Below are 84290 nucleotides of genomic sequence, written 5' to 3'. Positions count from 1 at the left end.
AAAGTTGGCGTGATCGGCATGGAGTAAGCCGTGTTCTGGCTACCGGTATTTCCTGATAAGTCTTGGTAGTCACGAACAAGCAACCCCACATTCAGCTCTGACGTGCTTGGTACCACCACATCACCAGTCCAAATACTTGGGTCCGCGGTTGCCATTAATGAAGTGATCGTTGTACCACCTAACTCCGCCGCTGCGGACTGCAGATCTTTATCGAATTCTAGCGTTACCGTCACGCTTTGGCCGATGGCTTGGTGCTCAGGCGTAAACGTCACGTTAGTCAGCGTTGGCAGAGACTGCGCCAGTGTAAAGCTCTGGCTTTCACTCACTTCAATGCCCGCTGAGTTCGTCCCCGTCACCATCACGGTATAAGTGCCATTGGTTTGGTGACTCATGTCCATTGCGTCACTGATCCAAGTGCCACCGGCTTGTACTGTTGCACTGCCGCTTTTTAGTACCGTCACGCTGCCTTGAGCTTTCACTTCAAGACGCAAGGACTGACCGTCAAAACGTGTCGACGTACCTTCGAATTGTAGCGTGGCGGCTTGCGTTTCATCCACATTACCCACTGGCGTAATAGCTAAAGTTGGCGTGATCGGCATGGAGTAAGCCGTGTTCTGGCTACCGGTATTTCCTGATAAGTCTTGGTAGTCACGAACTAGTAACACCACATTCAGCTCTGACGAGTCTGGTACCACTACATCACCAGTCCAAACACTTGGGTCCGCGGTTGCCACTAACGAGGTGATCGTCGTGCCACCTAACTCCGCTGCGGCGGATTGCAGATCTTTATCGAATTCCAGCGTCACCGTCACGCTTTGGCCGATGGCTTGGTGCTCAGGCGTAAACGTCACGTTAGTCAGCATTGGCAGAGACTGCGCGAGTGTAAAGCTCTGGCTTTCACTCACTTCAATGCCCGCTGAGTTCGTCCCCGTCACCATCACAGTATAAGTGCCATTGGTTTGATGACTCATATCAATCGCGTCACTGGTCCAAGTGCCACCGGCTTGTACTGTCGCGCTGCTGCTTTTTAGTACCGTCGCGCTGCCTTGGGCTTTCACTTCAAGACGCAGGGACTGGCCGTCAAAACGTGTCGACGTACCTTCGAATTGTAGCGTGGCGGCATGCGTTTCATCCACACTGCCCACTGGCGTGATGGCTAAGGTTGGCGTGATCGGTAATTCGTGAGCGGTGTTATCCTCACCTATGTTGCCAGTCAAATCTTTAAATTGACTAACAACCAAGTCGACACTTAACAGCGCGGTGCTCGGAACTTGTACATCACCAACCCAGACCTTTTTATCTGCCGTTGCTGACAGAGAACTAATGCGATTGCCGCCAAGTGTAGCGGTCGCCTCTTGGAGCTCTTTATCAAACTCAAGTGAGACACTCACGCTTTGCCCCACGCTCTGATGCTCGGGGTTAAATGTCACATTGGTCAGTTTTGGTAAGGTTCCTTCAACCGCGATACTTAAACTGCTTCCTTTTCCAGGAATGGTGTTGATACTTTGGTAGCTATCATCCTCTACCTGTATTGTTATGTTTTTATCTTGCTTTTCTGGACTGATGTAATTAACCGTCCACGTAACGTTGTCTGAAGTGGACCAAGTATCTTGTTTTAACGTTCCTGTTGCACCGTTATCACTAGCGACAAGGTGGACATCTGAAATATCAAAGTTCGTAACTTCTTCTGTAAAGTTAAACGCAAGCGTAATCTCTTCGCCTCCAAAAAGAGGGGCGCTTGAGGCGGTAGAGATACTTAGCCCGGGAACGGTTGCCGCTTCCACATGCGCGTCAATAGAACTTTCACTCTTGTTATCCACCTTGTCTGTTGCTGCCACCGTGATCGTATGATCGCCTTTCGGTAACAAATAGCTTATGACATAAGGCCCCGCTTCGGTTGTCGGCTCAGTAATCGCTTGAGGAGCCACTGTGCTACCACCACTCACCGCTTTTGACGTGACGAGGTTTAAATTTTTATCTGTAATGTATGCACTAATTTCTAGTTGATACTTATCGTTTGTCGGCACCTTAGAGGTTTGATTAGCACTTAAGCCCGAAATACTTGGAGCGTCATAATCAACAATAGATTCGATAACCTTTCCATCATAACTTTTGCCTAGTAATTCAAAGCTTGTATTCTCTCTTCCAACTGAGTCCGTCACCGTCACCTTAAGGGTGTATGACCCTTGGTTATCGACGGCAAAGTTCATCATTCCATTACCACTAGATGAGATAACATCACCTGAGTAACGCAAGGAATCACCGAGGCTTGAAATAAGCTCCACAGAATATTGTGAAGCTTTCACTCTTTCTCCTTCCACAGTAGATACCGTAAACGGCTGGCTCGCCTTGGTAAAAAACAGTTTCCCACCCTGCAAACTCGTAATCCCATCGAAATCAATCGTGACTTTAGGAACACTAATATCAATGACTTTTCTGATGTCTGAATATAGCCCAACACTATCTGTCGCTTTGATATCAACCGTGATTGAACCACGCCCCTCTAACTGAGATTTCGGTAGTTCAAAGTACGTAGATGAACCATTCCCATCCTCTACTCTTTCTTCTTGATAACTCGGGTTTAAAACCGAGTAGTTTACTTTTGTGAGGCTGCTACCAGTGTCCGTTATGTCAAAACGAAAACGAACATTATCTGGATTTGTTGGCGATTCGGTTACGATTATCTCATCGCCAACACTTGGAGGTGTGTTGTCAACTTTAATATCAACGTTCGCTTCACCGACTCTCGACCACACATCCGTTGCAGTAATCGTTGTCCTGATCGTTTTTCCATCCGCATCGCTAGGAAGTTCACTTGTAAATGTTGAACACTTGTAGGTTGGGTCATCTGCACACACCTCTAATTGTGCAAACTTCTCCGGATGATCTTTATAGTTGTAGGATTCCGTTCCAAACCTGGCCATCACATTGTCTAGTCTAGAGTTTTCATACAGCTTAATTCTGAATTTGGCGACAAGCTGCTGACCATTAATGGTTGTGTTTCCGACCGGATCAGTAATTTCAACGACTACCGAACCTTTAGGTAATTCAAGCATTAGATCGTGCTCTGGCGTCAAGTTTCCTGCTAAATCAGATAAGTTCTTGATTTTGTATTCTTGAGTTGTACTCAGGCCATCAATAATATCGGCATAGGATTCAGAATACGTACACTTGATATTTCCAACACCTTTGGCACAAGTCGTTGGTGTATAAGCTTTGTTGCCAAGATTACGAACCAACTTTGGATATTCATCTGAACTTTCGGTATTCACGCCTGATAAAGCATCATTAAAAGAGAGCTCAAATGTGAGCATCTTCTTCTTCAAAGCTTCATCAAACCAAACATCACTTCCTTTAAAACTGTATGAGTTACCATCCACGACTGTCGGTGCATCAATATCCACCATCGAGAAATTGAACTTGTTGATCGTTTCACGCCCATTTGTACCCAAGGTTTTAGTGATCAAAGTAACAGGTGCTTTGGTCATGTTTTGCCCAACATTGACACTACAACTGTAAGGTTCTTGCGATACGTTGATAACACCAGAAGTTGGTTGCTCATTAGTTGGTGGCGCATCTAGAGAGTTGTATTCTTCACGAACCCAACACTCTAACGTTTTGGCTTTGACCGCACTCAATGTAGTAAAGGTGACATCAAGAACACCATCAGATAAGTAATTTTGGAAGTCCAGCGGGCTTTCAACTGTTAGAACCACGCCTTCACGCTGTACGCTAAAGGTTTGGTTTACTTTTCCAACCTTTCGGTCTTTTTCATCAAGGTAACGAACTTTGTTATAAACCTTGATATCAAGTTCATAATTACCATCTTTGGCAATTTGTGTAGAAAGCAACGTTGCGGTCCAAGTGCCATCTGCGGTTTCTGAGAACGTAAAGTTAGTCCCGTTTTGCTCACCAGAAAATCTATACGTTGAGTCAATTCGATCAACGCCACTATCATCAACAATATCAAGCGTAAGTACGATATTCCCATCTTGATAGATGGTGTTGTTTGTAATGGGCGTTCCATCCGTGTAACTCATCGCCAGCGTCACCTGCGGGATTGAGTTGTACACTTTGACGGTAAAATCTTGCTCACCACTGGTTAAGGTTGTGTTGCCACGAACATCAGACCCTTTTAAACGAACCTTGTGTGTACCCGTACCTAAATCACCAAGGCTCACTTTGAGATCCTCATTGATTTTTGTACCGGGAGAGCCAGGTAATGGCTCCAGATCGCTAAACGTCCAATACTCTAGGCTTTCTCGATTGACACCATTAATTGAAACATCACCGTTTGCATTTAGGTCTAGAGCCGTTAGGTCAAAGACATAGTTACCTAAGTAGTAGTCATTCGCATTGAAACCACTTAATCCTAATGTTGGCCCATCACGATCAAGAATAACCTTGTGCGTGTTAGAACTAGACTCAAAACCATAAATATCGGTTGCTTTTACATACAATGACGTTGTTTTTTCATCTTCAGAAATGTCTATTTTATCTGTGTCACTCTTGATAAGAGACATGACAAATTCTTTAGATGAATCCGTTGGCACAATTGTCTTAATTGGCGAATCTTTACCACTTTGATACAGCGAGACTTGCTCAAGGTCTGAATCGTCTATTACGGATTTAAATCGCACATTGAACTCACGCCCTATGACATAGTTCTCTTTAGACAATGTGTCTTCAACCCAAGGCGTATTTAGGATGATTTCAGGGCCTTTGTTATCGACTTGGAAGGTAAATTTCCCTGTTGTACTAACATTGGCAGGGTAAGCGTTGTCCGTCGCAGTGACGTAAAATTCATTCCATTCATCGTAATCAAATGCTTTTGAAACCAGTTGGACTTTGACGTCAGGCTGTTCACCAACTAGGTATGGTACGTCACACGCCTCTGTTAGAGGGTCACAGCTTTCTAATGTCAGAGCCTGACCAGATCCGCGGCGCAAATCTATTTTTACGTTATTGCCAGAGCTTAACGTCCCCCAATCAATGACAGGTGCCCATTGGTTATTACCACCTAAACGGCTTTGAACCTGCTCACTTTTTACAATAGGGGCTTCAGAGTCGATACGAATATTGAATCTCGGAGCGGTGCTAGTTAACTCTGAAACGGAGTTACCTAAGTTGTCCTCTGCTGCTGCAACAACTAACCAATCTCCATCACCAGGATAAATCGTAGAGCCTTGATTTGAACAAATCTCGCCCGTACATAGTTTGACTTTAAACGCGTCTTTCGAGTTACTTGCAAAGTTTTCTGGTGTGTATGTTACTTTTTCACCGGTTTGCTGGTAGAAAACAAGGCCCCTCGAGGCAAGCTTATCACCAACAATATCCTCAACCTTGAAGGTTAATTCATGAGTATTGTTCGCATTTAAATAAATACCGTTTTCTACAGGTTTACCATCGACATCATTCGGTGGAAGGTAACTGGCCTTAGGGAAGTCGTTATCAATAAACACCGATTCTATAAACGGAGATTTACCATTGTAACCATACGCATTGCCATGTGGGTCCATAGCACTGGTCTCCACGGCAAACTCTATAATATCTTTTAGTTCACTAGACTGGGAGTTAAGGGTGAAGAAGTACTCTTTTCGATAAGCATTGCTGCTGTCTGAGTTTTCTACGATGTTGATGTCCAGTGGTATTTCAATATTTGGCTCATTGGCTTGATACCACATCGTGCTAAACTTCGGGCCGTGAGCGTCGGTTCCTACAATACCAGAAGGATCGTCTAGGACAATTTTAGAAACAACCTCGCCAGCGATATAAAGCCTATTACCAACCATCGTCTCTCTACCGCTTTCAATGGTTAATTTTGGCTGCGGCGGCAAGGTATCGATACTGCTACCCTCTGTATCAAAAATGTTCTTACCATTTAAGTCAGGATTAGCCATCGAAATATCATCAGCATAGAGCTGCGCGATATTGGTCTCAATACCGTATTTGCTCGCCATGATTTCATAATACGATTGCGCCAGATCTTTTCGGTAAGTTTCAGCGCCAAACGTGTAAGAATCGAGCGTAACTTGACTTCCTCCGGCCCCTATACCATTTGCTTTTCCATCGTAGCTAAAATCATCGTAAATAGCAGATGCAAAATCTAATGAGTTATTTCTTGGCATTCTCTCGGCAATACTATCAATTGCTTCAACAAGGAATCGGTGTAGATAGTCATTTGATGGCTTGTCTGGAATCGCTTTAGTCGTAAGCATTTCATTGGTTGCATAAGACACAACCGTTGGGTCAAACCCAAAGAATGAGTTGTTATTCGTACCTGATAACGCGTAGCGCACCTCATCAAGAATTTGAATCGCACGTTCTGAAGTTTTCTCTCCCGCTGTCACTTGATCCCACTGGAAATCAAACAAACCAGTCTGATATGTCGATAGTTCAGTAATATAGTAAGTTTGAGAACCTTTGAGCTTAAAATACACACCAATATTGGCCTTGTTTAAGTCAACCGTTACTTTCTTGGTCCCTGGATCTCTTTTCCATTGGTAATAGTATGGCTCACTGCCTTCGATACCAATTAAACGAACACGCATGAAATCATAATTCACTACGTCAGTTGTGGTTTCACAGCTCGCTACGTCAAGAGCCATAGACTGGTCACTTTCCAGTTGCTGGATAGTGGTACAACTTGCAAGTGAAGTGAATTCACCACTTGGGCTCAACCCTTCAAGTTGAGCTCGCGCACCAATAAATGGTGTCACCACTTTTATGGTTGGTAGGTCAAAGCTACTTCTAAAATATACTTCTCTTGGAGTGCTTTCGTTATCAGACTCATCGACGGTTTGAATGACTAACTTTTGACTACTGTTTTCTGATACCGATTTAAAGCTGTCACCCAAAATATCTCTTACAAAAGGAATGTAATAGATGACATCCTCTACTCGCCCATTGCTATCTAACAGCGTTTCGTGCGGAATTTTTGCGATGTAATCGTCATCTGATGCCGTTGTATCAATAACTTGCTGAAGTGAGTAGTTGTTATCGTTGTTTTGGCTTACGTAGTACTTGACGACGAGCTTAAGCTTATTAGCGTTGGAGCCTAAAACCGTATCGGTATTTACGTCTGATACTTTCACACGAACATAAGGGATTTTATTCTCTTTCAATAAATTAGCGTTGAAGTTACTAAAATCTATCCCTTTTAATGAGCTCTGAATCCCTAAACTTGCATACGCATAGTCAATCTTCAGGAAATCGCGGCTTGCTTGAACATTGTCTGGGGTGTACGTATCTTGAGAGTAGATACCATCGTAAGTGGTTCGTTCACCATCTAACCCCACATTTACGTACGTCATTGACGTACCTTCAGGATAGGTTATCGTCTGTGCTGGCGCTTGATCGTCACGACTTACTGCATGCTGCGCAGAGCCCGTATTGCCTTTGCTATCCCTCGCTCGAACCTCAAAGACCGTCGTAGATAGGAATTCATCAGTTGGGTAAGCCTTACTAAACTCACAAGCATTTCCAGACTCTACAGTGACAGGAGAACATGTGACGCCCTCATGTAAGCCATCTTTAAATGAAATACTGACCGAACTAATCTCTTGCGAGCTTTCTTTTACAACGCCTTTCAGAACGTATTCTTTAAGTTGGTTATTAATTGCACTCGCCGATGTAATATCGATAACAGGCGCATCGTTATCCCATTCAAAATTGATATGAAGACCCGAATGGCTGCCTGGAATTAACTCATTACCCAGTACATCCGCTGTATATAAGACTAACCGTGCTGCTGTTACGTTTGAGAGCCCAGTGGCAGGGTTCATATCTACACTATCGATCTCTTTGGTATTAATGGTAACTTTAACGTTGGTCTCTCGAAGGCCAACTTCAAAATCATCAAATTCAACCGAACAGAATGTGCTTCCAAAATCTTGTATGTCGTTACATTGAAATTCACCAGACCAAGAGCCATTAATCTGATACTGAATAAAGGTGGATACGTCTTCTACACCGATATCATCAACAATTTTTAGTTCAACTTTATCGGTGCCTGCAAGTACATCACGGTCAATGCGTGTCACGATAGGCGCTGTGGTATCAATCTCCGTCCCATCTCGCGGTGGAATGACGCCATCTGTACTGCCATATGTACCTAAGTCATTAAGCTTCTTACTAAAGTCGACATAGTCGGCAGCATCAGTACCAGAAATATTGATACTTGGGTCGTTTACCACGATCAAAACGTGCTGAGATAAGTCACGTGTGTAAACGTCGCTGTTTATCTTTTTCTGTCCAAAGCTGAGGGGAGTCACTGCTCCTGAAGTCTTGCTCACTTCAAGACCATCAAGAACACCATCTGCAATAACATCCCGATATTGGATGTCGGCGAAATGCATTGAAGTGTAGACGTTATCGCTGTTGCCGTATTTTTTTATAAGATCGTAAGAGTAAGACGAGTATGCTGTTAATAAAGCGCCGTATTGATGCCCAGTACTAGCAAAACTGCTTTGCCCACCTTTGGTAATATCAATAGGTTTGGTCTCATTTACGTCAAAACCATACATGCTATTGATACTATCCAAAGCGGTTGAAAAGGCACTTTCATCTGTGGCCCCCTGGGAAATTTTGTACTTTGCCAAGCCTGCTGCCAAGTTCGACAGCGGAGTAAGCATTAACTTTTGCTCACTCCCCTCTTTAAAGTTCACAACACCTTCAAATTTAAGTGTCTTCGCATTACTCACAGATACCGTTTCATTTGTAAACGGATCGGTATAACTCCCCTCTTTTGCAACAACAAAAAGAGGCATTGACGAAGATTCAAACTCTAGCAGATAGTTTCCGAAGGCATCAGACGTTGTGTTAGCCAACTTCCGACCTAAGTTTCCATTTTTGAACTCGAAAACCTCTATCTTGGCGCCATTGACTGGGGCGTCAAACACCATACCGGAAATGCTTCCTTTGCTTCTAGCTGGCGGTGTGTTGTCTCCTCCATCACCACCACCACATGCACTCAATAAAAGAGATGTAAGCGTAAGACCTAATGTTAATTTCAGCGTATTTTTAGCGAACATAGTAATTTGGCAAAATATATTTTCCCGAGATTATATTATTGAAAAATATTTTCTCAACGTGACATTAACACCAACAAAATAGGCATAAACACCAAGCCAACCGTCACTTTGACTGAATTATTAAAATTATTTTTACATCCTATAATTATTAACTTAGTTAAAACAGAGGAATTACTCATGCTTTAATGCTAGTTTTTATTTAAAATATTATACTCTACGCACAACTGTCAGTATTGATAAACCAACAAAACTAATGACTATTTTAATAATAAAAAGGAGTGTGCAAGCTCCTACCGTAGCCCTTATCACTACTGCGTTAATCATATTGATTAGCGTATCGCTTTCTCACTACTTCCTCACTCCTGTGGATAGGCTACCTACCATCAAGCCTTTAGAATTCGAAAGTGAGAATGTGCAGTCATCAATTAAAAAGAAGACTCGTAGGCAAAAAATCACTATCGGTGTTGTTGAATACTCTTTTGTCGCTTCATTATTAAAATCAGGAGTGAGTCAAAAAGAGATCAACTTGCTATTAGCACTTATCAAAAGCAAGTTTAATATTATTGACTCTATTAAAAGAGGTGATAACTTTATCTTAAGAACTAAATTAAATAGTAAAAATGAAACTTACATTAGTTCTTTTTACTATTTAGGCAGTAAAACTGATTTATTTATTATCAATGATGGTCACGGTAACGTATTTGATGAGCATGGTGTGTCGATAAATAATCAGTTCATGTTTTCTTCACCCTTTGATAAAAACTACAGAGTGAGCTCTGACTATGACTTAAAGCGAACACATCCAGTGACCAATATAACGACTCCGCACTTAGGCACTGATTATGCCACACCTGTAGGTACACCGATTCGTAGTATTGCTGATGGCATCGTTTTAAAGTCCCGCTACAACCGTTTTGCGGGCAACTATATTAATATCCGCCACACAAATGGCGCTGTATCACGCTACCTACACTTATCTCAGCGCAACGTCCATGTTGGTGAGAAGATCAGCCGAGGACAAGTGATAGGGAAAACGGGTAACACAGGAAGAACAACAGGGCCGCATTTACATCTTGAACTGCACATCAATGGTGTTCCGGTTGATTACGAGCGATACATTCAAAGGCACCCAAACACTGACGTAAATATAGAAATGCTGATTGCAGCGAGAAAAGAAAAAGCAGAATTAACAGCGGAATGGCAACGGTATGAGCAGTCAAATAGGTAACAACAGCCACTTCGATTCGCTCTTTCTTCATTTATCTGAAGCGAGTCCTCGCAACCCTCTGAACGCTTCGTAGTCTGTCGCCACTAACCAATTTCAGGATCAAAAAGAGCCGCTACATGCGGCTCTTAATAATTATAGTTTCCCGATATTCCATCGGTTTCCCCTTTACCAAACACGTTGTCCTCTTGTTCTTGAACGCAAGTGGTACGCGCCATTATCATATTCACATAAAAAATCAATAAAAGAATAAAATGATTACTCATTGTATTGGCTAGATATTTAATACAAAGAGGCCCAACAATGGCCTCTTTCTGACCTTTTAAATGGTGACGTTGTCACGACACTGAATGGTTTCTATCATATTCAGCGCTTGCCTTTCTCAGCCCTTCTAAATCGTCTGAACATAAAAATCTCTTCAGGCTGTCGATTTTCTTATCAGGCCAATCATATATCCTAAGAGCAAGCAGTTCGTCTATCGTCTCTCGAGAAAAGCGATATTTGACATGCTTAGCTGGTGAACCCGCAACCATGCTGTAAGGCTCAACATCTTTCGTCACCACACTGTTTGCCGCAACGATTGCTCCTTCTCCGATAGTCACACCCGGCATTATCATGGATCGCATACCGAGCCAGGCGCCATCGCCAATATGAGTATCTCCTTTCCCGACGTACGCTTCTTCAATAAAGTCCATAAATGGGTACAAGGAGAACCAATCTGCTCTATGTGTACTGTTTCCCCCCATAACAATCACAACTTCCGCTGCAATACAGACAAAGTCACCTATATGTAACTTATCAATCTTCCATTTTGGTTCCCAATCTCGGCTGAACTCATCACCTTGTAGATATCTTACAACGGACTCCTCAAAACCGGCGTCCCAACAATCACTGTAATAACTATGTTTACCTTTAATCGTTATATTTGGGTTCGTAACAACTTCATGTAGCAAAGTCACTTTAGACCAATGCTTAGTTTTCATGAATACTCCTATAAATACTATCGAATAAAACACTGCAGATAGTATGTATCTAAATAAGCTCTAATAATTACATAGTTCCTATTACTACTAAAATTTACTTCACCACTGAGCTAATAATATGGTGAGCAGCCTCTACTCTTTCTGCATTAGGGTAGTTTTTATTCGCTAGAATCACTATGCCTATTTTTTTAGAAGGTACATACGCGACATATGCCCCAAACCCACCTGTTGAGCCCGTTTTGTTATACCAAATGTCTCGACCGAGAGTACCGGATTCACTTGCTTGCACCGGTTTAGCGTTGAGAATTACGTCGCTGGAGTTACCCTTCAATAATTGTGAAAGTGAAACGGGGTAATCATAACCTTCCCACCCTACTGCTTGCGTAAATGTATCGGTATTAAAATACTTAATGTGAGTTTGCTCTAGCGCATTCTCCATATCATTATTCAGTTGCGCTTGCCCCATATTTGCTTCGATATATTGAAGCATATCTGAGCTCGTTGATTTAATACCATAGGCTTGCGCATCAAGAATACCTGGATTAACTCTAACGGGGTTTCCCTCAGAACTATAACCAAAAGCATAGTTATTAAGCTTATCCTTTGGTACATCGACAAAGGTATTGGTCATACCGAGCTCAGGCAGGATGACGGTTTCCATCATTTCCGTATAGTCTGACTTCATACTCAAGGCACCGATGTAGCCAAATAGACCAATACTAGGGTTTGAGTACTTCCTCTTAGTACCGGCTTCGTACTCCGGTTTCCACGTTTTGTAGTACTGCATCATTTCAGCGTCGTTCGTTACTTCGCTAGGAAATTGCAATGGTAGACCACCCGCAGTGTAGGTGGCGACATGAACTAGCTTGGTATTACCCAGAGCACTATTCTCTAATTCTGGAATATAATCTTTGACCTTGTCATCCATGTCTAGCTTACCTTTTTCTTGGGCATACCCAGTCAAAGTAGCGGCAAAAGTTTTACTGATAGAACCGAGTTCAAAAATTGTGTCGTTGGTGACTAAACTCCCCTTACTTTCGTCAGCAAAACCGTAATTGTAAAAATAACGCTTGCCATCAATCGTTACTGCAACAGCCAACCCCGGAATGTCGTATTCGTTTATTAATCCTTTAGCGCAATCATCAACTACGCTCTTTAATTGACTGCTAACCGTTAACTCCGTTTTCGCAAACGTGACGAAAGAAGTGAGCGATAAAATGGCCACCAAGGCATTGTTTAACTTCATTGAACCCTCAATTTTTTAATTTTAACTTATAATTAATTTCTAGTTTATTCCAAGGCTTTTAACTTTTTATATAAAAGTAATCCTGACTTGAAGAACTCCAATCGTTAACCCTCGATGAATAACACTGTGTCTTCAAATTTTTAGTGCGATATAAACAGGTCTAAACCTGATCACCGTTGATAGGTAGGCCGGTTAGATACGAATGTAAGTAACATCCGTTTCCAAAATGGGGAAATAGTGTACTCATTACGCTTTCTCCATATCACGATAACGGTATACTAGGTAGATATACTTGGTATATACAGATCCACATCCTCACAACGCTTTAGAACCACTTTTCAACGTCTACAGAGAAAACGATGCCATTTTCACTACACTTCGAAACTGGAAAAGTCACCAGCCAACAGCTTTATTCCGAGATATACCAAGGGATATTAGAAGGCAGATTACGATCAAATGAGAGATTACCGTCAACCCGCATGCTGTCGAAAAAGTTAGGCATAGCAAGAAACACTGTCATTTCGGTGTATGAGCGACTTCAGTTCGAGGGGTGGATAGTAAAAAAGTCAGGGTCTGGCACGTACGTAAGTAATGCTCTAGAACAAACGATGGATCAAGATAAGAGACCAATAAAACACTACCAACTAGGGGTGTTTGGCACTAACGCAGCGAAGAAGCCAGAGATCATCGCACCAAAGAATCTAGACTATGACTTCACTTTAGGCGTTCCTGATCATCAGAGAATAGCAAAGCATATTTGGCGACACTCAAGACTGAGTAGGCTCAATGCATTAACTCCAGAGTTTGCACATGGTGGTGATTTGCAAGGGTTAGCTTGTTTACGAGAGTCTATCTGCGAGTGTGTGAGACACTCGAGAGGCGTAATCTGTGACCCTGAAGACATCATCATTACGCAAGGGTGCCAGCAGGCAATAATGACGACTCTCCTTACATTACTCTCTCCCGGGGATCTCGTGTCGACGGAAGATCCAGGATATCCTGTTTTTCGAAATCAAGCTCGATTACTTGGCGCGCAAATAGGCTCCGTGCCGATGGACGACCAAGGTGTTGTCGTTGAATCAATCCCTTCTAATACCAAAATTATTTATACAACGCCTAGTCATCAGTTCCCTTTAGGCTTTAGCTACTCAGTTGAAAGGAAGTTAGAACTGCTGAGATGGGCAGAAGTTAATAACGCAATCATTATCGAAGATGATTATGATGCGGAATATCACTACCTCAATACCAGTAAGCAAGCTCTCAAGTCACAAGATAAAAATGACTGCGTCATTATGGTAGGCAGTTTCTCTAAAATACTATTTCCCGGCATACGCATTGGCTATATGATTCCGCCAAAGTCTTTAATAGAGCCAATTTCAAATATGTTATGGCACTTGGGAAGAAGTACATCTGTAGTGTCTCAAATCCTACTTGACGAATTCATGCGTGACGGTCATTTCTCTCACCATTTACTCAATATGAATAAAATCTACAGCGAAAGGTATAATAAGCTAACTCAATTAATTGACAACATAGATTGCTTACAACGTATTCCAAGCCAAGGTGGATTGCATATAGCAGCTGAAGTATCGGGATGCGCGACACACATGATGAATAAATTTGCTTCATCAAATGTAGCGGTTTACCCATCATCGCATTTTTCTATCAACAATCATTCTAATGCCCTCTTATTTGGATTTGGCATTATTCCTACCCAAAAAATAGAAAAAGCATTTGATATTATTCAATCAATATTGGATTAAAGCAGATATAAAATTATCGTTTTGCTCGGTATCAATTTATCGTCGCAGTTATCAGCATCAGGGCGACAGCCAGCGTGGAACGCTTTTCAACCCAATAAGGGTTCAATACGAACTGTGTCGCTCTGACACGCTTGGTTTGGCTTCAGCCCCAACACTATATTTCTTCGACTGTAAACGTACTAGGTTCAAAGTAAAGCGACGTATCACGCTGACACTTTCAGCGCCACCAGCAACCCTATTGCGTAAATCATCTTCTTTTAAGTTCACATCGAGCATTCAATGAACCTTATTTTTCTAATATCGAACAGTAAGTTCTGCTTAACACTCTATCAAAACACTATCTTTCGCTAGATGTTAAAGAAGAAAAGACTTCAAGGTAATTAAGGATTTGTTATAGAGTATTGACCTATATAACAAAGATCACAATCACGACATTAATCTCCAGTAATTTACCATATCGCTTCATGATCGCTTAGGATACAAATTATCGAAAAATACCAAACCCTAGGTTAATACGCTGTTAACGGCTCAAAAAAATAACGAAGTTGTACCGCAATTATATCAACATCATTTTCATGTAAAAAATAACGAGCGCCTTGGATACCGATCTCCCAATTATCTGAGAGGTTGTAGCCAACTTCTGCACCAATATATCCATCAAAACCATCCACTTCCGTCGTTATCTTGCTGCCTTGATACGTACTTTCAATATCGGTATCCCAGAACAAGCCCCCCAAACTCAGTTTTGCGGACCATGAATTGTATTGCCAGAACTTATAACCGATGTCGAAGCCCATGCCCTTAACAAGGAGTGGGGCTATAGATGCGACATTGGCGTGATAGTCTTCTGGTGAAGTAGTAGCACTACGCAATGTAGCACTACCTTCACCCATATCAATATAACGAATAGTTCCAGACCATTGATCAGAAAAAGTATATCCCAACCCGACAGAGCGATAGAACCCGGTGTTGTCAGTAGAGATTACGTTATCACCTTTAACAGCATCACGCTCATCTGCATGGCTTGACCCCATTTGAACATCAACATACCAGCCCGCTTGACTACTAAAACTAAACACAGCAATTAGTGCTAGAGCACTGTTTCTTCCATAACGTTGCATGGCTCCTAACAAAATCAAAAGCATCAACACCATGCCACCCAATGATCCTGCTGAAGTATTTTCAACCTTTACATCTCTTACCAACTTAACGGTCACTATAACTTTCCCCGCGTCTTGCAGGCCTTGGCTATCCTGAATGATATATGTCAACACATCATTGCCTTCAAACCCTGAGGTAGGGGTATAGGTCACGCTCTGATCTGCATTCATGACCGCCTGCCCATACTGCGCTTGGACTGAAACCAACTTCAATGTGTCGTTATCCGGATCGGTATCGTTAGCAAGGACATAAACCGTGACAGGGGTACGATCATCGGTGGTAATATTATCGTCCACCGCATTCGGATTCTGACTGTTTACCACATTTACCGTCACCTTCGCCGATCCCGTTCCACCATTACCATCCGTTACGCTATAAGTGATCAAAGCCTCCCCGTAGTACTGTGGTTGAGTGACATAACTTAGTTTGTTATCAACCACACTAACACTACCAATATCTACAGAAGCGCGACTTACCTTCAGCCCATCACCATCAGCATCAGCATCATTGCTCAATACATCGATCGTCACCGTACCATTGAGACTAACAAACGCATTGTCGTCAATCGCTTGAGGGAGTGTATTATTGCTTACACGTGCGGCAACGACGCCAGGGTCAACGACACTGCCATTAGCCAATCCGTCATCATCGTTCGGACCACCGTCTTCAATGGTAAGTTGTACACACCAGTCACCTTCAGTCAGACCCTGTGACCATGAACTGTGCCCTGGTGGCGGACAATAACCAGCCTCGCCAGCACTAGAAGAAACCGTGTTTTGAGCATCCTCAATAAAGTCTATCCACCCCTGTTCAGCGTTATACTTTCGGTACACTGCATTTGCTGGAACAGGTAAACGCTGAGGCAAAACTAATTGATAGCTTTGGCCGGGCAGCGGCAAATTAGTTACTACAAAATCAAAGATTCCCCCTATGCTCTTCATGTTGATATCTTTAGGAAGCTCCTCATCCAGCAATAAAGCTCCTCCTGTTGCGTTAGTCAGAATGGTTATTCCTTTGCGTAAACAGACACCTGGCTGCCCCTCAATGAGGAAGCGATCTTTTTCTGACACAACCTGTTGAATTACGTTACAGTCAGAAATTGCATCAAGATAATCAGGGATACCATCACCATCACTATCATTATGACCTTCTTGATCATCCGGGATTAAGTCGCCATCACTGTCTTCACTCCCGAGCTCCGCCAATGTTTGTACCACTTCTAAATAGACATTCCGTGTCACTGATAATGGTGGAGTGCCATTGTCAGTAACTGTCAATTGCAAATTGTAAATCGCTGAACTCAGTAATTGCGGAGAGAAAGTCAATGTTTCGCTGTACATCTGCCCCGCAATCGCTTGGTTAAGTACATCGCTATCACTACTCCATCTGAAACTGTGTATATCGGACATATTGGCATCACTAACACTGCTCGTGATTGCGACCGGTTCAACACCATTTTCAATTTGGCTCCGCTGCTCCCCCGCCTGAGATACACTTACCGTGACCTTCGGAGCCACATTCTCTTCAAAGATTGTCAAGGTGTAACGACGCTTACTACCTAGATTAAGGGTGCTGTCCAGATCAATCACTAAGGTTTCAACGCCCTCATTTTGTCCATCATTAAGTAGTTCGAACGAAAGTTTGCCTTCGGTACCACTAGGTATCACCACTTCACCAGAGGTGAGCGTGTGGTCATCACTGTCCGTGCTTCCTGAAACCGTATAAGGTATGATTACTGGGTAGCTCGGCGAAGGACCGTTAAGGTGTATCGATACGCTATGATTGGTGCCTTCCGTGGTTTGCGCATCTTTGGAGATACTTATCAGTGGATACACTGTTACCGTTTGACTAGCTTCAGCGACGTTTCCATCAGAGTCTTGAGTGCGCCAATAGACCGTATTAGTTCCAGGTCGGAAAAAGGTCGTGCTGTCGACCAATGAAACAGGTAATAGCTTGCCTGTACTATCTCGTGCCACAGCAGAGCCTAATGCAACTTTAGTAAAGAGCGAAGTTGCGTTCACTTCGATATCTGAAGGTGCGGCTATTGTTGGTGCGTCCAATTTCGCACTTTTAATTGTCACGATTGCTTTCGCGGTGGCCTTTCCACCGTTACCATCTTTCACACTGTATTGCACTGCCACTGTACCAATTGAGGTCGTTACCAATTGGATTTGACTGCCCACAATCGTTGCCGTTCCAGATGTAGGTTTAACCCATTCCAGTTGTAATGTATCTAGATCAACATCGCTGTCGTTGCTGAGTACATCCAATAAGTAGCTACCATCGTTACTCTCGGTAAAGACATAGGTATCATTAACCGCCACTGGCTCATCATTAACGTTGATTACCGTGATGCTAAACGCTGCTAAAGATGTGCTTAGCTCACCGTCTGAGACACTAATAACAATATTATTGGTGCTGCCAACATGCTCATTTTCCGGCGTACCACTTAGCAACCCAGTTGCTCTATCAAAGGTTGCCCATGATGGTTTATTGCGGATTGAAAAGCTCAAGCTACTACTATCAACATCCGATGCCTGCAGCGCAAAGCGGTACGTACTGCCTTCGTTTACGGTAAGAGCAGGAGTGCCACTGATCACTGGCGCGTCATTGACATTGTTAACCACAATACTGAATCTATTGAGCATTGTGGTCGTGAGACCATCAGAAACCGAGATAACAATGCCCTGATATTTGCCAACATCACCATTATCTGGTGTACCACTACGCGTGCCTGTTGATGCATCAAAGCTAGCCCAAGATGGCTTGTTCACGATACTGAAGGTGAAGGCTTGGCTGTCAACATCTGACACTTGTGGCGTGAACAGATAGGTGCTGTCTTCATTCACTTGTGTTGCTGGTGAACCAGAGATAACGGGTGCATCGTTAACGTTATTCACAGTAATCGAAAAAGCTGACAATGAGGAAGAAATAGTGCCATCGGATACGCTAATCACGATACCTGGATAAGTCCCCACATAACGGTTACTTGGCGTGCCAGAAAGCGCTCCTGTTGTCTTGTCAAATGTAGCCCAAGGTGGCTTGTTAGCTATCAAGTAGGTCAGAGTATCCGCTGGGTCATTGTCCAATGCCGCGGGCACAAACTGATACACACTATCTTCATCAACTTGCGCCGATGGGGTACCCGTAATCACTGGCGCGTCATTAACGTTATTCACCGTGATGGTCACTAACGCCACTCCAGAGGTAAGTTCTCCGTCACTTACGCTGTAAGTGAAACTGTCCTGACCAAAGAAGTTACTGTTACCCGTATAAACCGCGTGATTGCCTGTGACGGTAACATTACCGTTGACTGGCGATTTTACAATTTGATAGCTCAAAGATGAGCCTTCTGCATCGTTACCATTTAAAGTAATGGTCAGCGGTATTTCTTCCTCTCCCGTAGCACTGATATCGGTCGCGGTTGGTGTATCGTTGACTGCATTAACCGTCAAATCGACACGAACCTCTGTCGAGTCGAGATCACCGTCGTTGACCTTGAACAAGAAGAAGTCGGAGCCATTGAAGTCCGCTTCTGGTGTATAGCGCCAACTATTATTGGTCAACTGCTCTAGCACGCCATGACTGACTTGCTCAGTGATAAGATACTGCAGAGTGTCATCATCGTTATCAATATCTGAACCAACCAGCGTGATCACCAAACTATTGTCTTCATCAAGCGTTTGTGACTGTGCTTGCGCCATTGGTGCGTCGTTGACTGGTGTTACTGTCATGGTCACTGTTGCGGCGTTAGATACAGCACCTGCTAAGTCTGCCACCGTATAGGTGAAGCTATCTTCACCGAAGTAGTTCTCATTGGGGTTGTAAACAATCGCTCCTGACGCCGTCACGTTCACACTGCCATGTGCTGGCGTATCGACGACTGTGACACTAGTGAGTTCAAAACTGTCTCCAACATCGGCATCACTATCATTGCCTAATACATTGACCTCGAAGGAGCCTCCCTCTAGTAGTTGTGCACTGTTATCAACAGCAACGGGGGCATCATTCACTGGCGTAATATTGAGCGTGACGGTTGCAGGCACTGAGACTGCTTGACCACTATCGGTTAGCATGTAGGTAAAGCTATGTTGACCATTAACGTTCGCTGTTGGCACAATCTTTAAGGTCCCATCGACATTGACACTGACCGTGGCAAAACTGTATACCCCCTCTCCTTGACCAAGATCTTGCAGGGTAATACTACTCGGGGTGAATGACCCATCTTCAATATCACTGTCGTTACTTAAAATATCGAGTGTCGATGTGATATCTTCATCAAAAGTAAAACTGTCTTCCTCCGCTACTGGTGAGTCATTGACGGAACCGATATTGACGCTGACCGTGGCCGCAAGAGAAACGCCGCCTTCACTGTCTGCGATCGTGTAAGTAAAGCTATCGCTACCATTTTCATTCGGATTCGGCGTATATACAAAAGTGCCTACAGTTTGATCAATGGCTACTTGTCCTTTTTGAGGCAAACTAACTAACGATAAATCACCCGTTGGGATGCCATCTTCAACATCCTCCGCTTGACTACGCGCGCTGACTGCTGCGCTTGCGGTATCTTCGTCGGTGTTGATGGTCAGCGCTTTAGCGACTGGCGCATCATTTATAGCCATGATAGTGACGGTCACTGTCGCCTCTTGCGACTCCTGCAGCAGGGCATCTTTCACGGTATAGGTAAAGCTATCTGTGCCTGTCTCATTATTATTTGGCGTATAGGTAACAACGCCGTTGCTGATCGACACCTGACCTTTAATTGGTTGCGTTTTAATCGTTGTAGAAGAAGCGACCATGTCATCATTAACATCGGAATCGTTGGCTAACAGATTAAATTGTTTCGCCGTATCTTCCTCAGTCGAGAAGCTATCATCAACTACCGTTGGCGCGACATCGTAGCGTTTGGTCACAGTATCCGTCACTGCATCAGATGCGTTGCCTGCGACATCGGTTACCACCACGCTTACTGTCAACGTCCCCTCTTGCAAAACAGTGACGTCAATGCCCGTTACTTGCATGGTCTCCGAAGAAATTGTTTGACTAGCGCCGTCAATGGTCGTGGTACCGTCGGTCACGCTATAAGTGAACATCGCGTTCACTTCAGCTGCTGCGAAGGTAAAGCTCATCGCCTGTTCGTTGGTTTTGTTAATGCTCTCCTGATCAATACTGATGCTATGTCCAGTCGGGATCCCCGTATCCACTGAGATCAACAACTGAGTCGCTGCTGTATTGAGGTTGCCAGCTGCGTCGCTAAATTTCTCGGCTGCAACATCAATAGTTGCATCCTCAGTGCTTTCTTCTGCAGGTGTAAAGGTAGCCGTGTAACTGGCGCTACTGCCCGCAAAGTTAGAAAGAGTTCCTCCAGCCACGGTCACATCGGCTTCGGAAAAATCAGTTGCGGCTTCACTCAAGGTAAACGTGAGTGTTGCCGTTTCACCCGCTTTCAACGCAGCGCTGGAGCTAGTGATACTAACGGTTGGAAGCACAGTATCGACGCTGATGGAAAATGGTGTAGCTGCACTATTGGTGTTACCAGAGGCATCGGTAAATGTGCCTGTGGCAACTTCAATAGTACCGCTCGTCGCACTCTCTTCCGTTGGTGTAAAGGTCGCAGTGTAGCTGCTACCACTGCCAGCAAAACCAGACAAAGTACCGCCACTAACCGTGATATCCGCCTCGGTAAAATCGCTCGACGCTTCACTTAAGGTAAAGGTAATGGTCGCCGTTTCGTCCGCTTTCAGCGCCAATTTATCACTGGAGATAGTCACACTCGGCACTAAACTATCAACGGTTATAGACAGTTGAGGCGCAGCAGTGTTGCTATTCCCGGCAGCATCGGTAAAGAAATCTGCCGCCACGTTAATCGTCGCTGTACTTGTACTGTCTCTATCCGGCGTAAAGGTGGCCGTGTAATTGTCACCGCTGCCCGCAAAGTTAGACAAACTGCCGCCAGTGACGGTGACATCTGACTCAGTAAAGTCACTTGAGGACTCACTTAAGGTGAACGTGATACTCGCCGTTTCGCCAGAGATCAAATCAAGGTCTGAGCTGCTCAAAGAAACAGTTGGCCTCACGTTATCTAACGTAATTGTTGTGCTATCTATACTGGAGGTGTTGCCCGCCGCATCGCTCTGGCTCGCCGCGACCGTCAGGGTGCCGTTGTTAAACGCACTTACATCAAACTCACTGCCAATAGTCGTCCAAGCCCCGGTATTGTCGGCCGTCACCGTACGACTGACTGAGTTGTTATTGTCCGTGATGGTCACGGTCACACTATTGCCAGCCTCCGCGCCGGAGCCAGCAATCAGCACATCATTGTCTTCTGCCGCATTGACGATACCGTCGATTGCAATCGGCGTGGAAATGGTAACAGCGGATGGCGCTGCGTTATCTAGGGTTACGCTCTGGGTGGCTACGGTGGAGATATTACCTGCTATATCAGCTTGGGTTGCAGACACCGTCAGGGTGCCATTGTTCAGGCCACTGACATCCAGCTCGCTGCCGCTCAGCGTCCAGTTGCCTGAATTGTCGGCCATCACCGTACGACTGACAGAGCTGTTATTGTCCGTGATAGTCACGGTCACGCTGTTGCCTGCTTCCGCGCCGGAGCCAGCGATCAACACATCGTTATCTTCTACTGCATTGACAATACCATCGGTTTCAATCGGTGTAGTGATGGTCACAGCTGATGGTGCGGCGTTATCTAAGGTAATGCTCTGGGTGGTCACTCTGGAGGTATTACCCGCCGTATCCGATTGCGTCACAGCAACTATGAGTGTGCCGTTGTTCAGGCCACTGACATCAAGCTCACTGCCGCTCAACGTCCAGTTGCCTGAGTTGTCGGCCGTCACCGTACGGCTGACAGAGCTGTTATTGTCCGTGATAGTCACGGTCACGCTATTGCCTGCTTCCGCACTGAAGCCAGCGATCAGTACGTCGTTGTCTTCTGCCGCATTGACGATCCCATCAGTTTCAATCGGCGTATTGATGATTACAGCAGATGGGTCTGCATTATCCAGAGTAATACTCTGGGTGGCTGCGGTAGAAGTATTACCTGCTATATCTGCTTGGGCTGCAGACACAGTCAGGGTGCCGTTGTTAAACGCACTTACATCAAGCTCACTGCCGCTCAACGTCCAGTTGCCTGAGTTGTTGGCCGTCACCGTACGACTGACAGCGCTGTTATTGTCCGTGATGGTCACGGTCACGCTGTTGCCTGCTTCCGCGCCGGAACCAGCGATCAACACATCGTTATCTTCCGCTGCATTGACGATCCCATCAGTTTCAATCGGCGTGGTGATGGTCACTGCTGATGGGGTTGCATTGTCCAGGGTAATGCTCTGTGTGGCTGCGGTGGAGATATTACCAGCTATATCAGCTTGGGTTGCAGACACCGTCAGGGTACCATTGTTCAAGCCACTGACATCCAGCTCGCTGCCGCTCAGCGTCCAGTTGCCTGAATTGTCGGCCATCACCGTACGACTGACAGAGCTGCTATTGTCTGTGATAGTCACGGTCACGCTGTTGCCTGCTTCCGCGTCGGAGCCAGCGATCAACACATCGTTGTCTTCTGCAGCGTTGACGATACTGTCAGCCTCAATCGGTGTGGTAATGCTCACTGCTGATGGGGCTATTGTATCAATGGTGACACTTAACGCGTTGGATGCCGAGCTAACATTATCATCGCTATCAGACGCTTTAGCGCTTATTGCATGTGTAATACCAGACGCCAACTCATTGGTTGTTATCTGCCAGTTCCCGCCAGTAGCAGTGCCTGTGCCAATAACCGTTGCACCTCCACCGACTTGATCACTGTATAAAGTAACGATCGATCCACTCTCAGAAATCCCACTAAACGTTGGTGTAGTGTCACTGGTAATATTATCAGTATTTAATGGCCCGGTATCCGAACTAGCATCTAAATCGGGTGTAGATGGCGCATTTGGCGTGGTATCGACTGTCGTAAAGTTAAATGTGGCATCATCGCTGATCCCAGCGAAGCTATTATTTGCGCTGTCAGCCACGGCACTGGATTCAATATGAATGGCGTAGGTCCGGTTCCCTGCCAGATCACTGGTTGGGTTTAAGTAAACTTTATTGTTGGTAACACTGATGCGACCAGCGCCTGGTGATGTTGTTGTGCCATCGCTTTCGGTGGCAACATTAAATACTTCAAAGTCGCGACTGTCGGTAACATTACGAATGGTAATATTGCCGCTCTTCAGCTCAATATTTTCATCGAAGGCAATCTCGATGTTGTTGCTAACAGAAACATTGGTTGCATCATCAGTGGGGGTTGAGCTCGCACTGACAAAAGTAGGCGCGGTAGAGTCTGAAACCGCAGCGTCATCAATCTTGATACTTCTGATAAGATAACGAGAGTCAGCACCCGGACTTCGGGTAAACGCCATAGTCACTGTATCAACGTCCTGCCATGCCGAATCATTAAAGTCTGTACCACGGGTCAGGGTAAACAAGTCCTGTAACCCTGAGTTTGCTTCACCACCTTTTGGCAAGGTGACAGTTTCGGTCACTGTTTGAGTATCATTAGAGAAGCCAGTTAACACAAGTTGATACGTTTTATCTGAGTCTCGGGCCGACCCCTGCATAAAGGTAATTTCGTCGAAACTGAAGTTAGTACTTGATTTCTCAAAAAAGCGGAAGCCACGATTGTTGAACTCATTAATCATGGTATTTGAGTAAAGAACACCAGCTACAAACCCGAGGTCATTTAGGCCAGTAAACGGAGTGCCATCCGAGCTAGTGCCCGCATCTAATACCATAGATACAGCACCTGCATTGGTAAGAGTGACTGAGGGCATACCCCCTGTGACGCCGGTCTCCACCTCACTAAAATTGGAACCTGAACCATTAGAGTAGTTAATCGTTTGCTGTGCAGCCCAGACTCCACCGGAAAAAAACGCTGAGAACACCCATGCTGTTGTAATTGCGATCGCAACCTGACGATGTAATCTCATTTTCCTCTCCTGAAGATGACGGCCTTATCAACATGGCCGGGTTATCATAATCAACTTAAATATTTAATTTTTTATAGGAAAGGATTAGCGAAAGATTCAGCCAATTCTTTCTTGGTTGATTAGCTGTGCGGTGGGTATACTCCCGCAGTGGCAATTAACCAATTAATCGGCAATACCGGGCTCAAAATATTAAGTGGCATTGAACCGCCTGTTTTAGTCACAGTTACAGTACCTCCGCCCGAGCCACCACCAGAAACACTTAAGCCTTCGATCTCGGTCAAATCTGGTTGCTGAAACGTCGGTTTATAGAACCCGGGGGTAGAGTTTTGCGCTATATACGAATTACTATCAGGTACCTGTGTATTTGCAGCATTGGTAGCAACCTTCATCCTGCCTGTTACAGGTGCAGAAGTGCCAAGAGGGGTAAAAATTGCCGTATGTAAGTGTGCTGGCATTTGAGTTATATCAATAGTTACCAGTTCAGTACCCAATCTTTCTCCCTGATGATAATCCATCCCCCCAGGTCGTGTGCCTACACCAACTGGACTGCGGCCACGCAAATCAGGTAAACCAAAGGTAGTTCGGGCGTCACCTCCGTATAGAGTGCTAACTAGAGAGAAGAGCGCTGGATTATCTTCAATTGCCTGCATTTGCCCCGAGCACATTGCCCAATTTCTAATTGCAAAATTGCCGCCAAATGCGGTTAGTGTCCCAAGATACGGTTCTGTAGCCATACTGTTCTTCCTTTTAACGTATACACTTAAGTTAAAACCAACCCATAACGTAATTGGTGTGGTTGGTTAAAACTTTCCAATCTCGCATTACTAAATACCGTTAAGGGCTTCATTAATGCCGCAAAGAGCCGTATTGAGATATTTCTTTACTCGCAGGCCGAAGAGCGCTGAAGCAATGACATCCCAGCGTCCAGCCCAGCCATTTGCGCGTAGCGATAACCCGAAAACACGCCTTGCTGTGTAGCAATAACATCTATTGATATGGCGCTATCTAACGTTTTCACTTGTAACCCATGTTGTGGGCTGATCTCGAGAATGCTCCCCGCCTCAACACCAACTAAAGAAGTCTCCACTGCGCTTGCTTGCAAAACATTGGCGACACCATTTGGCAAGCTCAACATCGCACCTCCGAAGTCATGATTGCCTGCTCGCACTAAGTTGACGATTTCGCGACTCGTTTGCACGTTCCAACGAATGTGCAGATCATGTTGGTTTACTGCTCGTGCCACTTCGTTGGGGTTTGATACTTGCTCACGCCAAACCAGCCCTTGCTTTTGTTGCGCGATGAGGAAGTCATACATCAGCTTAGCCGTCATTTGTGACGCTTTTTGCTGAGCACTGGTTAAGGTCTCAAACGGGTGAAATGGTACCTCTAACTCCATTCCTATAGCGCCGGAATCAGCCGATGCCTCAAGACGATGCAGGGTGAGGCTAAAGGTGTCTAAACCGTCTCTTAATTGCCAATAGAGAGGCATCGGGCCTCGATACTCGGGCAGCTTTCCCGGATGAATGTTGTACAAGTTTCCGTTGAAAAACTGACACAGCGAGGAATGAACTATGTGCCTGAACAAATAGATGACGCCATCCGTGACTCGCCAAGCATCGAGTTGCGCTATCAAAGCACTGCTGTCATTGGCGGTATACTGAGCAATATGAATCGATTGAGCGCTCAGATAGCTCTGTAGCTGCTGTAAGTCAGGATTTAGTTCTCCTTCCGGTACTACCACGCCCGCCAATTTATGCTGTTGTGCCAACAACTGAATGATGGGCAAGGCGTAACAACTTCCTGTAAAAACGACGTATTTTTGCTGCATATCGAAATCATCCATGGGTGGCGACAAAACCTGGCAATCCGGTTAACTGATAATAGAAACTGACCTTATCCCCTCCCCTCGCTTCGAAGTAATGGTGTTCAACAGCTTTGGGCTTGGCATCCACATAAAAAGTCATGTCGGGTTTAGGATGTGTAATACCGGAGTCGTATTGTCCGACCATGGCATCTCCGTAAGTATCGATATGGCTGTAAATGGCGAGGATACGTTTTGCCATATCTGGCACATCTTTCGGCAGCTCTACGGTGTTGCCTTGCAGCATTTTTATTCCACCATCTAGCTCAAAAATCTCGCTTTTGAGCAACATGGCTTTATTAACATTAAGAATTTCTCCCAGATCAATTCGATCATCTATCGCTTCCGGTTGGCAATGGTTGGAATGTGCATACTCTGCTTTTTTCCATTGTTGATTAAATTCCGTCTCCCCGATGACCATCATGGCGCGCACAGATACCTGCTTGGGGATCATTTCGCCTTGAATATGTAAATATTGAACCAAATGTTTCGCGATGCTGAGGAACCCTTCCCGACTAAAGCCATGCTGCATCGCTTCAAGTATCAGGAGATCAAACGTTTGAGTTGGCGAAAATTGGGTAGCATCTTCTTCCACTAAGGCTTCAATGTAGTCTGCGATATCGAGATCCGCGATCAATTGATTGAGTGCTTTAATCGCTCCGGGGTGAATATCTACTAGTGTCACCTGAAGCTGCTCTGCGCTAATCCGATCACTTTGTTTGTAGTGAGCAAGTAAAGGCAGCAGCAACGGTGCAAAGGGGCCGCAAGCTGGATAAAGCACTTTAACCTGTGACTTGTTGGCAAGCATTTGTTGGATAGCTTTGTTTGTACCACACGCAAAGCCTTTAATTCGGTACACATCTTTGATGGTGTGTTTACAGTTAAGAGGAGACATCACCAGCCCAGATGTGGAAATGTACTGTCGGGTCAGTTCCTCTTGAGTGAGTTTAGCCAGAGAAAGAGATTGGCAAGCGTTGCCATACATGGTCTGAAAGGCTTGCACCAGTGTTCGGTGCTCAACTTTCGTCTCCTTCAATACGAGCTCAACTGCCGCAGCGAAACTCTCTTTCAGTTGTCGTCGGCGTTCAGCCGTGCTGAGTTGGTTTTGGAGCATAGCCTCAAGTTGAGTCCGTAATGAGTACTTAAGCAGCTCATCCATTTCGGGTTCAGCAAAACCAAACTGTTGAGTTTGTTGCTGCACTTCTTCAACACCGACCGTCTCACGAGATTGAGGACGTTGCTGGTAGAATTCTATAGATGAGCCTTTTTGCATAATTCATGAACCTCACTTGCCGCTGTAGCAGTAGTTAATGATGTAACACACCTGTACTTGAGAAAAACATATGCCAGAGGTCCGCGTTACAATATCTCAGCTCCCGGCTCTAACTTCATAAACCGTACTGACAAAATTGGGCAGAAAAATTGAGATAAAAACAGTTCTAATCCTGTAAATTCAGAGAGTAGTAAATAGTTAGGGTAATAGGCCTTTCGATAGGATTCTTCTAAAGCAAGCGCTTGCCAATCCCCTCGATGGCAAGATCGTTTGACATATGGCAGCCACGCAGTCTCCTTAATAGAGGTAAGCGCGGCACTCAAGTGTGGTGTAATATGAAAGCCTTTTAACAGGCAGAAAAAGCCAATATCCATAGTATAAAGCCAACTATTTATAATATTGAAATTAAAATAATTTTTTCGGCAGTTATTTTGAAATTGCCGATATTTTATTTATAGACTAGAAAAAATCAGTTAGCCAGAATAGAGATCAAAAAAAACACTAAAAATAAGATTGTCAATTTATATCTCTAAAATTAAAGAATTTAATTTTTAAAGTTTAATGAAGTCCAATATAAGTTTAAGGTGTGCAATCTTTTAAAAGATATAAGTTTAAAGATATTTCAAAAAACTTATTAAGAAAAACATGAACTCACAAAAATAAATATCAAAATTATTAATAAAAAACACCACTAATATAACAATGAATTAATGTGGTTTGAAGATTAAAATGCCCATTTCATTTTCGTATATAACATTTTAACTACTAGTATTATATGCGGTGAAATAAGATAAATTTATTCAATCAACATATCCAATCGATTCAGGTTTACTGGGAAAAGCTATACGTTACAACGGAGTGAAATATGGCAAATAGGGATGGAAGAATTCCACTCAACGTATTACGACTCAAAGAACTGAGAAAGAAATTAGGACTGAGCCAAGAAAGACTGGCGGAAGAATGCTTTCAACAGGGTTTTGTCGTATCTATTGCTTCTATAAAGCGAGCAGAGTCTGGGGCGAATGTGCTGTATCGTACCGCATCCAATCTCGCGGAATACTTTTCTGTCCCCGTAGAGGACCTTTTAATAGATCGGGCCTCAGAACCATTATTTACAAATGTATCTTCATCACCACCATATTTTTTTATTTTTGCAATCGAAGCAAAGTGTGATTTGACCGCAAAGGCTCTGCAAACCTTACTTCTCAGCCAAAACACTACACCCATAATACAAAACCGAACGTTTGTTCTTACTTGGTCTTTACAGGAATCGGACGAATATATTTTTGAGCGAATTCGACAACTAGCCCTTCAATTAAAGGTTGCTCTTTCGGCTTCGATTCGGTCTTTTATCAATGTGAAATACATGCATCGAATCACTGAGCTATCGGAACATCCGAATGCGATAACCCCAATCAATGAAATCCTAGTTAAAATCCCTTGGGGAGAAATAGCTGCTTGTCCTTGCTTTATCTCGTCCAATTGTGCCAGACCAATAAAACCTTTTCTAACAGGAGAGCCAGACTTCAACAACTGGCATTTTGTATCCTTACACCAAAACCATACTGACTGTTTCGTAGGGCGTAAACTTGAACTAGAAACATTGAATAGCGGAATCAAGCGATGGCAAAAACAAGAAGCAGGCCAAACGTATTGTATTACTGGTACCGCAGGGATAGGAAAGACCAGCCTACTCAACCAGGTCATTTCGTCTTTGAGTCGTTCTTCGTGTTTAACCACAGAGATTCAAATCCTGAATCATGGCAGTGCTGATCTCTTGTCCCCTCAAAATATATTCACTCGGGCAATTTGTTCATTTACTCGTGAAGATACCGATGATTCTATTCGTCAGCAGACTGTCGAGTCATCAATTCCCTCTTCTTTCCATCTCTGCCTTTATTGGTTAATGGGGGTAACACTCAACGAATCAGAAAAACAGCTGCTGAACTTAATGGAGTTCCAAACGCTGAAACAAACGATAGAGCAATCTATCCCTTTCTTAATTCAACAACGGCAGACCAGCAAACCGCATTTGATTATTGTTGAAGATGTCCATTGGGCCGACGAGGTAATGTTGGCATTTCTTGAGACACTGCTACCTTATATTACAAACACCAATATTTTACTCTTTCTGACGTTTAGGCAGCAAAAACGACTTAGTTCCAAACAATCTTGGTTTGCCAACGTGAATCTAATCGAACTTAGGGAGTTATCATCTGAAGAGTCTTACGAGTTAGCTTGCTCAATCACATGCCAACAGAATAAACATATCAATGACTGTATAAAGCTTGCGAAAGGCCATCCTCTATACTTACGCCAAACACTACTTTGTTCTCAGTTTGATAAAGACGTTCCGGAGTCATTGGAACATTTAGTTTCGATACAATTAGCTCAACTTCCAGCCCAAGATCGCCAAGCACTCTGTACTGCATCTGTGTTGGGGCAGTACTTTCAACTGGAGCAACTGCGTGAAATCACTCGAATTCCCGGCTACGTACCAGATAAGTTAGTCGACGCTGGCTTAGTAAAACTCAATGGCGATCAATACCTTTTCCATCATGATTTGATTTGTAATGCTGTTTTCCGTCAAATAGACAAGTCACAGTGTTCAAAAATACACATGGCCTGCGCAAAATGGTATGAGAACCGAGATCGGTTCTTATATGCAGTCCATATCAATCATGCCAAGGGCGAAGGTGTATTTACTGTTCTTGACCAGACCGCCAAACATTACCTGAGCAATTATCAATTTGAAAAAGCACTGACTCTTATTGAATACGCTATTAAAGAGTCACCTAAAGCACAGATGGCGTATGCACTAAATATGAAAGGAAACTGCCTGTATTCGATGGGACGCATCAAAGAGAGTATTGAGGTTCTTGAGCAAGCGATTCATCACACAGAAAATGATTCTGAACGTGTTCAATACTATTTAGACCTCATTAACCCCTACCGTTTAACCGACAACTTTGTACAAGCGATGTCGATTTTAGACCAAGCCCAAGCCCTGTGCGAAAAGCTGACGTTAAATAAATCTTTGTGTGAAATTCACTCGATGAGAGGTAATATGCTGTTCCCCACTGGGCAGCTAGACGAATGTGAGAAAGAACATTTACTTGCATTAGATTACAGTCAACGAGCAAACTGTTTTCGCGCGAAAGCAAAATCGCTTGGCGGCCTCGGTGATTGTGCCTACGCACAAGGAAAAATGGCTCGCTCATACGAGCACTTAACCGAGTGTTTGCAACTGTGTGAAGAGCATCAGTTGCTTTCGATTGAAACTGCCAATCGCTACATGCTGGCAACAGTGATGATCTATCAACTGCAATCTGACGAAGCACTAAAACAGGCTCAGCATGCCTCGAATCTTGCCTATCTCACGGCAAACCGCCGAGCAGAAATTGTTTCTAGGCTTACGGCTGCATGGATCTTTCTCGACCGTAATGTCTTGGTGCAAGCTGAAAACGAAATCTCGACCGCTCTACAACTTTCAAAACAGCTTAATGCTCATCGATTTGTCGCTTTTCTTTTGGAGTCCAGTGCAAGATTGCACTGGTATCAGGGAAAAGAGGAGAAAGCCCTTTCGGACATCGACACGGCTCTAGATCTTGTTCATATCAATAAGCTACACAATTTTATTGGTCCTTGGCTCGTATCTACCAAGGCACTTATTTGTGGCGATGAATCAACGGCCCTCTCCGCTTTGCGCACTGGTGAGGCTTGGCTAGAATCTACCTGTGTTGGTCATAACTATTTACGCTTTTACCAACAAGGAATCCAAGTAGCGTGGCAGTATAAGCAGCCTACGCTACTTCGAAAATATCGCGATAAGCTGTCTAACTTCACCCAAGAAGATCCGCATCCATGGGGTGATTTTTATATTGAACAAGCGAATCTGATGCTTGCCTTACTCGACCAGTCCAGCTCCGTCTCTGAGTTGTTAAACTTCAATCAGGCCGCGCGTAAGCATCAACTGAATCAGGCTCAAATAAGTGTTGATGAGCTCGACCATTGGCTCTCCACATCTACTCAACCATGAAATATTCAATAAACGAAGAAAGTCGATTAATTGCACCGTCAAGTCATCGTGTTTACTCGATTTACCTCGTCAAACACAGATATTCGAAACCATCGAATATCTGTGTTTTGGCACAGTGTCATCGCTGATGAGATTTATGCTGGCGCAAGATCATTTTGCTCCACCTTAAAGTTCTCGATGCTAGGAACATGCTCAGGCAAAAGTAGAGTAACGCGTTGATTTGCTGCTTCAATCCATTTACCTGAACTATTTTTATATCGATAGAATGCCACGCCTGACTTCCAATCATCATTAAGTAGGAGGTTGAGCGTTACGTTATGAAGATCAGCTCCTAAAGGAGCAATGCCTAGATAAGGCTGGTAGCCCTGCAACGTCACCATGATATGACAATCACGCATCGTGCATTGATAGTTGAAACTACCATTGAGATCAGACACCACATTTAACGGTGGGTTAACGGCCTGAAAGATATGTCCTTTACCCACTATTGATTTGTCTTCGCTGGCCACGAGTAGATTAACATCGAAGCTCACTCCTCCAGGTAAGCCGTTACCAATTTGATAATGAGCAGTAAAAATTGCTTGTGATTCTTTTGAGTCCATTTTCATTGTGTTCTCCAACTGAATTTATTGTCGTTAGTGACCCATTCAATGTAGATAACACGTCATTCTGGTTCAGTATCAATTTAGGCTCAGATCTACTTGACTACATAAATTATCCACGGTCACGCAGATGCCGATCGTTCTTTTCATCAACCAGATATTGTTGCTCTCTCGCTGATGCTTTTGGCGATTTGTACAGAACAACTGATACCAAACTGATATGGTGAATGTATGCATTTGGTTTAATATTTGAACAACTATTCAATACATAAGCCAAATGGAAAAAATAATGGAACATGAATGGATGCAGGGAACTAAAGAAAACCAAGTGGTAGAACAGCACCCTAACCCTCAAATACAACGCCTCGCTGTACTTAGCGCGTACTCAATCTCAGTCAATAATGCCAAACTGTTTATTCAGAAAATGGATAAGTGCGGTTTTCCTAAAGAACGATTACTGACACCTCTTGAAAACACGGTTTCACCGGTTCCCGGTTTGAACCAATATCAAGTCGAGTCACTCATCTTCAATACTCGCTATCAACACCAACCCTTTGTCATTGTCATGTGCGAAAGTACGCAAGAAGTTCAGCAAGCCTATCTAACAGCAACTCAATTCAATCTCCCGATTCGTGTTCGCTCAGGAGGGCATGATCACGCAGGTGAATGCAGTGGTGACAACGTCATTTTGATTGACGTGAGCAGAATTAAGACCTTCCAATTGTGTGACAATATTGCCACCATTGGTGCTGGCTATCGCTTCTATCAACTGACACCAAAACTTGCAGAGCATGATCGAATGATTGCACATGGAACCTGTGCCACAGTTGGGTTGACTGGCTATATTCAAGGCGGAGGATGGGGCCCTTGGACGCGAAAATACGGCATGTGTTGTGAGCACCTAGTGAGTGCAACCGTGGTATTGGGTGATGGTACGATCACAGAAGTCTCAGCAGAGTCCAACCCTCACCTATTTTGGGCACTAAGAGGCGGCGGAGGCATGAGCTATGGCATTGTTACCGAGCTACGCGTAAAAACATTCCCTTTACCCAAAGAGATCCACCGCTTCGAGCTTCAGTGGAACCTTTATCAAAAAATCAACGGTATGCTTCAGCCAATACCAACGCACCCTACCATAGATGTGCTAAAAAATTGGGAGCAGGCTATAAAAAGCCTCGATACGCCTAAACTTCTTGGCACCAACTTGCAAATTGATGCTCTGCCTGAATCATCTAACCACTGTGATATTGAAACCATCAGCCATCACTGCACCATGTATGGCTACTGGGAAGGAACAGAACAAGATCTTCACCAATTTATAGCCGTTCAATTTGGCGCTTGCTTCCCTGATTTAGTTCAAGTCTATGAAGCACATGGCACTGACTTTGACGGGAAGAAATACGATCACTCCCTGATGAGCACATGGGGGCGCGATTCTTTGTGTCAAAACGGTTCTCCTTTCCCTCCAGATTATGACGCCCCAGCACCTCACAAAATCACTTCGCGATTGGTGTCAGAGCGAGGTCTTAAACCAGAAGGCTATACTGCACTTTTGCAAAGCTTAACTTCACCTTTGATAAAGCCAGAAAACCGCGATCAAGGGCTATTTAGTTACGTAACCTTAGGGGCGATCACTGGCGGTTTTTATCATCACTCAGACGACCTTGAAGACATATCTTTCCCCTACCGCCAGTGTCAATATACAGTCCAATACCAAACCTGGTGGAATGAAGAGATAAAGCAAAAACTAGAACTACAAAATAACCCAGTACTTGTTGATGTAAACAGAGCCATGGACTGGATTGATAAAGCCAGAGAAGCTGATATACCGGGAACCTATGGTGCCTTCATCAGCTTTAAAGATCCGGCAATTCCGACAAGCGTTTATTTTGATCGAAGCTACCGCAACTTAATCGGTATAAAAGAAAAATACGCTAAGGATAAGTTTAATCACCTTAGAACTAATAAGACCATCATTTAACATCAATATGCATCTTAAAAAGCATATATTAATAGAACGTCATTTGGCCGTTCTATCACGTATAGAAATTAAAAAAGAGGAAAAATTATGACAACTAAGGGTTCATTTTACGTTAAAAATAACTCCAACGATAAAATCACCGGATATGTGAGATTTAAAGACTCTCCGGAAATGGAGGTTCATTTCGACTTGAATATTGGCGAACAATCTGAATCTGCTAGTTTTGAATCCGGTGCCGCTACCCATGACTCCTGGTATTACAGTTTCAAAAAGGCAGGTAAAACCTATACTGGGGACAAGTCCTGTGCATACTATGCAAAAGATGAAAATAAAGGCCCCGTCGTTGTAGAAATCTTTAATGATAATTTAAAAATATCTCCACCACTTAGCGGTTCTTGTGAGAAAACTTTATAGCTGCTCACCTGATTCATCACTTCGCCCGAGACAGTTGCACAACTTCTCGGGCAGTTTCACTTCTCAGCATTTAAATTGCAAATTACCTTCATTTTCAATCATATTCTAAATATTGTAATTTTTATTCCTTCACGTTAAATCATCAAGATATATAATAATTTCAATATAAAATCAGACAAAATGATATTAACAATATGTATCATGTGATTATAAGGTAAAGTAATATCTTTAGTTCATCTCTTTTATATCAATTTTAACTGATACTAAACTGCTACTGACGTTTTTTGATTGAATGCTTAACTTAATAGCATGCGCTTATCTCAATGGCTAAAACCATTATTAAAGCGCAATTCATCTATATCCACGTAATCTCTAAGCATTTGATTAAGAGGGTTTCTTGGATATTCATCATTCAAGATAAACAACGGAAAGCATGGCTATGTGTACAGATGTTAATATCAATTATGGTTGCAACAACCAAACCTTATCCGCTAGAACCATGGAGTTTGCAGTTAACCTTCAGACCGAGATTTGGTTTAGAGCCCAACAAACTTACCAAATTACGACCTTTACTTCCGACGGAAAAGCCGACCGTGTTTTCAATGGTCAGCCGCCAAAACGTCACAGTAAAGAATGTGAGTTTCGAGCAAATTGGCAGGGAGAGTTGAGCTTCATACACTGCAACGCCATTACCCGGTATAATAACCCTCTTTTAACAGCTGATGGCATTAATGAATCTGGCCTTTCTGTTGGGTCACTGTACTTGCCCATTCTCAATCAAAATGTATCGACCTCTCACATCCCTGATGATGCCTTTGCATTAGGCAGCGGCCTGTTTGGTACTTTTATCTTGTCTACGTTTAATACTGTGGACGAGATGGTGACCTACTTCACCACCCACCCCGTTTACGTGTTTAACTCGACTATTTCAACTGGTGAAACAGAGAGTGACAACATGGCTTTGGACCAGCATTTCGTGATTCACGATGCAAATAATGACAGTGCCGTCATTGAGTTTCTTAACGGTAATATGCATATCTATCGAGCATTCAAAGAAAGCGATATGTTCAGCAAAGAGGAAAATCAGCAAGCACGCTATCAATGTACCGAATACGACTTTGATGATTATAAAGTGGTTGTGGACCACTCCTACGTTGGAGTAATGACTAACTGCCCAAATTACCATTGGCATGTCAATCACCTCTCTTATTTTTCCAATTTGCGCAACTACAACCCAGAACCGAACAATGAAGCAACCATGCAACGTCATGTCCAAGTGCCTGGCCCACTTCAATCAATCAATGGCGCTGGCTTGATGGGTCTACCCGCCGACCCAACACCGCCGTCTCGATTTGTACAAACCTATGCAATTAAGCAGTTAAGCGAACAACCAACTAACTTCGACGAAGCCTTCTCACTCGGACAAAAGCTACTTAATCGCGTTGATATACCTTTGGGCATCATGGCGAATGAGTTTGAGACATCCGATAACCCTGAAGTCTTTTTTAGTGATATTACCCAATGGAGCGTTATTAGACATAACAGTCATCAATCACCCGCGTTCTATCTGCGTACTTACGGAGACATGACTTGGCGAGTCGCTAATGTCAAAGACTATATTGGGTTAAATAGAGACTGTCAGATTTCAAGCGTTTTACAGCTCATGCCAGTTACAACATCATTACCGTTTGAACAAGTCGAATCTCGACCAACTATTAAAATCGCTTAGAGTTAATTTTGAAGCGCAAACAAATGAGAAGCAAAAAGCCAGAGTAAGAAATCAATCTCACTCTGGCTCATAGCTGCATATAGTATAGTTTTATCTGCTATAGATATAACGTATGGTTGCTTTTACACTTGTTACATTCAGTCGATTTACTCTTTACCGAACACGTTGTTCTCTTGTTCTTGAACGCGGATGAATGTAGTACGCTTGGTTAGCTCTTTAAGCTTTGCTGCACCCACGTATGTACAAGTTGAGCGAACGCCGCCAAGGATGTCTTGAATAGTGCCGTGAACGCTACCACGGTATGGCAATAATACGGTTTTACCTTCGGCCGCACGGTAGCCAGCGACACCACCTGAGTGCTTATCCATCGCGCTCTTCGACGACATGCCATAGAATTTCATGAACTTCTCGCCGTCTTTCTCGATCACTTCGCCGCCTGACTCTTCGTGACCCGCTAGCATCCCGCCTAGCATTACGAAATCCGCGCCACCACCGAATGCTTTCGCTACGTCACCCGCACAAGAACAACCACCGTCACCGACGATCATGCCACCAAGGCCGTGCGCTGCATCGCCACACTCGATGATTGCAGAAAGCTGCGGGTAACCAACACCCGTTTTTACACGAGTTGTACAAACTGAGCCTGGGCCGATACCCACTTTAACGATGTCTGCACCAGCTAGGATTAGCTCTTCACACATATCACCAGTAACCACGTTGCCTGCAGAAATGACCTTGTCTGGGAACTCTGCTCGCACGCGTTCAACATACTCGACCAAATGCTCTGAGTAACCATTTGCAATGTCGATACAAATGAAAATAAATTCATCTGAAAGTGCCATGATGTCTTTGGTTTTTTGGAAGTCTGCGTCAGATGTTCCCGTAGACACCATAACGTTATTCATGGTTACTTTATCTGCTGATTTAGCAAACTCAGCCCAATCTTCTACCGTGTAATGTTTGTGAACAGCGGTCATTACACCATGCTCAGCCAGCGCTTTAGCCATTGCAAAGCTACCAACCGAATCCATGTTTGCTGCGATTACTGGCACACCAGACCATTGACGACCACTATGCTTGAATGTAAAATCGCGGGTTAAATTTACTTGAGAACGGCTCTTAAGGGTAGAACGTTTCGGGCGAAACAGTACATCTTTAAAACCTAACTTAAGTTCTTGTTCGATACGCATTGTGTAATTCCTTGATTCATATGTATATGTGTCATTTCAGAGTGCGTAGTGATTTCGTTGGCAGACGAGTTCACTGTTCTTCGGACACAAAAAAACCGGAGCGTTGGCAGACGCTCCGGTTTTCAGCATTATAGGCTGTGATTTATTTCCTACAAGTCTGATATTTGAATTTTTTTTGTGATACCATCTTGAAAATCGCATATCAAAAACGCTCCCCAAGTCACCAAAACCTCTTATTATTTATAACTATCAACAACTTGAGAAAGCACTTAAGTTAACCCATTGCGCAAACCTTTGCGTCATATCTTAAAAATTAAAACGCATCGCCTCTCAAATCTGCCTAAAACTCAATCACCTAATACTAAGATGCCCTGCTAATTCGTAAAAAAGTACTCAAAAAAATCGACCAATTTTCTCAGCAATGCATGAAATCTAATTAATTTCGATAGAGCTCTTGGGTGATAGCGGTACGAAGAGTGCTAACGACATCACTTGCCAAAAGACCAATTTGACCATTCTGACTCACGTTTATATCAGCAGCATGACTGTGAAGTACCACACCTAAACGTGCGGCAACAGAAATTGCTAAACCTTTGGCTAGTAATGCACCAATGACTCCAGATAACACATCTCCCATTCCCCCCGTCGCCATTCCGGCGTTACCCGCTAGACAGACGTACATTCTCGTTCCATCGTAAATAAGCGTCCCCGCGCCTTTTAAAACCACTACACCGCCATAACGCTCTTGCAGTTGTCTTGCAGCAGAGTATCGGTCACTTTCTATTTGTTGAATGGTTACATTTAGTAGTCGAGCTGCCTCTCCAGGATGCGGCGTGATCACTCGATGGTTGTCGCACACTAGAGTGCCATCGCATCGCTGGCTCAGCATCGCTAGAATATTGAGGCCATCAGCATCAACAACTTTAGGTTTCTGCTCTTGAGCCAGATATTGATAGGCTTGATAAGCCCACTCATCATCTCCAAAGCCAGGACCAAACACTAATACGTCAGCCCAGCGTATGCGTTTAGTTAAGTCGTTCTCAGTATCCCTGAGCAAGTCAGTGGTGATGCTCTGGCTCATTACTTCTGGGCAACCAACCTGCAGTGGAATAAGGCTACTCGTGTGAGTAATTGCGGCAGTTAAACCCGCTCCGGCTCTAATCGCTGCGGAGGAACATAAACGAATCGCCCCAGACATCCCTTGATTGCCACCAACACAAAGCAACTTCCCGTTGTCACCTTTATGGACCGTTGGATTTGGCTTGGGCATTAATCTTGAAACAACCTGATGATCAATACCTAATGCACTTTCTACTTCGATAGTATCAAACTTAGTATTGACGCCTAAACCACAAAAGTAGAGCTCGCCAACTCGATCTCTCGCTTGTCCAGTGCATAAGCCTTGCTTAACCCCAATGAAGGTTACAGTATGCTCGGCACGAATAGCATCACCTAAAACTGCACCTGTATTAGCACACAGACCAGAAGGAACGTCGACTGCAATCACAGGGGTATGAATTTGATTAATTTGGTCAATATAGCGACGATGCTCCGAACGAACCTCACCGCTTAAACCAGTGCCTAACATGGCATCGATGATCACATCTGCTTCTAGCAATGCGGTATTCCATTCATCCCAATCATTGTTAACACCGTCGATTGACTGCCAGTCTTGGTATGCGCGCAAAGCATCACCTTTTAGCACAGATACATCACCAATTTGGAAAACATGTACATTGAGTTGAGCTTGTTTCGCAAGAGATGCAAATACGTAACCATCGCCACCGTTATTCCCTTTACCGCAAATCACTAAGATATTTTTTGATTTAGGATACAGATGTAAAAAGCGCTCATACACGGCCATACCAGCGCGTTGCATTAAGCTATACATAGAAACACCAGCCATTTGCGCAGCCAGCGTTTCACCGTTTTTTACTTGCTCTGCGGTGTAGAGTTTTAGGGCGAGATTAAAGTCCATATTCACGTTCTACGCATTGGGAAACACAATTATAAGTATACAAAAAAGCCAAGGCGGACCTTGGCTTTTGAGAAAGTTTTTTATCGCTATTGATTCTGAGACATCAGAGCTTCAGCCGTCGCGTCTTGTATAGACAAAAACAACGAGTTGATTTTTCCAGTCGGTGTGCGCATTGGGTTCAACGTAACATTCTGGTACATAAACTCCGCTTGCTGCGTAACTGGTCGAACATTGCGACAGCAGAATAAGTAAGGTCGTTGTCGCCATGTGATGAAGCTGCGACAGCCTAGGTCATACACTGGTTTTGTTTTTAATTTAAACCACTCCTGTGGGATTTCAGGGAAGATATCAAATATAGAACGACCTATCGCATCATGAGACTGCAAACCACTGTGATGAGTCATAAACCCATTCCAGACCTGTACATTGTAATCTCGATCAATGACCACTAAGCCCATGTCAACGTTTTGTACCATATCCACCATCCAATGGAATTGTTCAAACTCTGCTGGCATATTCAACATTAGAACTCCTCCATTAGATAAGACAGTTTGTTATCAAGCAGCGGCAAGGATTCATCCACAAACATAAACAACAAGTCACAACGAATCGACGTTCCTTCAATGTTGTAGCTCACTTCGAATGTCATCGTGCGGCTGAATGCTCCAGTTGTAGATTCAATGATCGAGTCAATTGAGATATGCTGACCAAGGAGTACTGGTGGACTTTGGAAGAATCGGACTTCAGACTGCTCGCCTAAACCATTTAAGAACGACCCCACCAAAATATTAGAAATATCCATTAGCAGCTCAAGCTCTTCTAGCTCTTCGCTGTCTGCTGGTACTTTCATCAACTTTTTGAGATCAGATACGCTTGAATCACTCAAAATCACTAGCGCTTCGCCAGCAATACCTTCGCCACAAAATCCCTGACAAACACCCGATACGTTGTCATGCGACGCCAAGTCGCGTAGGGCCATGTGAAGTTCGCTCACTTCAAAGATATTGACGTTCGGCAGAGGTAGTTGCACAAACACATCAAAGTGACGCGCCAATGCATCGGCTGCTCGACCAATTGAAACGTTAGCCACTTCCATGTAAATATCGCGACGACGTAAAATCGGTAACTCAATAGAGACAGGCGTGATAATTTGAGGACGAGGTTCTGGCTCGACCAACTCTTTAAGCGCCTTCTTGAGTTCATCTTTGGCGATCGGTTTTTGAATAAACGCTTTTGCACCCAGTGCGAACACGCGCTCTTTCGCTTTAGGTTGGATATCCCCCGACACAACAACCACCGGAGTTTTATCCCCCAACCGTTGCATGTGCTCTAGTGTTTCAAAGCCATCCATTTCTGGCATGGTCAAATCAAGAAACATCAATTTAAACTCGTTTTTTTCGAGTTCTTCTAGCGCGTTTTTTCCGTGGATAGCAAACGTAATATCGGCATTCAATGTGGCTGGTAGTGATCTCGCCATCTGTTTGCGTGCTAACGCTGAATCATCACAGATGAGTACGGGAAAAGACATTCAATCACCTTTTTATATTCCACAATCTGCGCCGGAGTCTAACAGATTGTTACAGCATGTAATACGAGAAAACTGACGAGTTTTTTATTTCTTTATTATTCAATAAGCATACGCAATATGAATGAATGAGTGAACAAAATGACTAAAAAGCAAGCATCACATTCGCTGTTTAGTGACATAAAACAAACATGGGTAAAACTCCTCCACCCAAAGTAAGCAAAAAGTTGCAGCTAACATCCAAAGCCCATTTTTGCTCGAATTTCATTCTTTCCATTTCCATAATGGGTAAACAGTAACGCGCTAAAACTAAAAAGGCACCCTGCTAGAGGATGCCTTTAATAACAATTTCATCGATAAGATATCAATTCTATGGCACACCATGACCTTTAGAAGCCACCCATACGCGATACCATTGCTCTCGAGTAAGTTCGATGTTCAATGCATTAACTGCAGTTTGCACACGCTCGATTTTACCAGAGCCAATGATTGGAATAGGGTTAGATGGCAAACGACGTACCCAGGCATAAATTACTTGATCAATACTCGCTGCGCCCACTTCTTCACGAATTGCTTCTAATTCGTTACGGACACGAACAGCTTGCTCACTGTCACCACTAAAAATTGAACCACCACCGAGGCAAGACCAAGCCATTGGTCGCGTGCGCAACATTTGCATTTGATCAAGCGTTCCATCGTGTGCAACCTCAAAGTTAAGTGGGTTGATTTCCACTTGGTTAGTAACCAACGGCTTACCTAAGCGAGATTGCAGCAGTTCAAACTGGCGTGGAGTGAAGTTAGACACGCCAAAGTGCTTCACTTTGCCGACTTTATGAAGCTCAGAAAATGCTTCTGCAACCTCGTCTGCATCCATTAACACGTCAGGACGATGAATTAAAAGTACGTCGATTTCATCCACATTCAAACGTTCTAGCGAGTTATTCACCGATTGGTAGATATGTGCTGAGCTCGTGTCGTAGTGATTGATCTTACGCTCTGGCGTTTTATCGCCACACAAATTGATGTCGCATTTCGTCACGATCTGAATTTGCTCACGAACACTCTTGTCTAAAGCTAACGCTTCACCAAACAACGCCTCACACTCGTAATTGCCGTAGATGTCGGCGTGATCGACCGTCGTAATGCCTAACTCAATGTGTTGCTTAAGAAATGACAAACGCTCTTGAGCCTTCATTCCCCACTCAACTGCACGCCAATATCCTTGAACCAGCTCTGAGAACTCTGGGCCTTTTGGTGCAGTTACTACTTTTGCAACCATGGGTTTTCTCCTTCAATTGATCTGCATTCATCGTAGTCTTGTTTTCGTACCGGCTCAACGGGTAAACTTTCGCAATTCGAACTGGAGTACGAAATATGTCTTTTGCCCAACGCCTAGCCACCCTGATCGGAGAAGAAAGCATCAGCGGGTTCGCTCGACGCGTCGATGTGTCTGAAGCTTTAATACGCAAATACCTTAAAGGCAGTGAACCTAGCCTAACCAAAGCAAATCAAATTGCAATGCGCGCCAATTGCTCTCTCGAATGGTTAGCAACGGGATGTGGTTATTTATATCGCCGTGCTGAAGTCGTGGATATGGATGCGTACAAACTTGCCTTTCAACACGTTATGAATCAGCCGTTGTCAGACGATGCAGAAGAGCTACACCGCAAGCTAATCGCAGGCTATCAATACCTGCGCGCTCACAAAAAATCGGATGGTTTTTTGGATGAGTCTGCAATGGCGACCTTCCTATCTCTCCATAAAGAATCTAAAAACGAGTCACTTTGACCTCGATAATTTCGCCATCACTGCGCAATTGCACATTTAAGGACGGTGATGGCGTCAGAAACTCGTCCGGTTTTACCCAAAGCAAACTTCGAATCGTTTCTTGTGGATAGCGGTTCATCAACAAAATAACTTCTTTATCGACAAGCTCGGAAGATTTCTTTTCCAGAGCTTCAACGACATCATAGTGTTCTTGTCCGATAGTAACTCTGCGTAAAACTAACCCATCCTTTCTTAAGTTGAGAAGTAAGTCATTCAGACGCTGCCACTCGTATTCAGTGAGAAACGAGAACTGAGCACTTTCTCTTCTCAAAACCACTTCACCATACAAGTGCTGCTGGTAGTACGAAAAATCATCCAAACAAAATGCGCTGATAAACGTTGAGTTGTCTCGCAACTGCACTTCGCAACCATACCAGCTTCCACTTTTTTCTATACGTTCTTTTAGATTGGAATATGGCATTGCTGACAACGTGTCTTGCCACCAGCTCGGCGTTGAAAGTGCCGGAAACGTTACCGAACAACAACATAAAGAAAGTAAGAGTCGAAGATAAAAGCGCATGCACTGCTCTAGTTGGTTGACATCGAACCAAGACATTACTAACTGCAAGAAAATGTTCAAGAGAAAAATAGTGGCAGGTGGTGATGAAAGTTATAACGCAGAAATTAAGAAGGCGCACATGTGCGTGCGCCTCTACCTCGTTACTCAATCGTGAGTGTGCGAATCGGCGATGTCTATTGATGCATCCCGAACATAAAACGAGGACTTACCGTAGGGTTTGAATCCATCCAAATTGTGTGTAAAACCTCACATCCCTCCTTCTGAAGCAGTCATGTTGCTTTACATTTAAAGCATGGTTCATTTTTCTCAAAAAACAAGTTTTTTATCCTAAATTATGAGAGCAATAGCACAATCTGAGTGAATGAATAATATCGCGACACTTCAAACACTCAATAGTGAAAAGCTAAATTGCATCTTTATTGATTAGGTCTAGACTCTGCGAAGCGTATACTTTCTTTCGTCCCTTCCCCCAGCAACAGGAGAGCTTGTTAATGACCAAACGCGAGAGAATTGTGAAATCTGTGTTGGCGCACGTACCGAAAGATGCGATTAACCAGTTTGTCTCTCGAGGGTCAACACCATTTTCTGTTCTCATTATGGCCGCCATTGTGGGTACGTTGGCTGGTTTTGTCGGTACGTATTTCGAGCTTGCCGTTCATTTCGTTTCTGAAACACGAACAGAATGGTTAAGAAGCGAAATTGGTAATGTTCTACCGTTGTGGCTGGCAGCGGTTCTCATTAGCGCACTTTTAGCTTTTATTGGCTATTTTCTTGTGCACCGCTTTGCGCCAGAAGCGGCAGGTTCTGGTATTCCTGAAATCGAAGGGGCAATGGATAATATTCGTCCAGTGCGCTGGTGGCGAGTTCTACCAGTAAAATTCTTCGGTGGCATGGGCGCACTTGGCTCTGGTATGGTGCTGGGTCGTGAAGGCCCAACCGTTCAAATGGGGGGCGCTGTTGGTCGAATGGTGACCGATATATTCCGCGTAAAGGATGACGATACCCGCCACTCCCTGCTCGCTTCTGGTGCTGCTGGCGGTTTGGCTGCGGCTTTTAATGCGCCACTCGCAGGCATTATGTTCGTTGTGGAGGAAATGCGACCTCAGTTTCGCTACTCTTTGATCTCAATTCGCGCAGTGATCATTTCTGCCATTATGGCGAACATAGTGTTTCGCGCCATTAACGGGCAAGACGCCGTTATCACTATGCCGCAATACCAGTCGCCAGAGCTTCAAACCCTATGGCTGTTTTTATTGCTTGGCGCATTGTTTGGCGTGTTTGGCGTGATCTTCAATAAACTGATTACCGTGGCACAAGACAGTTTTGTCGCAATTCACAAAAACGATCGTAAGCGCTACTTGATTGTAGGTTCGTTACTGGGAGGCGTGTTTGGTTTGCTTCTTTTGTACGTACCCCAACTAACTGGTGGTGGTATCGGCCTTATTCCTGACATTACTAACGGTAACTACTCGGTATCCATTTTAGTTTTGCTTTTCTTTGGTCGTGTAATTACAACCCTGCTCTGTTTTGGTTCTGGTGCGCCTGGAGGCATCTTTGCACCTATGCTTGCTCTGGGAACCTTATTTGGCTACGCGTTCGGAGCAAGTGCTGATGTTTTGCTCCCTGCGCTTGATATCGAGCCTGGTGTATTTGCGATTGCGGGCATGGGGGCCCTGTTTGCTGCAACGGTACGTGCACCGATTACTGGTATTCTGTTAGTGATTGAAATGACGAATAACTACTACTTAATCCTGCCATTGATCATTACTTGTTTGGGCGCTGTGATTATTGCTCAATTGTTGGGTGGACAACCTATTTACAGCCAGCTGCTGCATCGCACAATCAAAAACGAAAAGTTACGCCAACAGGATCTACCGGAGAATCAATCAACATAACATTCTCTTTGTTATCACTTCGCTCCAGACTATCGAAGGGTTTGGAGCGATAAACTCTGCATTTTTGCATCTTTTCCCAAATATTCGATACCAAACTCACAAAATTATCATTCTCTGATATTTGCTCACCACCTTTCATGAGAAACCCCTCTCCATACTTGTTAGTATTCGCTACCTAAATAGAGCATTTCATCCAAATCGTCATGTTTTGTTTCATTCAGGCAAAAATCAAATGGAGTAGATTTGAACTGGAGAAGACTTGTGCAGTTTTATAGTGTCCCGCCGTCTCAAGCCGCGTTGGCACTAGGTATGATAGGTTTAGGGCAAGCTTGGGCACTCTATGTTCCTGAGATTGGTGAACCGATACGCCCATTTTTGGCGTCACTCGGCGCACTTTTACTCGCCCCTGTACTCATAAAATATGCCGCGAATCCACGATTATTCATGGTCGACATTCGTCACCCACTGAGTGGTAGTTTAATGGCACCAATGAGTATGGCGTTACTGATCCTTGCAGATTATCTTGCCGCTGTAGCACCTATCATCGCTTATCCACTTTGGTTTATGGCGCTTTTGCTGCATTTTACTATGATGGTGCTGTTTTTTAGCTTTCAGCTAATGAACTTCAAAATGTCCAATATCGTACCGAGTTGGTTTCTTTATCCGGTGGGGCTAATCAGTAGTTCACTAGCCGGTTCTCAACTAGGTCACAACTTATTCTCCGAAACGTTAGCGATGATGTGCATCGGCATTTATTTCTTCATGCTGCCACTCGTGTTGTATCGTTTGGTGTTTTTCGGCTCTCTACCAAGGCGAGCAAGACCAACCCTCGCGATTATGGCCGCGCCGGTAAACTTGTCATTAGCAGCATACTTGGTGAACTTTCCCTTACCTGATCCGATACTGACAGGCGCATTGGCAGGGATCGCCATCACTATGACGTTATTGATCTACTTATGTTACTTCCGCTTACTTCGCTTGAAGTTCCAACCTTCTATCGCAGCAGTAACCTTTCCTTCCGTGATCAGTGCTATTGCGATGCACCGCTTAACCTCTTTTTTCGCCGAATCGCACCCTCACTGGCACTGGCTACACGACTTTGGTTTTCTAGAGCTCAGTATCGCGACTGTATTGGTTGTTTGGGTATCGGCAGGTTACGTCAAAATGTATTGGCCAGAAATCATGAAGTCATTTTCTAAACAAGCATAAAAAAGGATGGCGTTTGCCATCCTCTTAGAATAGTACTTGGTTACCTAGCGTAAACCGTGCAGAAATTCGGCACGCGTTGCTGGGTTGCTCTTGAAGATGCCACCCAATGCAGTTGTTGTCGTTTCGCTGGTTGCATCCATCACACCGCGAGATTTCACGCAGTAGTGTGTTGCGTCAATCGTCACTGCCACATCATCGGACTCAAGCAGCGTTTGAAGTGCAACAAGAATTTGCTGAGTCATACGTTCTTGAACTTGTGGACGCTGCGCAAAGAAGCGAACGATACGGTTGATCTTTGACAGGCCAATGATCTTGCCACGTGGAATGTAAGCCACAGCAGCCTTGCCATCGATGGTCACAAGGTGGTGTTCACAAGTGCTGGTCACCGTGATGTCCTTCACGCGAACCATCTCGCTCACGTTCATCTTGTTCTCAATCACCGTGATTTTAGGAAAGTTGGAGTAATCCAGACCAGAGAAGATTTCGTCAACGTACATCTTAGCAATGCGGTGAGGGGTTTCTTCTAGGCTATCGTCAGTGAGGTCAAGTTGAAGCAGACCTAAGATCTCACGCATGTGGTGTTCGATCTTCTCTTTCTTCTCTTCACGACTTACGTTGTTTGGACGCATTGGCGTTTCCAAACCGCGTTGCTCTAGCGCTTCTTTTACTAACTTCGCTGACTCGCTAAGACCTGACATTCCACTTCCTCTTTTGTTTTACTTCAGCCTTCGTACAAACCCAATCAAAATTGCATTCATACTTTTCGCTTTGAGTTGCTCAGTTCGTGTCTTTACACCAAGTCACATCAGATGAAGGTACTGAGCTGATTTTCTTGAGCTCCGCAGGTTTTTTACCCCTTTTGGATGGCTGACAAGGATACTCGGATTTTTGAATAATTACACCCATATTTTATAGGTGGACATTCTTACTCAGTCCCCTTTTATGGTAAAGTTGCCACAAAACAAAAGAACACAGGATTTTCTCAATGGGCTGCTGCGACGCACCTGGCTTGATGCCAATTGAAGAAGCGATGGACAAAATGCTATCGCGAATCAAACCTATCCAAACAACGCTTTCTCTTCCACTTGCTGAAGCACTCGGTTTTGTACTGGCAGAAGACATCCTGTCTCCTATTCACGTACCGCCATTCGATAACTCAGCAATGGATGGCTACGCTATTCGCATTCAAGATCTTGAGTCGTCTTCCGTTTTGCCTCTGGCAGGTAAATCATTTGCAGGGCAACCTTTTGAAGGTGAGTGGCCTCAAGGTACCTGTGTTCGCATCATGACTGGCGCAAAAATCCCACAGGGTTGTGATGCCGTTATCATGCAAGAAAACACTGAAGTAACAGATGCTGGCATTCAGTTCAACCAAACCGACGTGAAGCCACAAAACAACATCCGCCCAACAGGTGACGACATCAAGCAAGGCGACATCGTGCTGGCAAAAGGTGCACGTTTAACACCTCGCGATATTCCGATGATTGCGTCGCTTGGTGTTAGCCATGTGACAGTAGTACGTAAGCCAAAAGTTGCGTTCTTCTCTACTGGTGATGAACTTAAACCACTGGGCGAGCCGCTAGACGAAGGTCAGATCTACGACAGCAACCGTTACGGTATTAAACCACTTATCGAGAACTTCGGTTGTGAAGCCGTTGATCTAGGCATCATTCCAGATTGCCCAGAGACTCTAAAAGCAACCTTTGAACAAGCGCAAACATTGGCAGATGTGGTTGTGACCTCAGGCGGTGTTAGTGTGGGCGAAGCGGATTACACCAAAGACATTCTTGAAGAGCTTGGTGAAATCGGTTTCTGGAAGTTAGCAATCAAGCCGGGTAAACCTTTCGCATTTGGTAAGCTAAGTACAGCTTGGTTCTGTGGGCTGCCGGGTAACCCGGTTTCTGCAGTTCTTACTATGTACGTGCTTGTTCAACCAATGCTGGCAAAACTTGCAGGCCATACAGAATGGAAAGCACCCGAATCTATTCCAGCAACAACCAAAACCGCCTTTAAGAAAGCGCCAGGTCGTACCGATTACCAACGTGGTATCTATACATTGGAAGATGGCAAGTTTGTCGTTGAAACAACCGGTAACCAAAGCTCTGGTGCATTCCGCTCAATGAGCCTAGCGAACTGTTTTGTTGTATTGGAACGTGAACGCGGCCGAGTTGAAGTGGGCGAAACGGTTCAGATTCAACTATTCAACTCAACCCTCTACTAGGAAGACGTTGTGGATATTCTTTCCGATCAGGAAATGTTGCGTTACAACCGCCAAATCATTCTTCGTCAGTTTGACTTTGAAGGACAAGAAGCACTCAAACAAGCATCGGTATTGATGCTTGGTGCTGGCGGTTTAGGCTGCGCATCAAGCCAATATTTGGCGACTGCTGGTGTCGGTAAAATCACGCTGATTGATGATGATATCGTCGAGTTGTCTAACCTTCAGCGCCAAGTACTGCATCACGATGCGGATATTGGTCGTAAGAAGGTAGAATCAGCGGCCGATGCACTACGCGAGCTTAACCCGCACATCATTGTAGATACCATCGCAAAGCGTCTTGATGATACAGAGCTAAAAAGCTTGATCGAACAGCACACTATTGTTGTCGATGCATCAGATAACGTCGATACGCGCAATCAACTTAACCGCCTATGTTTTGCGACCAAAACACCGCTGATTTCAGGCGCGGCCATTCGCATGGAAGGCCAAGTGAGTGTGTTTACTTACGATGATCCAGCGCAACCATGTTACCAGTGCTTAAGTGCCCTCTTCGGCAGCGATGCGCTAAGTTGTGTCGAAGCCGGAGTAATGGCGCCTGTTGTGGGTATTGTTGGCGCAGTGCAAGCGATGGAAGCGATTAAAGTGATTGCTGATTACGGCCAACCAAAGAAAGGAAAAATTCTGATTTTGGATGCGCTCAGCATGTCTTGGCGAGAAATGAATCTGATGAAAATGCCCTCCTGTCCGGTTTGTAGTTAGTTCTATACCTCTAATCATTCCCAAAAAGCCCAACTCGATGTTGGGCTTTTTCTCATTTTGACAATCAGATTTACAACCCTTCGTCTTACAAATCTTAGCTCTATAAAATTCAACAACTTAAAAGTTGGCACATTCCTTTCATTGCATATATCACGAACCAATGAGAGGGCGAATTATGAAAAGGACATCACTACTACTTGGGTCTCTAATAGCGAGCGCTTACGCACAAGCGGCGCCATTTGATACGTGCCCAAGCCAAGCATACCTATTCCAATCAACCCCGGTTCAAATCTATGGCGTCAATTTGGTTACAGGCTCTACGACTCTTTTAGAGGACGACACAGGTTTGGCTTCGGGCATCAACGGTGTAGGCTTTAACTTCACTGACCGTTATATCTACGGCTACGACACCACAAACAAAAAGATTGTTCGTCTTGGTCAAGACTTCCAAGCAGAGACACTTAATGTTTCGGGTCTTCCTACCGACCACACGTTTTACGTAGGTGACGTTTACAACCACGTCTACTACTTGTACCGCAAAGGCAAAGGACTTTTCTCCATTGACCTTTCTCCGCTCGATTCTGATCCAAATGCGACATTGAGCATCGTGAAAATCAGCTCAACAGCGACTGTGAACCTAACCGACTTTGCATTCCATCCAGGTGATGGCTCCCTTTACGGCATCGACAACAACTCTGGTTTGCTATATCAGTTCAACCCATCAAATGGTAGCGCAACTGCGATAGGTGACACAGGTGAGAAAGGCACATTTGGTGCTGGCTACTTCGATGTTAACGGCAACTACTACGTGTCACGTAACCAAGATGGCAAAATCTATCGCGTTGACCTTTCGGAAGGTAACGCAGCCAATATCGCAGCAGGTATCGTTCCTGCGGTTGAGTTTGTATCCAACGGTCCAAGCTCAAGCCAAAATGACGGTGCACGTTGTGCAAATGCTCCGGTGATTAACGAAGACGAGCCAATTGATTTCGGTGATGCTCCAGACAGCTACCACACAACACTTGCGTCAAACGGTCCTCGTCACGAAGTGGACGGTGTAACTTGGCTTGGTTCCGTCGCTCCAGATGGTGATGCCGACGGTCAAGCAAACGACAACTCTGTGGGCACAGCCGATGAAGATGGTGTTGGTTTTGTATCCGCACTTGATCCAGGCTTAAGCTCAATTGTGAATGTGACAGCTTCTACTTCTGGCTACCTATCAGCATGGTTTGACTGGAACCGCGATGGTGACTTTGATGATGAAGGCGAACAGGTCTTTACTGACCAATTACTGTCTGCGGGTAATAATCCCCTACCGTTTGTCGTTTCAACCGCTGCAACGGAAGGTTCAAGCTGGAGTCGATTCCGCTTTAGCCAACAAACCGGATTAAACTACGATGGTGGTTCGACATCTGGTGAGGTGGAAGATTACCCAATTACCATCACTGGTAATGGCTACTCAGTGGAATATTTCCCGAGTGCAGAAGATTACGCCACCGTGGCTTATGAAGATAATTGGCCATACACCGCAGACTACGACATGAACGATGTGGTCGTGAAATTCCGCATCACTGAAACCAGTCTTGCTGGTCATGTTGAGAATATTCAGATTACAGGTGACCTAGCGGCTTACGGCGCAAGCTACAAAAATGGCTTCGCAATCCGACTACCGGGTGTATTGAGAAGCTCGATTGAAAATGGATTAACGACGCTATCCTTCAATGGTGTAGAGCAAGCATCTAATGGCTTGGAAAGTATTTCTGATGAAGCAATTTTCATCATCAGTGAAGACTTAAGCACACACGCGGCGAGCAGCTGTAGCTACTTCCGCACAGAGCCTGGCTGTGATGATAACGTTTCACTCACCTTTACCTTGAATGTTTACTTCACTGAAGGCTCTGACCGTTCAGCGATTCAAGCCATGCCATACGACCCGTTCATCTTTGCAACACCGGGCACTTACCATGGCGACGGGATTACCTTCCAACCAGGTCGTAAATGGGAAGTTCACTTAGCAGACCAAGCACCAACAGAACAGTTTGATGACCAAAACCTCTTCGGTGTCGGCGTCGATGCAAGTGACCCTGCACAAGGTGTGTACTTCAAAACAGCAAACAACTTACCTTGGGCACTGTTGATAGTAGAAGATTGGGATTGGCCGCTAGAGCGTGTAGACATGGTCGATGCATACCCTCAATTCCAAGCTTGGGCTGAGTCTGGTGGCGAACTAAGCACAGATTGGCACACCGCTCCAACACCTAACAAATGCTACATTCCATAGGGAGATAACATTATGAAAGCACTTATCACAATCATCATGGGATTAGCACTAACAGCTTGTGGCGGAGGCGGTGGCGGCGGAGGTGGTAACAGTACACCACCTCCACCAACCCAAACCACGGTGCCAGAGGAAGATACTACCCAGCAGGAAGAAACTACTGAAGAAGAGACAACGGTAACAGTGGAAGATGCAACCATGCAGGATCTAGTAGTACCAGATGGCTTTAGCTACAACCCAGTGACGGAAGGTACGCTCAATGTAGACATCAGTGGTTTCTCTTCACAACGAGCACACCTAAGCGTGTACAAAGAGTTTGTCGAGAACAGTTCAGGTAACTACGATGCAAAATACCCAAGCAAAGTCGCATCGGTTCCACTCAACAATGGTACAGCAAATGTCGACTTTAATGTTTCTGATAGCCAAGGTAGCCTACTTGTTGAAATTTGGTTCTATGACGGTAGTGACCCAATTCAGAAAGTGATTACTTCTGGAGACAACACTTGGACCATGTAACTGGGTAAATCGAAAGCTGTCTTTCAGAACAAATCTTCAATCTTTAACTTAAAAATCGCATCGTTCTTTTGAACATGCGATTTTTTTGTTGTAAAACAGTAAGATTATCCACCTAGCAAACTAAAGACAATGCACGCACTGATTAGTACTGATGAACTCAATAGCCTTCTCGGCCAACCTAACGTCAAGCTCCTCGACGCTAGTATTGCGTTTCAAATCCCTTCTGAAGGCAAAAAGATTCAAGATAAGTGGATTCCAAATACTTTACGCTTTGATTACGACAATGACTTTTGCTTACCCGGCTCCTCCCTACCGCATATGATGCCAACAGAAGAAGGCTTCAACCAAAGTGCGCAACAACTCGGTTTGAACAACGAAGACTTGATTGTGGTTTATGACAACTCAGGCACTTTAGCGGCACCAAGAGCTTGGTGGATGTTCAAAGCCATGGGGCATGACAATGTCCGAGTCTTAAATGGCGGTCTTCCAGCTTGGATTGAAGCAGGACTCCCTGCCGAAAGTGCCCTATCGCAACCAAGCGAAGAAGGCAACTTTGCGGGCAAGCTCAACCAAAATGCCTTTTTGAATGCACAAGATGTTCTTGCTCATTCAACCAATAAAAGTGCCAATATCATCGATGCCAGAGCCAAAGCTCGCTTCCTTGGTGAAGTGCCTGAGCCACGAGAAGGTCTACGTAGTGGGCACATTCCAAATTCGGTTTGCTTACCGTTTCAAGAACTCTTGGCCAACGGTCACATTAAACCAAATTCAGAGTTGCAACAGATATTTAGCGCACTAACGATAGATAGTGACAATTCGATTATTTTTAGTTGCGGTTCCGGTGTAACCGCATGCATTTTATTACTCGCGGCGTATCAAATTGGTCTGGACAACCTGTCGGTGTACGACGGTTCTTGGACCGAATGGGGTGCAGACCACTCTCTACCTATCGAGTGTTAAGACAAGTGTCTGTTTAACAAAGTATCTTACGTTTATCTAAAGATGATGTGTTCCAATAAACTAAACGCAGCTTCTAAACCAAACTTGTCATTTCGAAATAGAAACTGGCTATGAGTGATTTGTCACCCCTCATAGCCTGACTACATCAAAAGCCGACTATTTCCGTTAGCGTTCAGATGTCGCGTTGCCGTGCATTTGCTCATCTAAGTTGAGCACGGTTAATGCGTTGCTAACGCTCGTGGCGATCACGTCTATCGCTCCAGTTCTTAATGCTCCGAGTAGAGCGAGTGGCTTGCTGTTCTCAGCTGCGATCGCAATGACTTCCGAGATCGGCCGAAACTCTTCAATACCAAGTCCAATTACTCGGTCACTCATTACCGTGTTCGCTACATTACCGTGAATATCAAAGAAGTCATAACCTGCAAAATCCCCTACCACACCTTGTTGAAGTCTCGACTGAACCACTTCATCAGGCGTAAACCAACCTAAGTCGACCATGTAACTGTTTTCGCTCATGTCACCAATACCAACCAAAGCAACATCGGCTTTACGTGCTAGGTCGAGCGTTTGTTTCACGGTTGCATTTTGCATGAAGGCCAACTTCTGTTCTCTATTTTCTGCGTATGCCGGCGCATAAAGGGTTTCAGAGGTTCCCCCATATTTCTTCGCCAACTGACGACAAATATGGTCGGCGTTATACATACCGCCACGCGGGTGAATACCACCAATGCCACACACAAATTTACAGTCACGCGGCGTAATAACACCAATATGGTGAGCGACAGACGACACGTTGCGCCCTTGTCCGACCGTCACCACCATGCCGTTTTTGAGCGTGCTAGTGAGATAATTGGACACCAATCCCGATACCTGTAGTCGTTGCGCTTCTTCATTCGGTTGATCAAGAGCAACAAGCGCGCGCTTAACGCCGAATCGCTCGATCAAACGTTGTTCGATCTTGGCGCTGAACACCGGATGGTATTTAACGGTAATTTCAACAATGCCTTCATCACGCGCCTGCTTGAGCATTCGCCCGACCTTTGCGCGTGATATGGCAAATTTTCTCGATATCTCTTCCTGAGTCGCACCGTCTTGATAATACGCGACGGAAATCTCTGTCAACAAATCCGTGTTTTCAATGGAAATATCTTGATTAGAACTGCTCATGGTTTCTCTCGCCCTTTAAGAGGATCGATATTGTATGCAATAAGTGAACATATGCTCATTGACTTAGCATATGTTCTTTATCAATTTAAACGCTACATTTGCTCATCGCAATAACATTTTCTCACTACAATTTTTTACCCTCTTGGACAACGCTCAAGCTTTGAACAATAAGGGCAAACGTTTATTTGGGTTAACCACTAAACACACAGTAAAAAAACGTTGATGAAGTTCACTATAAGTCCATTTCAGCGATTGACTTTCAGCATAGATAGGATAAATATGGACACATCATTTACTCAGCTATCGATCAAATGTTCATAGCATTTGTTCGGTAACGAAATTTTCCGTAGTTGGCTGAGCAGATGTCTCATTAAATGCGATGAGACGGTTAGCTAACTCGCTTGCAAATGCACAAGCTGTGATAACAAAAATCACGCTTAAGCCCATTTAAATAGGATGATCGATTATGAGCAACAAGTTAGAGCAACTTCGTAAACTAACGACTGTAGTAGCAGACACTGGCGAAATTGATGCAATTAAAAAGTATCAGCCAGAAGACGCAACAACTAACCCTTCTCTTATCCTTAAAGCCGCTCAAATCGCAGAGTACGCACCTCTAATCGATGCTTCAATCGAATACGCTAAAGCACAGAGCAACGACAAAGCTCAACAAGTTCAAGATACTTGTGACATGCTTGCAGTAAACATCGGTAAAGAAATCCTAAAAACTATCCCAGGTCGTATCTCTACAGAAGTAGACGCTCGTCTATCTTACGATATGGAAGGCAGCGTAGCGAAAGCTCGTCAACTAGTGAAAATGTACAACGATGCTGGCATCACTAACGACCGTATCCTTATCAAACTGGCTTCAACTTGGGAAGGCATTCGCGCAGCTGAGATCCTAGAAAAAGAAGGCATCAACTGTAACCTAACGCTTCTATTCTCGTTCGCTCAAGCACGTGCTTGTGCAGAAGCGGGTGTATTCCTAATCTCGCCATTCGTTGGTCGTATCATGGACTGGTACAAAGCGAAAGAAGGCCGTGACTTCGAAGCTCAAGAAGATCCAGGCGTACTATCTGTAACTAAGATCTACAACTACTACAAAGAATACGGCTACAAAACTGTAGTTATGGGCGCAAGCTTCCGTAACATCGGTGAGATCTTAGAACTAGCTGGTTGTGACCGTCTAACTATCGCTCCTGCTCTACTTGCAGAACTAGAAGCAGCTGAGGGTGAAGTAGTTGAGAAACTAGTTGATTCTAAAGGCGCAGCTGAGCGTCCAGCACCAATGACTCACGCAGAGTTCCTATGGGAACATAACCAAGACCCAATGGCTGTTGAGAAGCTGGCTGAAGGTATCCGCAACTTCGCCGTTGACCAAGGCAAACTAGAAGCGATGATCGAAGCTAAGCTTTAATTGCTTACCAAAAGCGAGTAGCCCGTCTACTCGCTTTTACCATCAGCACTATTTTCAAAAAATTCTATTTGAACTTGTTTCGGCGAGTTCCCTCTATTTAAATCAAATATCGAGAAGTAATCACTATGGATCGTAAACATCTAGCAAATGCAATCCGTGCGCTAAGCATGGATGGTGTTCAACAAGCTAACTCTGGTCACCCAGGTGCACCTATGGGTATGGCTGACATCGCTGAAGTTCTTTGGCGCTCTCATCTAAACCACAACCCATCAAACCCTGAGTGGGCAGACCGCGACCGTTTCGTACTGTCTAACGGCCACGGCTCAATGCTGATTTACTCTCTACTGCACCTTGCAGGTTACGAGTTGTCTATCGACGATCTGAAAAACTTCCGTCAGCTTCACTCTAAAACTCCTGGTCACCCAGAGTATGGTTACGCGCCAGGTATCGAGACCACAACGGGTCCGCTAGGTCAAGGCATCACTAACGCGGTTGGTATGGCTCTAGCTGAAAAAGCGCTAGCAGCACAGTTCAACAAAGAAGGCCACGACATCGTTGACCACTTCACTTACGTGTTCATGGGCGACGGCTGTCTGATGGAAGGTATTTCGCACGAGGCATGTTCTCTGGCTGGTACACTAGGTCTAGGCAAACTGATCGCGTTCTGGGATGACAACGGCATCTCTATCGACGGTCACGTTGAAGGTTGGTTCTCTGACGATACACCTAAGCGTTTTGAAGCGTACGGCTGGCATGTAATTCCAGCGGTAGACGGCCACGACGCTGCAGCAATCAACGCAGCAATTGAAGCGGCGAAAGCGGATCCACGTCCTACACTTATCTGTACTAAGACTATCATCGGTTTTGGTTCACCAAACAAATCTGGTTCACACGATTGTCACGGTGCGCCACTAGGTGCAGAAGAAATCGCAGCAACACGCAAAGAACTAGGTTGGGAGCACGGTCCTTTTGAAATTCCGCAAGAAGTCTACGCAGAATGGTCAGCGAAAGAAACAGGCGCAGCTAAGGAAGCAGCGTGGAACGAGAAATTTGCAGCTTATGAAGCAGCGTACCCTGAGCTGGCAGCTGAATTTAAACGCCGCGTAAACGGTGAGCTTCCTGCACAGTGGGAAGAGAAAGCAAGCCAAATCATTGCTGATCTTCAAGCTAACCCAGCAAACATTGCATCACGTAAAGCGTCTCAAAATGCTCTAGAAGCATTTGGTGCTCTACTACCAGAGTTCATGGGTGGCTCTGCTGACCTAGCACCTTCTAACCTAACAATGTGGTCTGGTTCTAAGTCTCTAGAAGCAAGCGACTTCTCTGGTAACTACATCCACTACGGCGTACGTGAATTCGGTATGACAGCGATCATGAACGGTATCGCGCTACACGGTGGTTTCGTTCCTTACGGCGCAACATTCCTAATGTTCATGGAGTATGCACGTAACGCAATGCGTATGGCTGCACTGATGAAAATTCAGAACATCCAAGTGTACACGCATGACTCTATCGGTCTTGGCGAAGATGGTCCAACTCACCAACCAGTTGAGCAAATGGCATCGCTACGCCTAACACCAAACATGAGCACATGGCGTCCATGTGACCAAGTTGAGTCCGCTGTAGCTTGGAAACTAGCGATTGAACGTAAAGATGCACCGACAGCACTTATCTTCTCTCGTCAAAACCTTGCGCAACAAGAGCGCACAGTAGAACAAGTAGCAGACATCGCGAAAGGTGCTTACATTCTGAAAGATTGCGAAGGCAAGCCAGAGCTAATCCTTATCGCAACAGGTTCTGAAGTTGAACTAGCAGTAGAAGCAGCAGCACAGCTAACTGCTGAAGGTAAGAAAGTACGCGTTGTTTCAATGCCATCAACAGACGCATTCGACAAACAAGACGCCGCTTACCGTGAAGCTGTACTGCCATCAGACGTAACAGCACGTATCGCAATTGAAGCAGGTATTGCTGACTTCTGGTACAAGTACGTAGGCTTCGACGGTCGCATCATCGGTATGACTTCATTCGGTGAATCTGCACCAGCTGGCGAACTATTCAAAATGTTTGGTTTCACAACTGAAAACGTAGTGAACACAGCAAAAGAGCTACTCGCGTAATTGCAGTAAAAAGGTAGTCAGTTTTCTCTATTGCGAATGTGAAAACTGAAAAGCCCCACCAGCAATGGCGGGGCTTTCTTTTATCTGGCTCCTATTCGCATAAACGCAGCCAGGACATAAACATCACAACTTTCGTTACGACTATTTGTCTTCAAATCGAAGTGCGAGCTGATAGAAATCTTGTACTTGGTCTTTCAACTGTCGGCTATTTTGCTCAACTGAATGTGTTGCTGCCAAGTTTTGTTCTGCGGTCGAAGCAATAGAATGAATGTGCTGGTTTACATCACTAGATAGCTTTAACTGGTTATTCGCCGCTTCTGCTACATCAACCATCAGCCCACTCATGGTTTGCATCATCTGTTCAACTTCAGACAAACGCAACGCGCTTTGTTCTGCTACTTGAGAACAGGCATCGGTTTGCTCTTTGTTTGCCAGAATATCTTTCTGCCAACTTTGAATCGTTGCCAACATAGTGGAGATAGAGGCTTGGATTTGTTCAGTTGCATTGGATGTTCGCCCAGAAAGCGCGCGGACCTCATCAGCTACAACAGCAAAACCACGACCTTGCTCCCCTGCTCTTGCCGCTTCAATCGCCGCGTTGAGTGCCAGTAAATTGGTTTGCTCTGCGATCCCACCAATCTCTTCCATCAAATGGTTCACCTTCTGCGCCTGATCACTCAGTTGATACGTCGTTTCCGTCGCTTTTTCAGCTTGAAGGCTTAACTTCGCTAGATTGGTGTGCGTTTGATCGATGGTCTCCTTCGCCATCAAGCATGACTTCAATGTATCATCAATCAACATATGGGCATCATTGGTACTCGAAGAAACCGAATTTGCCGACGACTCCACCTCTTGGGTAGCATCTCGCACACGATGAATATCGGTATTTTGCTGATTTAATGCAGCCGAGACTTCTGCCGTTGTTTGACTAAGCTCTTCGGCGCAATGCTGCAAAGGCAATGCGGAGTCAGTCATCCTTCCTAACACGGTTCGAATTCTTGCGGATAGCATTTTGATATGGAAATCGGCAATCGAAAATGCCGTGTTACCAGAATAGATCAAGCGACTTACGCTGTCATATTGCTTTTGTAACTTTTTAAGTTGCTGAGGTGTATCAATTAACTCTTGGCGGAATAACAGAGCTAGAACACTTGCAGGTAACGCACTTGCAAGCCAAGCCAACGGCCCTTCAACAGACAACGCATATGCGGTTGCAGGTGCGGTTAGTGCACCAAGTAGAATCGCATAGCGAATGGTTTCATTGATTTTCAACGACCAAGTTCGGCCAGACTTCTCTGCAGCACGCATGCTTTTGTAGGCTTTTGTCGCAATATCAACCCACTCTCGCTTTGGTTTCACGCGCACTGATTGATACCCAACAACATGGTTGTCTTCGTAGATAGGGGTGACATAAGCATCAACCCAATAGTAACCGCCAGACTTAGTGGAATTCTTAACCATTCCACGCCAGGCTTTACCTTGTTTAAGGCGTGCCCACATATCACCGAAAGCGGCTTTAGGCATATCATTATGACGAACTATATTGTGGTTCTGACCGACAAGTTCTTCGTGAGTGTATTCAGCAACGCGGCAAAAGGCTTCATTACAATATGTAATAACACCTTGTAAGTTCGTTGTTGAGACGAGTTCCTCAGACTCCCTCACGAGAGTTTCTTGAGCTTTATGAGAAATATTGGCTGACATAGACGAAACTTCTTTAGTTTTTATTGATTTTCGGCAAGATATATACAGGATTTTTATTTTTATTACAAAAAGTTAGATAAAAAGTCTTATCAAATCGACATTTTTATTGTGGGAATTCACATTATCGATAAAAACATAAAGAAGAGATTGTTGATTTGAGCTAATAAACAAACCCGACACGATAGGCCGGGTTATATATTAAGACTTAATTAAGCGGTTTGTGATTCTGGCTTTTTATTCGTTTTTAACGCAAACATCGCGATAACGAGTAACACAAATGGAAGAACATACAAATTAAGATTCTGCCAACCTACGGTAGACTCAAGCCAACCAGATAGTAATGCGGTGATGGTGACACAACTGAACACGAAGAATTCATTAAACGCTTGAGCCTTGCTTCTGTTTTTCGCTTCATAGCTTTGACTAAACAGCCCAGTTGCTGCGATAAACATAAAGTTCCACCCTATTCCTAACAGGATTAAAGCAAGACTAAAATGCCAGATAGACACTCCATGTATATTAATTCCAATACAAGCAACAAATAGCAATCCACCCGCTAAAATCATATTCTTAGCGCCAAACCGCTCTATCAGACGGCCCGTGACAAACGCAGGTGCAAACATACCCAACACGTGCCATTCGATCACTCCCGCCGCTTTATCAAAATCAAAGCCACAACCAATCATCGCTAAAGGAGTTGCTGTCATTAAAATGTTCATCACCGCGTACGCAACCATTGCCGCGATAACGGCCAGCATGAAATTAGGTCGACGAATAATCAGTCTCAGCTTATCCGCCTTAGCGTGTAGCGCCTGCGTGTGTGCAGGTGGAAAACGAATGGTTTGCAGCACAACCAACGCGGTTATATAAAGCACGACAAGCACAGCAAATGCACTAATGTATAAGCCATCATCTGACCACTGCTGCGAGTACACGGCCAGATTAGGCCCAAGGATCGCCGCTAACACCCCACCCGCCATAGATATCGAAATCGCCCTATGCCTTGCCGACTCTTCACACACTTCAATGGCAGCAAACCTGTATAGAGTACCGAAACCTATACCAACACCAAGCAAAAACGTAGACATGCAGAACAGATAGAAGTTTTGTTGACTTAATGCATACGTCGCTAGACTAGCACCCAAAATGCCAATGACATTACCAAGGCTAAAACCAAGGCGACGCCCTAACTTGCCCATAATTAGCGACGCAGGAATTGTCGCGGCCATCAGTCCCAAAAACTGCAGTGCAACTGGTAATGTGATAAAACTTGATGACGGCGCAAGTGTTTTGCCAATAAGGGCAATAACAGATATGAGTAAAATATTCCCTGTCATTAATAAGGCTTGGCAGAGGGATAGAAGCCATACATTACGATTCAATTCCAAATTCCTTTTGGTTACAACGTATACAGATAACATATAGGAAAGCAGAAACAATAGAAAGATATGAGAGTAATTCTCAACAAAAAGAGCCAGAGGCATAGTACCTCTGGCTCTTCACTATTCACTTTTCGCTTTTAAAAAGTTTTTCTGTTGAGCTTACTTGTTGCGGCGCGCTTTTACTGCATCAGAAAGCTGACGAAGTACCGTTTCCGTGTCTTCCCAGCCAATACATGCATCAGTGATCGACTGACCATAAGTGGCTGCTTTACCATCCACTAAGTCTTGGCGACCTTCAACTAAATGAGACTCGATCATCACTCCAAAAATGGCTTCTTCGCCACCAGAGATTTGCTCGGATACATCATCAGACACCAGCATTTGACGCTTGAACTGCTTCGAGCTGTTAGCATGGCTAAAATCAATCATCACTTTTTTCGGCAGACCTGCAGTGTCCAGCTCATCTTTAATTTGAGCTACATGTGCTGCACTGTAGTTTGGTTCTTTACCGCCACGTAGAATAATATGGCAGTCTGGATTACCAGCGGTTTCTACGATCGCGGAATGACCGTATTTTGTTACTGAAAGGAAGTGATGGGAAGCGCTTGCAGAACGAATCGCGTCGCTCGCTATTTTAATATTCCCGTCAGTACCGTTTTTGAAACCTACAGGACAAGAAAGACCAGAAGCTAGCTCGCGGTGAACCTGAGATTCTGTCGTACGAGCACCGATAGCGCCCCAACTGATCAAATCCGCCACGTACTGAGGTGTGATCATATCTAAGAATTCACTTGCCGTTGGCAAGCCCATATCGGTTAGATCAAGAAGAAGTTTACGTCCGATACGTAGACCATCATTTAGCTTATAGGTGTCATTTAAGTAAGGGTCATTGATAAGGCCTTTCCAACCAACGGTCGTACGCGGCTTTTCAAAATAAACTCGCATAACAACCTCAAGCTGCTCGCCCAGTTCATCACGTAGTACTTTTAGCTTTTTGCCGTACTCAACCGCGGCAGCCGGATCGTGAATAGAACACGGGCCAACGATCACGAGTAATCGATCGTCTTTTCCTTCAAGAATATTGTGAATGGCGTTACGGCAATCAAAAGTGGTCGAAGAAGCGGTTTCAGTCGCTGGGAACTTCTCTAATACTGCAACAGGTGGCAATAACTCTTTTACTCTATTTATTCTTACATCATCAGTTTGAAACATTACTTCTACTTCCTGGTTTTATTTCCGACCCCATTTTTACCAACTGAACTCATTGCAACATTGTTCACAAAGCGAGCAGCATCAAGGGCTGTGGTCATTTTCTGTCTAGCGTTTAAGTAACTTATCGGCTTAGGCGTAGACTTGCAATCAGTTTTTGCAAATAAATGCAAATAAAAACCACCTGTTAACCACCGCGCACAATGTAAAGTAAAGTTTACGAAAAAAAGTTCAAAATAATCATCAATTTTCTTATGCACCAAAAAATCTTTACTACAATGTAAGAAATATCAGAAGTTTGTGAGGTATTTTTGGGTAGTAAATGTTGATCAAGTTCAAATATATTGTTGCTTGATATGAAATGATTAGAATATTAAACTAATTTCTTATAAACGCTGGTTTTTTCTAATTTTTTGATAAAACGAAGTAGAAGTTAATATGCAATCAATACAAGGAAACATTATGAACAAAGTAGCAATTGCAGTAGCAGCAGTGGTAGCTGGTAGTAGCGCGCTTTTAAACTCTGCTCAAGCTGAAATGTACATCGGGGGCAAAGTGGGCATGACTACACTTGACGACGCTTGCTATCTAAATAGCCCTTGTGATGATGAAGCGTTCGGTGCAGGACTACATATCGGTTATGACTTTACCGATATCATCGGGCTAGAGTACGGCGTAGACTTCTTAGGCGACTATGAAGGAAACTCTAGGTCAGGGGCTAATACGATTAATACGATTGACGGCAATCTAACGGCTTTAACACTTGCACCTAAATTCAACTGGCACTTAAACGACTCTTGGAATCTGTTTGCTAAGATCGGTGGTGCTTACATGATGTCTGATGACGAAACAGACTTTGTCCCAACAGGTTCTTTGGGTGCTGAATACTCGATCGATAGAAACTGGAGTGTTCGCGCTGAATACCAACGTTACCAAGACATGTCTGACGACGTGTGGGACGACATGGATGCTAACTTCTTTGGTATCGGTGTTAACTACAAATTCGCAGCAGCTCCAGTTGTTGCAGCAGTTGTAACGGAAGAAGTGATCGAGCCAGATCCAGAACCAGTGATGATGAGCAAGGTGCACAAAGAAGAGTACGGTACAGGTACGTTTGAATTCGATAGTGCTAAGTTAACAGAGTCCGTTTCTGAACGTCTGGACAACTTTGTTTCATTCTTGAACGAATATCCTCAAGCTCAAGTAGAGATTACTGGTTACACGGATAGCTCAGGCCCTGCGGCATACAACCAAAAACTGTCTGAGCGTCGTGCTCAATCTGTTGCTGATTACCTAACCGCAGCTGGCATTGGTTCAGATCGTTTGACAGTTAAAGGTATGGGTGAAGAAAACCCAGTTGCTGACAACAGCACTCGCGAAGGTCGTGAGAAAAACCGTCGCGTAGAAGTTGTGGTACCTTCATTTGAATACCAAGAGCTAGTTCAACCAGAATAAGCATCTATGATTCATGATCGATGATGTGGTAAAAATTAATGGGGTGCATTTGCACCCCATTTTGATCTCATATTAAGGGATATTGCCACTATGGTTTTGGGAAAAAGATCAACTCATTATCTTGCACCATAACGCAATCCATACCAGCTGCATGCGCCGCTCGCTTCCCCAGCTCAGTATCCTCGAACACAAGACACTGTGACGCCTCCAAGTCGAGTTGTTCCGCGGCCACCAAAAAGGTATCTGGAAAGGGTTTATGGTTCTCTACATCACTCGCGGTTACTACAACATCCAACTTGTCTAATAAACCTGCATGGCTTAATAAGCGCATGGCACTTTCTCGTTGGCTGCCAGTCCCGACTGCAATTTTCTTATGGCCTAAATATTCCTCTAACACGATGTTCGTGCAAGGAATAACGTCACCATGAAGCTCCATAGCAGCGAATGTTTCCATTTTAAATGTCGCGACAGTTTTAGGATCTAACGAAAGCTCATGCACACGATTTAGTTCCTCAACAATTTTAAAGCTCGGCATCCCTCCCAAACTGTGAAACCACTCCTGACAAAACGGAAAATCAAAACGCTCAGCAGTTGCTTGCCAAGCTGCCAAGTGGGCTGGCATGGTATCGATTAGAGTACCATCCATATCAAATATGAATCCCTCATAGGGTCTAAAATCAATCGTGCTCATGTCTTTTCTTCTATTTGTGCATCTGTAATGTTAATTTATCAGCTCTTTCAATCGTCCTTACCGGCATTTACTTATCATGCTCAAAATTTCGAACTCCGTCACAATTCAAGAGTGGGAAATTCAATTATCCCCAATTAGAGCTCAAGGAAATGGTGGCCAGAACGTTAACAAGGTAGCGTCCGCTATACACCTGCGCTTTGATATCCGGAATTCCAGCTTACCTGACTTTTACAAAGAGCGATTACTTGCACTTTCTGATAGTCGTATAAGTAAAGATGGCGTGATCATCATCAAAGCGCAACAATTTCGGACACAAGAACAAAATAAGGAAGACGCCCTAAATCGGCTTCAAGCATTGATAAAAGCTGCCGCTTTACAGGAGAAGAAGCGTATTAAAACGAAACCAACCCGCGCTTCTCAACGCCGACGACTTGATACAAAAAACAAGCACGGAGCGAAAAAACAGCAACGTAAAAAAGTGCTGTATTAGTGCATGTCGTTTTCTCGACATGTTAGTTGAACAACGTTTGCTAGCCCTTGGAAATCTCATTGGATTTCTCTTTTTAGTTACTTATTCAGGAAACAACAATATGACTATTAGGCAAAAACTCTACTTCCTCGGAGTTATCGCCATTTTAGGCATCGTGGCCCTTTTGGGTACGTCATCCCATTTTGAAAATAAGAGCAATGATCTTAATCACGCCATCAAACTCGTTGGTGATCTAGAAATACGCTTACTCAACTTACGCAGAAATGAAAAAGATTTCCTACTGCGTAGTAATGACAAATATCTAAATAAGTTTGACGCCAATGTTGACAAGTTTATAGACACAGAAAAAGAGCTTGCGAACATACTCAAGAGTAATGAATTACCTTCCAGTCAACAATTTAAGCAAGACTTGCTCGCATACCAAAGGGGCTTTCAGAATCTGGTCAGCGCTTACCAACGATACGGGCTTGATTCAAAGAGTGGGCTTCTCGCCGGTTACGAACAAGCACTATTAGAAGCTAAACAACGTTCAGACCACCAGCAGTTATTGGCATTAGTCCGTTTTGACTCTGTGGTAAAAGCAGGACTATTCAATAGTGACTTGCTTGAGGGGCAATATGCTCCGGAGCTTATCAAAACAGGTAAGCAATTGGCGGCCCAAAAGCAAGTTGTTGGGGTTGCTTATGACAAAGGCCTACTCGGTGAAACTCGCGCATTATCCCATGCCGTAGAAGAGCAATTTGAAACCTTTTCCACAGCCCTTAGCTCTGCTGCCGCACAACGTGATGAACAAATGTCGACCATCAAGCAGGTCATTACAGCTCTGATCTTAGTCGTTATTTTCGCATTGATTTGGCAAATTTCACGTTCAATCAATACGCGAGTGAATAGCTTACTTGGCACCATTCGAAGTATCAGCGAAACGAACAACATGGGACTTCGATCTGATTTGAAAGGTCAAGACGAGCTATTTGATATCAGTCATCACCTCAATGACCTATTGGATAAGCTTGAGCATCTAATTAGTAGTACCCAAGAAAAATCGGCGCAACTCACTGCAAGTACCGATAATATGCATCGTGAGTTAGAAGGCGTTATGGAGCAATTCCACACTCAAACTGACCACACTGCATCAATGGCGACGGCAGTTCAGCAAATGGTTGCCACAATAGGTGAAATCTCTGAAAGCACATCAGTTGCGGTAGAAGGCGTACATCAGGCAGCGAATAATGCCGAACAAGGTCGAGGAGTTGTTGAGGCGACGGTAACCAACATCGGTCAACTAACCACGATTTTATCAAACAGCCAGCAGTCGATTGGCTCGCTGAATCAGCATGTAGATAAAATTGGTGGTGCCGTGAACATCATCCAAGAGATTGCAGAGCAAACCAACCTACTAGCTCTCAACGCAGCAATTGAAGCCGCGCGAGCAGGCGAACAAGGCCGCGGGTTTGCAGTTGTCGCCGATGAAGTACGCGCCCTAGCTAGCCGAACTCATCAATCCACAGAGGAAATCACGCGGGTCGTTGCAGACATTCAAACTCAAATGTCTACAGTTGTTGCTGATATTGATCAATGTAACGATCAAGGGCAACAAACACTTAATGCTTCTGAAAAACTGGATTCTAGCCTGCAACAGATCATTACTGACATGCATTCAATTCAAGGTAATTCGGAGCGCATAGCTTCAGCAATTGAAGAACAAGGTATCGTGATGAACCAAGTTAGCGGTTCAATCACCGAGCTAAACGCAATATCTGAGAATAACATGCAATCCGCTCAGGAATGCTTGCATGAAGTGAACTCTGTCTCTGCTCAAGCTCATGATATGGATGAAGCCGTTGCACAATTCAAAACTGCGCTAAAATAACCCTTTTCAAAATAGAAAGCCCGAGGCAATCATTGCTTCGGGCTTTTTTTCAATTGTCACTTCGTGCTTACTGCGCACTTCGGATGTGATTACTCATCATCAAGAGGAACCAGCTTGGTGTTGCCGCCATGAACTTTCTCACGCTGTCTTTGCACCAGAGCGTAGAAGCCTGGGATCAAGAATGTACCTGCTAGAAGCACACACAATAGACCACCAATCAGCGACACGCCGAGTGAGTTTTGACTCACGTGCCCCGCGCCAGCGGCAAAGATAAGCGGGAAGATACCCAGGATAAATGACCAAGAGGTCATATTCACAGCGCGGAAACGTAACGTGCCTCCTTTAACCGCTGCACTATCGATATCAGCATCTTTTTCTTCACGCTCTTGCTTGGCGAACTCCACAATCAAAATTGCGTTTTTCGCCGCCAAGGCTATGAGCAAGACAAGACCAATTTGGGCATACAAGTTAAGCGGCGTGCCAGTTAGATTCAACGCAAGGAAGGAACCTAACGTTGCTACTGGGACCACCAAAATAATAGCCAGTGGAATACTCCAACTCTCATACTGAGCCACCATAAACAAGTAAATGAAGATCAAAGCCAGCGCAAACGCATAAATGGCTTGGTTACCCGCAAGCACTTCCTGATAAGCCATACCTGTCCATTCATACGTGTACCCTTGCGGAAGAACTTCCGCAGCAACGCGTTCCATTGCGGCAATCGCATCACCACTAGAGTAACCCGGAGCTGGTTGGCCTTGAATGATAGCACTGCGGTACATGTTGTAACGCCACGCCACATCAGGCTCAAACACTTGCTCGTAGCTCACTAGCGTACTTAACGGAACCATATCACCGTTCGAAGAACGAACATGGAAACGCTCTAGATCTTCCATGCTGCTACGATGCTGACTATCAGCTTGCATGGTTACGCGGAAGTTCTTACCAAACATGGTGAAGTCATTCACATAAAGCGAACCTAAGTTGCCTTGCAAGGTTTGGAAAATAGACGACAGCGAAATACCTAATTGCTGCGCTTTCTCACGATCGATATCAACGTAGTAGTGCGGAACATTCGCGCGGAACGTGCTAAACGTGTAGGCAATTTCAGGCGCTTGGTTAGCCGCTTGGATCATTTCTCCCATGACCATCGACAAGTCGGTACGACTTCGCCCTAGCGTGTCTTCAAGCACAAACTCAAAACCAGACGCAGCGCCCATACCAGGAACCGCTGGTGGTCCCATCGCAAAAACAACCGCTTGAGGTAACTCTGTCGCCGCTCGACCGTTAATACGTGCCGCGATAGCATTAGCAGAGTGCTCTCCTTGCAGCGAGTTACGAGTATCCCAGTCATGCAATTTGATAAATACAGAAGCACCGTTTGATGCTGCTGCGCCTGTCATAAACGAGTAACCGTTCGCAACCGTCACACCATCCACACCAGGTTCTTCACCGATCATTTTCATTAAATCATTGGTGACTTCTTCAGTACGTGATAAAGAGGCTGAATCTGGTAGCTGTACGTTAACCAGCAAAATGCCTTTATCTTCTTGAGGAACAAACGCTGTAGAGGTGGTTTTCGCAAAGAAAGTGACCGCTGCGATAGCAACTATAAAGAACGTCACGAGCAGTAAAGACTTCTTCACCAAGAAACCAGCGATCTGGCCATAACGCGTAGTGATGCGCTCTAAGCCTCGGTTGAAAGCCTGGAACCAGTTAGCGGTATTGCCCCCACCCTGCTTCAATACCAGAGAACAAAGTGCTGGGGACAGCGTCAATGCATTGATGGATGAAATCACAACCGAAATACAGATGGTCAAAGCGAACTGGCGATACATGATACCGGTGATACCTGGCAGCATGGCGACGGGTATGAATACCGCAAGTAGAACCAAGGTCGACGTGATGATTGGTCCCGTGACTTCTTTCATCGCTAGCAACGTCGCTTTACGCGGTGAAATGGTTGGGTCTTTCGCCATGGTAGTATCGACGTTTTCGATAACCAGAATCGCATCGTCCACCACGATACCAATCGCAAGGATCAAGCCAAACAAAGTAACCGTATTAATGGTGAAGCCCGTTGCCTGCATGATGGCAAACGTACCAATCAGAGAAACGGGGATCGCGACAACAGGAATCAACGTTGCACGCGCACTACCCAAGAACAAGTAAGTTACAGCAATCACCAATAGAATCGCTTCAATCAGTGTTTTTACTACCCCTTTGATCGATTCAGATACGAACACGGTTGTATCGTAGCTGGTCTCGTATTCCATTCCCTCTGGGAAGTTTTTGCTCAAGCCTTCAAGGAGCTCCATGACGGCCTGACCACTTTCTAACGCATTCGCATCCGATTGAAGAGACAACGCAACGATTGACGCGTCCTGGCCACGGAACTTACCGTTACCATCGTAGAACTTTTTGCCTAGTTCAACGCGAGCAACATCTTTCAGATAAACCGTAGAGCCATTGGGATTAGCTCGAAGGACTACGTTCTCAAACTCACTCACGCTTTCCAAGCGACCTTTGGTCACAAGGTTAAACTGAACTTCTTGCGGATTGTTGTATGGTGCTGCACCTACACGCCCTGCCGCAACTTGGACGTTCTGTTCAGCCAAAGCAGCGTATACGTCTGACGTGGTTAGCTTAAGGTTGGCCATTTTTTCAGGATCTAACCAAACACGCATTGCGTATTCGCCACCACCAATCACGTTAACTTCACTGATACCTTTCGCACGAGCCAACTGATCTTTTACATTCAAGTTAATGTAGTTAATCAAGAACTGATCATCGTATTTGCCATCAGGTGAATAGAAGTTAAGCACCATCAGCAAGTCAGGTGAACGCTTTTTCACCGTCACACCAACCATGCGAACTTCTTGAGGCAGTTTTGACTCAATCTGTGACACGCGGTTTTGCACGTTAACTTGCGCCATATCTGGATCGGTGCCGACATCGAACGTGACGTTTAGGCTGTAAGAGCCATCGTTCGCGCTCTTTGAAGACATGTATATCATATCCTCAACGCCGTTGACTGAGGTCTCTATGGGGTCCGCAATGGCCTGCTCGACAACTTCTGCACTCGCGCCAGTGTAGTAAGCCGAAACGCTGACTGATGGCGGACTTATCTGTGGGTACTCCGCCACTGGCAAAATCGCCAGTGAGATCGCGCCGGCTAGCGTTAATATGATCGAAATAACCAGCGCGAATTTAGGTCTCTGAATAAAGAAACGACTTAACATAGTGCTCCCTACTGCTTATCTTCAGCAGGTGCTTGAAGGCGCACTTCTACACCATTACGCACACGTTGTAGGCCTTGTGTAATAACTGTATCTTCCTGATCGAGCCCTTCTCGAATGATAATACCTTGTTCAACCTGAGGGCCAAGCTCGACGTTACGACGCTCTGCGACATTTCCCTCAGCCATCACCATCACAAAGTCACCTTCTAAGTCAGTTTGAACGGCACGTCGTGGAATAACAATAACGTCCTTCGTATTCTTATCTCTCAAGTTCACTTTGATGTGCTGACCCGGAAGTAACTTCTGATCTGGGTTTGGAACGAGCGCGCGCATAGCAATCGTACCCGTTTTGGTGTCAATACGATTACCTAAGAAATCAAGCTTACCGAGATGCTCAAAAAACTGTCCATTTTCCAGTTCAAGCTGAACTTCAACGCGGTTTGATTCAGCCGAGCCATCACCTTTTACTTGATCCATACCCATAGCTAAACGCTCACGCTCACTCACACTAAATGAGGTATGAACTGGATCTAAACTCACCAGAGTTGTCAGCACGCCAGATGACGGAGAAACCAGATCACCCGTACTCACTTTGGTATCACTAATACGTCCGCTAAAAGGTGCTCGGATTTGAGTATAGGAAAGGTTAACTTCAGCAAGTTTAAGTTGAGCATTTGCCGCTTCTAGCTCTGCTCTCGCACCAAGAAGTGCAGCTGTTAAAGCATCAAACTCAGATTGAGAGATACTACCGCGAGGCAACAAGTTTTTACCTCGAGTATGATCTAATTCGGCTTTTTTTAGCGCCGCTTTAGCTTGTGCAAGTGCGGCTTTAGCACTCGCGACTTGGGCTTCAAAAGAAGATGGCTCGATAGAGTAAAGGAGCTGCCCTTTTTCTACCATTTGCCCCTCTTCAAAGTGACGAGCTTTTAAGTAGCCAGAAATCTGCGCGGTAATATTGGTATCTTCTACTGCTTCAATGCGACCGATATAAGACTTGCTCGGTTGGTAGTCGATAACCGTGACATCCTGAGTCACTACGAGAGGCGCTTGACCTTTCGTTTGGGCATTATTAGCTTCCCCGCATCCAGCGAGGATTGCTGTAGCCGCCATTAGTGCGACAAGTGGTTTCTTTTGCATGTATTTACCGTCTTTATAGAACAGGATATTGTTGAATTCCTATCAACCTTACTCCTTGCTGCCACTGAAAACTTCACTGAAAAGCGCCCAAGGTGTTTCTAAATGTAAACATGAGAAACAAAAGGAAAATAAAGTAATTTAGTTAACAGTGGTATTCAATGAGCAATATACATACAACTCAATCATAACTATTTAATATACGCCTTAGGAGATCGCGAATTTTAGCGTGTGCTTGGAAACACTAACGGGAGTATTGTATTCGGGCGTAAAGTGAGATTCAGTGCTCAAGATAAGAACGTTTTGTGGCTAAAAAGGTAAAAAGTGACGCCTTCATACTCAAGACCCCGATTTTGACTATTTTTTTAATATAAATGGGTTATCATTCAATTAATTCAACGCCTTCGACAGAGAGGATGACTATGATTTCTAAATGGGCGAAACGCTTTTACCAGATGGCAGAACTAGTGGCGTCTTGGAGTAAGGACCCATCAACACAAGTCGGTGCCGTTATTACTAAACAGAATCGCATTGTATCTGTTGGATTTAATGGCTATCCGCATGGTGTTTCTGACAGTGTCGACACCGATGAGCGCGAGTTGAAATACCTTAAAACACTGCACGCGGAAGAGAACGCAATTTTGTTCTCAAAACGTGACTTAGACGGATGTGATATTTGGGTAACGCATTTTCCTTGCCCTAACTGCGCGGCAAAGATCATTCAAACAGGGATCTCACACGTACACTGCCCTGAGCAGTCTGAAGACTTTTTATCTCGATGGGGAGATAAAATCCAAGTCAGTCAAGATATGTTCGACCAAGCGGGTGTGAAAGTCGACTGGTTACCGCTAGAAGACATTGAAATTGAAGACAAAGACGTGCGCTAGTATTCCATCTTAATATTTAAATAGCCCAGAGAGATCTGGGCTATTTTGTTATTAAATCTGCAAGAGGTCTCGACGTAGTCTTTTAACTGTGTTTTTTCGCTGTGAGCTCAGCAATTTTGACAATAACGAGTACTGATTTTTCCATCATTTCAACAGAAATAAACTCATGAATTCCGTGGAAGTTAAAACCACCGGTGAAGATATTCGGGCACGGCAAACCCATAAAAGATAAACGAGCACCATCTGTACCACCACGAATAGGTTTTATAATCGGTTCCACATCACACGCTTCCATCGCTTGCTTTGCCAGCTCAATGATATGAGGGTAAGGCTCAACCATTTCTCTCATATTGTAATAGCTGTCTTTTATTTTTAGCTCTACAGAACCATGGCGTAAACCCGTGTTCATTTCATCGACGAGTTTCTGCATAAAGGCTTTTCGATCCTCAAGTCTTTGACGGTCAAAGTCTCTAATAATGTAACCTAGCTCGCTTCGTGCAACGCCCATTTCTGCCGATTTTAAATGGAAGAACCCTTCGTAACCTTCGGTTGTTTCCGGAGTTTGATCTTGGGGCATTTGAACTTGAAATTTCGCAGCCAAGTTCATCGCATTGACCATTTTGCCTTTTGCGGTACCTGGATGAACGCTAACTCCATGAAAAATTACATCAGCGTTTGCTGCATTAAAGTTTTCGTATTCCAATTCACCTTGCGGGCCACCATCTATAGTGTATGCCCATTTCGCGCCAAATTTTTTAACATCAAACAAATCTGCACCACGACCGATTTCTTCATCCGGAGTAAAGCCGATACAAATGTCGCCGTGTGGAATGTCTGGGTTTTCCAGTAGCAGAGCTACCGCGGAAAGAATCTCTGCGATACCGGCTTTGTTATCCGCGCCAAGTAATGTAGTGCCATCGGTAGTAATAAGATTGTGGCCATGTAGGTGATGTAAATCTGGGTATTGCACGGGAGATAACACTTCATCCCCCAACCCTAATGCAATATCGCCACCCTGGTAATCTTCGATGAATTGCGGCTTTACGTTTTTGCCAGATGCATCCGGCGCGGTATCCATATGGGCAATGAAGCCGATAGGAGGAACCGCATAATCAACATTGGCTGGCAGTTTAGCCATCAAGTAGCCATTTTTATCCAAAGTCACGTCACTTAAGCCAAGTTCGAGCATCTCTTTTTTAAGTAACTCAGCAAACACAAGCTGGCCAGGTGAACTTGGGCAAAGCGTCACATGTGGATTGGATTGGGTATCAAACGTGACGTATCGAAGAAATCTTTCAACTAAATGTTTCATATTTATTCTCATTGTTTTGTACGATGAGGCCTTATCACGCATTGATAATCTGACGTTGCCTCATCAAACCTCACGCTATGTTACGCTCATAGCTCAATAAGAATTTGCTTTGAATCATTTTTTGATAAGAAAGGCTTTTGCGCTTTGCTTTCGCTCATTGAAGCATGAATTTAATCTAAAAGTTCCTCAGCCAGTACTCGCCACTCTTTAACCTTTTCACGAAAATGACGCCATTGCTTATCGGTCATCGAACGAGAAACATCTAATGTCAGTTGATCAACCAATGCAAAGTTAGAGTCAATATTCAGAGAAAGCTGCTCACTATAATAACTCTCTGGTTCGAACAAGAGTCGCATAAATATATCTTGATAAGTCACAACATTAGATTTGTTGTCGAACAAGTATTCGAGCTCTTGATATACCGTGGCTCGATAATCTCTCCATAAAGGGCTGTTTAAAATAACTTGCTGAGAAAATGTTTGAGCTAATTGACGCTGATTTCCTGATAGATTCCCTAGCCATTCTTCCATCCACTCTTCAGTGTTATCCAGAATAATTTCACGCACTTCGTCTTCTGTCTTATCGGCATATTTTGCGTTTCGCTCTTGATAATGTTCTTGTACATTACTCAAAAACTCGCGTTCTTGATCTTTCGTTAATTGCAAACTTAACGCAAAAAGATCTGGTGCTGCTTTGCTGACCACTCTATCGTAATGCGCTCGCATTCTATCTCGATTTTGTTGCAAGTAATTTAAGGTGATATCGCTCGCTTTTAATCTCTCAAGGTCTTTTAAATGTTCGATATATAATGGTAACTCCTCTTTCTTGTGCCAGTCTGCCAACAATAATAAGCGCTCTTCCACTAGGACTTCTTGTTCCCCTTGCAACGAGACATAGTCCTCTAAGTAATCGAGCACGAACCAATCGATATTGCTGTATAAAAACTTTTTCGCACAACCGGCAAGCAGAAATACGAAGCAAAATAGAAGGCCATAACGAAGCGCCTTATTAGATACATCCTTTAATTTAGTCACTTATTCGTATTCCCTTTTCTGTTGATTAAGTTCTATACTCAACCTGTATCACTTAGTATTGCGGCAAACTTACACCAGTGTGACAAATATTGATTGCCACCTTAATAATATATAGAGTTTGAAATTAACTTTTTGATCACAGCTATCCGCAAAAAAGTGAGTTAGAGCGCAATTATCGGCTAAAAAACGTACCGAACGACGCTCCCTATAACGGCATATAATTTGCATGGATGTTTTTTGGATGGTTTATGGAGGCGAAGTATGGCAGCCGCTGAGCAACTTGATACCAGTGTAGAATATGAGATTCGATATTTTGAACAGGGGAAAATGCACTGCATGAGAGTCATTGCTGAAAGCAAAAAAGTGGCTTATCAGTACTATTTGGAGTGTGGTAAGCACAACAGTGACTTGTACTCTATTCGCCCAGACAAGTAAAAAAACCGCCTAACAGGCGGTTTTTTTATTCGTCAGAATCAATATAACTGTTTGATTTTATTTATTATTACAGATTCAAATCCAACAATGTTATTTGATGTCGCCAAAGCGCTCAAGATAAAGGACGGTTGCTGCAGTACGAGAAGGAACTTGAAGCTTTTTAAGTAAACTCTTCATATGTACTTTAACCGTAGACTCAGAGATAAAAAGACGATCGGCAATTTGCTTGTTGCGGAAACCTCTTGCCACCTCTCTTAAGATCTGCGATTCACGATCGGTCAGTGTACCAAACACGTCCTCTTGCTCTGAACGTTCACTCAAATACTTAGAAACTTCTTGGCTGTATGCCTTGTCCCCTTGGTGCGCTTGTTTTAGCAACTCAACCAACTCATCGGGCTCAGTGTCTTTCAATAAATAGCCATCGGCACCACTTCGAACTATTGCTTCGATATCTGCTGGGCTATCTGAAACGGTTAGAATGACAATTCTGGCTTCACAGCCATCTGCACGCAGTGCTTGCAAAGTATCAAGGCCAGACATGCCTTTCATATTAAGATCAAGAAGTACAAGATCCAGTTCCAGCTCATGCGCTTTCGCTACTGCATCCGCGCCATTACTTGCTTCTGCAATAACCTCAAACTCAGGCTCAAAGCTTAAAAGCTGGTGGATACCTCTTCGCATGAGTGGATGATCATCCACCAGCATTACTTTACACACTGTCACTGTTTACTTCCTTACTATGTTGGAATTCTAATTTTACGGTACAACCTTTGTTTATCGATGCTTCGATGTGAAGATCGGCATGCAGTCTAGCGGCCCGCTCTTGCATGATACTCATACCGTAATGATTTAATTTTTCGTCTTGATGTTCAAAGCCTATTCCATCGTCGCTAACGGTTACTGTGACTTTTCCATCATTATCGAGACATTGAATGTGAATATTATCTGCTTGCGCATGTTTGATAGCATTAATTGCCGCTTCTCTTATCAACTGTAGTAAATGAACCTGCTGATGTGCATCCAGTTCAGTTGATGAAAGTCTATTTTTTAGCGTAATGTCCGCAGCAGTTTGTTCACTGAGCGTTTCAACCATGTCTTGCAATGCTTGGCCAAAACTGCCCTCTTTAATCGTAAGACGAAACGTCGTCAGCAACTCGCGTAACTGCGTATAAGCCGCAGATAAGCCCGTATCTAGCTCAGCAATAACTTGATTAGCCTGCGCGATCGCCTTTTCGTCAGGTAAGTTCTTTACGCTTCTCTTTAACAAAGCGACCTGAATTTTTAAGTAAGAGAGTGCTTGAGCCAATGAATCATGCAACTCCCGAGCAATAGTGGCTCGCTCTTCCATCAGCAGAATTTGTTCTGCTTGGCGCTGCGCCCGATTGTAATACACGGCGCGTGATAAAATCTGCACGAAGTTGTCAATAAGAGCCTCGTTCGGACAAGGTAACCCTGCTTTCCAATATAAATAGCCCAAGTGCTCGCCATCTAGCATCAGGGCTTTACCGTGGCAATCTTCATCACAATCTTGGCAGCATTCTTCTCCTTCCATCAATATCCAGCTCGGTTCTCCCAGCTGCTCGATTTCAAGTTTGACCGCTTTAATGCCCTCAAGACTGACAATATGCTGCAAAATCGCCTGGAAATTGTCTTGATTAATACGCGACGCCGTGAGTTCTTTTGACGAGTCATACAGCACTTCTAAAGACTGGTTGGCATGCTGCAATTTACGTGTTTTCTCATCAACCGCTTGCTCTAATCCTCGGTACAACTTACCAAGGTCTGTCGCCATCCGGTTAAAGGTTCGAGTCAGTATTCCCATTTCATTATCGCTAGATACATTGAGCGATATATTGAATGAGCGATTTTTAATTTGCTCGCTAGCAAAAACTAAGGCACGCAGAGGCCGAACAACTTCGAGGCGCACAAAATGAACGACAAACATACTGACACAAAGGATGCCACCCAACCCTAACCCGCCGATCCAGGCTAAGTTAATCAGTTTTTGCTCCGAAAAGCTTTGCAGCTTAAATACAAACTCATCGATTTGTTCAACAAAACCGGCCACTAGGAGTTGATATTCTGCCGGGTTGTCTCCTCTAAGCACCGCCTTGAGTTCATGCCATCTGATAATAAGACGGTAGTAATCGTGAGTGATGTCTTCAGGCACAGACCAATGCTGAAGCGCTTTCATTGAAGGTGAATATATCGAATGTTCAAATGCGTCAATATGTGAAGAATAGTCAACAGATTTAACCTGAATATCATTCGCCAGACGGTAGCTTTGCATTCGCATCGAGCCAGCAACATTGACGGCTTCAGCATCGTTCAAACTGGACGCTAACGTAAAAATCGCAAAACCAGTCGTAGCGACTGAGAGCAGCAAAATAAGAAGCATCGCGGACGCAATCGTGCGCGTCACTGACTTTTTCACATTTTTAAACAATCTGAGTTCCTCGCCCATTAACAATCCTATTTGTACGTGCAATGAACCCATTACCTTTCAACTTTATCAATATGTGATCACCTGCGACGGAATTTATTGATCCAAAACAATATTGCATACCATTTACCCCCTAAGAGGTATTTATACAAATATGTCAAAAACTACAATTTCGTTAGTTTAAATGACAGTTTATTAATGAAAATTGTGGACTATGCTTAGTTTGGGTTCCAAGTTTCGAGGTGACTAAGTGGTAGACCTTTCCAGAAGAAGACTCTTTGCAAGAAAAGCGCACCCCGACAACGCCGTACGTTTGCCTTGGTTAACTAAACCGGAACAGTTTACGGACGATTGCACTCGCTGCGGTAAATGCATTGAGGCCTGTGAAACAAAGATTATAACCAAAAGTGATGGCGGATTCCCCTCGGTCGATTTTTCCATCGATGAATGCACATTTTGCTATCAATGTGCAAACGCCTGTCCTGAGCCCCTTTTCTTGCCAGATACAGAACAACCTTGGCAAGCAAAAGCAAGTATCAACGATAACTGCTTAGCAAAACAAAATGTCGAATGCCGAAGCTGTGGGGATATGTGCGACCCGATGGCAATTCAGTTCAAATTAGAACTGGGGAAAGTAGCACAACCCAATTTAGACCTTGATGAGTGTAACGGCTGCGGCGCCTGTGTTTCAGTGTGCCCGACTTCATCCATCAATGTGAGCAATATAACAGCCTAAGCCGAATGTCGTCGGCCAAAGGCAATAAAAATAAATGAGAGAGCTATATGTCACTAAATGAAGTGCATATTTCAAGTTTGGTAGTACATGTGCTGCCGGAACATTTGGACGAAATCAAACAAAAGATAGAAGCACACGAAAATGCGGAAATCTATGGTGACAGTCCTGAAGGCAAGATTATCGTCGTACTTGAAACTGAGAACCAAGGTTTCATCACAGACACTATCGATGCCATTAACAATTTACCGAACGTCTTAAGCACGGTATTGGTTTATCACCAAATCGAAACTGGGCTTGAAGAAACGGATGAAGAAGACACTGGAACACAACATTCCCAAATCGAGGGTGAAGTATGAAAATGACAAGACGTGCGTTTGTGAAAGCAAACGCGGCTGCATCAGCTGCTGCTGTCGCAGGTGTGACACTACCAGCATCTGCAGCCAACCTGATTGCAAGCTCTGATCAAACCAAAATCACATGGGACAAAGCACCTTGTCGTTTCTGTGGTACAGGCTGTTCTGTTCTTGTTGGCACTCAAAACGGCAAAGTGGTAGCAACACAGGGTGACCCAGAAGCACCAGTAAACAAAGGTCTGAACTGCATCAAAGGTTACTTCCTTTCTAAGATCATGTACGGTCAAGACCGTCTAACTCAACCGATGCTACGAATGAAAGATGGCAAATTCCACAAAGATGGTGAATTTACACCTATCTCTTGGGATGACGCTTTCGACATCATGGCTGAGAAATGGAAAGCTTCCCTCGAGAAAAAAGGCCCAACAAGCGTAGGTATGTTTGGCTCAGGCCAATGGACAGTAATGGAAGGCTACGCTGCATCAAAGTTAATGAAAGCAGGCTTCCGATCAAACAACATTGATCCAAACGCTCGTCACTGTATGGCTTCTGCCGTTGTAGGTTTCATGCGCGCATTCGGTATCGATGAGCCAATGGGTTGTTACGATGACTTCGAGAACGCAGACGCTTTCGTTCTTTGGGGCTCAAACATGGCAGAAATGCACCCGGTTCTATGGACTCGCATTACTGACCGCCGTCTAAGCCACCCTCACGTTAAAGTGAACGTGCTTTCTACTTACTACCATCGTTCATTTGAGTTGGCAGACCACGGCTACATTTTCAATCCTCAGTCTGACCTTGCAATTGCTAACTTCATCGCAAACTACATCATCGAAAACGATGCAGTAAACTGGGACTTCGTGAACAAACACACGAACTTCACTCAAGCAGACACTGACATCGGCTACGGTCTACGTGACGATGATCCGCTACAAAAAGCAGCGAAGAACCCGAACTCTGGCAAACTCACTTCTATCTCATTCGAAGAGTACAAGAAATCAGTAGCGCCATACACAGTAGAGAAAGCATCTGAAATCTCTGGTGTTGAGAAAGAGAAGCTTATCGAGCTTGCGAAGCAATACGCGGATCCAAACACGAAAGTGATGTCTCTATGGACGATGGGTATGAACCAGCATACTCGTGGTGTATGGATGAATAACTTGGTTTACAACATCCACCTACTAACCGGTAAGATCTCGACTCCGGGGAACAGCCCATTCTCACTAACGGGCCAACCATCAGCATGTGGTACCGCTCGTGAGGTTGGTACGTTTGCTCACCGCCTACCAGCGGACATGGTGGTTGCTAACCCTAAACACCGTAAGATTGCAGAAGACATCTGGAAACTGCCAGAAGGTACGATTCCACCAAAGCCTGGCTTCCACGCCGTATTGCAAGACCGTATGCTGAATGACGGCGTTCTGAACTGTTACTGGGTTCAATGTAACAACAACATGCAAGCCGGTCCAAACATCAACACAGAACGTCTTCCAGGTTACCGCAACCCAGAAAACTTCATCGTTGTGTCTGACCCATACCCGACAGCAACAGCACAAGCAGCAGACCTTATTCTTCCTACCGCAATGTGGATTGAAAAAGAAGGTGCTTACGGTAACGCAGAGCGTCGTACCCAAGCTTGGTACCAACAAGTGGGCACAGTCGGTCAAGCAAAATCCGACCTGTGGCAGCTAATGGAGTTCTCGAAACGCTTCAAAATGGAAGAAGTGTGGCCTGAAGAGCTTCTAGCGAAAGCGCCTCAATACCGTGGTAAAACAATGTACGACGTACTTTACCGCAATGGTAACGTCGACAAATTCCCTATCGAAGAAGCTCGTGAACTGAATGACGATGCTCACCACTTCGGTTTCTATGTCCAAAAAGGTCTGTTTGAGGAATACGCAACATTTGGCCGTGGTCACGGGCATGATTTGGCTCCATACGACCGTTACCATGAAGTACGTGGTCTACGTTGGCCTGTTGTTGATGGTAAAGAAACACAGTGGCGCTTTAAAGAAGGTTCAGACCCATACGCGAAAGAAGGTTCTGGTTGGGACTTCTACGGCAATGCTGATGGCAAAGCGAAGATCATTTCCGCGCCATACGAAGCGCCACCAGAAGTACCGAACGATGAATTTGATATGTGGTTATGTACTGGTCGTGTTCTTGAACATTGGCACACAGGCACCATGACTCGTCGTGTACCTGAATTATACAAAGCAGTACCAGACGCAGTGTGTTACATGCACCCAGAAGACGCAAAAGCACGCAATGTTCGCCGTGGTGAAGAAGTACTCATGGCAAACAAACGCGGTGAAGTACGCGTTCGTGTTGAAACTCGCGGTCGTAACCGTCCGCCAAAAGGCTTGGTATTCGTACCGTTCTTTGATGCACGTATTTTGATTAACAAGCTTATCCTAGATGCGACTGATCCACTGTCTAAACAGACAGACTTTAAGAAGTGCCCAGTCAAAATTACTAAGATTGCTTAACCTTCAGATACTGAATGCTACGGCCGTCATTATGGCGGCCTAATAAAGAATTTAAGCCATAAAGGCGGAGATGAAATGATGAAAAAATTACTTGTCGCAGTTTTATCTGTAGGTGCGTTAGTGACAGGCATTGCGCAAGCTGAGTTGGATAATCCAGGTGGTATTGGTGGTCTAGAATCTTTACGTGGAATGTCTCAATTGGAAGATACGCGTCCAGCAGACGAGTTCAAAGACTTCCCTAAAGATCAAATTGTTGAAGACAGCTATGTTTATCAACCACCGTTGATCCCACACAGCATTCGTCACTACGAAATTTCGTTAAATGCTAACAAGTGTCTTGCATGCCATAGCTGGAAAAATGCAAAAGAGTCAGGTGCGACTAAAATTAGCGTAACGCACTATGTAAACAGAGAAGATGCGGTACTGGCAGATATGTCTCCTCGTCGTTACTTCTGTTTGCAATGTCACGTTCCACAAACGGATGCAAAACCACTAGTGGAAAACGAGTTTAAGGCAGTCGATTCGCTTCAGTAATTGAAACGCGAGTACTAAGAGGTTACTTATGAAAATACTTAAAGCGTTTTGGAAGAGACTGTCGAGCCCGAGTAAAGCTGCCGCTGGTGTGGTTTTATTTCTAGGCTTCGCTGGTGGCCTTCTATTTTGGGGCGCATTCAACACAGGTATGGAAGCAACCAACACAGAAGAATTCTGTTCTGGCTGTCACGCGCCGATCGTTGCTGAAATTCAAGAAACAATTCACTACTCCAACCGATCTGGTGTTCGTGCGATTTGTTCAGACTGTCACGTTCCTCATGAATGGACGGATAAGATCGTTCGTAAAGTACAGGCATCTAAAGAGCTATTTGCACACTTCGTAACGAAGACGATCGATACGCCAGAGAAGTTCCAAGAGCGTCGTGGACACCTCGCAGAGCGAGAGTGGGCACGTATGAAAAAGAATGACTCTCTTGAATGTCGTAACTGTCATGAGTTTGATTTCATGGATTACTCTCAGCAAGGATCACGTGCGGCAGAACAACACTCCACCGCTCTAGCTTCAGGCGAGAAAACATGTGTAGACTGTCACAAAGGTATTGCGCACAAACTACCAGACATGAGCGGCGTTGAAGGCTGGCACTAAGGAGACTTACCATGAGTACATTAGAATCTGTAATTTGGCATATCCTTGGCTACAGTGCTATGCCAGTGATTATTCTTTCCGGCTTTGTGGCGGTAGCAGCAATCTCTCTCTGGCTGCTGTCATTTGGTAAGGATAAAGAGGTGTAACGTAACGCATCTCTACTCGTCAACTAGCCTATTTGTTGACACTGAGCGCCGAGCAAATGCTCGGCGCTTTTTATTTATTGCTCAATGGTACTGCCAACAATAAATAAACAAGCAATCATACATAAAAAAAGCGACCATAAAGGCCGCTAAGATTTACTGCTATAGGGAGTTGTTTAAGATTCTTTTACTGGCAGAACCTGTTTGACGTATTGTCCTGGCGCTTCATCAATAACCGGATGGTTTTCTGAGCCAATAGGGAAAGGCTCAACTTGCTCTTTAGGGTTGAATTGGAGTAACCACTCGTTCCAGTGTGTCCACCACGATCCCTCTTTGTGTTCCGCCTTATTCAACCACTCATCAGCAGAGTCATCCAAATTATCGTTCAACCAATAACCATACTTATTTTTAGCTGGCGGGTTCACGATGCCCGCAATATGACCAGACTCACCGAGGACAAATGTTTTGTTACCACCCGTGTTCAGCGCACCACGGTAAGTTCCCTGCCATAACGCAATATGGTCTTCTTTCGTTGACACAAAATAGCTAGGAATTTTGATCTTATTTAGATCAATCCATACTCCACCAATTTTGACGCCTTTATCTTGCACCAGCTTGTTCTCTAAATAGAGCTCGCGAAGCAAGAAATTGTGAGATGCAGCGCTGACGTTGGTGCTATCGCTATTCCAGTACAACAAGTCGAAATCAACCGGACTGTTACCCTTCAAGTAATTGTCGACGTAGTAGTTCCAGTACAAGCTGTTTTCACGCAGTAAACTAAACGTCACGCTTAAGGAACGGCCGTCCATATACCCTTTTGCGTTATTTTGCGCTTCAATTGCACTAACAATGGTGTCATTGATATACGCGCCGACTTCACCTGGTTGAGAGAAGTCGAGCAACGTGGTGAAGAAAGTGGCAGACTTAATGCGCTTCTTCATACGTTTTGCAGCGTAGTAGGCAACCGTGCTTGCTAAAACAGTACCACCGATACAATAACCAGCAGCATTGATTTGCTCTTGTCCTGTTATATCTTCAATTGCAGCGACGGCTTTCACTACGCCTTCTGTCACGTAGTCACCAAACTCTATGTGCGCTTGTGCCTTGCCTGGATTGCGCCAAGACATCATAAATACACTATGCCCCTGCTCTAACAACCATCGAACCATTGAGTTCTTTGCTGTTAAATCAAGGATGTAGTATTTATTGATGAAAGGTGGGACGATGAGCAGCGGCGTCGCATTCACTTTCTCTGTTAGAGGTCGATATTGAATCAACTCAAACAATTCGTTTTGAAAAACCACATTGCCCTGTGTCGTCGCAACGTCATCTCCCACGCGGAATGCATTGTTATTCGTCATACGAATTTTTAAAATGTCTGCGCTCGACTCAACGTCTTCTTTCAACTGCTCTAAGCCTGCCAGTAAGTTTTGACCGTTTTGCTCAAGTGTCAGCTTCAAAAGCTCTGGGTTAGTGGCGATGAAGTTGGAAGGAGAAAGGGCGTTAATGGCTTGGCGAGAGAAAAAAATAATACGTTCTTTCGTCTTTTCATCTAAGCCTTCCAAAGACTCGATGGTGTCCAGATAGGTCTTACTAAATAAAAGGTAGGATTGTTTGATGAAGCTATACATGGCTTCATTTTGCCACGCTTCGTTTGAGAAACGCTTATCCCCTTTTTCAGCTTCGACGATTTGTGCTTGGTTCCCTGCCAATGCAACATTCTGCCAAATTTGCAGCTGCTGTTCCCACCACTGTGCTTGCAGCTTTAAAATCGCAGCAGGCTGATTCGCAGCTTGTTCGAACAGTTTGGCAGTATCCTCAAAGTTCACTTCTTGCATGGCCTTGTTTAAAGGAGAGTTCACGACTGCCTTGTTCACTTCGAAATCATGCCACCACTGATGATTGGTTTCCTGAAGCTTCACAAGATAGTCCGAAAAGAAGTGTTGAAACATAGTCTTACTCCTATATTCGGAAAAAACAACGCCGCCCAAATCTAGGGGCGGCGAGAATCGGACAAATTACGCTGGAGTAACAGTCTTTAGATTTTCCGAAGTCATTTTTTCAACGTCTTCTTTGAACTCTTTTGCAATCGCTTGAAGCTTGTTGCTGTCATCCATCATTTGTTGAGAAAGTTTAGTAAGTACGCTTAGTTGCTGACTGTTGAAAGCAGTCAATGACGTTACGTCTTTGATTTCTGTCGCTGCTTTCATCTGGTTTAGACCCACTTCACTGTATGTGCGAATGGCGTTCAATTGAAGCTCGGTCAACACTT

57 protein-coding genes (1 of these 57 cut by a window edge) are annotated in these 84290 nt (G+C 44.4%); 27 read left to right on the top strand and 30 right to left on the bottom strand.

All coding sequences use genetic code 11. The features are described from left to right. Positions 1-9032: tandem large repeat (locus R7O13_RS01940; protein ID WP_318302825.1), on the bottom strand; the 9032-nt coding region annotated here is incomplete at its 3' end. Between the two features lie 253 nt (positions 9033-9285). Between R7O13_RS01940 and R7O13_RS01935 the strand changes: the two genes are divergently transcribed. After that, positions 9286-10260 carry a M23 family metallopeptidase gene (locus R7O13_RS01935; RefSeq protein ID WP_318302824.1) on the top strand — a complete coding sequence of 325 codons (975 nt, stop codon included), beginning with the start codon at positions 9286-9288 and terminating at the stop codon, positions 10258-10260. A 335-nt stretch (positions 10261-10595) separates the two neighbouring features. Here R7O13_RS01935 and R7O13_RS01930 read toward each other — a convergent pair whose 3' ends face one another. Together R7O13_RS01930 and ampC are read right to left on the bottom strand one after the other, a co-directional pair. Continuing rightward, a complete protein-coding gene (locus R7O13_RS01930; RefSeq protein ID WP_017635780.1) occupies positions 10596-11240 on the bottom strand; it encodes a CatB-related O-acetyltransferase in 645 nt (214 codons plus the stop codon). A 94-nt stretch (positions 11241-11334) separates the two neighbouring features. Beyond that, positions 11335-12486: a class C beta-lactamase gene (ampC, locus tag R7O13_RS01925; RefSeq protein ID WP_318302823.1), complete on the bottom strand. Its 1152-nt coding sequence runs from the start codon at positions 12484-12486 to the stop codon at positions 11335-11337. 359 nt (positions 12487-12845) lie between these two features. Here ampC and R7O13_RS01920 point away from each other — a divergent pair, with 359 nt between their 5' ends. Next, a complete protein-coding gene (locus tag R7O13_RS01920; protein WP_318302822.1) occupies positions 12846-14249 on the top strand; it encodes a PLP-dependent aminotransferase family protein in 1404 nt (467 codons plus the stop codon). A gap of 102 nt (positions 14250-14351) precedes the next feature. Here the strand turns inward: R7O13_RS01920 and R7O13_RS01915 are convergent, their stop codons facing one another. The 6 genes from R7O13_RS01915 to R7O13_RS01890 all read right to left on the bottom strand — a co-directional run bounded on the left by R7O13_RS01915 (position 14352) and on the right by R7O13_RS01890 (position 27899). Further along, positions 14352-14525: a hypothetical protein gene (locus R7O13_RS01915; RefSeq protein ID WP_262635580.1), complete on the bottom strand. Its 174-nt coding sequence runs from the start codon at positions 14523-14525 to the stop codon at positions 14352-14354. Positions 14526-14758: 233 nt separating this feature from the next. Next, positions 14759-24196, bottom strand: coding sequence for an Ig-like domain-containing protein (locus R7O13_RS01910; RefSeq protein WP_412125710.1), 9438 nt, complete (start codon positions 24194-24196; stop codon positions 14759-14761). 314 nt (positions 24197-24510) lie between these two features. After that, entirely contained in the window at positions 24511-25125 is a 615-nt protein-coding gene (locus tag R7O13_RS01905) for a phage tail protein (protein WP_042522652.1), read from the bottom strand. Between the two features lie 146 nt (positions 25126-25271). Then, on the bottom strand, positions 25272-26234 hold the full coding sequence (locus tag R7O13_RS01900; protein ID WP_318302820.1) for a formyltransferase family protein: 963 nt from the start codon (positions 26232-26234) through the stop codon (positions 25272-25274). Continuing rightward, positions 26227-27525, bottom strand: a complete 1299-nt coding sequence (locus tag R7O13_RS01895; protein ID WP_258656456.1) for a hypothetical protein — start codon at positions 27523-27525, stop codon at positions 26227-26229. Before R7O13_RS01895 ends, R7O13_RS01900 begins: the two co-directional genes overlap by 8 nt. A gap of 86 nt (positions 27526-27611) precedes the next feature. Continuing rightward, complete coding sequence (locus tag R7O13_RS01890) at positions 27612-27899, bottom strand: hypothetical protein (protein ID WP_155489961.1); 288 nt, start codon at positions 27897-27899, stop codon at positions 27612-27614. Positions 27900-28891: 992 nt separating this feature from the next. Between R7O13_RS01890 and R7O13_RS01885 the strand changes: the two genes are divergently transcribed. Continuing rightward, positions 28892-31564: an ATP-binding protein gene (locus R7O13_RS01885; protein WP_230850652.1), complete on the top strand. Its 2673-nt coding sequence runs from the start codon at positions 28892-28894 to the stop codon at positions 31562-31564. Positions 31565-31698: 134 nt separating this feature from the next. Here the strand turns inward: R7O13_RS01885 and R7O13_RS01880 are convergent, their stop codons facing one another. After that, positions 31699-32172, bottom strand: coding sequence for a DUF1842 domain-containing protein (locus tag R7O13_RS01880; RefSeq protein WP_005373450.1), 474 nt, complete (start codon positions 32170-32172; stop codon positions 31699-31701). A 283-nt stretch (positions 32173-32455) separates the two neighbouring features. Here R7O13_RS01880 and R7O13_RS01875 point away from each other — a divergent pair, with 283 nt between their 5' ends. From R7O13_RS01875 to R7O13_RS01865, 3 genes are all read left to right on the top strand, one after another. Further along, positions 32456-34147, top strand: coding sequence for an FAD-binding oxidoreductase (locus tag R7O13_RS01875; RefSeq protein ID WP_262592098.1), 1692 nt, complete (start codon positions 32456-32458; stop codon positions 34145-34147). 87 nt (positions 34148-34234) lie between these two features. Further along, complete coding sequence (locus tag R7O13_RS01870; RefSeq protein ID WP_005373454.1) at positions 34235-34561, top strand: hypothetical protein; 327 nt, start codon at positions 34235-34237, stop codon at positions 34559-34561. Positions 34562-35000: 439 nt separating this feature from the next. Beyond that, positions 35001-36290 carry a linear amide C-N hydrolase gene (locus tag R7O13_RS01865; protein WP_017635214.1) on the top strand — a complete coding sequence of 430 codons (1290 nt, stop codon included), beginning with the start codon at positions 35001-35003 and terminating at the stop codon, positions 36288-36290. Positions 36291-36436: 146 nt separating this feature from the next. Here the strand turns inward: R7O13_RS01865 and R7O13_RS01860 are convergent, their stop codons facing one another. The 5 genes from R7O13_RS01860 to R7O13_RS01840 all read right to left on the bottom strand — a co-directional run bounded on the left by R7O13_RS01860 (position 36437) and on the right by R7O13_RS01840 (position 42262). Beyond that, positions 36437-37480, bottom strand: a complete 1044-nt coding sequence (locus R7O13_RS01860) for a GMP reductase (RefSeq protein WP_005373458.1) — start codon at positions 37478-37480, stop codon at positions 36437-36439. Between the two features lie 436 nt (positions 37481-37916). After that, a complete protein-coding gene (locus R7O13_RS01855) occupies positions 37917-39458 on the bottom strand; it encodes an NAD(P)H-hydrate dehydratase (RefSeq protein WP_206225650.1) in 1542 nt (513 codons plus the stop codon). An 86-nt stretch (positions 39459-39544) separates the two neighbouring features. Further along, positions 39545-39982, bottom strand: coding sequence for a PAS domain-containing protein (locus R7O13_RS01850; protein WP_005373463.1), 438 nt, complete (start codon positions 39980-39982; stop codon positions 39545-39547). Further along, positions 39982-40986 (bottom strand): response regulator, encoded by a 1005-nt coding sequence (locus R7O13_RS01845; RefSeq protein WP_005373466.1) that lies wholly within the window; start codon positions 40984-40986, stop codon positions 39982-39984. Before R7O13_RS01845 ends, R7O13_RS01850 begins: the two co-directional genes overlap by 1 nt. Before the next feature lie 367 nt (positions 40987-41353). Beyond that, positions 41354-42262 (bottom strand): aldo/keto reductase, encoded by a 909-nt coding sequence (locus tag R7O13_RS01840; protein ID WP_262651555.1) that lies wholly within the window; start codon positions 42260-42262, stop codon positions 41354-41356. Between the two features lie 95 nt (positions 42263-42357). On the opposite strand from R7O13_RS01840, the gene R7O13_RS01835 reads away from it, so the two are divergent. Beyond that, complete coding sequence (locus R7O13_RS01835) at positions 42358-42771, top strand: helix-turn-helix domain-containing protein (protein ID WP_005387686.1); 414 nt, start codon at positions 42358-42360, stop codon at positions 42769-42771. Here the strand turns inward: R7O13_RS01835 and R7O13_RS01830 are convergent. Then, a complete protein-coding gene (locus tag R7O13_RS01830) occupies positions 42752-43366 on the bottom strand; it encodes a hypothetical protein (RefSeq protein ID WP_080659228.1) in 615 nt (204 codons plus the stop codon). The two genes, R7O13_RS01835 and R7O13_RS01830, sit on opposite strands and share 20 nt — an antisense overlap. A 455-nt stretch (positions 43367-43821) precedes the next feature. Here R7O13_RS01830 and clcA point away from each other — a divergent pair, with 455 nt between their 5' ends. Together clcA and R7O13_RS01820 are read left to right on the top strand one after the other, a co-directional pair. Then, complete coding sequence (gene clcA / locus R7O13_RS01825) at positions 43822-45225, top strand: H(+)/Cl(-) exchange transporter ClcA (protein ID WP_005373473.1); 1404 nt, start codon at positions 43822-43824, stop codon at positions 45223-45225. A gap of 261 nt (positions 45226-45486) precedes the next feature. After that, entirely contained in the window at positions 45487-46434 is a 948-nt protein-coding gene (locus tag R7O13_RS01820; RefSeq protein ID WP_005373475.1) for a TDT family transporter, read from the top strand. 44 nt (positions 46435-46478) lie between these two features. Here the strand turns inward: R7O13_RS01820 and folE are convergent, their stop codons facing one another. After that, a complete protein-coding gene (gene folE, locus R7O13_RS01815; RefSeq protein ID WP_005373478.1) occupies positions 46479-47132 on the bottom strand; it encodes a GTP cyclohydrolase I FolE in 654 nt (217 codons plus the stop codon). 287 nt (positions 47133-47419) lie between these two features. On the opposite strand from folE, the gene moeA reads away from it, so the two are divergent. The 5 genes from moeA (at position 47420) to R7O13_RS01790 (ending at position 53168) form a co-directional block, all read left to right on the top strand. Then, positions 47420-48655 carry a molybdopterin molybdotransferase MoeA gene (gene moeA, locus R7O13_RS01810; protein ID WP_017635208.1) on the top strand — a complete coding sequence of 412 codons (1236 nt, stop codon included), beginning with the start codon at positions 47420-47422 and terminating at the stop codon, positions 48653-48655. 9 nt (positions 48656-48664) lie between these two features. Next, positions 48665-49414, top strand: a complete 750-nt coding sequence (moeB, locus tag R7O13_RS01805; RefSeq protein WP_005387678.1) for a molybdopterin-synthase adenylyltransferase MoeB — start codon at positions 48665-48667, stop codon at positions 49412-49414. A gap of 175 nt (positions 49415-49589) precedes the next feature. Further along, positions 49590-51695, top strand: a complete 2106-nt coding sequence (locus R7O13_RS01800; protein WP_262628464.1) for an LruC domain-containing protein — start codon at positions 49590-49592, stop codon at positions 51693-51695. A gap of 12 nt (positions 51696-51707) precedes the next feature. Next, positions 51708-52208 carry a hypothetical protein gene (locus tag R7O13_RS01795; protein WP_137282758.1) on the top strand — a complete coding sequence of 167 codons (501 nt, stop codon included), beginning with the start codon at positions 51708-51710 and terminating at the stop codon, positions 52206-52208. Positions 52209-52337: 129 nt separating this feature from the next. Next, complete coding sequence (locus tag R7O13_RS01790; protein WP_262628465.1) at positions 52338-53168, top strand: sulfurtransferase; 831 nt, start codon at positions 52338-52340, stop codon at positions 53166-53168. A gap of 165 nt (positions 53169-53333) precedes the next feature. Here R7O13_RS01790 and R7O13_RS01785 read toward each other — a convergent pair whose 3' ends face one another. Further along, positions 53334-54335: a sugar-binding transcriptional regulator gene (locus tag R7O13_RS01785; RefSeq protein ID WP_005387670.1), complete on the bottom strand. Its 1002-nt coding sequence runs from the start codon at positions 54333-54335 to the stop codon at positions 53334-53336. 466 nt (positions 54336-54801) lie between these two features. On the opposite strand from R7O13_RS01785, the gene tal reads away from it, so the two are divergent. Together tal and tkt are read left to right on the top strand one after the other, a co-directional pair. Then, on the top strand, positions 54802-55752 hold the full coding sequence (tal, locus tag R7O13_RS01780; protein ID WP_005373488.1) for a transaldolase: 951 nt from the start codon (positions 54802-54804) through the stop codon (positions 55750-55752). Between the two features lie 125 nt (positions 55753-55877). Then, on the top strand, positions 55878-57869 hold the full coding sequence (gene tkt, locus R7O13_RS01775) for a transketolase (RefSeq protein WP_239932375.1): 1992 nt from the start codon (positions 55878-55880) through the stop codon (positions 57867-57869). A 141-nt stretch (positions 57870-58010) separates the two neighbouring features. Here the strand turns inward: tkt and R7O13_RS01770 are convergent, their stop codons facing one another. The 3 genes from R7O13_RS01770 to aroG form a co-directional block, all read right to left on the bottom strand. Then, positions 58011-59573 (bottom strand): methyl-accepting chemotaxis protein, encoded by a 1563-nt coding sequence (locus tag R7O13_RS01770; RefSeq protein WP_171342609.1) that lies wholly within the window; start codon positions 59571-59573, stop codon positions 58011-58013. A gap of 209 nt (positions 59574-59782) precedes the next feature. Next, positions 59783-60955 (bottom strand): MFS transporter, encoded by a 1173-nt coding sequence (locus R7O13_RS01765; protein ID WP_021035943.1) that lies wholly within the window; start codon positions 60953-60955, stop codon positions 59783-59785. Positions 60956-61114: 159 nt separating this feature from the next. Further along, complete coding sequence (aroG, locus tag R7O13_RS01760; RefSeq protein ID WP_005389030.1) at positions 61115-62167, bottom strand: 3-deoxy-7-phosphoheptulonate synthase AroG; 1053 nt, start codon at positions 62165-62167, stop codon at positions 61115-61117. A gap of 459 nt (positions 62168-62626) precedes the next feature. Between aroG and R7O13_RS01755 the strand changes: the two genes are divergently transcribed. Continuing rightward, positions 62627-63619 carry an OmpA family protein gene (locus tag R7O13_RS01755; protein ID WP_005373499.1) on the top strand — a complete coding sequence of 331 codons (993 nt, stop codon included), beginning with the start codon at positions 62627-62629 and terminating at the stop codon, positions 63617-63619. 88 nt (positions 63620-63707) lie between these two features. On the opposite strand, the gene R7O13_RS01750 is transcribed toward R7O13_RS01755, so the two are convergent. Next, complete coding sequence (locus tag R7O13_RS01750; RefSeq protein ID WP_017819896.1) at positions 63708-64310, bottom strand: beta-phosphoglucomutase family hydrolase; 603 nt, start codon at positions 64308-64310, stop codon at positions 63708-63710. A gap of 76 nt (positions 64311-64386) precedes the next feature. Here R7O13_RS01750 and arfB point away from each other — a divergent pair, with 76 nt between their 5' ends. Continuing rightward, complete coding sequence (gene arfB / locus R7O13_RS01745) at positions 64387-64800, top strand: alternative ribosome rescue aminoacyl-tRNA hydrolase ArfB (RefSeq protein WP_005389036.1); 414 nt, start codon at positions 64387-64389, stop codon at positions 64798-64800. 100 nt (positions 64801-64900) lie between these two features. Next, positions 64901-66670, top strand: coding sequence for a methyl-accepting chemotaxis protein (locus R7O13_RS01740; RefSeq protein ID WP_262628466.1), 1770 nt, complete (start codon positions 64901-64903; stop codon positions 66668-66670). 89 nt (positions 66671-66759) lie between these two features. Here R7O13_RS01740 and vmeZ read toward each other — a convergent pair whose 3' ends face one another. Both vmeZ and vmeY read right to left on the bottom strand, forming a co-directional pair. Next, positions 66760-69912 (bottom strand): multidrug efflux RND transporter permease subunit VmeZ, encoded by a 3153-nt coding sequence (vmeZ, locus tag R7O13_RS01735; RefSeq protein ID WP_017635194.1) that lies wholly within the window; start codon positions 69910-69912, stop codon positions 66760-66762. Positions 69913-69920: 8 nt separating this feature from the next. Beyond that, a complete protein-coding gene (gene vmeY, locus R7O13_RS01730) occupies positions 69921-71048 on the bottom strand; it encodes a multidrug efflux RND transporter periplasmic adaptor subunit VmeY (protein WP_054574704.1) in 1128 nt (375 codons plus the stop codon). A 419-nt stretch (positions 71049-71467) separates the two neighbouring features. Between vmeY and R7O13_RS01725 the strand changes: the two genes are divergently transcribed. Beyond that, the gene (locus tag R7O13_RS01725) at positions 71468-71932 is read left to right on the top strand and encodes a dCMP deaminase family protein (RefSeq protein WP_005373515.1); all 465 of its coding nucleotides are present in this window, start codon (positions 71468-71470) and stop codon (positions 71930-71932) included. 82 nt (positions 71933-72014) lie between these two features. Here R7O13_RS01725 and pepT read toward each other — a convergent pair whose 3' ends face one another. Further along, on the bottom strand, positions 72015-73244 hold the full coding sequence (gene pepT / locus R7O13_RS01720; protein ID WP_017819893.1) for a peptidase T: 1230 nt from the start codon (positions 73242-73244) through the stop codon (positions 72015-72017). Between the two features lie 170 nt (positions 73245-73414). After that, positions 73415-74278, bottom strand: a complete 864-nt coding sequence (locus tag R7O13_RS01715) for a DUF6279 family lipoprotein (RefSeq protein WP_262592093.1) — start codon at positions 74276-74278, stop codon at positions 73415-73417. 261 nt (positions 74279-74539) lie between these two features. Here R7O13_RS01715 and R7O13_RS01710 point away from each other — a divergent pair, with 261 nt between their 5' ends. After that, entirely contained in the window at positions 74540-74713 is a 174-nt protein-coding gene (locus R7O13_RS01710) for a hypothetical protein (RefSeq protein ID WP_005373524.1), read from the top strand. Between the two features lie 90 nt (positions 74714-74803). Here the strand turns inward: R7O13_RS01710 and R7O13_RS01705 are convergent, their stop codons facing one another. Further along, complete coding sequence (locus R7O13_RS01705; protein WP_262628489.1) at positions 74804-75418, bottom strand: response regulator; 615 nt, start codon at positions 75416-75418, stop codon at positions 74804-74806. 4 nt (positions 75419-75422) lie between these two features. After that, on the bottom strand, positions 75423-77159 hold the full coding sequence (gene narQ, locus R7O13_RS01700; RefSeq protein ID WP_025767926.1) for a nitrate/nitrite two-component system sensor histidine kinase NarQ: 1737 nt from the start codon (positions 77157-77159) through the stop codon (positions 75423-75425). Positions 77160-77406: 247 nt separating this feature from the next. Here narQ and napF point away from each other — a divergent pair, with 247 nt between their 5' ends. From napF to R7O13_RS01670, 6 genes are all read left to right on the top strand, one after another. Beyond that, entirely contained in the window at positions 77407-77892 is a 486-nt protein-coding gene (gene napF, locus R7O13_RS01695) for a ferredoxin-type protein NapF (protein ID WP_104976222.1), read from the top strand. 47 nt (positions 77893-77939) lie between these two features. Further along, entirely contained in the window at positions 77940-78248 is a 309-nt protein-coding gene (locus R7O13_RS01690; protein ID WP_005373535.1) for a chaperone NapD, read from the top strand. Continuing rightward, the gene (gene napA / locus R7O13_RS01685; protein WP_005373537.1) at positions 78245-80734 is read left to right on the top strand and encodes a periplasmic nitrate reductase subunit alpha; all 2490 of its coding nucleotides are present in this window, start codon (positions 78245-78247) and stop codon (positions 80732-80734) included. Before R7O13_RS01690 ends, napA begins: the two co-directional genes overlap by 4 nt. A gap of 78 nt (positions 80735-80812) precedes the next feature. Then, on the top strand, positions 80813-81268 hold the full coding sequence (locus R7O13_RS01680; protein ID WP_005389061.1) for a nitrate reductase cytochrome c-type subunit: 456 nt from the start codon (positions 80813-80815) through the stop codon (positions 81266-81268). 28 nt (positions 81269-81296) lie between these two features. Beyond that, on the top strand, positions 81297-81875 hold the full coding sequence (locus R7O13_RS01675; protein ID WP_005373542.1) for a NapC/NirT family cytochrome c: 579 nt from the start codon (positions 81297-81299) through the stop codon (positions 81873-81875). Positions 81876-81886: 11 nt separating this feature from the next. Further along, positions 81887-82021, top strand: a complete 135-nt coding sequence (locus R7O13_RS01670; protein WP_005373546.1) for a TIGR02808 family protein — start codon at positions 81887-81889, stop codon at positions 82019-82021. Positions 82022-82194: 173 nt separating this feature from the next. On the opposite strand, the gene phaC is transcribed toward R7O13_RS01670, so the two are convergent. Both phaC and R7O13_RS01660 read right to left on the bottom strand, forming a co-directional pair. Then, positions 82195-83970, bottom strand: coding sequence for a class I poly(R)-hydroxyalkanoic acid synthase (gene phaC, locus R7O13_RS01665; RefSeq protein ID WP_239932371.1), 1776 nt, complete (start codon positions 83968-83970; stop codon positions 82195-82197). A 66-nt stretch (positions 83971-84036) separates the two neighbouring features. Then, a protein-coding gene (locus R7O13_RS01660; RefSeq protein ID WP_005373550.1) for a phasin family protein crosses the window boundary here: on the bottom strand, positions 84037-84290 show its 3' portion. It continues 94 nt past the right edge of the window; 254 of the gene's 348 nt are visible here — the last part of the coding sequence; its start codon lies beyond the right edge, outside the window; the stop codon is at positions 84037-84039.

Source organism: Vibrio sp. Y176 (assembly GCF_033438945.1).
This window is presented reverse-complemented; position numbering and strand designations above follow the sequence as displayed.

Coding starts and splice junctions, on each gene's coding strand:
- R7O13_RS01935 (WP_318302824.1), top strand. CDS start 9,286: ATGACTATTTTAATAATAAAAAGGAGTGTGCAAGCTCCTACCGTAGCC.
- R7O13_RS01930 (WP_017635780.1), bottom strand. CDS start 11,240: ATGAAAACTAAGCATTGGTCTAAAGTGACTTTGCTACATGAAGTTGTT.
- ampC (WP_318302823.1), bottom strand. CDS start 12,486: ATGAAGTTAAACAATGCCTTGGTGGCCATTTTATCGCTCACTTCTTTC.
- R7O13_RS01920 (WP_318302822.1), top strand. CDS start 12,846: ATGCCATTTTCACTACACTTCGAAACTGGAAAAGTCACCAGCCAACAG.
- R7O13_RS01915 (WP_262635580.1), bottom strand. CDS start 14,525: ATGCTCGATGTGAACTTAAAAGAAGATGATTTACGCAATAGGGTTGCT.
- R7O13_RS01910 (WP_412125710.1), bottom strand. CDS start 24,196: ATGGTATTAGATGCGGGCACTAGCTCGGATGGCACTCCGTTTACTGGC.
- R7O13_RS01905 (WP_042522652.1), bottom strand. CDS start 25,125: ATGGCTACAGAACCGTATCTTGGGACACTAACCGCATTTGGCGGCAAT.
- R7O13_RS01900 (WP_318302820.1), bottom strand. CDS start 26,234: ATGGATGATTTCGATATGCAGCAAAAATACGTCGTTTTTACAGGAAGT.
- R7O13_RS01895 (WP_258656456.1), bottom strand. CDS start 27,525: ATGCAAAAAGGCTCATCTATAGAATTCTACCAGCAACGTCCTCAATCT.
- R7O13_RS01890 (WP_155489961.1), bottom strand. CDS start 27,899: ATGGATATTGGCTTTTTCTGCCTGTTAAAAGGCTTTCATATTACACCA.
- R7O13_RS01885 (WP_230850652.1), top strand. CDS start 28,892: ATGCATCGAATCACTGAGCTATCGGAACATCCGAATGCGATAACCCCA.
- R7O13_RS01880 (WP_005373450.1), bottom strand. CDS start 32,172: ATGAAAATGGACTCAAAAGAATCACAAGCAATTTTTACTGCTCATTAT.
- R7O13_RS01875 (WP_262592098.1), top strand. CDS start 32,456: ATGGAACATGAATGGATGCAGGGAACTAAAGAAAACCAAGTGGTAGAA.
- R7O13_RS01870 (WP_005373454.1), top strand. CDS start 34,235: ATGACAACTAAGGGTTCATTTTACGTTAAAAATAACTCCAACGATAAA.
- R7O13_RS01865 (WP_017635214.1), top strand. CDS start 35,001: ATGTGTACAGATGTTAATATCAATTATGGTTGCAACAACCAAACCTTA.
- R7O13_RS01860 (WP_005373458.1), bottom strand. CDS start 37,480: ATGCGTATCGAACAAGAACTTAAGTTAGGTTTTAAAGATGTACTGTTT.
- R7O13_RS01855 (WP_206225650.1), bottom strand. CDS start 39,458: ATGGACTTTAATCTCGCCCTAAAACTCTACACCGCAGAGCAAGTAAAA.
- R7O13_RS01850 (WP_005373463.1), bottom strand. CDS start 39,982: ATGTTGAATATGCCAGCAGAGTTTGAACAATTCCATTGGATGGTGGAT.
- R7O13_RS01845 (WP_005373466.1), bottom strand. CDS start 40,986: ATGTCTTTTCCCGTACTCATCTGTGATGATTCAGCGTTAGCACGCAAA.
- R7O13_RS01840 (WP_262651555.1), bottom strand. CDS start 42,262: ATGGTTGCAAAAGTAGTAACTGCACCAAAAGGCCCAGAGTTCTCAGAG.
- R7O13_RS01835 (WP_005387686.1), top strand. CDS start 42,358: ATGTCTTTTGCCCAACGCCTAGCCACCCTGATCGGAGAAGAAAGCATC.
- R7O13_RS01830 (WP_080659228.1), bottom strand. CDS start 43,366: ATGTCTTGGTTCGATGTCAACCAACTAGAGCAGTGCATGCGCTTTTAT.
- clcA (WP_005373473.1), top strand. CDS start 43,822: ATGACCAAACGCGAGAGAATTGTGAAATCTGTGTTGGCGCACGTACCG.
- folE (WP_005373478.1), bottom strand. CDS start 47,132: ATGTCAGGTCTTAGCGAGTCAGCGAAGTTAGTAAAAGAAGCGCTAGAG.
- moeA (WP_017635208.1), top strand. CDS start 47,420: ATGGGCTGCTGCGACGCACCTGGCTTGATGCCAATTGAAGAAGCGATG.
- R7O13_RS01800 (WP_262628464.1), top strand. CDS start 49,590: ATGAAAAGGACATCACTACTACTTGGGTCTCTAATAGCGAGCGCTTAC.
- R7O13_RS01795 (WP_137282758.1), top strand. CDS start 51,708: ATGAAAGCACTTATCACAATCATCATGGGATTAGCACTAACAGCTTGT.
- R7O13_RS01790 (WP_262628465.1), top strand. CDS start 52,338: ATGCACGCACTGATTAGTACTGATGAACTCAATAGCCTTCTCGGCCAA.
- R7O13_RS01785 (WP_005387670.1), bottom strand. CDS start 54,335: ATGAGCAGTTCTAATCAAGATATTTCCATTGAAAACACGGATTTGTTG.
- tal (WP_005373488.1), top strand. CDS start 54,802: ATGAGCAACAAGTTAGAGCAACTTCGTAAACTAACGACTGTAGTAGCA.
- tkt (WP_239932375.1), top strand. CDS start 55,878: ATGGATCGTAAACATCTAGCAAATGCAATCCGTGCGCTAAGCATGGAT.
- R7O13_RS01770 (WP_171342609.1), bottom strand. CDS start 59,573: ATGTCAGCCAATATTTCTCATAAAGCTCAAGAAACTCTCGTGAGGGAG.
- aroG (WP_005389030.1), bottom strand. CDS start 62,167: ATGTTTCAAACTGATGATGTAAGAATAAATAGAGTAAAAGAGTTATTG.
- R7O13_RS01755 (WP_005373499.1), top strand. CDS start 62,627: ATGAACAAAGTAGCAATTGCAGTAGCAGCAGTGGTAGCTGGTAGTAGC.
- R7O13_RS01750 (WP_017819896.1), bottom strand. CDS start 64,310: ATGAGCACGATTGATTTTAGACCCTATGAGGGATTCATATTTGATATG.
- arfB (WP_005389036.1), top strand. CDS start 64,387: ATGCTCAAAATTTCGAACTCCGTCACAATTCAAGAGTGGGAAATTCAA.
- R7O13_RS01740 (WP_262628466.1), top strand. CDS start 64,901: ATGACTATTAGGCAAAAACTCTACTTCCTCGGAGTTATCGCCATTTTA.
- vmeZ (WP_017635194.1), bottom strand. CDS start 69,912: ATGTTAAGTCGTTTCTTTATTCAGAGACCTAAATTCGCGCTGGTTATT.
- vmeY (WP_054574704.1), bottom strand. CDS start 71,048: ATGCAAAAGAAACCACTTGTCGCACTAATGGCGGCTACAGCAATCCTC.
- R7O13_RS01725 (WP_005373515.1), top strand. CDS start 71,468: ATGATTTCTAAATGGGCGAAACGCTTTTACCAGATGGCAGAACTAGTG.
- pepT (WP_017819893.1), bottom strand. CDS start 73,244: ATGAAACATTTAGTTGAAAGATTTCTTCGATACGTCACGTTTGATACC.
- R7O13_RS01710 (WP_005373524.1), top strand. CDS start 74,540: ATGGCAGCCGCTGAGCAACTTGATACCAGTGTAGAATATGAGATTCGA.
- R7O13_RS01705 (WP_262628489.1), bottom strand. CDS start 75,418: ATGCTGGTGGATGATCATCCACTCATGCGAAGAGGTATCCACCAGCTT.
- R7O13_RS01690 (WP_005373535.1), top strand. CDS start 77,940: ATGTCACTAAATGAAGTGCATATTTCAAGTTTGGTAGTACATGTGCTG.
- napA (WP_005373537.1), top strand. CDS start 78,245: ATGAAAATGACAAGACGTGCGTTTGTGAAAGCAAACGCGGCTGCATCA.
- R7O13_RS01680 (WP_005389061.1), top strand. CDS start 80,813: ATGAAAAAATTACTTGTCGCAGTTTTATCTGTAGGTGCGTTAGTGACA.
- R7O13_RS01675 (WP_005373542.1), top strand. CDS start 81,297: ATGAAAATACTTAAAGCGTTTTGGAAGAGACTGTCGAGCCCGAGTAAA.
- R7O13_RS01670 (WP_005373546.1), top strand. CDS start 81,887: ATGAGTACATTAGAATCTGTAATTTGGCATATCCTTGGCTACAGTGCT.
- phaC (WP_239932371.1), bottom strand. CDS start 83,970: ATGTTTCAACACTTCTTTTCGGACTATCTTGTGAAGCTTCAGGAAACC.